The following is a 115343-nucleotide window of genomic DNA, read 5'->3' on the forward strand; positions in this document are numbered from 1 at the left end:
TTCGCTCGACTTGCATGTATTAGGCACGCCGCCAGCGTTCGTCCTGAGCCAGGATCAAACTCTCCATAAAAGAAAATTTGATAAAGCTCAAATTTTAGCTGGCATCAATTTTGATGTCCAAAATTTTGTTTCTTAATTAAAAGAAACGTTTATTTCATTAACGTTTTGTTGTTCAGTTTTCAAGGTTCATTTTTGAATAGCGCTCTTTTTAAGCGACTCCGTTATTATAACACCGTAACTAAATGATGTCAATACTTTATTTTGTATTTTTAGAAGTTTTTCTCAAGAGCAACTCTTATATCTTAATCTTTTTCCTTTTCGAAGTCAACTATTTTATAAATCAAATTTTAGATTTCAAAACAGCTTCCTTCGTTAAGGACAAGTAATAATATACATTATACAAATATAGAAATCAAGCATTTTTTCTTCTAAATATCTTATTGACCACTTTTATATCAATTATAAATAACATAATACCTAAAATAACTATGATTCCACCTAATAATTGTGTCGCCTTTAGGTATTCTTCAAAAACAAAATACGCAAGTATAGCTGCTCCTATTGGTTCAAATAATACAGCAACCGAAATTACATTCGTGCTTACCCATTTCAATGCCCAATTAAAAAGTGTATGTCCTAATAAATTAGGTATAAGTGCAAGTAAGATAAACCAAACCCAAGTCATTGTTGAATAAGGACCAAATGATTCTCTTCCAATAATCATATAGAAGAATAAACAAATTGTACTAATTGAGTAGACAACCATAGTATAAGTAATTAAAGATAATCTTTTTCGTACATCCTGACCGAATAAAAAATAACCTGTAACAAGTCCACACGCAATCAATGCCAATATATCTCCATATAATGCTGTTCCACTTACTTTAAAGTCACCCCAACTAATAAGAATACTTCCTGATATAGCGATTAATCCTGAAATAATTGTTTTAACCGATAGTGGTTCTTTAAAGAAGAAGTAAGTTCCCACAAATGCAAATAAAGGTTGAAGTGTTACAAGGACAGTCGAACTTGCAACAGAAGTGTAATTCAGAGATTCAAACCATAATATAAAATGGAACGCTAAAAATACACCCGCAATAGAAGAGAAGATCCAATCTCTCCTGGAAAGGAGCTTAATTTCATGTACATATTTTGTAAAGAATATTGGACTCATTAATAAAACTGAGAAAAGCATTCTATAAAAAGCGATCACACCTGCTTCTGCCTCAGCTAATTTAACCAAAATAGCTGATAACGCTATAGATATAACACCAATTACAATTGGTATAAAGGGATGAATTGTTGGTTTTTCCATATGTAAGTACAGCTCCAAATTGTTTTGACATGTTGTTAATTATTACTATTTTGTCACTTTCAAGAAAGGTTAGCAATAAATAAAAGGGGGAAATTTCATGCATTTATTAAACACGGACTCATTTTTATTAGGAGTTATATACAAATTAATGATTGCAGCCACACTCAGTTTGATTATCGGAATTGAAAGAGAGTTAAAAAAGAAGCCAGTTGGGTTAAAAACAAGTTTAGTCATTGCAACTTTTAGTTGTTTATTAACAATTATTTCGATTGAAACTGCATATAGTACACCCGCTCGTGACGATATTAATATTACGATGGATCCGCTACGTTTAGCAGCACAGATTGTAAGTGGTATTGGATTTTTAGGTGCAGGGGTCATCTTGCGTAAAGGTAATGACAGTATTACAGGTCTAACAACAGCAGCCATGATATGGGGAGCAGCTGGAATAGGGATTGCAGTTGGTGCTGGATTTTATTTAGAAGCATTCGCGACAGTTGTAATTGTCGTTTTAGGTATAGAATTAATCGCTCCATTCTTATTAAAAATCGGTCCTAGAAGATTACGTATGCGTGAACATTCATTGAAAGCTCGAGTAGACAAAGATAAAAATATAAATAATTTACTTGAGTTTATGAAAGAAAATGAGATGTTTATTGACAATATTCGTATTCGGGATGTTCTAGTATCGGAGACTCAATCTTTATATGAAGTTGATATTAAATTCTCAGCTTTATTTTCAACAGATACTATTTCAATTTATCATACCCTGCATTCTTTACCGTATATACAAAAAATTGAAATTGAAATTATAGCTTAATTGGAGGAGAAATAATGGGAGAAATATTCAAATTACTAAAGGGAGGAAATAAACCTTCCCTTGTAGCTGCACTAGTAAACTTATTTTTAGGAATCATTAAAGGGGTAGCATACTTCTTCACTGGTAATGTTGCTATGTTTGCCGAAATGATGCACTCCTTAGGTGACTCAGCAAACCAATTTTTCGTTTTTGTAGGTTCGGCTTTATCTAAAAAGGCGCCTACCAAAAATTTCCCAAATGGCTTTGGGCGGGTTGTGAACCTAGTTTGTCTAGGGGCTGTCTTAATTGTTGGAATCCTTTCTTATGAGACAGTTAAAGAAGGTTGGCATCACTTTTTACACCCTTCTGAAGAGAGTGGTGGAATGTGGATTGCATTAGGTGTTTTACTAATCGGTATTGTTTTAGAAGGAAGTGTTCTTCATAAGGCAGCAAAAGAGGTACTACATGAAGTGGGAGTAGAACATGTAGGTCTTATTGCTGTTCCTAAATCATTTAGCTATTTAAATCGTGCAAAACCTGCAACGAAGCTCGTATGGATGGAAGACGCCGTGGCAACAGCAGGAAATGTATTAGCGTTCTTAGCAATTATTATTGCAAACGTTACTGGTTATACACCACTTGAAGGATTAGTTTCGATGATCATTGGTATTATGATGTTTTATGTTGTAGGTCGTGTATTCCTAGATAATGCTCGCGGTGCAATCGGTGAAACGGATGAAGAAATGTATGTTCACATTGGCAACTTGGTTATGCAAGATCCAAATGTAAAAGATATTGCTCGATTGGAAGTAGTGAAAGAGGGCGAATTTTTACATGTTGAGTTAGTAGCAGAAACTGATCCTAATCTTTCTTTAGCCTATTTAGACGATGTTCGTGATCATTTAACAGAAATCCTAAAAAGTCAAAAAGGCGTTACGAAGGTAACCATCTCATTCGATGAAGATGATAATGTTAAGGATTGGGAGCATCACATTACAAAAGATAATACAGATAGCGACAGAAAATAGCAAAAACCCTTGTGCCCAATGAGCACAAGGGTTTTTGTTATAATGCATTTCTTAATATTTCGTAAACATCATCTGCTTCTAATTTTCTAAAATTGCCCAATGGTCCATTATCTACACTATGACTGACCATTTGATCAAATTTAGAGTCATCAATTCCATAATCAGAAAGTTTACTTGGGGCCCCTAAAGATTTCCAAAACTCTGATAGTTGATTAATTCCTTCATAGGCAATCTCTTCAACAGTTTTGTTATTAGGATCGACATTAAATACACGAGTTGCAAGTTTAGCAAATCTTTCTGGATTGTATTTCACATTATGTCGCATCCAATGTGGGAATAAAATTGCTAACCCTCCACCATGTGGGATATCGTAAATGGCAGATACAGAATGCTCAATATCATGAGTAGCCCAATCTCCACGAGAGCCAATCGATAAAAATCCATTTAACCCAACAGTTCCTGCAAATAAAATTGTTTCTCTTAACTCATAATTCTCTAAGTCATTTATTAATTTTGGTGCTGTTTCAATTACGGTACGTAAAACACCCTCGCACATTTCATCCGTAATTGGCGTATTTGTTGCGTTATGGAAATATTGTTCAAATACATGAGACATAATATCAACCATACCATAAACGGTATGTTCTTTTGGAACAGTGAATGTAAATTCAGGATTTAGGATTGAAAATTTAGGAAATACAAATGGACTTCCCCAACCAAACTTCTCTTCTGTTGCGGTATTTGTAATAACAGAACCGGCATTCATTTCTGAACCTGTTGCGGCTAATGTTAGTACCGTCCCAAGTGAAAGTGCATCGTTAGGAAATGCTTTTTTTATTACAAAGTCCCATGGATCACCTTCATACTTAGCGCCAGCAGCAATTAATTTCGAGCAATCGATTACAGACCCACCGCCCACTGCTAATACGAGGTCAATTTCATTTTGTTTACAAATTTCAATGCCCTTTCTTGCTGTTTCAACTCTTGGGTTCGGTTCAACACCACTTAATTCAAATACTTCACAATTAATGCTAGATAATTTATTTAAAACAGCTTCATAAACACCATTTTTCTTAATACTTCCGCCACCGTAAACTACAAGAACCTTTTTTCCATATTGAGATACTTCTGTAGGTAAATTCTCTAGTGCGCCTTTTCCAAAAATTAATTTTACTGGATTATAGAATGTAAATTCGTTCAATACTTTCTCTCCTTTATGTTTTATATGCATTAGAAAGTCAATGACTAACGCAATAAATTGCCATTCTTATACATATAGAAATTTCATTTCTAGCCATAAAAAAAGCCATGCAAAGGACATACCTTTACATAGCTTAATTTTATACTATTAAACCCAACCGCGGAAGCGAGAAGCTTCGGCTGTACGGCGAACACCAACCATATATGCAGCTAAGCGCATATCGATATTACGTGTTGTTGCAGTTGTGTAAACAGCTTCAAATGAATCAACCATTTTTTTGTATAGTTTTTCTTGAACTTCTTCTTCTTCCCAATAGTAACCCATGTTATTTTGTACCCATTCGAAGTAAGATACAGTAACACCACCAGCTGATGCTAATACGTCTGGTACTAATAGGATTCCACGTTCAGTTAAGATTTTAGTAGCTTCTGAAGTAGTTGGACCATTTGCAGCTTCAACTACGATTGTTGCTTTAATATTATGAGCATTTTCTGCAGTAATTTGGTTTTCGATTGCTGCAGGAACTAATATATCACAATCTAATTCAAGTAATTCTTGGTTTGTAATCGTATTTTCAAATAATGTAGTTACTGTACCGAAGCTGTCACGACGATCAAGTAAGTAATCGATATCTAAACCATTCGGATCATGTAGAGCACCATAAGCATCGGAAATACCGATTACTTTTGCTCCTAAGTCACTCATAAATTTAGCTAAGAAACTACCCGCGTTACCAAATCCTTGAATTACTACGCGAGCGCCTTTTATATCAATGTTGCGTTTTTTTGCAGCTTCTTGAATAACAATTGTTACCCCTTCAGCAGTCGCACGGTCGCGACCTTTTGAACCACCAAGAACTAATGGTTTACCAGTAATGAATCCAGGTGAGTTAAATTCGTCCATACGGCTATACTCATCCATCATCCATGCCATAATTTGTGCATTAGTAAATACATCTGGCGCTGGGATATCTTTAGTAGGCCCTACAATTTGACTAATAGCGCGAACATAGCCACGGCTTAAACGTTCAAGTTCTCCCATTGACATTTGGCGTGGGTCACAAATGATTCCACCTTTACCACCACCATATGGAAGGTCTACAATTCCACATTTTAATGTCATCCACATTGATAGTGCTTTTACTTCATCTTCACTAACCATTGGGTGGAAACGAACCCCACCTTTAGTTGGTCCAACTGCATCACTGTGTTGAGCTCTATAACCAGTGAAGACTTGAGTTGTACCATCATCCATTTTAACTGGGATACGAACTTTTAAAAGTCGAAGCGGTTCCTTAAGTAATTCATACATCGCTTCGTCGTAACCTAGTTTGTTAAGCGCTTCTTTCACTACTTCTTGTGTAGAAGTAAAAAGATTTAAGTTTTCAGCCATTTTATTTCGCCTCTTTAATTAGTAATAATAATTAAATAACCTTATAAGTATTACATTTAAAGTAATACCGCCCATATTGTAACATAGTACCTTGATTTTTTGTCATAGAAATTTCACATTATTACCACGTTTTTATTTCTTCCTCATAAATTAGTTATTAGATATTGAAAGTCTTTTCATTATATCCATATGCTCACAAGTATTAAATAACCACATATCAATTATTATAAGAAAGCAGACGTAGATTCGCTATGCCCACTTTCTTATGTTTAAGATATTATAGGCTTTCTGATACGGTCTTAGCTTGCATATGAAGAGTTAAATAATCTGGTCCACCCGCTTTCGAGTCAGTACCTGACATGTTAAATCCACCAAATGGCTGATATCCTACTGTTGCAGCTGTACAGCCACGGTTAAAGTAAAGGTTACCAACATGGAAGTCTTCACGGGCTTTTTCTAGATTAAAGCGATTGTTAGAAATAACTGCACCTGTTAATCCATATACAGTATTGTTCGCTATATTGAGTGCTTCATCAAAGTTATTTGCTTTTGTCAATGCTAAAACCGGTCCAAAGATCTCTTCTTGCATGATTCTTGCTTGTGGATCTACGTCAGCGAATACGGTTGGGTGAATAAAGAAGCCTTTAGAATCGTCATATTCCCCTCCAACAACAATGCGACCTTCACTTTTACCAATTTCAATATACTCAGATACTTTTTTGAATGCACCGCCATCATTAACTGGACCACAGAATGTATCTTCATTTGTTGGGTCGCCAACAACTAATTCTTTTGTTAATTCAACGACTCGTTCTACAACTTGATTGTATGCCTCGTCTCCAACAATTACTGCTCGTGAACAAGCTGAACATTTTTGTCCACTGAAACCAAACGCAGAAGTAACAATTGATTGAGCAGCTAATTCTAAGTCTGCATTGTCGTCTACTACGATTGTATCTTTCCCACCCATTTCTGCTATAACACGTTTAATCCAAATTTGTCCTTCATTTAATACAGAAGCACGTTGGTTAATACGTAAGCCTACATCACGTGAACCCGTGAAGCTGATGAAACGAGTTCGTGGGTGATCAACTAAGTAGTCCCCAACTTCGGCACCTGAACCTGGGATATAGTTAATAACTCCTGCTGGAAGTCCTGCCTCCTCCATTATTTCAACAAATTTGTAAGCAATAACAGGAGTTGTAGAAGCTGGTTTAAGTAATACAGTATTACCAGTGACAGCGGCAGCAACTGTTGTCCCAGCCATAATAGCAAATGGGAAGTTCCACGGTGAAATAATAACTCCTACACCAAGTGGAATATAAGTATACTTGTTGATTTGTCCTTGGTTTTCTGCCAAAGGTTTACCTTTGGCAAGTTCTAGCATTTGACGGCCATAATATTCTAAAAAATCAATACCCTCTGCAATGTCCCCATCAGCTTGCGCCCAAGGTTTACCCGCTTCTTTTGTTAACCATGCACAAAGCTCGTATTTTCGTCGACGAGTAATTGCTGCAGCCTTGAATAAAACTTCAGCTCGTATGCGAGGGTCTACTTTCTTCCATGTGTTAAATGTTGAATCTGCAATTTGCATTGCCTTTTCTGCTATATTCTGGCTTGCTTTTGATACATACCCAATCACTTCTTCTTTATTGGAAGGGTTATAAGAAACAATCTTTTGCTCAGTCGTTACACGTTCCCCACCAATAATTAAAGGGTAATGTTGTCCTAGTTCACCTTCTACTTTTTTCAAAGCCTCTAAGTAAGCTCTTCGGTTCTCTTCAACAGAAAAATCAGTCAATGGTTCATGCTTGTATGGAATCATATTATTTTTCCTCCCGTAACGCTGTATATTACGTTTAATTTTTATAAATAAGATGCGAAAAAATTGCAATAATTTAATATTTCTACCTTGTGGGAAACATTCAAATTACTAAAAATAACACTAAAGGGCATACTTTTTGGTATTAAAAACAAACTTATATTATTATTTTACTTCTATAGCAATTTCTATACCTCAACCTGAAATGTCGAAAAGAGATTCTATCGCCTTTCTTAAATAATTTTTCTTCTCCGCAAAGGTTTAGAATTTTAGGAAAATTCATTTTACCCTTGTCCCCCCGCAACATTATGATTACTTAAGGATTTAAAGAAACTAATATCCAATAAGAAAAATAAAAAAAGAGTGTAGAAAGTTATAATCTCTCTACACTCTTTTATGTTATTTCCCTACATTCTAATGACCTGATTGTTCAATCCAATCTTGAAGCTTGTCTCTTAGTGATTTAAAACCATTTGCATCACTTTCATCCACACGATCTTGCAAAGACTTACGAGGGAATTGTTCTTTCCTCTTTTGGGGAGGTACATCCTGTAAAGCTCGAGTAGATAGACTTATTTTTTCCGAGTTCTCATCCACTTCAAGTATTTTTACTTGGACCTCATCTCCTATTTTTAGAAAATCTGCCACATCTTTAACAAATCCATAAGTAATCTCTGAAATATGAACGAGCCCTTGAGTATTCTCGTCCAAAGCTACGAAAGCTCCGTAAGGCTGAATACCAGTTACCTTGCCGGTTACCACGTCACCTACTTCATATTTTTTTGTCATAAAAAGTTTTCCTACTTTCTTTATCTACGTAAATGTCATGTTAAATTATAACATATGTATAGATACTGGACAAAGAATCTCACTGAATCTTCAAACTTGTAAAACAACATATTTACTAAAGTTCGCATTAAGGAAAATTACGATTTTTTAAGGAGGAATTTTAATCATACTAGTAAGAATATTTATAGTTTAGATCATTAATATCTAATTAATGATCTAAACTATGAATATACTATTTTTATTAATAGAAAGGGGTGTAAGAGATGAAACAATTATTTCACGAACAACTTAGATTTTTAAGAGAGGAACGTAACTTGTCACTAGAAGAGTTATCAAAACTTTCACAAATCGGGGTAGAAAAACTAACACAATATGAAAAGGGTGAACGGATTCCTTCATTACAAACGATTTTAAAACTGTCTACTGTTTTAGAAGTGCCTACTTCGAATTTGTTAGACGGAATTAAAGCATAGAAAGTAATCTCCAATTATTATTGGAGATTACTTTTATTACTTTTATTAAACAATACATTTTGCTTCAAACTTTATAGCTATTAACTTATACGATATAGAAACACATTTTTCAAAAGGGATCCATTCTTCAAAAGAATGTTCATACACAATCTGAATTACCTTTGCTAATGCACTCGGATCATCAATATTTTGAAGGGCCGCTACTACATCTGCCGCTTCAGTATCATAGTGATCCTCACCAACCTGAAAAGGATCCCACTCTTTTAATAAGCGTATCGCTTTTCGATTCATTTCTATTATTTCAAATGTATCCATTAATTTTCACCTAACTACTGTTATGTTAACTAATATGGTATCATAGTTATAAAAGTTAATAAAGAAAGAGTGATATTTTTGAGCAGCTTTAATCAAATCTATAATCGTAAAAATACAAACTCTCTAAAATGGGATCAATTCAAAGATCGCTTAAAAGCAAAATATAACGTAGAAGATGCATCAGACATATTACCAATGTGGGTTGCAGATATGGACTTTGCTGTACCAGAAGTTATTATCAATGCAGTGAAACAACGATTAGACCACCCTGTATTTGGCTATTCATATATTAGTGATGAATGTAAAACTGCCATTCAAAATTGGTTTATTCGTCACCACAATTGGCATATCGATAAAAATACGATTCTATTCCATCATGGTGTAGTACCTGCTTTAGCTTCGATACTTGAGACATTTACTCAACCGGGCGATAAAGTATGTATTTCAACACCTGTATATCCAGCCTTCACAAACATACCGACTGCACAAAAGCGTACACTCGTAGCAGTAGATTTAGTACAATCAGAAAATTCATTTAAATATGACTTTTCTGTGTTAGAAGAACAATTTAAAGCAGGAGTGAAAGCGTACATTTTATGTAGCCCACATAATCCTGGTGGAGTTGTTTGGTCAAAAGAAGACCTTGAACAAATTGTTAAACTATGTATTAAGTACGATGTTTTATTAGTTTCTGATGAAATACATGCAGATATCGTATTTGAAGGCGCTAAGCATATTCCTACTTTAACAATTGAAGGTGCTGAACAAGCAAAAATTGTTACTTGTATTGCTCCTACAAAAACATTCAATATGGCTGGGCTTCATGCAGCAATGATGGTTGTACCAAACGACGAACTTAGAGCAAAATTAATTGAAAATAGAAATGCACATGGACAAGAAGACCTTAACATCCTTGCTGCAAGTGCACTTAAAGCTGCTTACGAAGACGGCGACGAATGGTTAGCTGAAATGATTCAATATGTTTCAAACAATATGGACTATGTAGTAGAAGAATTAAATAAACTTGAGGGTGTAATTGTAACAAAACCACAATCTACATATTTAATATGGATTGATTACCGAGGAACTGGCTTAACTGAAAGTGAAATGATGCACCGCATTTTAGAAGTAGGAAGACTTGCTCTTGAACCAGGTACAAAATATGGTGAGGCCGGCAATGGATTTTTACGAATGAATGTAGCATGTCCTTTTGATACTGTTAAAGACGGTGTCGAACGCTTCAAAAAATCTTTATATTAATTCATTCATTAATTAAATAATTACCTGATCATAAAAAAGGTCGACTCGTGTTTTGTGAGTCGACCTTTTTGCGGCCTCGTCTTTGCCTTTCGTCGCAGAAAAGGGGACGTCTCAAACTTTATGAGACCGTCCCCCTTTTGTTATTTTTCTATCTTTTGTGTGCTTTGTTGGCGTTGACTTAAAATACGATCTTCTAAAATTTTTGCTTTTGCTTCTTGTTTTTTAGATATACGTCTCACCCACATGAAGACTAAAGCACATAGAATGATTAAAACTAAAAATTCGAATGCAGCTGGAATATAGCCCGATTTGTCTTCTGGAAAATATAGAAAACCAAGGACAAACTTATTCATTTTGTCACGCTTCTTTCAAATTATTGTTCAAATACTGTGATCGATTCAATCTTAACATCTTCTAGTGGTTTATCGCGCATATCTTTCTCAACGTTCGCAATTTTGTCAACAACTTCCATACCTTCCACTACGTGGCCAAATACTGTATGTTTGTAATCTAACCATGGTGTACCACCAACGCGTGCATATTCCTCAATAACTTCTTTAGGGAATCCTGCTTGTTCCATTTGACTAATCATATTGCTAGGAACTTGAGGCATTTGAACAATAAAGAATTGTGAACCGTTTGTATTTGGACCAGCATTTGCCATTGAAAGTGCTCCACGTAAGTTAAATAATTCTGGACTGAATTCATCCTCAAATGATGATCCCCAGATTGATTCTCCACCCATACCAGTTCCTGTAGGGTCTCCACCTTGAATCATGAAATCAGTAATAACACGGTGGAAAATGATCCCGTTATAATATCCAGATTTAGCATGACCTAAAAAGTTCTCAACTGTTTTTGGTGCTTGTTCAGGGAATAATTTTAGTTTAATTGCTCCAAGTGTTGTATTCATTTCAACTAAAACTTCACCAGGATTTAAATCTTTCGATAATTGTGGGTACATATTAACTCTCCTCTAATTAAAAATTTTGTTTTTATTGGTTGTTCTTGGCATTACCTCGTAACAGTTTACCATATAACCATTATTTTTTCCGCAAATAACCTTTCCCTTTACTTCCTTCATAAAGTGTGATTAGGTATACTGAAAAATAGATTTTTACTATGTTCGGAAGAAAGTGATGCTATGTCAACCATGAAACGAAATTTTATTATAATTCTCATCTCTAATTTTATTGTTTCCTCTTCACTGACAATGATTATGCCATTTCTCTCTCTTTACATTGAAACGATGGGGAATTTTTCAGAAAGTTATGTACAAAAATGGGCAGGTTTAATTTTTGGTGCTACTTTTATTTCTGCATTTCTAATGTCTCCTATATGGGGGAGAATCTCAGATAAATATGGTTACAAGCCTATCATGATCATCAATTGTTTTGGTATTGCGTTAAGTATTTTCTTAATGGGCCATGTACAAGATGTTTATCAGTTTTTCTTTTTGCGTTTATTTATGGGAATTGTAACTGGATTCATTCCCACTTCCATGGCATTTATAAGTAAACATACGCCTAAAAATGTGGCAGGTAAAACTTTAGGTACACTCCAAATCGGAAGTGTCGGTGGAACCTTATTCGGCCCTATTATTGGTGGTTCACTTGCAGATGCAGTAGGTTTTAGTTATACCTTCATTTTAACCTCTATTACCATCTCACTTGCTGCATTTATTATTATCATCGGAATTCATGAGCCAAAAATAGATACTAAGAAAAAAAGTTCTGTTTTTTCACGGAAAAATATTATTTGGGCTATTTTCCATCATCGATTAATACTTAACACAATGTTGGTGACTGCTCTAATTCAAATTGGTAATTTTAGTATTCAGCCTCTTTTGTCACTTTACGTTTCTGATTTAACTACAAGTGAACAAGTTGCATTCCTCTCCGGGTTAACATTTAGTGCTGCTGGAGTAGGTAGTCTAATATTTTCTCGATTTTTTGGCCGCTTAGCAGACCAAATTGGTTATGAAAAAGTATTAGCCACTTTACTTTTCATTACTGTTTTATTCATCATCCCTCAAGCCCTAGTAACTTCACTATGGCAATTGATCTTATTACGATTCTTTTTTGGTATTTTTTCTGGGGGGCTTATTCCAATTACAACTGCACTTATTCGGCGTGAGGCACCCCTTGAAGTACAAGGAGAAATTATGGGATACAACCAAAGTTTCCGCTTTTTAGGAAATATAATTGGTCCAGTTTTCGGGGGAATTATAAGTGGAATAGCAACCATCTCAACTGTTTTTTATACAACAGGTATTTTATTTTTCATCGCATCTATTATCGTTTTCCTAATTCAAAGAGTACCAAGACAATATTTTGAAGATGTCTTAAAAAGTCACCAGTAACATTGTAATTCTATCCAATCTAACTATTGTTCTATAAATATGCTATTCTTTCATGTAGGCAGCTTTTTGGGAGGAATATGCATGAAACAAAGCGTCGGGTTTCTTCTCATTTTTTGTTGTTTTCCATTGCTTATTTTTCTAGGTGCTAAAATTTCAGAAGAGTACTCAGTAGCAAAGGAGAGAGAACAACAATTAGAAGATAGAATCCAACTACCTATTGTCGAGAATCATCATCCAATTACAATGGTAGATCGGAACGGTAAAATATTTAATGAAGAATATATTGAATGGCGACAGCCAATGAAATTTGAAGATATTCCCGAAGTAATCAAGCAAATCTATTTACTAAGTGAAGATAGTCAATTTTATCAACATATCGGTTTTGATTTAAGCGCAATTATGAGGGCAGTTGTTGTCAATTCTTCTGAACAGTCCATTCAACAAGGTGGTAGTACAATTACCCAGCAACTTGTTCGAATGCGTTATCTTTCTGAAGAAAAATCTTATGAGCGCAAACTAATGGAACTGTTTTATGCTCACGAGCTTGAAACGATTTACAATAAAGAGCAAATTTTTGAAATGTATTTAAATGAAATCTATTTTGGAAATCAAGTCTATGGTATAGGAGCCGCTGCTTCGTATTATTTCCAAAAACCATTATCAGAGTTATCTCTAGCACAAATGGCTTTTATTGCAGCGATTCCTAATAATCCGTCTTTATATGATCCATTAAGAAATTTTAATAACACAAAAGCAAGACAAGAAAGATTAATAGATATTTTAGTTGAACATAACATTTTAACTGTGGAAGAAGCCAAAATACATAAGCTTGAGAAAATCACAATTAACACAAAACAAAAAATCCAAAAATCTCCTGCTTATAGTACCTATGTATTAGAAGAATTAAAATGGCTAGTCGCGAAAAATGAAGGATTTGATCAGCAATTAAATGAAGCAACAACAATTGAAGAAAAAGAACAAATTAATAATGAACTAAATCATAAGATTGACCAATTATTACAATCTGGAATAAGGATTTATACCGCACTAGACCAAAATAAACAAATTGAAGATGAACAAACTATTAATTCTTTACTTTCGATTAACGGTCTCCAAGCAAGTTCTGTTGTAGTTGAAAATAATACACGTGAAATCGTTAGTGTTTATGCAGGAAAGAATTATAAAAAGTACGATTTTCACCGCGCATATCAAGCTGCAAGACAACCCGGTTCAGCATTTAAACCACTCATTGTCTACGCACCGCTTTTTGAAGAAACAAATTATTCGCCGTACTCAATTGTTAGCGGGGGGCGTTACTGCGTAGAAAACTTCTGTCCTCAAAACTACGGGGGCGCGGTATACGGGAATGTTTCTATTTCAACCGCATTTAAAAATAGTTTCAATACTTCTGCAGTTCGACTATTACATACCATTGGCATTGAAACAGGATTTCAATATCTTGACCGTTTTAACTTCCAATCACTCGTTCAAGAAGATCATACCTATTCTGCTGCATTAGGTGGTCTCACTTATGGAGTCACTCCGGTTGAAATGGCTGATGCATATTCTAGTTTCATTGATGGAAGCTATGAACAAATTCATAGCATACGAAAAGTAACAGACTTACAAGGTAAGGAACTTTATAGTTGGAATCATGAAAGAGAAACAGTATGGTCAACCAAAACAATTGGCTACATGCACTCTATGTTAAATGATGTTGTCACAAGTGGAACCGGTCGTGGTCTATATACTGACTCCACATATATTGGAGCAAAAACAGGTACGACAAATGACTATAAAGATTTTTGGTTAGCTGGTTTAACTGATCGATATACAGCGACCGTTTGGGTGGGCTTTGACACACCAAAATCTATGTATTCACTCGAAGACGACCAAATCCACTTTAAAATCTTTAATACCATAATTAATAATTAAAGAGGTGCGTCTAATTAAGACGCACCCCTTTTAATTTGCAAATGGTAAACTTGCAAGTATCCCGTTATATAGTTTAAAAATCACATATACAATCGTAGTGATAAAAGTTGCCCAAAAGATAATTTCAAAAAAAATTAAGCCGATCATTCCTGTAAAGGACATGAAATGGCTCATTTTATATACTGTAAACACAAAGTAAACTAACACTGTGACCATAACAACAATCATTAATGCAATAATCGATTGGATAAAGAAAGCTGAGATTAAGGCACCGAAAAATAAAATAACATAGCCGCCTCTTGCTACACGCATCGTCTCTCCTTCTTTATCTTTCGAAAATAACAACATGCCTACTTCATGAATCGTTTCACTTATGACCTTTAGCGCAGAAAAAATCATAAAAAATAGTAAGGTAAATATAATTAATAAAAAAACACGTAATTGTATATCACTTAAAAACTCTCGCATTCCAGCGTAAACACCAATCGATGTAAAAATCTCAATTGACTCCCCAACTGTATAAATTCCAAAAGTTAAACTAAACAATAAAATTGTAAAAAGCGGCAAGTATCCATATATGTAAGGGTTTTTCATTTTCATTCCTCTATCTCTTTTAATCTCTAACATCATATCACTTTTATAGGGTCTATCAAGTGTAGATTTACCTTGGTTACGTAGAAAATGGTGTCTCTATCATGTATAATGTACATGATTTATCACTAAAAATAGTGTTTTTTAAAAAGAAAGGGGGATACTTTTGAATCAAGTCTTATATATTTTCATTCCTTTAATAGCTGCGTTATTTATGCCGTTTTTCTTTAAGAAAATACGTTCCATACATACGGGGTGGTTTGTCCTAATTGTACCAGTAGTACTTGTAGCATTTTACACTACGTATATTCCATCAATTGCAGCTGGAGAATCATTTATTGGAACAATTCAATGGATTCCTTCACTAGGGATTTCATTTGTTTCTTATTTAGATGGCCTAAGTCTTCTCTTCTCCTTGCTAATTACAGGAATTGGTGCACTAGTAGTACTTTATTCTATCTTTTATCTAGACCGCACGAAAGAGCAGTTACATAACTTTTACATTTACTTATTAATGTTTATGTCTGCAATGCTCGGGGTCGTGCAATCGGATCATATGATCACACTTTATTTATTTTGGGAATTAACATCAGTTTCCTCATTCTTATTAATTGGATATTGGTATAACCGTGATCAGTCCCGCTTTGGTGCATTAAAGTCAATGATGATTACTGTTGCAGGCGGAATGTTGATGCTTGGTGGTTTCGTTTTACTCTCTATTATGGGAGGAACATTCTCGATTCGAGAATTGATTGGTCAAGCACCTGAACTTGCTACAAATGATACATTTATCATGGCATTGATCCTTATTTTACTAGGGGCCTTTACTAAATCCGCGCAATTCCCATTCTATATTTGGTTGCCAGATGCAATGGAAGCACCTACACCAGTTAGTGCATATCTTCACTCTGCCACTATGGTTAAAGCTGGGATTTACTTAGTTGCTCGTTTTACACCAATTTTCGCCTCTTCCGAAGTTTGGATTTGGTTAGTATCTGGTATAGGGCTACTTACATTAATGTGGGGTTCATTCTTTGCGGTAAAACAGACAGACTTGAAAGCAATACTAGCCTTCTCCACGGTTAGTCAACTAGGTCTTATCATGTCCTTATTAGGTGTTGGGGCAATTGCTTATCATGTTGAAGGTGCAGAAGATACGGTATTTAAATATGCCGCCTTTGCCGCAATCTTCCACTTAATTAACCATGCTACATTTAAAGGTAGTCTGTTCATGATTGCAGGAATTGTCGATCACGAAACAGGCACACGTGATATTCGCAAACTTGGTGGTCTAATGAGCATTATGCCAATAAGTTTCACGATTGCTTTAATTGGCGGCTTTTCAATGGCGGGTGTGCCATTATTTAATGGTTTCTTAAGTAAAGAAATGTTTTTAACAGCAATGTTAGCAGTTAAAGAGTTTGAACTTTTCGAATTCTCTACTTGGGGTGTACTGTTCCCTATCTTTGCTTGGATTGCTAGTATATTTACTTTTGTCTATAGTTTCTACTTTGTATTTAAAACGTTTTCTGGAAAACTTAAATCAGACCAATTACCTCATAAACCACACGAGGCACCTATTGGTATGTTGATTTCACCAGCTATTTTGGCTGTTTTAGTTATCGTCATCTTCTTTATTCCAAACTTGATTACAGATACATTCGTGAAACCTGCAGTTACTGCAATTCAGCCATTCCTGTACAACAATCCAAATGAAGTGGACATACACGTTGCAGCTTGGCATGGGGTTAACACAGAATTACTCATGACAATCGGAATTTTTGTCATAGGGTTGCTACTTTACTTCACACTAGCTAAATGGCAAAAAGTTTATAAAGTATTTCCTGCGAAATTTTCACTTAATCGACTGTATGATTTTGTGATCAATGTACTCTTTGACTCTTGGATGGACAGCCTATCCAAATCCTATATGACGGGGTCAAATCGTCGATATTTAAGCTATATGTTTACTGCATTTGCCATGCTTGTAATTGGTACCTTATTCATTAAAGATGCATTTGTTGTTTCATTTGAAAGTGCATCACCAATTCATGTGTATCAAATCATCTTAATCATTGCTTTAATAATCGGTACAATTACGACTGTTTTCGCAAAATCACGTATTACATCGATCGTCGCTTTAGGAGCAGTTGGATATACAGTTTCCTTATTCTTTGTTATTTTTAACGCACCTGACTTAGCGTTAACGCAATTAGTTATTGAAACAATTTCTGTTGCATTGTTTTTATTAGCCTTTTACCATCTTCCAAAATTCCAAAAGGCAGAAGAACGTACTCGATTTAAATTTGGAAGAGCATTTGTATCTATTGCGGTAGGAGTTATGGTAACTCTTGTGGCACTATCTTCACATTCTCAAAAATTGATTCCATCGATTGCAGATTACTATAAGGATACAGTGTATTCTCTTGCAGGTGGAGGAAATATTGTAAACGTTATTCTTGTTGATTACCGTGGATTTGATACATTATTTGAGATTACTGTACTCGCAATTGCTGGAATGGCTATTTACGGTATGATTAAACTTCGAATGAGCAAAAAAGGAGGGAAATTATGAAAACAAATGATGTAATACTGCAGTTTACTGCGAAAATCGTCTTTTTCATTATTTTCTTCTATGCTGTTCATATCTTCTTTGCTGGACACTATACACCAGGAGGAGGATTTGTTGGAGGCTTAGTCACATCTAGTGCAATTGTGTTATTAATTATTGCATTCGATTTAAAAACAGTAAAATCGATTTTACCAATAAATTATCTGTACTTAGTTGCAGTAGGATTACTTTTAGCTTTAGGAACGGCAGCATTTTCTATGTTTGTTGGGGAGCCATTCTTTACTCATTTCTTTGATTACTTTAACCTACCGATTTTAGGTAAGACTTCCCTTCATACCGCTGCTTTGTTCGACTTAGGTGTTTATTTGGTTGTTGTTGGCGTTACGATGACCATTATTCAAACGATTGGGGATGATGAATAATGGAAATAGTTATGGCTTTTGTTTGTGGTTTCTTATTTATGGCTGCAATGTATTTAATATTATCTCGCAGTTTGCTTCGTATTATCATCGGAACAGGATTACTTAGTCATGGTGCTCATTTATTAATACTAACAATGGGTAGCTTTGGTGGAAGTGCTCCTCCTGTATTAGCTGATGGGGTAACCGATTATGTTGACCCACTTCCACAGGCCCTGATATTAACTGCGATTGTTATTAGTTTTGGTGTAACAGCATTTTTCTTAGTCCTTGCATACCGTGCCTATCATGAGCTGAAAACGGATGATATGACATTAATGAAAGGAAGTGAGCATGATGAATAACTTTCTTTTATTGCCCATTATTATCCCATTCTTCTTTGGCATGATCTTAATGTTTGGACAAAAGAATATAAGCTATCAACGAGTTACAAGTTTAGTCGGGTTACTTATTTCTATCGTTTGTGCTTTTTTACTACTGCTTAACGTTTATGAAAATGGACCACAAGTTGTTACTTTTGGTGATTGGCCTGTACCATTTGGTATTACAATGGTCGCCGATAGTATTTCATCCTTACTTGTTTTAACAACATTAACTCTTGCCTTTTTCATTGTTTGGTATGGATTCAAATCGATTGGTAAAGAACGTGAACAGTTCTTCTATTATCCTGGGGTGATGTTTATCATCACTGGGGTGAATGGTGCATTTACAACAGGGGATATTTTCAACCTCTTTGTATTCTTTGAAGTACTGCTTATGTCTTCTTATTTACTAATTGTATTAGGTGGAGAAAAAGCGCAATTACGAGAATCAATTAAGTACATTTTAGTCAATGTACTTTCATCTGCATTTTTCGTTATTACAGTAGCATTTTTATATTCAGTTGTCGGCACTTTAAATATGGCCGATATTTCAATTAAAATAGCTGAACTGAATCAGCCTGGAATACTTACTGTAATCGCAGTACTATTCTTACTTGTATTCGGTATGAAAGCAGCTATATTCCCTCTTTACTTTTGGCTACCAAGTGCATACGCAGCACCACCAATACCTGTTTTAGCATTATTTGGTGCATTGCTTACAAAAGTAGGGGTATACGCAATAATGCGTACATACACATTGTTCTTTACTCATGATTTGGCGTATACGCATGAATTATTATTAATTCTATCAGTCATTACTATTTTGGCAGGCTGTATCGGTGCCCTTGCCCATTTCGATGTGAAACAAATTATTATATATAATATCGTGATTGCTGTTGGGGTTATTTTATTCGGTGTAGCACAAATGAACGAAGTAGCTCTAGAGGGAGCAATGTTTTATTTAATTCATGATATGATCATTAAAGCAGCCTTGTTTATGTTGATTGGGATTGTCATATATGTAACAGGGACAACCAATTTACGTAAAATGGGAGGATTAATGAAAACATACCCAGCTTTAGGATGGTTTTATATCATCGCTGCTTTTGGTTTAGCTGGTGTACCTCCTTTAAGTGGGTTTGTAGGTAAATTGCTAATTGTACAGGGTGGATTTGAAGCTGGAAACCTATGGAGTAGCGTGTTTATTTTAGCGTCAAGTATCGCTGTCTTGCTATCAGTTATTCGTATTTTTATTTACGCATTTTGGGGTGAACAAGGCACAATTTCACCTAATGTGAACCCATCTACTTATAAAGGGTTATTCATACCAACGATGCTTTTAGTGTTCATTTCTGTTGCATATGGGGTTGGAACGGAATGGATTACACCATTCATGGATCATGCAGCTAAAATGTTAATCGATCCTTCAATTTACACTGATGCAGTCATGAAAGGAGGAGAATAAATGTCCTTTCAAATTTTACTAAATTTCTTTCTGGCTTTTCTTTGGATGTTTTTATCCTCTAACTACTCATTATCTCGATTGATAATAGGTTATTTACTAGGCTTGCTAGTCATTATTGCACTTAGAAAATTCTTTAAAACGCGACTCTATGTTGACCGAGTATGGGCCGTCATCAAATTAACTGTGTTATTTATTAAAGAGTTAATTTTAGCGAATATAACTGTTTTGAAGCTAGTCATTAAACCAAAACTAGATATGCAACCTGCATTCTTCAAATATGACACGACCTTAACAGAAGAGTGGGAAATCACACTTTTATCAAGTTTAATTACATTAACACCAGGTACGGTAGTGGTACACGTTTCTGACGATTCAAAGTCTTTATTTATACACGTAATTGATAGTCAGGATATTGACGAAACAATAGATTCTATTAAATACTCATTTGAAAAGGCAATCTTGGAGGTGAGCCGTTCATGACATACTTTATTTGGGGTTCCATTGTCATTGTTACACTATCATTGATTGCACTGTTTTATCGTCTTGTGAAAGGTCCCCATCCTTCTGACCGTGTCGTTGCATTAGATGCCATTGGTGTTGCACTTATTTGCTTAGTTGGACTTTTCTCCATTTTAGTTGAGACAAGTTTTTACTTAGAGATTATATTATTATTGGCGATTTTATCGTTTATTGGAACAATCGCTTTCTCTAAATTTATAGAGAAAGGAGATATTATTACACGTGACAATTCTCGCTAATATTCTAATCATTTTCTTTATAGTTGTAGGTTTAGTGTTTATTGTAGTAACAGCTATCGGATTATTTCGTTTACCCGATTTGTACACTCGTACGCATGCAGCATCTAAAAGCGCAACGCTTGGGGTTATGTGTATTTTAATCGGAGTTTTCCTACATTTTTGGTTAATTGAGAACCATTTCAACCCTGCTATTCTTTTAGGAGTGTTATTCCTCTTTATTACAGGCCCAGTAGGGGGACATATTATGAGTCGTTCATCTTATATTGCTGGTGTAAAACCATGGTCAGGTACTGTAAGAGATGATCTTAAACCCGAAATTGAACGAATGAAAAAAGAACAAGGAATTAAATAAAAAGTTAAAAGCTTGTGACCTCACACTGTAGGTCACAAGCTTTCTGTTTTTATTAGTAGCGTCTATATGGGCGATGATAATATCGTGGGTAGTATGGATAAGGGTGGTAATTAGGATAGTATCTCTGAGGATAATAATTTGGATAGTACCTCTGAGGATAATAATTTGGATAAAATGTATTGCCAAGAAGCCCTCCTAAGAATCCCCCTAAAAATGGATAAATACCGCCGTAACCACCATAACCGAAGTTGCTCATACAATACCTCCTTTTCTTAAGTAACATATGAAAGAAGGTGAAGGTCGCCTATGCCATTCGCCCATTGACAAAGAGGAATCACGATAATTTATAAGAGTTAAATTTCAACTTGATTGTCACCTAATTTTTCAATAAAGGTTGCAATCGTTCTCACCATTACACCAGTACCACCTTTAGGACCTAAATCATGTGGCGTTGCTGCATCTGATGTACCGGCAATATCTAAATGAATCCATGGTGTGTTTTCAGCAAATTCTCCGACAAAACCACCCGCAAAAATCATATGGCCGTCGCTACCAGGAGAATTATTTAAATCGGCCATTTCTGACTTACGGATTCGTTTTTTATCACGTTCTGTTAATGGCATTCTCCAAACAAATTCACCACATTCAATCGAAGCTTCAATAAATCCATCAAAGAATCCCTCATTATTAGTTAAAGCTCCTGTTTTATCGAATCCAAGAGCTGTAATTACACCGCCTGTTAACGTCGCAACATCAATTAAATAGTTAGCACCGTGTTGTTTTGCATATGTTACCGCATCAGCTAATACAAGACGCCCTTCTGCATCTGTATTTAATACTTCAACTGTTTTTCCACTGAACGTCGTAATGACATCATCTGGCTTAAATGCAGTTCCTGAAATCATATTATCTGTTGACCCGATTACTGCTACGACGTTTTTATTTGGTCTTATTTCGCCGATAATTTTCATGGCACCAAGTACGACTGCAGCACCACCCATATCCCCTTTCATGCCAACCATTCCAGTTTTAGTTTTAATGGAATAACCACCTGTATCATAAGTTACACCTTTACCAACGAGCCCAATTACATCCTTCCATTCATCGGTTGCTTGATATTTTAATGTAATCATTCTAGGTTCTTCTGAAGACCCTTTATTTACACTTAATATACCGCCCATACCTAATTCCTCTAATTGGGCTTTATCTAAAATTTCCACCTCAAAATCGTATTGCTTTGCTAGTTCAACAGCATAGTTTGCTAAATCCGTTGCAGTTAATAAATTTGGTGGTAAATTAATTAAGCTTCTTGCTTCATTTACCGCTTCCGCATAAATTCGTCCAACCTCAAAACTTGCAGCAATTTCATCAATATCTGCTTCTGTGACAAAATGTACATTGTCTAAGTAACAGTCCTGCTCATTGGAAGTGGTTTTATAATGAGGAATCGTGTAAAACCCTAATCCAATTCCTTCAGCAGCTAAATAAGCGATATCATTTTCATCTATTGGACTAGCTGTAAATGATTCCAACCAAATCGTAAAATCATTTGTTTTTAAAGTTCTTAATTGTTTCCCAACTAAACCAAAAGTATCACGTAGTTCATTTTCAGTTAAGGATTTTGGATCCCCTAGCCCAACAAATAAAATACGTTTTAAATTTTTATTTTTTCCGACGTAAGGAATTTTCGTCATCTGTTTACGTTCGGTATTGATATCCCCGCTGCGAATCCAGTCTTCAACTTGGCCATCATAAAACGATACGAATCCATCCCAACCCTTAATATGACTACAATTCTTTTGAACCCCAACAATTAATAATTCTGTTGTGACTTTTTCAAATGTCTTTGCTTCTTTTATAATTTTCATGTCGATCCCTCCACGGTTTTATTATAAATAACCACTATTTGTTTATCGAATGTAAAGTTTGTAAATTTGAAATATTTATAACTCAATTTCAGGTTATGTTATACTAGAGCAAAGTTAACGAAAGGTAGGGATCATTTTGGCACTTTTTCAAAATATACCTTTACTTCTAGCCCTATTCTCTGTATTTTTTGCACAATTAATTAAAGTACCGATTAACTTTTTAATTTCCCGCAAGATTGATTGGTCTTTAATTACATCTACTGGTGGCATGCCCAGCTCACATTCAGCAGCAGTTACTAGCTTAGCTACCGCAGTGGGTTTTGAAACTGGGTTAGATTCCCCTACCTTTGCAGTTGCCGCAATGTTTGCCATTATAGTGATGTATGACGCAAGTGGTGTCCGTTATCAGGCGGGGCAACATGCAGTCATCATTAACAAAATGCGTAGTGAATTAACACTATTTTTTGAGGAAATCAAACATTGGCCTGAAAAAACAGAAAATGAAAAAATACAAGAATTAAAAACATTACTAGGACATAAACCTAGTGAAGTACTAACAGGTGCAATCACAGGGATTTTAATCTCCGTTATCTTTTATGCATTGATTTAGAATCACATAAACGGATCAACTTAAGCACCTAACAATCACCAACCTAGAAAGGTATGTTTAAATCTGGCTAGCAGATGCCCTTTCTAAATGTAGATATCGGTCAATCTTAAACATCTATATCTATTCAGAAAACACGATTTGTCATTACAATAGACTAATCGTGTTTTTTCATAATGCGAATTACATAAAACATATCGTTTCCTATCCACTAAAAAAGGTTACAACGGTAATGATGTAAACCGTTGTAACCTTTTTAAAACATTCGATATCCGTTTTTACGTAAAATGATCATAACAATACCTGCTACAATAGCACCTGCAAATCCCCCAGCTAAAATTGAAATATCAACCATATGCAATGCTTGAAGCTTATCCAATAATGCAGGGAATGCTGTTCCAGCGTTAAAAATGTAATCTAGAAAACTAACTTCATCTACAATAAATACAACAACGATTGGATAAATAATAGCCATTAACCACGTCATACGAAGAAGCATGTTTAATAAGAAACCGATTCCAAAAAACATAACAAAAAAAAGTACGATGCTGATGATTAATTGCACAACAGATACTGAGCCGCCCATTATGTATAACCTCCGTTTTCTCCCATAAGTTTACATGATAAAAGCTTCTCTTTCAATTAGAAAAGACTAAAAGAGTGACGGGCGAAGGTTCCTTTAACTATTGATACCTATTGGATTTCCAACCTATTTATGGAATACGTTTCCTTCTGAAATTTTAAAAAGAATTACGTATTTTGGGTTATTGTTAATAATGCGGTGCGTGTAGTTATGTGAATTTTGTAAAAAAATGTAGAATTAATTATGATATCGTTTCATATAGTGTATAGTGATTCAATGGCAATGGATGAAAAACACCAAGAATAAATCCTCTTCCTTGCTTCATTACAACAACCCATATTGTACATTTAAAAATTACATATACTAATTTGTATACTAATTTGCTAATTTATGTTATAAATATTCTAAGAATCATTTAAATCTTTAAAGGGGGCGTGATTTTATTTTGAATAGATACTTGTCCCTCACTGTTTTGATTATCATATATAGCTTTTGTTGTCATTTTATTTCGGAGCAGCCACAAGCTATTATTGATACAGGAATCAGTCTAGTTGATCATCACCAAAATTTTGACGACCCTATTGATGATAATGGAAAACTTAAGGTCTTTAACGATATCCCACAAACGGTTCTAGTCTTGATTGTCTTAAGTATTACTTGTTTCTTTAGTCTTATTAGTTCAGTTACTAGGAGACTTATGCAAGTTACCACCATATTTTATCAATCGAATTATTTAATCAACTCTTTGAAATAGACATGTAAAACCTATTTCAAAGGAGGAAATGAAAATGATGTGGATTCGATTTATTATGATTGGTATGTTCTCGCTGACATCTTTAACTCTTTTAACATATCAAGGTATTGAAATCTCAAATGCCTTTTTAGAGTATCTTAAACAAAAGTAAAAATGAACTTATTGAGTGTAAAGTTTTCTTTACACTCTTTTTTATTTACGTTTTTCTCTGTATTTTAGTAAGACATTAGCTTAATTTACATGTTCGTGTTTATCTCATACATTGTTTTATTCCCCTAATCCACCAAATAGGTGTCTCTTTCCTTTCCCTTTTGAATTCCTATTTACTCCACAATATAGTTAATATGAAACTCTTTGAGGAAACTAATTATCATACGTCGATAGTCCAATTAATTTTCCCTGTCATAAAGGAATGCACTCAGGGAAAGAATAAAAAACGGAGGACAAGTCATATTGCCATTAACCCTTATTTTATATGGAAATTACTGATGTGATTCTAACTTTAATTAATATCAGTGAGGTAAAGTTTTCCACATTAAAAGACCCCAACTTTTTTAAGTACAGAATATAAAAGAATATATATGAAGTAGAAAGGAATTTGAGATGCGAAAAGTTTCAAACGTTTTTTGGATTGCGGTTATGATTGTTCTCGCAACATGCGTATTGGGTGTTACAGCTCCAGTAAGTTTTGAAGAAGCTACAGGAAATATACAAGCTTTTCTTACGTCCACATTCGGATGGTATTATTTAATTCTAGTTACGATCATTGTCATTTTTTGTGTCTTTCTTATTTTTAGCCCACTTGGAATTATTAGATTAGGTAAACATGATGAGAAACCCGAGTTTTCAAGAACTTCTTGGTTTGCGATGTTATTTAGTGCAGGCATGGGAATTGGTCTTGTATTTTGGGGAGCAGCGGAACCACTTTCTCATTTCATGGTACCACCACTAGCTGAATCTGGCACAATCGCATCTCAAAAAGAGGCGATAAGGTACACATTTTTCCACTGGGGCATTCATGCTTGGGGAATATACGCTATCGTAGCATTGGCATTAGCATACTTTAATTTTCGTAAGGGTGAACCCGCGCTGATCTCATCTACATTAAAACCTGTTTTAGGTAAAAAAGCGATGGAAGGTACTCTTGGAACAATTATTGATGTATTAGCTGTTTTTGCTACAGTTGTTGGTGTTGCAACTACCCTTGGTTTTGGTGCAACCCAAATTAATGGTGGGCTATCCTATTTATTTGGGATACCTAGTAACTTCACTATTCAATTAATAATCATAGCTGTTGTTACCATCCTCTTCACCATCTCAGCATCAACAGGGTTAGGTAAAGGAATCAAGATACTAAGTAACGCTAATATGATTTTGGCAGTGATTTTATTAATTTTACTGTTTATTATAGGTCCTACAATCCTTATTTTAAATATGTTTACTGATTCACTTGGTGGCTATATACAAAATATCATTCAAATGAGCTTTCGTATTGCACCGCTAAATGAAGAGAACCGTTCTTGGATTAATACTTGGACTATTTTTTATTGGGCTTGGTGGATTTCGTGGTCGCCATTTGTAGGTATTTTTATTGCCCGTGTATCCAGAGGAAGAACGATACGTGAATTTATTATCGGCGTTTTATTACTACCAACTCTTGTTAGTTTTATGTGGTTTACTGTGTTTGGTACATCAGCAATCGAGGTCCAAAAAGCTGCTAGTATTGATATATCACAGTTAGCTACTGAGGAAGTGTTATTTGCAGTTTTTAATGAATTACCATGGTCGACTATTTTATCAATTGTAGCAATTGCACTGGTGAGTGTATTCTTTATTACATCTGCTGATTCAGCAACATTTGTACTTGGAATGCAAACATCATATGGGTCCCTTATTCCTCCAACTGCCGTAAAGTTAACATGGGGGGTTGCACAATCAATTGTAGCTTTAGTCCTTTTATATAGTGGAGGTTTGCAAGCGCTGCAAAATGCCTTAATTATCGCAGCCTTTCCATTTTCAATCATTATGATCATAATGATGATGTCGCTTTATCGTTCTTTAGCGAATGAAAAGAAAGAACTCGGATTGTACCACAAACCAAGACGTAAAAAAGTGGATAATCAATAAAAGTAAATGACAAGAGACTATCCAAAAGTCTATTTATGACTTTTAGACAGTCTCTTGAATTTTTAAATTCAATTCTAATACTGGGACAAGGTACCTGTCCCCTATGTCCCTTTTGCCACTTTTCGACGTAGGAATCTCGGACTATTCCAAAGTTGGATCCAACTTTTTAAAGCCGTGATGACAATAATTAGACCCAGTATCAACATAATGATCGATAGTATTCCATTTAATACAGAATATCCGGCTGCGGCACTGTTCCAATAAACATTTTTAACCATCCAAATTCCTGCCACATTGACCGTAATATATAAATATACTAAAGGAATAATACAAGTTAAAACATAGATTCGTTTATCAGCCATTTTTAAAATGACGGTTGCACCAAGTACTAAGCCAATTGAGGCCATCAATTGATTTGATACCCCAAATAACGCCCAGATTGGACCTATTTCACCTGAGTACAATAAATACCCCCACATTAAACAAGCTAATGCACTAGCAAATATAGTACCAGGAACCCAATCTGTCCGCTTTAGTGGTTTTATAACGTCTCCTAAGAAGTCTTGAATTAAATAACGGGCCACTCTTGTTCCTGCATCAATGGCTGTTAAAATAAATACTGCCTCAAACATAATGACGAACTGATAGAAGTAGGTTGATAATCCACTAAACCAGGGAATTCCTGTAAAAATTTGTGTCATCCCTACGGCAAGAGATACCGCACCACCTGTTCGTCCTTCTAAATCTATTCCAACACTTTGAGAAAGTGCTGGTAAGTTGACTACTTCCATACCTAATGTTGCAAAGACTGCAGGTGCAGCATTAATTGCAAAATAGTCACCTGGATGTAATGCTGTTGCAGCTATAAGCGCCATCACCCCTACTAAACTTTCAACAAGCATAGCGCCAAATCCTACTACACGAATGTCTTCCCATCTATTTAACATTTTTGGTGTTGTTCCTGACCCTATAAATGCATGGAATCCAGAAATTGCTCCACACGCGATTGTAATAGAAACGAATGGCCAAACAGGTCCTGCAATAATTGGTCCTCCACCGTGAACGAACTCAGTAACCGCTGGGAATTGTATAACTGGGTTCACAAAGAAGACGCCAATGATTAATGCAATAAACACACCAATTTTCATGAAACTACTTAAATAATCTCGTGGAGCCAGTAAAAACCATACAGGTAAAGCAGCTGCAAAGAATGCATAAATAGGTAAAATAATAGCTAATGTTTGACGATCGAATGTCAAGAAATCACCAATTGCAGTTCCTTGTATATATGGTCCAACAAAGACACCGATTAATAATAAAATAAAACCAATTGCTGAAGTGACGACTAGATTCCCGGTTTTTTTATACGCAATTCCGACAAGCATGGCAATTGGAATCGTAATCGCAACAGCAAATGTACCCCATGGATTTCTTTCTAATGCCCCAAGAACAACCATCGACAAGCCAGCCATTGTAATAGTAATGATAAACAGCATGGCTAGACCCGTACAAAAACCTGCCACTGGGCCCAATTCTTCTTTCATAACCTCTGAAAGTGATTTACCTTGTCGTCTCATGGAGGCAAATAACACCACTGCATCATGAACTGCTCCACCAATTACTGCACCAATTAACAACCATAAGAGACCTGGTAAATAACCAAATTGAGCAGCTAAAACAGGTCCTACAAGTGGACCAGCAGCAGCAATTGCAGCAAAGTGATGACCAAATGCAACCCATTTATTTGTTGGTACATAGTCTTTTCCATCATTTAATTTATGTGCAGGAGTAGGTGTATTATCATTGATTTTCAACACTTTTTTCGTGAAAAAATAACCATATAATCGGTAACCAATCACCAGTACACAAATAGCACCAATTACAATAGATAATGCATTCATAATGAACCCCCATTAAGGAAAAGTGGAGAACGCCCGTTTAGCTCCGCGACGGCAAAAACGCGACGTCCTATCGCATTGCCGTCATGACTCACATCGTGTGAGCCTCAACAACTGGAGGAAACCACAAGAGGACGCTTTTTGCACCTGTCGCTTCACTTTCGGCGCAGAAAATTATATGGTTTCAATGAAACCATATAATTTTTGTCCTCGAAGGGGTTTTCGAAGTTGTCGAGGAGCTGGCGTTCGCAACTAGACACTGTTCAACTTCGAAAATTTATACTCTCCAATGAACAAAATTGACTTATGATTTACACCCAAAACAAGTAAACGCTTTAAAAGTTGCTCGAGCACTTTCCCAAAATTTATGAATGTCATAATCCAAACATGCTAATTATTTTTTCCTAATTATTGAAAAATAATCTATAAGTCGAGTATTCAAAAACTTCTCCTGGGTTAATATCATCTTTTCGAAATAGTTGATGTTTTACAAGTTCATTACTTGCCATTTCCCTAAGCATTACAGATGCCTCGCCACCGTGAACAATTTCTTCAATTGATAACCATTTTGCCTCAAATAATTCACTTTCTTGAATTGTGATTTTTTGATCTGGATCAATCGGTTTGCAATAAAATATTGCCATGTTGTCACTTATAACTTCTCTGATAACCCCCGTCCTCAATCCAATCAATCCTGTTACTTCACATTCAATACCTGTTTCTTCTTTTACTTCCCGAACCACTGCCTCATCTGCAGTCTCACCTTCCTTAACAAACCCTGCAGGTAATGACCACACTCCTTTAAGTCCACTATAGCGTTTTTTCACAACTAGCCATTGACCATTCGCGTTAATTACAACTCCAGCTGCTCCAAGCCACACTTTCCCTCGATCTCGTCCCATTTTCCATCACCTTTCAGTATGTAAGTAAATATATTATACAGTTTTTATTTAACTAACAATGAATTTCCTACTGACCTATGAACAAAAAAACTCTTTAATTTTGCTCATGAATACATGATCAATTAAAGAGGTAGCGAGGAATAAAATCCATTTTCGCATTTGTATTTAAATCTATGTATTTACACAGTATCTATATGCCAGTGAACATAGTTTTATAGTTCCTCAAACTTCCAATATTAGGAATTATCTTTTATACTATTATTATTTGTAAAGAAACTTCAGTAATAGATTGAAAGAATTGAGGAGAAATTAAGTTGAAAAGAATAACGAAGAATTTAGCTACAGTTGGACTTGTAGGAGGAATACTGTTTAGTTCTCTTGGTACTGGTAATGCAGCAGCACAAGTACATTACAAGGATGTAAACAAATCTGATAACTTCTATAATTCAGTTGAGTACTTACTAGAAGATGGAGCGATTAGCCAAACACTCCCTAAATTCAGACCCTATGAAAATATTACACGCGGTCAATTTGCAAGTATCTATACAAAACTATATCATCATACTTTTCAATTAAAAGGATTAGGTGAAACGAAATTTAATGATGTCCCAAAAACTAACCAATATTATGAATTTATTGATACCTTAGTTAGAAATAGAATTATGAGTGGATATGGATATTGGGCAGAAACATTTGGGGTTAATGATTCTTTAACTCGTGGCCAAGTTGCTGGTATATTAGTAAGCAACCATCTTCCAGCTATTTCTAAGGAATTATATAAAGAACGTGGCGGTGAAGTATCTGATATATTTGATGGTAAGAACTTTAAAGGCCAGTGGGGAGAAGCTTTAGCAACACTTGATTATTTAGGGATTATGAGTGGTTATAATGACGATACTTTTAGACCTAATGAACCAATTAAGCGTTCACAGTTTGGTAACATAATGTACAATCTTAAAAAATTTAAGGAATCAGGTATAGTTTTTGTTTCTCACGATAGTTTAAATTGGAAATTTGAAAAAGTAAGCTTAACTGAAGAAGAAGCTATACAGCTTATTAAATCATTTGATAATGATGTAATTTCATTCATTGATGATTATGAAGTTTATAATAATTATCCATTAGGAAGAAACGTACCTGTATATGTTTTTAAGTTAAAAGAAGGCACATTTACAGTTGGTCATCTTAAAATAATAGTTGAATTTGTTGAAGATCAAATAATTCCTCAACTTATAGGTAGATGGGAATTTACAGTTGAAAATATTGAAGAAGATGAATTATCAACTGTCCCTGAGAAATCTAAAACTGAAACACCTTCTGAACCAATAGAAGGTGGTTATGGAGGAGCAACTGAATCTCCAGAAGTGACTACTCTTACTCACAAATAACTACCGTAACCAAAGAAATAACTATTAAATAATCCATGAGAATTCTCTCGTGGATTTTTCTTTTTAAGAAATAAAAAGTCTCCTTTATCTGCTATTGTTTTAGCAAATAGAAGAGACTTGTACTTTACTTACCATTCTTAGTAGAACAGTAGTTATTTTATTTTTGGATTCTGTATTAATAGATTACAATATCCTTTTTATCGTGATTATTCACAAACTTCTGGCGTACCTTCAACTTTAGCTGTTCTAAATGACGTACCGCAGCCACATGATGCAATGGCATTTGGATTAACGATGGTGAATCCGCCGCCCATTAGTGATTGCTTATAATCAATTTTCGTTCCCATTAAGATTGGTGCATCTTCGCGGGAAACAATAATTTTTAATCCATGTTGTTCATCAAGAAAATCATCTTCTGATTTATTTTGATCGAAATTCATACCGTATGATAGACCACTACATCCGCCACCATGAACAGCAACTCTTAGGAATGAACCTTCTTCTTCATTATGTTTTTGCATTTCTTTCACACGAAATGCAGCTGATTCTGTTAACTCAATAACTTGTTTTTCATTTGTCATCCCTGTCACCTTCCTTCTTACTTAATATAATACCAATTAAATCAACTGTGTTACAAGAAAACTGATTCTGACGAAAATAGGAAAATATCATTAGTACATGCGCCGTTTGGAATGATATAATAGTCTTACAAATTTGCTATTTTAGGGGAGATATACCTATGGAAATATCACCGTTTTATGAAAAAAAAGTGGTTTGCTTAAATTGTAAAGATACATTTCCCACATTAAAGGTTCGATCTAAATTTATTAAGGTAGCTCATTCGGATAGCGATTTTCGTCCTATATATTCTGATTCAAATGTGAATGCATTATTCTATAATGTTTTTGTTTGTGAACATTGCGGATTTTCTTTTACTGAAGATTTCTCAAAATATTTTGCACCTGGTATAAAGGAAGAAATCGAACGTAAAATTACACAGAAGTGGGTTCCGCATAGTTTTAGTGGTGAGCGTACTATTTCACAAGCACTTCAAGCTTATCAACTGGCACTCGTTTGTGGGTCAATTAAAAAAGAAAAGTTTGTTGCACTTGCTGGCCTAGCACTTCGTATAGGTTGGTTATACCGCGCATTAGAAAATGATATGCAAGAACAACGCTTTTTATCATTAGCACGTGACCTCTACATTGACTGTTATTCAACTGAGGATTTCGCTGGAACGCCTATGTCTGCAACACGTGTCACATATATGATTGCAGAACTTTCAAGACGTATTGGAGATTTAGAAACTGCAACTAGATATTTCTCTAAGGTAATTGAAAACCAACGAATTGGTGGAGAAGTAAAATTGATTGAAATGGCTAAAGATCAATGGCAATTCGTTCGTGAAGAACGAGAAAAACTTAGTAAAGCTCAGTAAGCAAAACGGAGGTAGCTCGTTCACACCCGCCTTGGTAAACGCTACATGCGCGAGCAATGCTGACCTGGCTCACATCGTTTGAGCCTCAAGCGCTGTCCGACAATAACGCCACGTCGTGTAGCATTGTCTTCACTCGTACATCCTTGTACTTCGGAGACACTACCCGTGATAGTGTTGAGCCGATCTCGAGGGTGTAGCCGCTTAGCTAGACAATGGTTCAATCTCCCAAATATAGTTGTTTACCACTAAAAAACCCGACTCGTAAAATAGAGTCGGGTTTAAATATCTATTAAAATACTTGTTCTACTTCGATAATTCCTGGTACCTCTTCTAAAAGAGCACGCTCAATTCCGGCTTTAAGTGTGATTGTTGAACTTGGGCAGCTTCCACATGCTCCTAATAGGCGAAGTCTTACAATGCCATCCTCAACATCTACTAATTCACAGTCTCCACCGTCGCGTAATAAGAACGGACGTAATTTATCTAAAACTTCTTGTACTTGTTCTTTTTGTTCTAATTCTGTCATTTCCCTCGACTCCTTTCTTTAAAATTATTATAATGTGAACAAGAGAAAAAATCCATTATAGAGTGATGAAAGGTTGATTTAATTGAAAACTCAGAAACCAATAATAGAAATTTTTGGTGCAGAAATTATTTGTGCAAGTTGTGTGAACGCACCATCTTCAATCGATACATATGAATGGCTTCAAGCAGCTATAAGCCGTAAGTATCCAAATCAACCATTTACTATTCGTTATATCGATATTGAAAAGCCAACTGAGAATGATCGTGATCAAGAGTGGGCCACTCGTATTCTCGATGATGAGTTCTTCTACCCTCTTGTTTTAATTAATGATGAAGTCATCGGAGAAGGATATATTCAACTGAAACCTGTTTTCGCAGCACTTGAAAAACTCGGGTTTACAGCTGCAGAATAACGAACATAAAAGAAGGTAACCATATGAGTTACCTTCTTTTATATTATATTGAGTCTGTTTGTCGTTTATACATCCATAAAAATCCTGATTTCATTAAACGAGCAATACGACCCGTAACAGTTTTATCTGCTAAATAAACAAACCCTTGTTTTTTACCTAAAGCACCCATAAATCCTTTAAGTTTAATTTCAGGCATTGTTTCAGGTAATTCTTGATTATTCCAACGTAGTTTTAATACCCTTACAACTCGTTCGGCTTGTTCTTCGGCTAATTGTGCACTTGCAGGTAACTTTGAAGATGCACAATCTCCAATTACAAACACATGTTCATCATTTGGTAAGGTAAAGTATTGATTAACGATTGGACGACCGTTGCGATCTTTTTCCACTTCCATATCACGAACGATTTTTACTGGTTGAACTCCAGCAGTCCAAACGATAGAATCTACTTCAATGACTTGATCGTGGTTATATAAACGACCTGGTTCGACTTTAGTAATGTTGGATTCTGCAATTACTTCTACATTATTTTTAACGAACCATTGTTTTACATATTTACTTAATTTCTCTGGGAAATCTTTTAATATACGTGGTGAACGGTCAAATAGCTTAATATCTAAGTCCGAACGACTTTCACGTAATTCACTTGCAAGTTCAATTCCACTTAATCCTGCCCCTACAATTGCTACACTAGATCCTTGTGGTAACCCGCAAAGCTTTTCAAAAGTAATACGCGATTTTGCAATAGTTTGAATGCTATAAGTATATTCTTCAGCACCAGGTACTCCGTGATACTTATCTTCACATCCTAAACCAATTACTAAGTCATCATATTGAATGATTTGACCATCTTCTAAATGTACGCACTTTTCTTGATTATCAATCTTCGTAATTTCGCCATACACTTTTCTTAATCTTGTATTTTCAGGAAAATCTACACGTATTTCCTTGTCAGTAGAAGTTCCAGCAGCAAGTGCATAGAATTCTGTTTTTAAACTATGAAATGGTGTTCGATCAATTAAAATAATTTCTGTATCACCAGGTAATCCATTTGGTAATAAGCGTAACAAAATACGCATATTGCCATAACCCCCGCCTAATAAAACCAGTTTTTTCATGTTAAGCTCCCTCAAAATCATATATTCGATAATGTCTCTGGTATTCGAGTTCTGATTTTGAAAAGATTAATCTCTTATAACACAGTAATTTTGCTAATGTTATTTGAACGAGACAAATTAAAACAAACGTTTTACCCTTTTCAAATCTGTGACTTCAACCAAAGCTTTTCTTCATTCTGAAATTTATTTATAAAATAATCTTAGGCAGAATGAAGTATAAAAATACTTTATTACAGAACATGTCGTTCACAAAGAATACATATTTGAGTATATATCATTGTGAGATACTTCACAAGATGTTTTTGTGAATAATTTCACAAAATTTCATTACGAAAAAACAGGTACTACTCTAATACACTATGTCCTGTAAGAAAGACTGTATAGCCTATATTCTGGCACAAGATACCTTCCGCAGTGATCAAAAATCCCTTTCTATTTTGATGTTTCACTTTATAGTTTGACGAATGCTTTAAAAATAGAGTAGCATTGGAATTAAGTGAGGTGACCTATGTGAATCCATTGGTTGAATTTTGTATTAGTAACCTAGCAAAAGGCGCTCAAGAAACATATGAAATATTAGAAAAGGATCCAAATATTGATGTTCTTGAATATGGTTGCTTAAGTTACTGTACAACATGTGATCGTAACTTTTATGCCATCGTTAATGGAGATATTGTTGAAGCTGAAACACCAGAGGAATTAACAAAAAAGATTTATGATTACATTGAAGAAAATCCATTATTTTAAAATAATAGTAAATACAAATATACTTTGAATTGTGTATTATTTACATAAATAAGGCTTGGACATAATTAAAGAAAATAGTACCTTAAAAGTAGCCACTCTCCAGAAACCGCGGCCTACCAATGTAAGCCGCGCAAAGTTTCTGGAACGTTTAGAAGGTTACTTTATATGTGAGCGGTCCTAACACAAAGCCGGGGGCAAAAGCGCCACGTCGTGTGGCATTGCCCCCATGACCAACATCGTGTTGGCCTCATAGACAAGTCGAAAAGACATGTTTCAACATGGCTTTGCGGCTTGTGTGCTCATACCGCTCTCTGCTTCTACTTTATTAGAATTAAGATTTGAATGTTTCCTATTTTTAATCATTGCTTAAAAACAAAAAAACACCATTTTTCTCAAATGAGAAAAATGGTGTTTTTGGGTTTGCCTGAGCTTTCTTATATCAAATGAACCTTAAATATTAAAAAAATCCAGATTCTCTATACAATATGTTGGTTGCTCTTCTTTCTGTTGTACCATCTCAGTGTTCGTAACACCTGTATTCACATGAATTGTATCGCAACCAAAACGTATTCCACAGAGGATATCCGTATCGTAATTATCACCTATCATGACCATCTCTTTTCGATCTAGCCCATGCTCTTTTTGAATGACTTCAAGCATGACTGGGGAAGGTTTTCCAATAAAAATTGGGTCAACTGCTGCAACATTTGCAACTAATCTTACAAAAGAACCGTTTCCAGGTACGAAACCTTTTTCATCTGGGAATTTCACATCTTCATTTGTCCCAATTAGCTTTGCCCCTCTTTGAACCGCTAAACAAGCTTTTGATAGCTTTTGATAGTCAATCATTCGATCAATTCCCATTACAACAACATCAGGGTTCTCATCTTCTATGTGATTGAATCCAACTGATTTTAAAGCAAACCGTAAACCATCTGAACCAATAGTATGTATCTTGGCTTTAGGATAGTGGTTTGCAACGTATTTAGCCGTTGCAAGTGAACTCGAATATATTCGCTCTTCCTCTACAATTAAACCAATATTGCGTAAAGCTTCTTGTAACTGTGCAGGAGTTTTAGATGAATTATTCGTCACGAAGTAATATTCGAGATTATTTTTTTGAAGATTTTGTATAAATTTAACTGCTGTTTCGATTCCTTCTTTCCCTCGATATACCGTACCGTCTAAATCAAAACAGTAGGCTTTATAATTATTCATTATGGTTCTCCGGTAAAAATGCAGAAACAGGTCCTAATTCATTTTCTAAATAGCTTAAAACAAGGCCCGAATACTTCTTCAAAGATGGTAAGTTGCTTGTCATCACATCAACAACCTGTTGATCATTCACATCGATAAATTCACGAACAAGCATTTTGCGTAAAGCGACTACTTCTTTTAATGGGTTTTCCATGTCTTCCGTAATCACTTTCTCATCGATTAAAATATCGATAATGTCTTCATAGCTTCCTGGGTCGCGCATAATAAAGCCATCAATCATTAGATTTCCTACATCCATTAACGCTTCGATTGTATTATGGCCAATACATTGTAGTGCTAATTTAGATTTATCATCATTTAACCAATTCGATTCTTCCTCAAATAACGTTAAAATTTTATCCAAATAGTTTAATGTTGCACCAATTTTACTTCGATCTACAAAATACATAGATAAGCACTCCTTTAAATATAAAAGTTGATAGCTGTTTCTTATATATAGTAACATATTCTTAAGAGTTGGAAGGAGTTCAAAATAGCATGGAACGTTTTTTCTTATATGATGATGTTGAAGATACAAAAACACGATTTGTAAGTTTCACAGGTAAAAGACTGCGTTATGACTTAGCGATTATGCAGTCAAATCGCTTTTTTGGAAAAGTATTAGTTTTAGATATGCAATTTAACCGTTTTGCAATAATCGGTACAGATGACCTTGAAGAGCCGGGATATTTAGAACATGTTTTTAACCGAACAGAAGAAGAAGCAGAAGATCTTAGAGAATATCTAATAGAATTATTAGCATAGGTAAAAATGGAATACCTTAATCGTGTTATCTGGCTATATAGTCACGTTTCTTAGTAAGTTTGATAAATAAGATTCATTAAAAAATAAAACGCCTCACATAAGCTATAAAAGCAAATGTGAGGCGTTTTAATCTATTATCTTCATTCAGTAGAAGACTTTCACTTTCACCTATAAAGGTAAAAATATGAATGGATCATATTTTATTATTTTTAATGGGTAGGCAACCAGGCTGAATGAAGATAAATCCTCCAGCGGTTGTCACGGATATTGTTAGGAGTTCATTGTGCATGCACAATGAAAAATCCGGACGCAATTACGTCAAGACGTAATTGATTATTGTTCTATTCCCTCTTGAATTTCTTCATTTACAGCTTGTTCTACATGAGTAGTTGACTCAAGTTGTTTTGGAGCTTTACCTGTTTTTCGTAAAATAAAATATGCGCAGCCAAAATTACAGTACTCGTATAAATAATCTTCTACACTGCTAATTTTTGTATCAAATGTTGCTTTGTGGTTTTTATCTTCAAAGAATCCTTTTAGTCTAAGTTGACCATATCCCCAATCACCGACGATATAATCATACTTTGTTAAAATGTCTGAGAAACGTGAAAGGAATACATCTTCTTTAAAACCTTCACGCACATTTTCTACGATTTCGTATGCATATCCTTCTGCAACAATCATTGATATACCTCCTCCACAAAGCCTAATTACGCTTCTGCTTGTAGCTGTCTCTCTTTTGTTGCCTCATTTACTTGCTCATCGGCATGATAACTACTACGAACTAACGGACCAGCTTCGCAATGCTTGAACCCTTTATCCATTGCAATTTTACGAAGTTTACCAAACTCTAGAGGTGTATAATATTTTTGTACTGCTAGATGTTTCTTAGATGGTTGCAAATATTGACCAATTGTCATAATATCCACATTGTTTGCACGAAGATCATCCATAACTTCGATAATTTCATCCCACGTTTCACCTAATCCGATCATTAAAGATGACTTTGTTGGAATATCAGGTTGCATTTCTTTCGCTCTTCTTAAAAATTCAAGTGAACGATCATATTTTGCACGTGCGCGAACTCTTGGAGTTAAGCGACGTACTGTTTCAATATTATGGTTTAAAATGTCCGGTTTTGCATCCATTACCATTTGTAAGTTTTCTTCTACTCCACCTAAATCAGAAGGTAATACTTCAACGGATGTTTGAGGTGTTTTGCGACGAATTGCGCGAATTGTTTCAGCTAAAACTCCTGCTCCACCATCTTTTAAATCATCACGTGCAACCATTGTAATTACTACGTGTTTTAAATTCATGATTTCAACAGAATCGGCTACGCGTTCTGGTTCTGCCAAATCAAGTTCATTTGGCAATCCAGTTTTAACTGCACAAAAACGACAAGCACGTGTACAAACTGCACCTAAAATCATCATTGTTGCTGTTCTACGCTCTCCCCAACATTCATGGATATTTGGACAACGTGCTTCCTCACAAACTGTATGAAGGTTTTTCTCACGCATTAATTTTTTTAGACCCTTATATTCGTCGTTCGTATTTAACTTTATCTTTAGCCATTCAGGTTTACGTAAAATTTCTTTATTGTTAGTAGGTTTACAAGAAGTCATTTTTTCCGCTCCTATCGTTCTATACATTACTATTTAATAATTGTACTATACATACTGTTGTCAATGTAACATATTCCTTCCCTTGCAACAACTAACTTATTTTTCTATACCAATGTTCAAAATTTTCAATTATTATATTCTTGAACCGGGTTTGGATAAGGTACTTCGATGGAAGGTTGCGCTCCCTCTCCACCGTTCGTATAAATATTTGGAACAGTCCCTCTTATTAAACCAATCGCTACTGGAATTTTTTGTTCAACTGTTGTTGATTTACTAGCAAATGGGACGATGATTTGTACATTTACAATTAAATTTAAATTTACTTCAACTAATGCATTATTAATACCAAACTCTTTAAATGTTGTTTCAACGCCACTTGCTACATTCCCAATAATATGAAATCTTATTGGAACTTTTGGACCTAAATTCCCCAGTAATGGGAGGTTTAAAGCTTGTGCGATTGGAACCAAGAAAACAATCCCATCTCCAGCTTGGATTTCATTTACATCATACTCGATATTGTCTAACTCTGGTAATTTAGACAAATCACCATTTTCGGCTAGTTCTAAATGTTCCTTTACTAAGGCAACTGTTTCACCACGTACTCGGTTAATAATTTCGGTATTAAATTTTGTTGTAACCATATAATCAGATTCTGTCGGTAAATCCTCTATAATATCATTAACATCTAAAACTGTTGATGTTCTAGCATTAATTGCTTTACTGACAACATGTGAAGCAATTTTTGTTGTTTGCACTTCAGCATATTGCAAATACGTTGGCATTAATCGGGAATTTAATAAATATAGGAAGAAGATCAGCGTAGCCATAAATGCCAAAACAAATAAACCTAATCGATTATATTTGTTACTTCTTCGCTTATAATAAAATTTCATTCTTTTTGGTGGTCGACGAGAAAACAAAAAATCTCCTCCTGTTCCAATTTATGAACAAGAGGAGTGGACTATTCGACACCAATTACATATTCTGTTTCTACCTTTAAAATCTTTAAATTAGTCACTTCCAATAAATTAAGAATATAAGTTGCTTTTAACAGAATTTGATTTTCTTCGAATATTCGAATAATTGGTCTTGAGGAATCAGCTATATTTTGTTTTGCTACAACACCCCGTCGACCATCCGATAGCATGACAATTGTACCATTTGGATAATGAACAACACTTCTCTTTAATGCTTCTACAACTTTGGCATCGTAAAGCGTTCCACTACCAGCGTCAATAATACAAATTCCCTGCGAAGGCAACATTTTTTCTCGATAAACACGATTAGAAGTAACTGCATCGAAAACGTCTGCAACAGCAATGACTTTTGCATAAGGATGAATCTCATAATCAACTAAACCTCGAGGGTAGCCACTTCCATCAAGTCGCTCATGATGCTGGAAGGCACAATGTGCAACAAGTAGTGAAATCGTATGTAAATTACGTAAAATTTCAAATCCATATGTAGTATGATGTTTCATCGTTTCATATTCTTCATCTGATAAACGACCCGGTTTTAATAAAATACTAGTAGGAACCATTAACTTCCCTACATCGTGTAACATCGCACCGATTCCGATATTTCGAAGATCATTAGAGGAATAACCTAATTCCTTTGCAATAGCAAGTGAATAAAGAGTCACTTGAAATGAATGTTGATATAAATACTCATCATATAAAAATGCATCTGTGAGTACAGTTAAAATTTCTTCACTATTTAATATTGAATCTAATAAATCATCAACTATAACACCAATTACCTTGGATTGCTTATCCAATACTAAGGACGCATCTTTGAAATTTAGTCCTTTAATTTTATGGAAAGAATCGGTAATCTGATTAACAATCTTCATCCGCTTTTCAGTAGGAACTGATTCCTCGACTTCAATACCACTAGAAATCAAATCATCAATATATACATAACGAATATTTAATTGTTTTAATCGTTCAATAATACGGTCAGAGACAATTGCATCAGCTTTTAATAAAGGGTGACCAGCCTCATTATAAATTGTTCTGCCAATTTTCATTCCCGATTTTAGTATATTTATTGAAATTAGCCTCATAAATTTTGCTCCAATTCATTTCTCATAACAATACCACTGCCGTTATTATATGCGTTCTATTCATACCACTTCAACAACTTATTGAAACGAAACTGACTTAACGCAATATATAAAGCTCGCCACTTGTAGAAGTGGTGAGCCGGCTTTCAATTAAAAAATAACCTTATAAATACTTCTTGCCATGTTCAACTAAAATATCTCGCAAAAAGAGTGGTAAGTAATACTTTTTCTTTGCATACTTAAATGTTGGAAAGAAGTAACCAAATGTAAACATATCTAGGGTTGCTAACTGATATGTGGCATCCAAATCAGCTTTTACCCCTTTCACGAACAACTCTCGATGCTTGTTTAGTGAAAAATTATAAGTGAGCATTTTTCCAAAAATCGATCCCCTAAACCCTAATCCCTTTAACTCTAATAGAGGCCATTCCTCATTTTTGGATTGGGATAAAATTTCTCTTAGCTCCGTTCCAGTTAGTTCGATTACACATACATTAATGGGATGAGGTAAAATTCGATGAATATCATATGAAGTAATAACTCCTTTATGTAATCCATCTAAAAAGATCCCTGCATTAAACATGGTACAATCTGCATTTGTGAAATCTAACAGAGCTTGAGCAAACAACTTTGAGATTTGCGAGTGATGAAACCATTCTTTATTATAGGTTTTTTTTGTTTCAAACACAGGAGCTTGCAATAATTCCTTCCCCACACCGGAAAGCTCTTGCAAAAATTTCTCTTCCTCTTCAATCTCTGAAAGGAGTGCGTTTTCAATGACCTGTTCTTCTTTATTAACTAATTGGTGTGTTTGCGGATTAAACTGAAGAGTAAGATGACCTGTATAAGCACCAAATTTCCCACAACCAGTTAGTAATACACCATTAACCATTTTTCCATCCTGTAGTAAATGATGTGTATGCGAACCGAATATAACATCAATGGCAGGACAAGCCTCTGCTAAAAGTTCATCTTCTGTAATCCCTAAATGAGATAGACAAAGTAATATATCTACTTCGCTTCTTAATTGATTAGCTATTTCGATTAATTTTTCTTTAGGTTCTGTTACATTCCAATTTAGTTCAGTATAAAAAACTTTATACAACGCTGTTGCGCCAATTACTCCAATTGTTGTACCACTTTCTGTTTTAAGTATTGTATATGGCTTTAGCCACTTTGGCGCACGTCCATGTAAGGGTTCAATATTTGCTACTACAACATCAAAATTAGCTTCATGATACAGCGAATAGAGGTCTTCAAAGGATAGCGTGATTCCTTCATTATTCCCGATTGTTACAACATCATATTGCGCTTCATTTAATAGTTTTACGTTACCTTTTCCTAATGTCGCTTCAGTATAAATATTTGAACGGTCAAGATGGTCACCAACATCAAAAAGAAAACTTGGCTCACCTTTTTTTGCATTTTCTATGCGTTGTTTTTTAATAAATGATTGCATACGTGGCCAGTATTCAAAATGACTATGTATATCATTTGTATGATATATATGAATTGTTTCAAGCATGTTGTAATCCATCCTTTTCGCAAAAGGTTAAAATAAACCATCAACAATTGATCGAATTCCTAATAAAAGTAAAATAATTCGTAAAGCAAATATTAGTGTCTCTGATTTTAACTTTTTATTTAATGATGCACCAATTTTTGCTCCGATAAATGCGCCAATAATAACCGGAATTGTATAAATCCATGGTACATTACCAAGTGAAATATGACTAACTGAGTTTACGATTGACGTTAAAAATACCATAAACATTGACGTTGCCACTGCAACATGCGGAGGAAATCGGAATAAAAGTAACATGGCTGGGACAATCATAGAGCCACCTCCGATTCCAAATAAACCTGAAGCAAAGCCAATAAAAAAGGTAAGTAATAACGCAAACCAAATAGGATACCCGTAAATAAATTCTGTACCAGCGTCATCAGTAAAATGACGTTTTGTACCGTGTTCTACAAACCATGTTATCGGCTTAAGCTTATCTTGCACTAATAATAAAATAGCTAATAAAATTAATACTATTCCAAAATAAGTATTAAACGAAGGAAGATCTAATCCTTTATTAACCAATGCACCCAAAACTGTTCCCGGTACACTACCAATAAAAAAGATAAAGCCACTTTTATAATCGACTCTTTTAGTTTTAGCATATGACAACGTTGAGGATAGTCCTGTAAAGATCATCATGACGACTGATAAACCAACAACTGTTTGCGGTGTTAAATCTGGAATATATCCTAATGAAATACCTATAAATAATGTTGCAGGTACGAGGATTGCACCGCCGCCTAAGCCAACAAGCGCACCAATAATACCTGAACTTAACGCGATCATTGCAAGTAAGAAAAACTCCATTATTATTTTAATCTCCTTCAAATAAATCTAACTGTTTAGGAGATAAGCCACTATATTCAATATTTAATATGCTTTGTAATTGCTTGGCATTTTTCGCAGCATGATGACCGGAATTGTTATTAAATAACACATAAACATCTTTTGCCTGTTGCTTTAATTGTAATATAATTTGAGCTAATCCCTGTAGTTCTTCTTCATTATAATCATATAAAAACCGAACTTCTCGCCAGTTTTCTTTCTGACCTGCACTCCGCCACCCATGTATATTTCGACCATGAATTCTAACAATAACTCGATCTGTAGTGGCCTCACTTACTAGAGGAACTGAGCCAGAACCAGCTTGTGGTTCATCACAAACAGTATGAATTAAGTCATTTTCGTTCAAAAATTTCAACATTTTATGTCTCATTTGACCTGCATACCAAGTTTGATTTCGAAATTCAATGGCAACTCGGAATCCCCGTAATTGTTCTTTAATATATCGTATATAGTTAATATTCTTCACATTACAATCGTACCATGGAGGAAATTGAACAAGTATTGCTCCTAGCTTGCCATGATTTTTAAATACATTGGCACTTTCTATAAATGAATTAAACATATCATTTCTAGTTTCAAAAGGAATTTCCCCCCGATTGTGTCCTGTAATACCTTGATAGGATTTCACAATAAATTGAAAGTTATCAGGAGTTTCATTACACCATTTCTCAATACTTGTTTGAGAAGGAATTGCATAAAAGGACGTATCTACTTCAACAATTGGAAAATGCCCACTATAAGCAAAAAGTTTATCGCGGGTTGTAGTTCCTTCATTATAAAGATCAGGATGGTCACTCCAACCTGTTAGACCAATGTATACCAATAAATACCTTCTCCTTTCCAATATCATACCATAGACATTACCAAAAAATGATATCATACGTTTTCTTCATTCAAAGAAAAGAAGAATTTAAATTCATTAACATTTACGAGGAATCATACTCCCCCATATAGAAAAAAGCGAGCTAGCAATTTGCTAACTCGCTTTGGTTTTATATTGGCATTAACCAATAGAACCTTCCATTTCGAACTTAATTAAGCGGTTCATTTCAACTGCATATTCCATTGGAAGTTCTTTTGTAAATGGTTCGATGAAGCCCATAACGATCATTTCTGTTGCTTCTTGTTCTGAGACCCCACGAGACATTAAATAGAATAATTGTTCTTCAGATACTTTCGAAACTTTTGCTTCGTGCTCTAATGAAACATTATCATTTAAGATTTCATTGTAAGGAATTGTATCTGATGTAGATTGATTATCCATAATTAATGTATCACATTCGATGTTTGAACGAGCACCAGTTGCTTTTGGACCAAAACGAACAACACCACGATATGTTACTTTACCGCCTTGTTTAGCGATCGATTTAGATACGATTGTAGAAGATGTATTCGGTGCTAAATGAATCATTTTGGCACCAGCATCTTGGTGTTGACCTTTCCCTGCAATAGCAATAGAAAGTGTCAAACCACGTGCACCTTCACCTTTTAAAATACATGCTGGGTATTTCATCGTTAATTTTGAACCGATGTTACCATCAATCCATTCCATTGTACCGTTTTCTTCAACAACAGTACGTTTTGTAACTAGGTTGTAAACATTGTTTGCCCAGTTTTGAATTGTTGTGTAACGGCAATATGCATCTTTCTTAACGATAATTTCTACTACCGCTGAGTGAAGTGAGTTTGTTGTGTAAACAGGAGCTGTACATCCTTCTACATAGTGAACACTCGCACCTTCATCAACAATAATTAATGTACGTTCGAATTGACCCATATTTTCAGAGTTAATACGGAAATACGCTTGAAGTGGTGTATCTAATTTTACACCAGGTGGCACATAAATAAATGATCCACCAGACCAAACTGCTGAGTTAAGAGCAGCAAATTTGTTATCTGAAGATGGAATTACAGTACCCCAGTGTTTTTTAAAGATATCTTCGTTTTCACGAAGTGCAGAATCTGTATCTTTGAATACAATACCTAAGTCTTCAAGGTCTTTTTTCATGTTGTGGTAAACTACTTCAGATTCATACTGAGCAGATACACCAGCTAAATATTTTTGTTCAGCTTCAGGAATCCCTAATTTATCAAATGTTGCTTTGATTTCATCAGGAACTTCATCCCAAGATTTTTGAGTAGCTTCAGATGGTTTTACATAATAAGTAATTTCATCGAAGTCTAGACCTGCTAAGTCGCCACCCCATTGTGGCATTGGTTTTGAGTAGAATATTTCAAGAGCCTTTAAGCGGTAGTTTAACATCCACTCAGGTTCTTTTTTCATATTTGAAATTTCACGGACGATTTCTTCAGTTAATCCACGTTTTGAACGGAAAATTGATACGTCCTTGTCATGGAAGCCGTATTTATAATCGCCAATTTCAGGCATTTTTTTAGCCATTTTAACTCCTCCGTTCAGCTTTATTTAGATTCTGCTTGGACTCCTCTTTCCATAGCCTTCCAAGCAAGTGTTGCACATTTAATTCGAGCGGGAAACTTTGAAACACCTTGTAGTGCTTCAACATCTCCTAGGTCATATTTATCACTATAATCTTCTCCTAGCATCATTTTTGAAAAAATGTCTGCTAATTGAAGAGCATCATCTACTTTTTTACCTATAATTACTTCTGTCATCATAGATGCTGATGACATTGAAATTGAACAGCCTTCACCCTCAAATTTGGCATCTTCAACTAAACCATCATTGATTTTTAATGTTAGATGAATACGGTCACCACATGTAGGGTTATTCATATCAATCGTCACACTGTTTTCATCTAAAGAACCTTTGTTTCTTGGTTTTTTATAATGATCCATGATTACTGAGCGGTATAGTTGATCTAAATTATTAAAAGACATCGTTAAAATACTCCTTCGCCATGCGCAATCCTGCAACAAAAGCATCTACATCTTCTTTTGAATTATACATATAGAAGCTTGCACGTGCTGTTGCAGTACATTGAAGCCATTTCATTAACGGTTGTGCACAATGATGTCCTGCACGTATTGCAATACCATTCATATCTAGAACTGTTGCAAGATCATGTGGATGTACACCATCGAGGTTGAAAGTTATTAAACCACATCGTTTACTAGGATCCAGTGGTCCATAAATCGATATACCTCCGACTTTTTCCATTTCAGCGATAGCATATTCTACAAGTTCATGCTCATGCTTAGCAATATTTTCAAGCCCGATTTCATTTAAGAAGTCAATTGCAGCTCCTAAACCGATTGCACCTGCAATATTAGGTGTCCCACCTTCAAACTTCCAAGGGAGCTCTTTCCAAGTAGAATCATATAAATCTACGAAGTCAATCATTTCGCCGCCAAATTCAATTGGTTCCATGTTTTCTAAATGCGCTTTTTTACCATATAGTACACCAATACCAGTTGGGCCGCACATTTTATGTCCTGAAAAGGCTAAGAAATCACAGTCAATATCTTGAACATCAATCGGCATATGCGGTGCACCTTGTGCAGCATCAATTACAGTAATAGCACCATTTTCATGAGCAATTTCTGTAATTTCCTTTACCGGATTTATTGTACCTAAAACATTGGATGCCATTGTTACGGCAACAATTTTTGTTTTCGGTGTAATTGTTTGACGAACAGTTTCTAATGAAATTGTTCCATCTTCTTCAAGCTCAATAAACTTTAAAACAGCTTTTTGCTGTTTAGCAAGTTGTTGCCAAGGAATGAAGTTTGAATGGTGTTCCATTTTTGTGATGACAATTTCATCACCTTCATTTACATTTGCACGACCGTAAGCAGCAGCAACCGTATTGATAGACGTTGTTGTACCACGAGTGTAAATGATTTCCTCAGTCGAATTGGCATTGATGAATTTGCGGATTTTCTCACGTGCTCCTTCATATGAATCTGTTGCACGATTACCTAATGTATGTACACCGCGATGTACATTGGAATTATCGAACTCATAATACTTTTTAAGCACTTCAAGTACTTGAGTAGGCTTTTGCGATGTTGCGGCACTATCAAGGTAAACGAGCGGGTGCCCGTTTACTTCTTGATTCAGTACTGGAAAATATTTTCTAATGTCATTCATTAGCGAACTTTCCCTTCAATTACCTTCGTTAACTGTTGTTTTACACCCTCAATTGGTAAGCTATTAACAACAGGTGCAAGGAAACCATGAATTACTAAGCGTTCTGCTTCTGCTTTAGAGATACCACGACTCATTAAATAGTAAAGTTGTAATGGATCTACGCGTCCTACAGAGGCAGCGTGACCTGCCATTACATCATCTTCATCAATTAATAACATTGGGTTTGCATCTCCACGCGCTTTTTCAGATAGCATAAGTACGCGAGATTCTTGTTCTGCATTAGCTTTTGTTGCGCCATGCTCAATTTTACCAATTCCATTAAAGATTGATTGAGCTGCATCTTTCATTACACCATGTGAAAGGATAAATCCTTCTGAGCTTTTACCCCAGTGACGAATTTCAGTTGTGAAGTTTTGTTTTTGGTCACCACGGCCAACAACAACTGTTTTTGTGTTTGCTAATGAACCATCACCAATAAGATGTGTGATACTTTCAGAAATAGTATCTGAATCATTCATTAACCCTAATGCCCAGTCAATTTTCGCATCACGTTTTGCATGTCCACGACGGTTTACATAAGTTGTAAACCCTTTTGCTAAAACGTCTACAGCTCCAAACGTTACTTGTGCATTATCAAGAACAACAACTTCCTCAATTAGGTTTGCTTGTCCTTGAGATTGTTCAATAGTAGAAACATAAGTTTCAACGTAAGTTACAACAGAATTTTGGTCAGCTACAACTAATACGTGATTAAATAATGAAGCTGCTTCATTATCATTTAAAAAGATCACTTGTAGTGGTTTTTCAACGATTACATTTTTTGGCACGTATACAAATACTCCACCATTTACAAGTGCAGCATGATAAGCAGTTAATTTATGTTCATCAACTTTAACTGCTTCTGTCATGAAGTATTTTTGTACTAAATCACCATGTTCGCGAATAGCTGTTTGAATATCTGTAAAAATAACGCCTTGGCTCTTTAATTCCTCAGAAATTTTAAGGAATGCTGGTGTATTGTTGCGTTGGATATAAAGGTTTTCTTGTCCTTCAATATCGATTAAAGATTTCACTTCTTCTGGTAGTTCGTTTAATGAAGCAAAAGTTTCGCTTTCAACAGTATGAACTGGGAATTCAGTGAAATTCCATTTTGTAATATTTGTTTTATCTGGTTTTGGCATTGCCAACTCTTGTGCTTTTGCAAGAGCTGTAGAGCGTGCCTCAGCAAACCATGTTGGCTCATTATTAGCTTCAGAGAAAGCACGAACATCCTCTGCAGTTACAGCTAATTTTGTTTCAACTGTCATGTTGTTTCGTCCTCCTCTACTTAAGCTTCTTGTACTGCGTCTGTATCTTCAATACCTAATTCTTTTTTGATCCAATCGTAACCTTCTGCTTCTAAGCGTTGTGCTAGTTCAGGACCACCAGATTTAACAACGCGACCTTGCATCATTACGTGTACTTGGTCAGGAGTGATGTAATTTAATAAACGTTGGTAGTGAGTGATTGCTAGACAGCCGAATCCTTCACCGCGCATTTCGTTAATACCTTTTGCAACAACTTTTAATGCATCGATATCAAGACCAGAGTCGATTTCGTCTAAAATTGCAAAAGTAGGTTTAATCATCATTAATTGAAGAATTTCGTTACGTTTTTTCTCACCGCCAGAGAAACCTTCGTTCAGATAGCGTTGAGCCATATCTTGATCCATTTCAAGGAAGTCCATTGTTTTATCTAATTCACGAATAAATTTCATTAATGAAATTTCGTTACCTTCTTCACGACGAGCATTAATTGCTGAACGGATAAAGTCTGCGTTTGTAACACCAGAAATTTCAGATGGATATTGCATAGCTAAGAATAAACCAGCTTTTGCACGCTCATCAACTTCCATTTCAAGTACATTTTCACCGTCAAGTTCGATTGTACCTTGTGTTACTTCATATTTAGGATGTCCCATGATTGCAGATGATAAAGTTGATTTACCTGTACCATTTGGACCCATGATTGCGTGTACTTCATTTGTATTAATAGTAAGGTTTACACCTTTTAAAATCTCCTTGTCATCGATTGATACGTGAAGATCTTTAATTACTAAAGTTGACATTATATTACCTCCGTATTAGATACATTGAATGGTAGTACCATTTCTAATTTATTATCATTCTAATCTTAACTCAAAACCGTTTACCATGCAAACATTTATTCTGTAATGAAAATAAATCAAATAAATCCATAAAATCTAAGGACTTTTAACTCCTTGAAATTTTTTGATGAAAATTACATCAACAAATTGTGAACATAATCATTTTCAATAATCATTTTCTAATTGAGAATGGTCTTCACTTAAAAATCTCGACAGATTACAGAAATTTCGCATCTAATTCATTTTCAGCTTGCCATAAAAATACTATACCTTTTTAATATGAAATAAAAATTCACTATGCCATCTTACCATTTAATCAGAAGTCCAGAAATAATAAAATAAAAAAGCGTTTTTTGAGGTATATTTCACTCAAAAAGCGCTTTTTTGATTATGCTTTGACAGATGTAGTTAAAAATTCTTCTACACTTGCAGCCACTGCACGACCTTCTTTAATTGCCCATACAACTAAACTTTGACCACGTCTAGCATCACCAGCAACAAATACACCTGGAACATTCGTTGCAAAATCCTTAATGGAAGCTTGGATTCGATTACGAACTAAGTTTACGCCAAAATGATCTGCAATTTTATTTTCTACCCCTTCAAAACCGATGGCAACAAATACATATTGTGCTGGCCATATTTTTTCAGTACCTGGTAGCTCTTTAAAATAATAGAAACCATCTTCGCCTAAAACCTTTTCCATTTGAATCGTATGAAGTTCTTTTACACGGCCGTTTTTATCTTTAACAATTTTTTTCGTTTGAATACAATATTCACGAGGATCACGACCTTTTACTGCTGCTACTTCTTCATACGCGTAATCTAATTTATAAACATTCGGGTCTTGTGGCCAAGGCGTCTCATCTGTACGCACTTTTGGAAGCTCTGGATGTTTACCAAATTGATAAACTGAGCGAGCTTCTTGACGTATAGCAGTCGCCACACAGTCAGCACCTGTATCTCCACCACCAATGACAATAACGTCCTTACCTTTCACATTTAAAGCTTTGCCATCTTTAAATTTAGAATCTAGTAAGCTTTGAGTCACCCCTGTTAGGTAATCCATTGCTAAATGAACACCCTCTGACTCACTGCCTTCAATATGAAGTGCTCGTTGTTTTTGTGCTCCAACACATAAAATGACAGCATCGTATTCATTTTTTAATTGCTCTCCAGTGATGTCTACCCCAACCTCTGTATTCAATACAAAGTCAATTCCTTCTTGTTGAAGTAAATTCACACGGCGTTCTACTACTTCTTTTTCTAATTTCATATTTGGAATTCCATACATTAACAAGCCACCAGGACGGTCAGCACGTTCATATACAGTGACACTGTGTCCTTTTTGATTCAGTTGATCTGCTGCTGCTAATCCAGCAGGACCTGATCCAACTATTGCAATCTTTTTACCTGTTCGGTGTGATGGAATACGTGGAACAATCCAGTTGTTCTCAAAGCCCTTATCAATAATTGAGCGTTCAATAGATTTTATAGCTACTGACGGCTCATTAATACCCAAAGTACAAGAACCTTCACAAGGCGCTGGACAAACGCGCCCTGTGAATTCTGGGAAATTATTAGTCATGTGAAGACGTTGTAATGCTTCTTGCCATTTCCCTTTGTATACTAAGTCATTCCATTCTGGAATCACATTTTGAATTGGACATCCTGCAGCAGCTCCACGTACTTCAATCCCCATATGACAAAATGGTGTAGCACAATCCATGCAACGTGCACCTTGTGTTTGTAGTGATTCATCTGACAGCCTTGAAGCATATTCATTCCAATTTAGAATACGCTCTAGTGGAGGCTGTTCTTTCGTTTTCTCTCTTTTATATTCCATAAATCCTGTTGGTTTCCCCATTTCTAGAACCCCCTCTTATTTGGAAATCGCTAGCTCTTTGCTGCCAGTTGTTTCTACAAATGCCTGCATAGCTGCTTGATTTTCTGTTAATCCATTGAATTTATGATGGTTAATTTTTTCCATCATTTTTTGATAATCTGTTGGTACAACTTTTACAAATTTCGGAACAAATTCATCCCATTTTGCTAAAATATCTAACGCAATTGAGCTATCCGTTTGTTCTAAATGTTGAATAATCATTGAACGAATTGCTTCAATCTCCGTTTTATCTTCTAGACGTTCGAAATGAATCATTTCTTTATTACATTTTTCTTTCAATTCATTTTCGTCCGTTGGTAGTATATAAGCTATTCCTCCTGACATACCAGCCGCGAAGTTTTTACCTACATCACCTAAGATCACGACACGACCACCAGTCATATACTCGCATCCGTGGTCACCGATGCCTTCAACAACCACATTAGCACCACTGTTTCGAACAGCAAAACGATCTCCTGCTCGCCCATTGATGAAGACGCTTCCGCTCGTTGCTCCATAAAGACAAACGTTACCAGCAATGACGTTCTTCTCTTGCTTTCCTTTAATTGGTGCTGTGGCAATTAGCTTACCACCAGATAATCCCTTACCGAAATAGTCATTCACATCACCAACAACTGATAATGTCATCCCTTTTGGTACGAATGCTCCGAAACTTTGACCAGCATGACCAGTAAATTTCAAGTGGATCAAGCCTTCCTTCAGACCCGCTTCTCCGTACTTTTTAGATATCTCACTACCAATAATTGTTCCAACTACACGGTCAGTATTTTTAATTGTGTATTCTAATTCAATTGGCTCTTTTTCATTAATTGCTTTTTGAACTTTCGGTAATAATTCACGAAGGTCAAATGTTTCTTCTATTAGAAGGTCTTGGTTCGTTTGTTTTGTACGAGACCCTTCAACTTGATGAAGTAATGTAGACAAGTTAAGTTGACTTGCTTTCCAATGTTGTTTTGCTCTTTCACTTACTTGTAAAACATCAGTACGTCCTACCATTTCATCAATTGTACGGAAGCCTAACATTGCCATATATTCTCGCATTTCTTCTGCTATAAAGCGCATGAAGTTTACAACATGATCCGCAGTACCCATAAATTTCGCACGTAGTTCTGGATTTTGTGTTGCAACCCCTACAGGACATGTATCTAAGTGACAAGCACGCATCATAATACAACCTAGAACGATTAAAGGAGCAGTTGCAAAACCATATTCTTCAGCTCCTAGTAGTGCAGCCATGACAACATCTTTCCCAGTCATTAGTTTCCCATCTGTTTCTAGAGTTACACGATCACGCAGTCCATTTAGCATTAATGTTTGATGTGCTTCTGCTAAACCAAGCTCCCAAGGTAAACCTGTATGTTTAATAGAAGTTTTCGGAGACGCTCCTGTACCGCCGTCATAACCTGAAACGACAATGACATCTGCTCCACCTTTTGCAACACCAGCCGCAATGGTTCCAACACCAGCTTTAGCTACTAATTTCACTGAGATTCTTGCATGTCGATTAGCATTTTTCAGATCATAAATAAGTTCAGCCAAATCTTCAATAGAATAAATATCATGATGTGGTGGTGGTGAAATTAATCCAACCCCCGGTGTAGAGCCGCGCACTTCCGCAACCCACGGGTAAACTTTATTACCTGGTAGCTGACCACCTTCACCTGGTTTTGCACCTTGAGCCATTTTAATTTGAAGTTCTTTTGCATTCACTAAATAATGCGACTTTACTCCAAAACGCCCAGAAGCAATTTGTTTGATGGCACTGTTACGGTCGTCACCATTGGAATCGATTTCAAAACGGCCTGAGTGTTCCCCACCCTCACCTGAGTTTGAACGTCCACCAAGTCTATTCATTGCAATAGCTAACGTTTCATGGGCTTCCTTAGAGATCGACCCAAATGACATTGCTCCAGTTTTAAAACGTTTAACAATAGAATCAACTGATTCAACTTCATCTAGAGGAATTGGATTTGAAGCTTTCTTAAATTCAAGTAAGTTTCTTAAGAAGCCAATTCGTTCTTCATTTGCCATTTCAGCATACATACGGTAAATACCAAAGTCATTTTTACGCGTTGCTAATTGTAAAGTATGAATCGTTTTTGGATTGAACGCATGGTGTTCACCATTAGCACGCCATTGGAAGTCGCTTCCTGACTCTAGCTCTTTTGTTTCACTTTTAAATGCTAAAGCATGACGTCGTTTCGCTTCTTCTCCGATTGTTTCTAAATCAATACCATCTATTTGTGAGGCTGTACCAGTAAAGTATTGATTGATTACTTCCTTACTGATTCCAACTGCTTCAAAAATTTGTGCTCCACGATATGATTGAACTGTCGAAATCCCCATTTTTGACATTACTTTAACGACACCGTCAGCAATCCCTTTACGGAACTTTTTCACCGCTTCTTCATAACTAATTGTGATATGGCCAGCTTCAATTGCTTGTTGGATAGAAGCGTATGCCAAATAAGGATTAATGGCATCTACACCAAAACCGATTAACGCTGCAAAATGATGAACTTCTCGAGCTTCTCCACTATTTGTGATTAAGCTCACAAGCGTACGCTTACCTGTTCGCACTAAGTATTGATGTAGTGCACTTGCGGCTAAAAGGATTGGAATCGCAGGTGTATTCACATTTTCTAAATGATCATTAAGAACTAAAATTGATTTCCCATTCTTAATAGCTTCATCTGCTTCATTAAAAATACGTTCCAGTCCTTTTTCCAAAGATTCCGCAAATTCAAGAGTGATGATTGCAGATTGGAATTGTTTTTCCGTATTTTCGATAATTTCTTCATACTCACCGTTTGTTAAGATTGGTGTATCTAAATAAATCCTTCTTGCATTTTCAGCTGATGGATGTAATAAATTCCCTTCCGCCCCTAACAACGTCATCGTAGAAGTGACAATATGTTCACGAATTGAATCAATTGGTGGATTCGTTACTTGTGCAAACAATTGTTTGAAATAATTAAACAATGATTGAGGAAGATCTGATAGCACTGCAAGCGGTGTATCATTCCCCATTGAACCAATCGGATCCTTGCCACTACTTGCAATTGGAACAATATATTTATGAAGATCTTCGAATGTGTAACCGAAGACTTTTTGACGTTCCGTTAAAAGTGGGATCTCCTTAGGTATTTCTTTTTCGGCATTTACCGTTAGCATATTGTCTTCTAACCAATTACTATATGGTTTAGCAAGTGCCATTTCACTTTTCAATTGTTCATCAGAAATGATTTCGCCTTTTTCTAAATCAATTAATAACATGCGTCCTGGACTTAAGCGTTCTTTATAAAGTACATTTTCTTCTTCAATATCAACAACTCCGACTTCAGAAGAAAAGACGATCATATCATCTTTTGTTACATAGTAACGCGCAGGTCGTAAACCATTTCGATCCAGAATTGAACCAATTTGTTTTCCATCTGTGAAACAGACTGCTGTTGGTCCATCCCAAGGTTCCATTAACGTTGAATGGTAACTGTAAAATGCTTTTTTCTCATCAGAAATATGCGGATTTTCTGTCCATGGTTCTGGAATTAACATCATGGCTGTATGAGCTGGGGTACGTCCAGCTAGTACGAAAAATTCAAAAGCATTATCTAACATTGAAGAATCCGAACCTGTTGTATCAACAATTGGGAGTAATTTCTTTAGGTCTTCGCCAAAGGCTTCTGAAACAAATTGTTGTTCACGAGCATGCATCCAGTTAATGTTGCCACGTAATGTATTAATTTCTCCATTATGAACAATATAGCGATTAGGATGTGCACGCTCCCAACTTGGGAATGTATTAGTAGAGTAACGAGAATGTACTATTGCAAAAGCAGAAATGAAGCTTTCATCTTGTAAATCAAGGTAAAATTCACTAACTTCCTCAGGAGTTAATAGCCCTTTAAATACCATTGTTTGGCTAGACAGACTAGGACAATAAAACTTTTTGCCATTTTCTTTTGCCCAATGCTCCGCTTGCTTTCTAATTAAGTATAATTTTCGTTCAAATGCTAAACGATCTTCTACATTATTTGCTTTAATAAATACTTGGCGAACCGTTGGAGCAGTAGACTTAGCAATATCACTCAATATTTCTTTATTAGTAGGAGCAGTTCTCCAGGCAATTAAAATTTGCCCTTCTTCCAAAATTAACTCATTAATTTTTTGTTCGATGGCTTCTCTCTCATCATTGTCCTGCGTGAAAAAAAACTGGCCTACGCCATATTCACCTTTTTCCGGAAGATTTAATTCTGGACAGTTCAATTTGTAAAATGCATGTGGGATTTGTACCATTAATCCGGCTCCATCACCTGTTTTCCCATCACTTCCACGTCCTGCACGGTGATCTAGTCGACATAACATTTCTAACCCATTTTTTACAATTTGATGTGAAGCGCGTCCTTTTAAATTTGCGTAAAATCCTATTCCACAAGCGTCATGTTCAAAGCTTGGTGAATACAAGCCTTGTTCGCTTGGATATTGATGAAAAGTCATTTTTTTATTCCCCCCAAATCTATCGAATAACGTATTTACATTTTAAGGTTTTTAAATTAATATTAACAATATATACTTTGGAATAAATCAATCTCACTTTTAGATAAATGAGGTGGAAACGTTGGAATTACGCCAATTACGATACTTTGTAGAGGTAGCTGAAAGAGAACATATTTCTGAAGCAGCCGAACATTTACACGTAGCTCAGTCAGCTATTAGCAGACAGATTGCAAACCTTGAAGAAGAGCTAGGCGCATCACTTTTTGAACGTGTAGGAAGAAATGTCAAACTTACACCAATTGGTAAAGTCTTTTTAGAACACACTCTTATCGCATTGAAGGCAATTGATTTTGCCGCTAAACAGGTGGAAGAATATTTAGATCCTGCAAAAGGAACAATTAAAATTGGCTTCCCTACTAGTCTAGCTAGTTATGTACTACCGACCGTGATTTCCGCATTTAAGAAGGATTACCCCGATGTTTCGTTCCATCTACGTCAAGGTTCCTATCGTTTTTTAATAGATGCTGTAAAAAACAGAGAATTAAATCTCGCTTTTTTAGGACCTGTACCACAAAAAGATGAAAGTATAGATACAACCATTTTATTTAGTGAAAGTATCCATGTACTTCTCCCAGCAAACCATCGATTCGCAAACGAGGAATCGGTCCATCTTCATGATTTAAGAAATGAAAATTTCGTTCTTTTTCCGCAAGGGTATATTTTAAATAAAGTGGCTGTAGACGCATGTAAAGCTGCTGGGTTTATGCCAAACGTTACCTCTGAAGGTGAAGATATGGATGCACTAAAGGGACTTGTGGCAGCAGGCATCGGAGTTACATTATTACCGGATAGCTCTTTGTACGATTCTACGCCTCGATTCACGTCGAAAGTTGCTATTGAAACTCCCAACATTCGTCGTACAGTAGGGGTCATTTACTCAACAAACCGTGAACTGGCACCATCTGAAAAAGTTTTCCTTGAATTTATTAAAGACTTCTTTTCAAGATTAAACCAATTTCAATGATGATTCTGTAGGGGCTAATTTTACGTTTTGTTCAATTTGAGAAACGACGTTACTCGCACGGTAATCTTAGGAGCATATCAACTCCATTGTTTTGAGACTCCTAAAAAACAAAAGGACTAGAAGTAAATTTTACTTCTGAGTCCTTTTTACATACGAATTTCGGGTCACCCCTTTTCCTATTTGACAATTTTTCTTTCACTGCATTTACTTAAAACTTCATACTTCCTACAAAAAAACCTTTCGAACTTAAGTTCGAAAGGTTTTTTACACATCATTATTCGCTTACAGGTACTACTGCGCCGCCCCACTCTTTAACGATGAAGTCTTGAACTTCTTTAGAGCGTAATACTTCTACTAATTTTTTGATTGCTTCGTTATCTTTGTCTTCTGAACGAACAGCAATAACGTTTACATATGGAGATTCAGAACCTTCAATTGCGATTGAATCTTCCATCGGGTTAATTCCAGCGTCGATTGCGAAGTTAGAGTTAATAACAACCGCGTCACCTTCGCCTTCTTCATAATAAGTTACTAACATTTCTGGAGCTGAGCTATCATCAATCACTAAGTTTTTAGGATTTTCAACGATATCTTTTATAGTCGCTGCAGTTTTATCGATTCCGTCAGCTAATTTGATTAACCCTTCAACTTCAAGCATCGATAAAATACGACCTTGGTCTGTTACAGAGTTTGAAATAATAATTGTTGCACCATCAGGAAGTTCATCTAAAGATTTATATTTTTGAGAATAAATACCGATTGGCTCGATATGAATTCCACCAGCGTTTACAAAGTCATAACCTTTTTCTTTCATTTCATTTTCTAAGTATGGAATGTGTTGGAAATAGTTTGCATCTAAGTCACCAGATTCTAAATCTTGGTTAGGCATTACATAGTCTTGGTAAGGGACGATTTCTAATTCGACACCTTGTTCAGCTAAAATAGGTTTTGCTTGTTCTAAAATTAGATCATGTAAACCGTTTGAAGCCCCTACTTTTAAAGCTTTAGTTTCAGTTTCTTCAGTTGCTGTACCTTCATCAGTTGTTTCGTTAGTAGTAGACTCTTCTTTAGTGCCACAAGCTGCTAATACTAGTACGAAAGCTGATAAAATTAAGAACGATAAAAATTTCTTCATCTTTGGCTCTCCTTTAAAAATAATAATTTATGTGATGGCAATTGCCTGAACACCAAAAAGGTAATTTAACGCTTATCTGTTTTTGAAGTAATGAGATCTCCAATAAATTGAATAACAAATACAACAATTAATATTACAATCGTTGCCATTAATGTTACATCATCTCTACTTCGTTGGAAACCATCAATGAATGCTAAGTTCCCTAAACCACCTGCACCGATTACACCAGCCATTGCTGTATATCCAACTAACATAACCGCTGTGACAGTAATACCAGAAAATAAAGCTGGTAAAGATTCAGGAATAAGGACCTTCCAAATGATCGTAGAAGTTTTTGCCCCCATTGAACGAGCTGCTTCAATAACACCTTTATCGATTTCACGAAGAGCAATTAATACAAGACGGGCATAAAAAGGAGCGGCACCAATAATTAAAGCTGGCAATGCTGCATTGACCCCACGAATTGTACCAAGTAAAAACTTTGTGAATGGAATTAGTAAAATAATTAAAACGATAAATGGAATCGATCTAAAAATATTAACGAGCGAACCCGTGATAAAATTAGCCACCTTATTGGCCCAAATTTGATGTGGACTTGTTAAAAAGAGCAGAAGCCCAATAGCTAATCCTATTATAAATGTTGCGACAGTCGAAATCGCTGTCATATAAATTGTGTCATACGTTGCTTGCCACATATCTGGCCAGTCAACATTCGGAAATAATTGATTAAGCATGCTCAATCACCTCCGTTTGAATTTCATTCGTTTCTAAAAATGCTAATGCATTTTGAACATTTTGTGCATCTCCATCAATTTGGATTAGTAATGTTCCATATGGTCCGCTTGTTGTTTGTGAAATATTTCCGTGAACAATATTTACTTCTACATTAAATTGTTTAATAAGTTTTGAAATGACAGGTTGTTCCGTTTTCTGTCCAACAAATGTTAGTTTAACGATTCTCCCTGTTGGGTAATTAATTAATATCTGTTCAATAGATCCTTGCGATTCTTTTGAGCCAGTTATTTGGTGTACAAAGTTTTTCGTAATATCTGCTTGTGGGTTTTGGAACACTTGTAATACTTCACCTTGTTCTACAACTCGTCCAGCTTCCATTACTGCAACTCTATTACATATTTTTTTAATGACGTGCATTTCATGAGTGATTAATACGATTGTTAAGCCTAGTCTCTTATTAATATCTAATAAAAGTTCTAGTATTGAATCCGTAGTTTCCGGATCCAGTGCGCTTGTTGCTTCATCACAAAGTAATACTTCAGGATTATTGGCAAGTGCTCTTGCAATACCTACACGTTGTTTTTGACCACCAGATAATTGAGAAGGATAGGCATTTTCTCTTCCACTTAAGCCCACTAAATCAATTAGTTCCTTCACTTTTTTATCACGTTCAGTTTTTGCAATTCCTGCAATTTCTAAAGGAAATGCAATATTGTCCGCTACAGTTCGTGACCATAATAAGTTGAAATGTTGGAAGATCATACTTATTTTTTGGCGAGCAACACGAAGCTTATTGCCAGTAATCGAGGAGATCAGTTGTCCATTTACTTCAACTGTTCCATCAGTAGGTTTTTCCAACCCATTTAACAAGCGTATAAGCGTACTTTTACCTGCACCACTATAACCAATAATTCCGAAAATTTCCCCTTTATTGATTGATAGATTCACATCATTGACTGCAGAAATTTCACCGTTCTTCGTTCTGTATATTTTTGATACATTTTTTAATTGAATCATAAAAAGCTCCTTTATTCTAAATACAAATGAATTCATTTGCATTTAACTGCTGATTCTTCTAGTTGTTACTACACTGTAAGTTCCATTTATTATGTGCAATTTAGTGAGGTAGTTATATTACAAATAAAAACCCTTCTACAAAAAGAAAAGTAGAAGGGTTATCGTTCAAGTACATATCTATCACACGCTAACCGTCCTCTTATCTTCCAAAGTATCCACTTCGCGTGACTTGGCACCTTTTCACCTTCGTGATGGTTGCCGGGTTTCATAGGGCACTTCCCTCCACCGCTCTTTATAAGAGTATAGTTATTAAATTTTAATTTTACGAATGTAAATGTATCATGCGTACTCTACTTAGTCAATTAATTTTTTAACTTTGCATATAGATGTTGCACTGATTGAAAAGCATATACTTTTTCTTCCACTTTGCCATTTCGACTAATGAGTAAACATGGCACACTCTCGACTTTATAATCATAAGCAACCTGTTCTAGGTAATTAATATTGGCTTTTCCAATTGGAATGTTTGGCACGACATTTTCAATAACTTCCATCATTTTTGATGCCACAGCACATGTTCCGCACATTGGTGTATATAAATAAAATGCCGACACTTCATTTTCGTTAATATGTTTTTCCCATTCTTGTTGATTCCATTCTTCCATCGTTCTCATCCTATAACATCAATTTTTCAATTTCTTTTTTAGAATATTATTCTGGTAAAGTTAGATATTGTTTATGAACAACAAATCTTGCTTCATTTAAAATATGGGCCAATACCTTACTAGGTGCATTTGCAACCTCTATATACGTTCTCGGGATCAATAAATGAACTGCTTCAGAATACGTTCTTCTTGTTAGCTTCCGTAACTTTTCACCGGAATTGTCTGCATCAAATAATGTATAGAGTTCATGTTGTTCAAAAGGTTCGAGTAAATCTAAAAGATCATCTTCACTAATTGTTCCATTTGTGCAAAGAATTGTAACATCTTCAGCAAAGATCGGTTCTATTTTCAGTTTATCCGAACGACCTTCTACAATAATACACTTTTCAACAGTCATTTGGCTCACCCCACGATTTGTCAATTAAAGGTAAAAGCTAAAAATAAAAAATGTCTTCATTATTATATTATTAGAACAACATGTTTTTTGCCAACAATAACGAGAATTGTATGATTCATAAGATTAACTAAACTTAGAAAGTGAACTTAAAGGAATTATTGGCTCCAAAATTAAAGTAGACGAAGTTCAAGCAGCATATAAATTAAGTCAAATCGCAATGTGGAGGATTATCATAACATCATTGCTCAATTAAAAAGGACGAAAATACAAATTCCGCGAAATAGTTGAGGCTATGAATAATAGAAGAAAAGGTAATTCAATTCATTATAAAAAGAAAAAACGCCAGTTGGATACCGGCGTTTTTAAAATAATAAATTATTCTTCAATTAACTCTTTGTATTGTTCAGGTGTTAACAGGCTGTCCACTTCTGAAGCATCAGATAGTTCAACAACAATCATCCATGCTTTTTCGTATGGAGATTCATTTACGAACTCTGGGCTATCTTCTAACTCACTGTTTACTTCTACAACTTTACCTGAAACTGGTGCATATAGCTCAGATACAGTTTTAACTGATTCAACGCTACCAAATGGTTCGTTTAATTGAATTTCGTCTCCAACTTGTGGTAATTCAACAAACACGATATCACCTAATTCATGTTGTGCAAAGTGTGTAATACCAACGCGTGCTTTTCCATCTTCAACTTTTACCCATTCGTGTTCTTTTGAATAACGTAAATCTTTAGGTGTACTCACTAAAAACCCCTCCAAATATGTAATTTCATGTTTAGTTTGACATAATTTCAAATCAAAAACAAGATACTTGAGATAATTTCATAAATAGAATTTTTTCAGTAAAGCCGAACATTACTTTTTTACCCGATTGACATTTCAGTATTGCATATATCCCTCATGAGCCATAGCCCTTTTGAAATACGCAGAATATATAACAGTCCCGACAATTTTCTTACCAACTTACTAAACACGAACATTTTGACTATATTAAATAATAATATTCGTTTTCAGACAGAAAATCGATCATTAATTTGTTGTGAGTAATTTCTAAATACATTTAATTCTTCCAAGTTTCTGTGAATTCTATTTCCTTAAATCCTAAAGTAACTTTTTCACCATCTGTAACTATAGGCCGTTTAATTAACATTCCATCAGATGCAAGCAGTTCAAGTTGCTCTTCTTCTGTCATCGTAGTTAATTTATCCTTTAAGCCGAGTGTTTTATACTTCATGCCAGAGGTATTAAAGAATTTTTTCAATGGTAAACCACTTGCTTGCCAATATGCTTTTAGTTGTTCTAAAGTCGGTGTATCTTCCACAATATGAATGGCTTCGTGTTCAATTCCATTTTCAGATAACCATTTTTGTGCTTTTCTACAAGTAGAACATTTTGGGTATTGATAAATCTTGAGTGTCATAAAGAACGCTCCTTCATTGATAGCTAAAAATTAGTGTAAAAAATAACAATTCTAGTATAACAGAAAAAAGCTATGACATTATTGTTGTCACAGCTTTGTACTAATTATTCATTTCCCTATTTGCTACACAATATATTTTTCTGCTTCAATTAATTTACTCGCTGCTTCTCTTTTCTTTAAGATCAAGTTATATGGATTGGAACGAGTTAATTTACGTAATGCAGATAAAGTCATACGACCAGCGTCCCCATCAGTTGAGGCTAAAATGATTTCTTTTGCTTCTTTTTCAATTTCAGCGAACGCTTCTTGGCAATAGATTTCTGTATAAAGTAGTTTTTGCTTTGATTTTTCTACTCCATCACGTTCAATTGCCTTCGCAGTACGGATGACCGCTGATTCCATCGCATATAATTGGTTCGCAATATTAGCAATGTTAACAAGCACTTCTTGTTCCGCTTCTAATTTTGTTCCAAACTTCTGAGCAGCTATACCTGCTGCTAAAACCCCAATTTTCTTCGCATTTTTCACAAGGTACTTTTCTTGAGCTAACGGCGCATCTTCAATTTCTTCAGGCATTAACATTAATAGCTCTTGTTGTAAATTTTGAGCTACTTGTAAAAGTGGTAGTTCCCCTTTTAGCGCTTTCTTCATAAATGTTCCAGGAACGATTAGACGGTTAATTTCATTTGTCCCTTCAAAAATACGGTTAATTCTTGAATCACGATAAATTCTTTCTACTTCATATTCTGACATGAAGCCATATCCACCATGCAGTTGAACTGCTTCATCAGCAATATAGTCTAATGTTTCAGATCCTACTACCTTTGCAATTGAACATTCAATGGCGTATTCTGCAATAGCTGCAGCAATTACTTTACCGTCTTTTTGTTCTTCTTCAGATAATTGGCTTAAACGGTCTTCAAAGTAACCCACTGTACGATAGTTAAGGGATTCTGATGCATAAAGATGTGACGCCATCGTTGCGAGTTTTTCTTTTGTTAAATTAAATCCAGAAAGTGGTGTTTTAAATTGTTGACGCCCGTTTGTATATTGGATTGTTAATTCTAAAGCTCGTTTTGAACCGCCAATCGTTCCAACTCCTAATTTATAACGTCCAATGTTTAATATATTAAAGGCAATCACGTGACCGCGCCCGATTTCACCTAGTACATTTTCTACTGGCACTTGGGCATCTTGTAAAATCAATGTGCGAGTAGAAGATGATTTAATACCCATTTTCTTTTCTTCTGCCCCAACTGAAACACCTGGGAACTTTCTTTCTACGATAAATGCAGTGAACTTCTCCCCATCCACTTTCGCATACACAACAAATACATCTGCAAAGCCAGCATTTGTAATCCATTGTTTCTCACCATTTAAGACATAATGAGTTCCAGCAGCATTTAACTTGGCAGTTGTTTTCGCGCCTAATGCATCCGAACCGGAACCTGGCTCTGTTAAGGCATATGCAGCTAACAATTCCCCACTCGCTAATTTTGGTAAGTACTTTTGTTTTTGATCTTCGTTACCGAACAACACAATTGGAAGTGACCCAATACCAACGTGAGCACCATGGGAAATTGAGAACCCTCCGGCAACTGACATTTTTTCTGCAATTAAAGCAGAAGAGACTTTATCTAATCCAAGGCCCTCATACTCCTCAGGAACATCTGCTGCTAATAGTCCTAACTCTCCCGCTTTCTTCAATAATCGCACAGAATGTTCAAACTCATGATTTTCTAGGTTTTCTATATAAGGTAGTACTTCATTTGTTACATACTCTTCCGTAGTTTTCGCGATCATTTTTTGCTCGTCTGTAAAGTCTTCAGGAGTGAATACACGTTCTACATCTACTTCTTCAATTAAAAAACTTCCACCCTTAATTACATTCTTTGTTTGAACCATATTTATTTCCTCCCCTACCTTAAAAGTGTAGGACGCCCGCTTACACCCGACAAGCGCTGGAAGGCACGAATCGAAAGCATCTTTTCAGCTTTCGACCGAGTGACAGAAGCGACCTCGAGGGTGTGGCGTCCGAAACTGGATATCATTGCTCATAAAATTAACCAACTTCAAAAAGTTAAAGTTTTAAAGTATTTCAAACACCCCAGCGGCCCCCATACCGCCACCAATACACATCGTCACTACCCCGTATTTTTTACCTTGTCTTTTTAATTCATGGATCAATTTTAGTGTTAGAACTGCTCCTGTTGCTCCTAGTGGATGGCCTAAAGCAATGGCACCACCATTTACATTGACTTTATTTAAGTCAATTCCTAAATGACGGACAACTTGGAGGGATTGGGAAGCAAATGCTTCATTGATCTCCCATAGGTCGATATCTTCTTGATTTAGTCCAGCGATTTTTAACGCTTTTGGAACTGCTACGATTGGACCAATTCCCATTACTTCAGGTGGAACCCCGCCAACAGCAAATCCTAAAAATTTCGCCATCGGTTTTAAACCTTGTGCCTCAGCCTCTTCACGATCCATAACGAGAACAGCTGCAGCCCCATCAGAAGTTTGCGATGAATTACCAGCTGTTACAGAGCCCAACACATGAAATGCTGGACGTAATTTTCCTAAAACTTCTACACTTGTACCTGGTCGAACCCCTTCATCCTGTGAAAATGTAAATTTCTTTTGCTTTAATTGATGATTGTCATCTACATAATGTTGAACCACTTCAACTGGTACAATTTCGTCTTGAAATTTCCCTTCTTGAATTGCTTTATGCGCTAACTCATGGGAACGAACGGCAAAGGCATCTTGATCTTCTCTACTAACTTCATAACGGTTTGCTACCTCTTCGGCCGTATGACCCATGCTCATATAGTATTGCGGTGCTTCCTCAGCTAACTTCGGATTTAGTCGAATCGTATTTCCTGTCATCGGAATCATACTCATTGACTCTACCCCACCGGCAACAATTGCTTTCGAGTGACCGAGCATAATTCGCTCTGCTGCGTAGGCAATCGATTGTAGTCCTGATGAACAAAATCGGTTTATTGTAATGGCAGGTGTGGAATCAGGTAACCCCGCTAATGCACCAATATTACGTGCGATATTCATTCCTTGTTCAGCTTCTGGCATAGCACAGCCCATGATTAAATCATCAATCGGTCCATCGTAACCTGCTCTTTTTAACGTTTCCTTTACAACAACTGCTCCAAAATCATCTGGTCGAACAGTTGCAAGGGCCCCCTTTTTCGCTTTTCCAATCGGTGTTCTAGCACCAGAAACGATTACAGCTTCACGCATTTCATATAACCCCCTTAACGTTTGCATATCTACTAATTTAGTAATTTATTTATTGAAAAAAGAAGTTAGTTTCTTAATGGTTTTCCTTTTAACAGCATGTGTTGCATTCTTTGTTGTGATTTTGGATCAGCAACTAATTGAAGGAATGCTTCTCTTTCCAAATTTAAGTAGTATTCTTCTGTTACTTCTGTTCCATATGGCACTAACCCACCAGCAATTACGTAAGCTAATTTTTTTGCAATTTTTAAATCATGCTCACTGATATACCCGGAACTGTACATGCCTTGTGCACCTAATACTAACGTTGCATAACCTGGAGCTCCTACAACTTTAATTTTTTGAGGTAGAGGTGCAACATAACCAGCTTCATACAGTGCAAGCGCCCTTTGTTTCGCATCGTAAATTAAGTGATCGGGGTTAACAGAAATACCATCCGCAAAGTTTAAGAAGTTATTTTCACGTGCTTCTTCCCCAGAAGTCGAAACTTTTGCAAGGGCAATCGTTTCAAATACTTTAGTTGCAATCGATTGATAATCGATTTCTACTCCATTTGGGAGGCCTTGAATAAACTTTTCATAAAGAGCTAAATTTCCGCCACCACCTGGAATCAAGCCAACACCTACTTCAACTAATCCCATATACGTTTCACTAGATGCTTGAATGTGTCTTGCAGGTAAACATACCTCAGCACCTCCACCAAGTGTCATACCAAATGGCGCGGCAACAACAGGCTTTTTACAATATTTAATACGACGCATCGCTTTTTGGAACGATCGAATCGTAAAGTCTAACTCGAATATATTGTCATCTTGGGCTTCCATTAAAATCATGCCAAGGTTTGCCCCAACACAGAAGTTTTTACCCTGGTTCCCGATCACAAGACCTTTATAATTTGCTTCCACTTCATCAATGGCATAGTTAATCATTTGAACAATATCTAAACCAATGGCATTTGATTTAGAATGGAATTCTAGTAACGCAATGCCATCTCCTAAATCTACTAAACTAGCACCACTATTCGATTTAATGACCCCATGCTTTTTCTTATAACGTTTTAAATCTATAACTTTTTCATTTACTTGCACTTTTGAAAAACTAGCACCATCATAGAAAGCTAAATCTCCATCTATTTCAGCGTAGAAAGTTTCATAGCCTTGCGCTAAAAACTCTTTTACAAATGGAGGGACTTCTCTACCTTCTGCCTCCATCTTCGAAACAGAATCTTTCACTCCTATTGCATCCCACATTTCAAACGGCCCTTGAGCCCAACCAAATCCCCATTTCATTGCGTTATCGATTTCTACAATCGTATCTGCAATTTCTCCTACAAGGTTTGCTGAGTATAATAATGTAGGTGCAAAGATATTCCATAGTAGTTCACCAGTTCGATCTTTCGCGTACACTAGCGTTTTCACTTTATTATGAAGACCCTTCGTTTGACCTGCTAATGCAATAGAAGGTGTTTGAAGTTTTTTCACAGGAACGTATTCAAATGAATTTGGCTCGATCTCGTAAATGTCTTTTCCTTTTTTCACAAAGAATCCTTGACCAGACTTTGCCCCAAGCCAACCTCTCTCAACCATCTTTTGCATTAGTTCAGGTACTTCAAATACTTTTTGTTCTTCTCCCGATGTTTGGTCATATACTGTTTTTGCAACATGTAAAAATGTATCAAGTCCCACGACATCAAGAGTACGGAATGTTGCTGATTTAGGGCGCCCAATTAATGGTCCCGTAACAGAATCTACCTCACCAACCGAATAGCCACGTTCTAGCATTTCACGTAATGTAACTAATAAACCATATGTTCCGATTCGATTTGCAACAAAGTTTGGCGTATCTTTTCCGATCACGACGCCTTTCCCTAATACATCTTCAGCAAACGTTTTCATAAACGAAATGACTTCAGGAGATGTTTTCTCTGTTGGAATAATCTCAAGTAATTTTAAATATCTTGGTGGATTAAAGAAATGCGTTCCTAAAAAGTGATTTTGGAAATCCTTTGAACGTCCTTCAATCATTGCATTCACACTAATACCCGATGTATTAGAGCTAATGATAGTACCCGGTTTTCGTACTTGGTCAATTTTTTCAAAAACCTTCTTTTTAATTTCTAGATTTTCAACGACGACTTCAATAATCCAATCAACGTCTCTTAATTGTTCTAGATGATCTTCTAAATTTCCGACTGAAATTAAGGAAAGATTCCTTTTCGAAGTAAGTGGAGCTGGTTTTTGTTTTAATAATTTTTGTACCGCTCCTTGTGCAAATCGATTTCTTACTTGGACATGTTCTAGTGTCAATCCCTTTTGTTCCTCTTCTTTTGTAAGTTGTTTTGGAACGATATCTAATAATAATGTAGGAATCCCGATATTCGCTAAATGCGCTGCAATACCTGAACCCATTACCCCCGAGCCTAATACGGCTACTTTTTGAATTTTGAACGTCAAGAGCAAATCCCCCTTACCCTTATGGTTTTGAATGAATGGCCATTCATTTTTAGGTTAAAAAAAATGAAACCTCTCCGATTCCTCTAATTCCTTCTCTACAATTCTATATGTAGAAAATTTTCTAGTTAAACTCGTTGTAATTTCAAAAATGCAACTTTTCTGTTCTTAGTGTAGTTTATTTTCTTAATTTTGGCAATGCTTTTATTTTAATTTTCTGTTAATTCATTGTATTAAAATACCTTTTATAAGATGCCTAATAAATTCACTTTCTTTTATAGTCTTCAAAATGTATACATCTAGATCCTTTAGTAGTTTTAAGCAAATTTCTTTTCGCCATGCCTTTTAATGTGTAAACTAGCATGTAAGGAGTGTGAATATTCATGAAAGAAATTACATCTATTGAACAATTTAATGAAATTATTGGTTCTGAACAACCAGTAGTAGTAAAATTTTATGCAGGTTGGTGCCCAGATTGCACACGTATGAACATGTTCATCGATCCAATTATTGAAGAGTACAGCCAATTCGAATGGTATGAAATTAACCGTGATGAATTCCCTGAACTAGCTGAAAAATATCAAGTGATGGGTATTCCTAGTTTACTAATCTACAAAAATGGCGAAAAACAAGCACACTTACACAGTGCCAATGCAAAAACACCAGAAGATGTAAAAGAATATTTATCGGCTAATGTATAATTGAAAACGAAGAGGCTATCTTTTAAGAATTCATATTCTCAAAAGATAGCCTTTTTTTAATATCACTAAGGTGTGCCTAGTTTATTTCTTATCAATTAAACCCGACTCAATCAGAAATTCTTGTGCAACACGTTCGACCATCATGCCTTCGTTGTCGACTTTTCCATTCATGATTTGCATTGTTTCTTCATTGATCATACCTTCAAGAAGACCTAGCACTTCTTCTAGTTCAGGATATTCATGAAGTGTTTCTTTCCGGACAAGGGGAAGCGCATGGTATGGCGGGAAATAAGATTTATCGTCCTCTAACACACGTAAATCGTATATTTGAAGCTGTCCATCTGTTGTATATGAGTTAATCACGTCCACTTCACCCGCGTTAATGGAGCGATACATCATACCGTGGTCCATGCCTTTAACGTCTTTAAAATTAATGTTATATTCTTTTTGGAAGCCGGGCAACCCATCTGGTCTATCGATGAATTCAAATACTGCACCTAATCTGAAGTCCTGTGAATACTCGGCGAAGTCACTAAATGTTACAACTCCTAGTTCTTCTGCTTTCGCTTCATCCAATGCAAGTGTATACGTGTTGTTAAAACCAAAAGGGTTCAATGCGACTATATCATCGGTTTCAACAAGACGTTTTGTTGCCTCCAATGTTTCCTCTGCTGTTCCTGGCTCTTCATGGTAATAAGTAACGACAATGGTTCCTGTATAATCAGGAATTACATCGATATGTCCATTTGTCATTGCGTTCCAGACAACGTTTGAACCACCAAGATTTTCTTTATAAAGAACTTCAATCCCCAATCGATCTTCAATTAGTTGTCCCATGATATTTGACAAGATAATACTTTCCGTATTATTTCTTGATCCGAGTCGGAGCGAATCCTTTTCGATGAAAATGCAGCCTGATAGCGTACTTATAATGAGAAACATCAGCATTACTAGTGGAAGTTTTTTTCTAAGCCTCATTTTATTTTCTCAATCCTTTCGGTGTTGTCCAACGTTCAACAGCACTAAAGAAAGTTTCGATGACGATCGCAAGAAGGGTAGCCGGGATTGCTCCTAGTAAAATTAACCCGTCGATTCCACGTGTAATGCCTAGGAAAATAAAGTCTCCAAGCCCACCTGCTCCAATAAATGCTGCGAGAGTAGCATTTCCGACATTAATAACTGCAGCTGTACGGATACCGGCCATAATAACTGGAATTGCAAGAGGGAGTTCCACTTTAAATAAAATTTGCATATTCGTCATACCTAATCCTCTTGCTGCTTCAATAGTTGCCTGGTCAACATCTTTAATCCCGGTATAGGTGTTTCGCATAATCGGAAGTAATGAGTAAAGAAATAATGCCGCAATGGCAGTGTATACACCAATTCCAAAAATCGGGATCATAAAACCGAGCAACGCTAAACTTGGTATTGTCTGAAGGACACCTGTTCCGCCAAGTACAATGGTCTTGAGCCAAGGTACACGTGTTACTACAATTCCAAGAGTAACTGCTAATACAGTTGCGATAATCATTGAGAAGAATACGAGTTGAATATGTACAAATGTTGCTTCAAGTACTTCTCCCCAACGTAACTGTGTTTGCTCAACTAGTTGTTGCCATATATTCATATTATTCATCTTGATCTTCCTCCTCCGTTTCTATCCACTGACTAGATAAGGCAGAAAGTAAGGAGCCCCGTGTGACAAGTCCTACAAGCTTATGGTCTTTGTCAACAATCGGAATCATTCCAAAAGGAGCAACATCAATGAGAACAATAGCATCTTTCGCTGTTGCAGTATCAAGTAAATATGGCTCAGCAGGTACCATGATTTCATCAATCGTTTTGACGGTACCTATTTTTTTGAGTAGATCATAAGCAGATACAATACCTAGCAATCTACCATCAGTGTCTTGGATAATAAGATTCGTGATTTTCCGTTGGCGAATAAGTGAGATCGCCCTTTCTGGAGATTTCTGAGGAGAAGAAGTAACAATGGTTTCTGTCATAATTTCAGTGACTGGCATCAGATCAGGATTCTGGGTAATGCGGTGTTTACCAATAAACTCCTCTACGAATCCGTGAGTTGGTTCATGTAGTAATTTTTCTGGGGTGTCTAATTGAAGTATGTCTCCATCCTTCATAATTGCGATACGGTCACCCATTTTTAATGCTTCGTCGATGTCATGGGTTACAAAAACAATTGTCTTTTTAAGTTTTTTGTGTAAACTGATCAGCTCTACCTGCAGTTGTTCCCGAGTTAGCGGGTCTAACGCACTGAACGGTTCATCCATTAAAATGATATCTGGATTTGAAGCAAGTGCCCTTGCAATACCGACACGTTGTTGCTGTCCTCCAGAAAGTTCTTTGGGATAACGAGTTGCATGAATTTCGGGATCCAGTCCGACTAATTCGAGCAGCTCTTTAACTCGAGATTTAATGTCTTTCTCAGCCCAACCTTTGAGCTGGGGAACAATCGCAATATTTTTTTCGATTGTGTAATGGGGGAAAAGTCCAATTTGCTGAATTACATAACCGATATTCCTTCGAAGTTCTGCAACATTATAAGTGGTGATATCTTTGCCATTGATCGTAATTCGACCACTTGAATGAGGGTTAATTCGGTTAATCATCTTCATAGTTGTTGACTTCCCCGAACCACTCGGCCCAATCAGTACAAGTAATTCCCCTTTCTGGATTTCAAAATTAAGAGACTTAACAGCTTGAAATCCACCTTCGTACACCTTTGATACATTTTCAAATTTAATCATAAGTACCTCCAATTTTTTAACCTAATTCAAACATTGCATTTGTCGAAACTTTTTTGACTATTTTTTAAAAATTCCGACATTAAATTAGAAATTAAATCCTCTTTTAAATGGGTGGATAAACCTAAGAATTATCGCTCCTCTTAATAGAGTAATATATTTATACTGTAACATTAAATTTTAGCAGGGTTCAAATTAGGTATTTAGACACATTCCTGATTATGTTTATAAATATGTGCTTTTTAAAGTCTTTGAAAAATAGGTGAAATATATTTAACAAATTGTTCTTCGCATAGCTAGATAGGTATATAATAGCGACTGTTATTAAATTAATAAAACACTTAAAATAAAGTTATTCTATTTATCAAATTATCGTGATAAAAATAGATTAATACAGTTCTTAATAACCAATTAATCGGCATATAAGTTAATTCCTTTTACACACAAAAAAGGTTGTGTTTTACATTTATTAAGTTAACTTGAAGTTAATGTAAGAAGGGAAAATCTCCAATTTTGTTTAGTATAAAGTTAGGGCGAGAAATGGAAGGCATTTATTTAAACTTTAAACTGCATTCTTCATATTTTTATCAGTTTTAAAAGGTGCTATCCTTAGGTCATTTAGATTTCTTGGATAGCACCTTTAATTTTACAATCACATTTTAATGAGAATCGGGTTCAGTATTATTTAATGGGGATGGAGTAAATACTTTAAAATCATTTCCAGTTGGATTTTGGAATAGTCGAAGGCCGAACTCTGGTGCTACTGCAAAGAGATGGTCGAAAATGTCAGATTGAATAGATTCATATACTGCCCAATTCACATCATTTGAAAAAGCATATATCTCAATTGGTAATCCATGTTCAGTCGGAGCCAATTGTCTTACCATCGTCGTCATCTCTTTATGGATTCCCGGGTGATTTTTTATATATTGACTAATATAAGCCCGAAAAACGCCAATATTTGTAAGAGCTCTACCATTAACAGAATTGCTTATATTGATACGATTTTTGATATTAAATTCTGCAATTTCATGTTGTCTTGTTTCAATATAATTCGTTAGATAGTGGATGTTCCGAAATTTCTCAATCATCTCCATCGAACAAAAGGAAATACTTGTTGTATCAATAAATATTGAGCGCTTTATCCGCCTACCACCAGTTACTTGCATACCCCTCCAGTTTTTAAATGAGTCGGAAATTAAAGCATAACTTGGAATGGTTGTAATGGTTTTATCGAAGTTTTGTACTTTTACTGTGTTTAGTGAAAGATCAATAACATCCCCATCAGCTCCGTATTTCGGCATTTCAATCCAGTCCCCTACTCGTACCATATCGTTCGACGTTAACTGAATTCCTGCAACAAGGCCTAGTAAAGAATCTCTAAATACTAGCAGTAATACAGCAGAAAGTGCACCTAGACCACTTAAAATAATGAGTGGACTTTCACCGATTAAGTTCGCAATGACCAAAATAATCCCTAGAACAAAAACGACGATTTTAACGACTTGAATATATCCTTTAATAGGTTTCACTTTTGACACTTCAAAGTTTTGATATATGTCATTAACAGCGTTCAATAGTGTGTTTAGTACGCTTAATGCGACAAGAATTATATATGTAATTGCCCCTTTTTCAATGAGAGATTGATAGGTTGGAAAAGATTGTGCAAAATAATAAATAATAATCGCTGGAACGAAGTGAGATAACTTATGGAAAACTTTCTTTTCTAATAGAATGTTATCCCACTGAAACTTATTATTGTTCACAATATGTGTAATTAAACGAATCACTATTTTTTTCGTTATAAAATTTGCAATGACACAAATAAGCACGATAAAAGTAATCAAAAGTACTACTGAAAGATACTTAGAAAATGTTGGATCTACTCCATAATTGATTAGTTGTTTATTAATAAATTTCATTTACCTTCCTCCTACCTACTATGTTAACAAAGATGTTTCGAAGATGAAATTATGTGAAACAGCTAATAACTATGGAATCATTTTATAGGTCATCGATACAAATAACTCACTATGGAACCCCAGTTATCTTACTTCTTTAATTGTTTATATATTAATTTGTGTGAATTACCATTTTTATGAATTATAATTAGATTAATCATTTAAAGGGGGATGTAAAAATGCCATACGTAAATATTAAAATTACCAACGAAAATGTTACTCCAGAAAAGAAAGCTGAACTAATTGCAGGAGCTACACAATTATTAGTAGATGTATTAGGTAAAAACCCTAACACTACTGTTGTTGTGATCGACGAGGTAGATACAGATAACTGGGGTATCGGCGGAGAAACGATAACGGTTCGTCGTAAAGAAGGAAAATAGGATTTTATAATTAAGAGGCTGTCCATTTAGATTTTGGACAGCCCTTCTTAGTTTTCAGCGTTAGTAGGATTTTAAGTTGATAACTTTTCTTTTTTTGATGTAGAAGCTAAAAAAGAGACCCAAGTGTGTTTCATCTCAATCCTTAAATCACAATTCCACATCAAGGATTTGGTACAACTCATTCAAATGTTTAATTTCATATGTTGGAATAATATTAGTATCATTGGTCTTTTCACTGACATTAATCCAACAAGTGTCCATTCCAACATTGTATCCACCTGTAATATCTGCTGTTAGAGAATCGCCGATGATGATGGATTTTTCTTTTTCGAAATTCTCTATCTGTTTAAATGCAAAATCGAAAAACTCTTTTGTAGGTTTTTGAAAACCTGCGTCTTCGGATACAAACACATCTTTAAAAAATGGCGCAAGTCCGGAGTCTTTCAGCCGTTGGAATTGCGTAGTTGAATCACCGTTTGTCACTATATATAATTCAAAGTTCTTATGTAACGTACTGATTAATTCCATTGCGCCTTCCATTAAATGATGCCCTTCTTTTAAGAAGGTGCGATATTTTGCTTCTAATAATGCGCCATCTACATCAATTCCGTATTCTTTAAAAAAGTTTGAAAAACGAGTATTCAAGAGTTCTTCTCGGTCAATTTCTCCTCTTTCAAATGACTTCCATAATCCTTCGTTTATTTTTTTATAATGGGCTTTTATTTCAAGAGTTAGGGTCATTTTTTGATCATCGAAAAGTTGTCGTAATGCAGCGTCTTCCGTTGCCCCAAAATCTAGTAGTGTGTCATCTAAATCGAATAGTAATGTTTTATATTTTTTCAACAGGTATTCCCCCATTACTTCATATACTTCACTCAATATTTTACTTTTACCACTAAAATAATAAAAGCAAAAGAATGCCTATTTAACTTTTCGTTCGCGAAAACACCACGTCCTGCTACTTGCGTTACACGTCGCAAATTGTGATGTGTACGATGATCACCATTAATATGTTTCACTGTAGAAATAGTTCTTACTCTTTTTTGATTATATAAAAGGGATATGTAATACTTCCATCCACTTTTTGAAAATACTTTTGTCTTTTACTTCCATGTCATTTAGTTCATTAGTGTATAACTTATAATTGTTCTTTCCGTTACTTTTTGCATAATACATAGCTTTATCCGCCGCTTTAATCAGTGCGTCTTTGTCTTCTCCATCATCAGGGAACATACTAATCCCTATACTTAAAGAGATGCTTGCATTATTTTCATTAATTTCATAAGGTTGCGCAACATACTCAATAATCCGTTCAGCAATTTGTTCAATTTCATCTTTCCCTGTTTCTTCAAACATTACAATAAATTCATCCCCACCAATTCGTGAAATGAGGTCTTCTTCTCTTATACAGCAATTTATTCTTGATACCACTTCCTTTAATAAGTGATCACCAGCATCGTGCCCTAGGGTATCATTGACTTTCTTAAAATCATCAAGGTCAATAAACATAAGTGTAAAATTATGATGATGACGTTTTGAACGAGACAGTGCCTTTTGGACTTGTCTATCTAACATTTTCCGATTTGGTATATCTGTTAAATCATCAAAAAAAGCCAGTCTTTTCAATTCAAACTCTAATTCTTTTTGTTTAGTTATGTCCTCAAACTGACCATTGATTTTCAAAACTGAACCCTCTTTATTATTAAAAGGTATCGCTTTAAAGAAAACCCATCTTTCTCCTTGTTCAGGATGTAGAATTCGAAGTTCTTCTTCCACACCCTTCCCAATCATTAGTTTTCTTTGAGCTTCTTCAAATTTATAAACATCCTCTTTACGAATTAAGTGTTTTAATAAATCTTTATCCAAATTGAAATCCTTTTGTTTATAGCCAAATAAATTCTCAACACCTTTAGAAAACTTATATTGATTTTGATCGTAGGTATACGTAAAAAATGTTGCTACATCAAACGTATTAAAAAATTGCTCATATTCCTCAAATTTTTGGGTTATTTTAGTTTTTTCATTTATTAATTTTTCATTTTGTAATTTCATTTGCTCATAATTACTAATTGCTTTATCATGCTCTTTACTAAAATACCAAGTAAGGACTAATACTAATATACAAAAAAGAAGATTTAGTATATTTACAAATTTTGTTCGTAAATAGAAATCCATTAGATTTGCAATGGATATTACTGCTATAGTAATTGTTATGATTTTCCCTATTTTAGTCATGGATTCTCCTATATTTATATTTTTACTCTAAATGAAATCTCAATATCACCAATATGTTGTGTTCTGATATTGAATGCTACCGATACTTTCGACACCTAATTCTTTACTAATGTGATTCAAAAAGATGTTTTATCAGAAGCAAAATCATTCACATTTCTCTTATTATTAATTGAATGTTTGCTTCAGGTAAAAAGCTTTAGTTTTTACTCTTAGAATATACTTTAAGTTCTTCAATAATCATATTTTTCATAGACGCATCAACTAGTAAATGAATGCCGTATTCTACTAAACTTCCCATTTCCTTTGCCCAAATAATTTCCCCATCAACTGTTAAGTCGACCTCATTTATCTTAAAGGTAACAGATAGGACAATCTTTGCATCCTCATCAGGAATAAGAAGATTCGTTCTAATTCGTAACCCTTCAGGACTAATATCAATGATTTCGGCCATTCCAGGAGAAGAATTAACTTCTCTGTAATTTATTTGAGTAATTGTAAATTCAGCTGGAATAGGAAAACCAAATATATAACGAAATGCTTCTTCTCTTTTAAAGATCATTTGCACACTCTCTCCCTTTACATCCATAATACTCTGAGTAGTTATTATGACTTTTAGATTATTAAATTGATATAGCTAGTGATTCCTATTTCTATAGCAGGAAGCCTTTCCTATATTCAATTCGTCTTAAAGTTAAGATTGATACCATACATTCTTGTAATTTCCACCGCACCTTTTCGTAATTTGTTATAAAAAATCAGACATAACCCACCTATGACTTGGAGGCGTTTATCTTTCTTCTCCACTGATAAACAAAAGATATAATAATGATTACGAATACACCGTACATGATTGACCGATACGGAATTCTGGATTTAATAGGTGCTTCATGTCTGAACTCTGCCTTTTTAAACTGGTGGTTACCATCTTCTATAGCTATTGCTTCTTTTTTGGAGGTCCCTTTAATTTCATAATATTTTGTCCCGATTTCGTAAAAATTCGAAGCATCGCCATAGTAGTCTCCTGTTTGATCATCTGGTTTTGATTTTACTTCTCCAATTTGTTCATCAACCTCTGATACCGATACTACCTCATCAGTCACTTCATAGACATTCCCATTATAGACTACAAATGCATACGCCCAAGATAAAGCTGAAGCAGTCGTCGTTAACAGTAAAATCATTCCCATTGTTAAGATCATTTGTTTCATTTGTTGCATTCCTTTAATCTCCCTATAATAAAAGTTATATATAATTAGACTTAATCTTTCGTGATTTGTTACAGAGCACTTTTAACTGATATAAGGGGGTTCGAGATATATGCTAATTAATTTTAAAGGGATGTCACAATATAGTGAGGAAGTTAAGCCGGAATATCAAAATTCAGCATGTGGCCCTACGACAGTACACGTTATTCTAAATTATCTTTTTGAGGATCCCACTGTTTCGAAAGACGTGAATATATTATACGAAATGCTCGGGGGAACAAAAATTGGATTATTTAAATGGAGGCTCATTAAAAATTTACAAAGATATCTAGGTCCTAAATGGAATGTGGCTAGCTGTACGCTTTATGAGGCTCTTCAACAACTTGATGAAGGTAGACCGGTTGCAATGAAATTTGATTGTTACTTTACGTTTCAATGGATGGCAAAACCGGAATTTAAATATCACTGGGTACCACTAATCGGCTATGAAATTAAAAACGATGAGCTCTATTTAATACTTCATGATAATGGTGGACGGACTAAAAATAATAAAATTCGTGTCGTACGATATGCCAACAATCATAATGTGTTAAGCTTTGTAAAAATAGAGCCAAGGCGGTAATTTTGGTACACTTTAATACGCAAATAGCACACAATAAAAACGCACTAAACAACTTAGTGCGTTTCCCCTTTTGACGCCACTAAAAGCATCGATTGCCCTTGAAAAGATTGTACTTGATCATTTAACAGTTCAATAGAAAAATGCTGTTGAAGGTTTTTGGATGCAGCATTCATAAAAGCATTTAATTCCTCTTTGTCTTGTTGCGGCACGTCCATCATTTCACACCAAACATCAAAGTTAAATGTCTTTTTAAAAGTCGAGAAAGTTTGAATCGTAAATCCTTCTTTTTCTAAGTACGTAATCCATTCAGATTTTTTGTAAGCTCGAACATGACTTGGGTCTCTCTTCTTTTCTACAAAGTTATAGAAATGATCATACTCATCCAATTCTGGCGCGACATTATCTACCAGAATGAAAAGGCCATTGTCTTTCAATACTCTAAAAGCTTCTTTAATAAATTGATTTACATTTGGAAAGTGATGGGGTGCAATTCGACAAGTAACCGTACCAAACGTTTGATTAGGAAACGGTAAATTTAGTGCATCTCCTTGTATAAACGATACATTCGTATGGCCATTGGATGTGATGAATTTTTTAGCTGATTCCAACATTTCAGGTGTTAAATCTAAAGCTACAACGTTTGTAAAAAGAGGTGCCAGAGCGTTGGCCACATGACCTCCACCTGTTGCGATATCAAGTAAATCCCCGTTTTGATTTTCTCTTGCAATTTCCACAACCATTGCCAAATCATTGCCTTTAGCATGGATTTTACTCGTTACATATTTCTCTGCATTTTTACCGAATTGATGTAATACACTTTCTTTCTCACTCATCTTAGCTTCACCTCTGGTTAGTTTTTAAGACGTAATTAAAGAACCTTATACATACACATTCGCCATATTTATATTTCTAATAATAAATATTTATATGGGTGATAAAAATAATCGATTAAACTTTGAACTCTAATTTATAGTTCTTTTAACTAGATTATACTATAATTCAAGAATAGAAGAATATTACAAAAAAGAAGGTTTTGCGATGGAAAAATTGCGTTTACTAACAAATCATCAAGCAATACAATTCTTAGGTACACTTGTAATCGCACTCATCGGCGGATGGATTTTTAACCTTATTGGCTCCCCTATCCCATGGTTATTGGGTTCCATGACGGCTCTGTTAATTACATCACGTTTTCGTTCAGTTCGATTTTTAACTTGGCCAAGTTGGATAAGAGATATGGGATTAATCATCGTTGGTTATTCAATTGGTTTATCCTTTACACAAGACTCTCTTATACAAATGATCGTTAACCTACCATCTATGCTTTTGTTAACTTTGACGATTATTATCATCGCAGCAAGTATGGCCTTCGTTGTTTCTAGGCTATCAGGGGTGGATTACCCTACTGTATTAACTGGGAGTATTCCTGGTGGACTATCACAAATGATTACTTTTGCTGAAGAGATGAAAACGATTGAAATAACGACCGTCACCTTCTTTCAGGTTACAAGAATGATCATGATTGTCTTTTTTGTCCCACTTCTCATTTTCTCTCCTTTTTTCTCGATGGGAGAACAAGTCACTTCAGATACACTTCTAAAGGATTTAACAGTTATTGATTTTTCAGCTCCATTGCTCGTTCTTTTTTTGATTTTATCTTTTATTTTTGCGAAGATCGGTCAAAAGATAAAATTGCCCACTTCTTATTTAGTAGGTCCTATTATAGGAACGGCAATCCTCAACATATCAGGTTTTGGAGGACCCGCAGTGCCTTCTTCATTATTAGATCTTTCCCAATTAATGATTGGGGGATATATCGGTTTATTATTAAAACCAGAAAAATTGCAGAACAAAGCCAAACTTATTACTTTAGCTCTTCTTAACGGATTTGTATTGGTTGGCGGTACCTTTATTTTAAGCTTCATTTTTGTACACTTTAATCCATTTTCAACTGAGACAGCCTTCTTAAGTTTGGCCCCCGGTGGATTGGAACAAATGGTCATTGTTGCACATGAAGTTCATGCAGACCTATCAACAGTAACGGGTTATCAGCTATTCCGAATGTTTTTCATCTGTTTTGCCGTACCACCTATACTGAAATGGATTTTGCTACACAATGTTAGAAGAAAACAAAATCGCATTTTAGAAAAAAAAGCTTAATGAGTAGGGCTAATTAGACGTTCACCAAGTACGAAACCAACGTAAAGTAAAAGAGCTGAGGTAATAGTACTCTTTAAAAGTGCAAAATTAGTAGATTGATATGAAAACGGGGTAAGAAATCATATTGAATTTCTAACCCCGTTTTTTTGTTTAATGAGCAATGGGTTATGACTATTATGACAAATTAGATCTTGCGGTTATATGTCTCTATTTGATAATGATAAATGGTGTGAATGGTTCTGTTTGATTATTCTGTCCACTGAAATAAGCGGAGAAAGTTCCCTTATATTTGAAAATCCCTTTATTTTCCCTAAAATAAAGGAATATATTACCGTTATCTCGTCTAAATCTCTAGATTTCACCTTTTTTCCAGCAGTTAGCGGAAATTTATTCTCTTATATCGGCATTTTAAGGGCCCTCTATATACATTAACGGAACAAATTTCCCTTAAATCGAAAGCCTACACAATATCCATTAACCTGAATTTCTCCCCTGTTCATTTTATAAATACGAACAAATAAAAAGGCATGGTTCAATACCATGCCTTTAGTATGTTATTTAATCTCTTTTTATTTTAAACTAGCGAATACAATGATTTCGCATGCTTAGCAATCAATGTAAGTCCTTTTTGCTGTAACGTATCAATTGTTTGGGTCGAATAATCATTGATCAGTAATTCATCTAATTGCGCTTGAATTGGAACATCTCTAGATATTTTGGCTAATTGGTGAGAAAGTTTTAACATTTCAACATGTTCATTAATTTTCGTTCGTTGAGCTGGCTTTAAAGCGTCTATATTGCTTAGTACACCGTCAATTGAACCGAAGTTTTGAATCAGTTGTAATGCCGTCTTAGGACCAATCCCCTTCACTCCAGGGTATCCATCACTTGAGTCCCCCATAAATGCTTTTACATCAGCAAATTGGTATGGTTCAATTTCATATTCTTCCTTAAAACGCGACTCAGTATAGACGTCGTATTCTGTATAACCTTTTTTTGTAAAGGCAATTTTTGTATTAGGGTTTAGTAATTGCAGTAAATCTTTATCGCCACTGATAATGGTGATTTCCGCATCCTCTTTCCACTTTTCAACCATTGATCCAATTGTATCGTCTGCTTCCATTCCGACTTCACCAAAGTTTTGCCATCCAATCAATTCAGATACTTCTTTCGCCATATCAAATTGTGGATGCATTTCTTCTGGTGGTGCAGGACGATTTGCTTTATATCCATCAAACAATTCATTTCGGAAAGTTTGCGCACCCATATCCCAGCAAACAGCTAAATGCGTAGGCTTCATGAGGGATTGTGCTGTTAGAACGTGACGGGCAAAGCCTTGAACTCCATTTGTTGGCGTTCCGTCTTCTAATCGAATATAATGGCCCATTGCTGCGGATGCAAAAAATGAACGAAACAGAAGTGCCATACCATCTACTATTAAAAGATGTGGTTTACTTGTCATCATCTACATCCTCTCTTCTTCTAGTCCTACTATTATATCAAACAATCAAAGATTTTTTAGAATAACTTTTTGCTAGCTCTTCCAATTAATTAGATTAGCATTTTAAATTTCCTCATAAAAAATACCATCCCTTCACAAAAAGGATGGCATTTTACTTAAACTTTTTTATATCACGAATTGCTTGAATGGCTAATCGTACAAGTAAGATGGCGCATAAGAATAGTCCTAAGTATGCAGCAGTGTTTAAAAAAATGGCATACACTGTTTCAATCCTTTGTGCAATGTCTAATAAATTCACTGAAATAATCCCAAAGGTAATCCCAACTGCTAACAGGATGAATTTTGAAAAAAGCTGTAGAACAAAGCTTGAATTGCTTTTATCGGAAAAGATATCATGATGCAAGATCACTTTTCCATCTTCCACTTTTTTTACAAGTTGGTCGATTCGTCTTGGAATTTTTCTTAAGTTAGGTAAAAGCATCGCCATTTCTTCTTCAAGACGGCGCCTTGCCTCCATTGGATCTCTAAACGGTTCAAGAATCGAATTTCTCATATAGTCACGTGAAAATGCCTTTGACTCTTCAAAAATATTGAAACGAGGGTCAATGATTCTAAGTGTCCCGTCCAATGTTACAATGACACGTAATGCAATACTTACTGACGGATAAAATTGAAGATCATATTCTCGAATCACATTAAAAATCGAATACACTAATTCATCTGTTTGGATTTGATTCACATAAACGATTTTTTGTAGGATCTGACTAATCGAATTTTCAATTTCATCTCGCTTTACATGATCCATATTTTTTACTAATAATGCAACCCCTTCATATAAAATGGAGGCATCATTGTGCTGGATCCCGATAAAAAACAATCTTAATCCTTCTTGATGTAGATTAGATAATCGACAAACGGATCCGAAGTCCAGGATCGATAACTCATCCCTCGTAGGATCGTAATAAATATTTCCTGGGTGAGGATCTGCATGGAAAATCCCAGCCACTAGCGCTTGCTCTAAGTAGGAGGCTAAGAGTGATTCAGCAATCTGATGTCTTTCCTCCATGCTTTTCGTGATTAGTACATCACCATGTGCAATACTTTGTCCTCTCATATAATCCAGGATGAGAAGGTTTTCATTACTGTACTTTTCATATACATTTGGAATTTCAACTTTTAACTTACTATTTTTTAGCACATTACGGATTTGAATAGTATTACGTGCTTCTATCTTGAAATCAGTTTCTTCCCGCAATGATGACGCAAACCCTTCAGCTAACGTACGAAAACCTAAGCTTTCCGCTAATTGTGAACGGTCTGAAATCCAATTGGCAAATTCCAATAAAATACTTAAGTCTTCTTTCATAATTTCTTTTACTTGGGGACGCAATAATTTAACAACTACTTCCTCATTCGTCTCCCTTAAAATCGCTTTATGGACTTGTCCTATAGAAGCTGCAGCCATTGGTTTCATTTCAAATGACGTAAATACTTCATCCACATCTCCGGGTAAATTTTGCGCTAAAACTTCTCTTACTTCTTTTTCCGTCATTTCTGGAACATTTTGTTGCAACTTTTCAAGCTCTTCAATAATTGTACGGGAAAATAATTCTTTTCTTGTTGATAAAACCTGACCGAATTTGATAAAGATGCCACCACATTTTTCTAATGTTACTCGTAGCGCTATAGCAAACTCTCTCTCGTTTTCACGGTTTCTAGCATATTTAACTGTTCGTGTAATCCCATTGGTTACAGCTATTTTCACTACTGCACGTAACCGCTTTTGATAACGCCAATAGCCGACATACTTCTTAAAAACTGTCTTTCTACCAGCACGGCCCGTCTTTTCATCAAGGGCAATCGGATCGAATAACTCAAAAAACAAATAAATTAACATTGAAATTAGCATCATACTACCAATCCAGAGTAAGGTCGAAACACTAATTACATTTTCTATAATATTTTCTGGAGCAATATCTCTGTTTCTTAAATATGAATACCAAAATACGAATGTTGTAAATGAGACACTTAAGATGACCGATAAAATTCGTTTAAATATATTTACGTTTGAACCGATTAATCTTCCACTAATAAAATAAATTAGTGCGGCTATAATCAATAAATAAATGATTTGTTGAATTATTCCCATTCACTTTACCCCATTCAATGTTAGTAAACGTGTTTAATTTATATTATTGTGCAATTAATAATAATTTCTACATTACCTTTTAAAGCTTTACTAATCATACATGTTTCTTCAGCTTTTACAGCTAGCCTCTTTGTTATTCTTTCTGCTCTTTCGGACTTGTCTAGAAGCGATATTTCGATATTGTGTATTATTTTTTTATATGTAAGAACTGCTTTCGAAACTTGTACAATGCCTTCTGAATGAAGAGACAATGTTGCTTTGACGTTCGAGTATTCTAACATCGTTGCAAGGGATATTAAATAACAGGTAGAAGCCGCGCTAAGCAGCAATTCGTCCGGATTTGTCCCAATTCCTGGTCCATCCATACTTGAGGGAATTGAAACTTTCGTCGTTAAATTTCCAGATTGAATTTCCCCTATATCATTTCGTCCACCAGTCCAGTTTGCGTTAAATGTAAATTTATGTTCTGCGATATTTTCCATTTTATACCTCGCTTAATATTTAATTTAACTATACCATTTGTCATGAGACAGGTTGAATTGAAAAGACCACACTCTCACCTGCTAAAAATAAATAAAAAGGATTCGCTATTCCGAATCCCTCTTGCCTTATACTAAATTAATTTCATTACGAATTTAGTTTATAAAACGCCTTGTAAACGCTTGCAGAAAACTATTTCATGCATTTCGCTGGCATATTCTAAATTAGCACAACTACTCACATAATGTGGTTATTTAAAGCTGTATGATATAAGAATAGACCTCTTCATTCAAACTTGTTGAAAACACAGTTACGTCATCTGACCCTTTCGTAAATACAACTCCATGCAGGCGTCCATTTTCATAAATTGCGCCTCCACCATCAATCCCGATTTTTTTCTTACATGGAGATAACCAAACTTTACTAGTTCGATCTTCGTTTAAAAAAATGGTTGGGGTGTGACCAAATACAACCGTTTCCTTTGATTTATGTGGGGTTGACGTGAATTCATCACGAATCCAAAGAAAATCCTCTTTTTTTGTATCCTTGAAATTTTCAACCGTTGCATCAATACCCGCATGAACAAATACAAACGGATTCCAGTAATAATAATGTCCTAATCCTTTCATAAAGCTAACGATTTTAGGATGTTGTTCTTTAATTTTATCAACCATTTCTTTCGATGTGTAGGAAGTGCTTTCAATCGTAGAATCGAATGAGAGGAGACTTTGAACTGTCGCAGCTCCACCTACCTTTAAGTTAAAATAGAACTCTGAAATTTGGTCTGGCTTCTCTAACCAATTCAAAAAAATTTGCTCATGATTTCCAATTAGCGTAACCGCATCATATTCTTCCGAAAGCTCCATGACCTTTTGGATTACTCTTAAGCTATCTGGGCCTCTGTCAATATAATCTCCAAGAAAGACCAATTGTTCTTCATCACTATTCCAACACTGTAGGATTTTTTCTAACAATTCATAACTACCATGAATATCACCGATTGCAAATACTTTTTCCATAACGCACACCCCATTTACGAACTTCTAAGAAAAGCGAAGAACGCCCGTTTAGCTCCGCGCCGGCAAAAACATCGACGTCATGTCACATTGCCGTCATGACTCAGCACGCGCCTGCCTCAACAACTGGCCGGCAAAAGCGCCACGTCCTGTGGCATTGTCGGCACTAGTACATCCTGTACGTCGGAAGAAATGACAAAAGGTCGCTTTTTGCGCCTGTTGTTTCACTTTCGGCGCAAAAAATTATGTTGTTTCAATGAAACTACATAATTTTTGGCCTTGAAGGCGGTTCTGAAGTTGTCCTCGGAGCTGGCATTCGTAGCTAGACACTGTTCAAACACCTAAAAATTCACTCGTTCTCATCTTTAAAAGCTCTTTCAAATTATATGTATTAGTTAAACTTGTTATATGAACAAATTTTATGTTGGTTAAACATAGCAAAGTATTAATTAGTACTTTTGCATAATTTCCTTCCTTAAAGGTTCATTTACTTCTATTTATGTTTATTTTTACTTTCCACCATCATATTCCTTTTATGAGGGGTTTATCAATATCTTTATTATAATACAATAAATTTTCCAGTTCGAGGAAATTAAAAATGTATACAAACTATTGGTAGGTACAGTAATGACTTTATTCCTTATCTGTCACTTATTTTACGGCTCAACATATAATAATATGTTGGGTATAAAAATGTTTTACATTTTGCTAATCCTGTCTAACCAAAATGATGATCACCCGTTTTTGTTCAATTTCTTAAACAAAATGTATAATGACATTAACGAAAAGCGGAGAGGAGAATATAATGAAACAACTAAAACAAAATTCAACTGAAATGAACACTGTTCTTAAGAATTTGGAACTAGAGAATTTGACTTTATCTCCTTCGCTTCAACAAAAGGCTATTGACATTGTCAACTCAGGAAAAAAAATAACACCATCCATCATTAAGGGTGCATTAAATCATGAAAAATTATAATGAGTTTAATAACGACCTTTATCTTTTGCAGTGTAATAAGTTGGGGTTAACAAATAACCGTGATTTAGAAGAGGCAGAGGCATTTGTATTTTTTATTCGTGCGATACAAGTTGAACAAGGGTCTTATCTACTTTCTTCCTTCACACTAGAAGATTTTAAAAATTTACATGAACACCTTTTTCAAGATATCTATCCTTTCGCTGGACAATTCCGTAATGTACAACTAGTAAAAGGAAACACAAGATTTTGTCAGCATCAATTTATCGAAACGAATGCCCAGGTTCTTTTTGACGAGTTGCAAAATGAAGAAGATTGGAAAAGTTTAGACGAAGCCTCAGAAAGACTAGCCTATTTTAAAACAGAACTGAATATGCTTCATCCATTCCGCGAAGGAAATGGACGTACTATTCGGATCTTTATCCAAAAATATGCACTGATGAAAAATATAAAGTGGGATATCACCTTAATTGATCGTGATCTTTATTTAGAGGCCATGATTCACTCTAAAACCAATCCTCAGTTACTAAAAGAGCTATTTTTATCGACGATTGAGTTTAATTAAACATTGATCCGAAGCACTATTTAAGCAAGCTTCGGGTTTATTTTTTAAAGAATTGATATAAATATTGGACAAACAACAATTTATGGTATATAGTTAGGGAAATAATTAAATTACTTTATTATCTAATGAATTCACATATTACAAAGAGTAATCGTGTTCGTTCGGTACTTTTCGTAATATGTGAATTTCTTATATTAATGAGATTTAATTATTTATTAATTTATTTTTTTGGAGGTCTTTTTAAATGACACAAGGTACAGTAAAATGGTTTAACTCAGAAAAAGGTTTTGGATTCATCGAAGTTGAAGGTGGAAACGATGTATTCGTACACTTCTCAGCAATCCAAGGTGACGGTTTCAAATCACTTGACGAAGGTCAAAAAGTTGAATTCTCAGTAGAAGAAGGCAACCGTGGACCACAAGCTACTAACGTAGTAAAACTTTAATCCATGATAATAAAAGGAAGAGCTAAATTAGCTCTTCCTTTTTTTCTTTTAGTTAATTTTTTATTAATTAAATACTTCTTTTATTAAACCATAGTAGTTGGCATGCGTTCTAAACTGTAAATTTTTTCGTTCCTCACGAAGACGTTTTAAGTTCTTCGCAATATTACAAAATGGAATCGGTTTACTGATTAAATATCCTTGAATTGTATCACATTCACTATTCAGTAAATATTCTAATTGCTCCATCGTTTCTACCCCTTCTGCCACCACTTTTAAATTTAAGTGTTTTGACATAGAGATAATCAAATCAACAATTGGTTCGCTATTTGTTTGTTCGATGTTTCGTACGAATTCGCGATCAATCTTTAAACAATCGATTGGCAAGTCTTTTAAATAAGACAATGACGAATACCCTTTTCCAAAGTCATCCATCGCAATTGTAACTCCTGTTTCTTTCAACTGATTTAAGATTGGCATCATATAAGATGTATCCATTGTCATACTTTCCGTAATCTCTAATTGCAAATATTCAGGAGGTAATTCAGTTTCTTTTAGAATATCACGTACAACTTGAACAAAGTTTTCATGGAAAAGCTGTCTAATTGATAAATTCACTGCTACTCGAACTGGCTGCCCAATTAATTCTTGCAACTCTTTCGTTTGTCGGCAGGCTGTTTCAAGCACCCATTTTCCGATTGGAACAATTAACCCTGATTCTTCTGCAATAGGGATAAAGTCAAGGGGTGTAATCCAGCCCTTTTCAGGATGTTTCCATCGAACTAAAGCTTCCATCGAAATCATTTCATTTGTTTTTAATTCAAGTTGTGGTTGATAGTGTAAAACTAACTGGTTATCTTGAATCGCCGTATATAAATCATTTTCTAACGTAATTTTTTCTGCTCGTTCTTGTGACATGGATGGTCTGTAATAAGCAAAATGCTCAGGAATTTTTCTTGCCTCATCCATGGCAAACTGTGCAAAGTGAATTAAATCTTCTGCTGACCCGGCGTCTTCTGGGTAAAATGCAATCCCAATATTAATATTTACATTAATTGAAAAGTGTTGGATTAAAAATGGGGACTTCATCAAGTCTTGAAGCTCCCTACACAGCTTTTCAATACGGGAATGATCATTTTGGTTTTCCAGTAAAAGTAGAAATTGATCTTCACGTAATTTACCAATGAGATAATCGTTTGGTAGGTTCTTCTGTAACCTGTCCGCAACCATTTGTAGCATGCGGTCAGTATAAAAAGATCCAAGTGACGATTTAATGGTAGATAAACGCTCTATTTCTAAAACTAAAACCGCTTTTTCAGATGTATTACTAGTTAAGTTATCTTTTATCTTTTTTAATAAGTATCGCTCATTCGGAAGCTTCGTAATTTCATCATAGTACGTCATATGATGTTTTTCTTTTTCCGAATCTTGTAGTTTCTTAATCACATTTTCATGTAGGGACTTAAATCGAGCGGCTAGCCAAATTTGAGCTATAATCACAAGTGAAAAAATGATGCTATAGATTCCTTGTAAATTGTCCACAAATAAAGTCCAACAAGTTAGAGTAATTAAAACAGTACTGATAATACCATGAATCAAATTGTCCCCAAACAAGTCAAAATAACCATCTTTAGTACCCATCATTATTCCTCACCTCTTACTTCAATATTACTAATAATCACAAACGCAATTTAGGTATATAGAAATGATGAAATATCTTAGTTTGTTATTTTAATTTAAACTTAAATTTGAGGAACAAATCTTTTTTGTACACTATTTTATACTGTCAATTTTAAACATTAGAGGGGACAATTTTATTTAGTAGCTTATCTAGGTCAGATTTGTACTTTTTATGTATGTTTTCATGCCCTAATACTTGGAAAATAGTAAATGCCTTATTACATTTTTCCATTCCCTCTGAAATTGAATTATCAATGATATCGATCGTTCCCTCATAAAATAAAATTAGGGTTTGTTCAAAGAAGTCGGTACTAGAAGCATAGTATCGCTTTGTTGTATCTAATATCATTTTTGTATATTGGTATTCATGATGGTTGATACTTAAATCTAGAAGATTGAAAAGTAAAAAGCTCAAAATATTTTTATCTGAATTCAATTCTTTATATTTATCCGCTCGATATAACACATTTTTTGTCATTAAAAAAGCAGTTGAAGGATTAAATAGGAATAAGAAGTTATTAAATAATGCTAATTCGTAATAGCACCATTCATCAATACTCAACAAGTAATCAGATATTTCATCAATATAATCTTTTTCGATTTTATTAAGATCTAATTTATTCTCCATACAATGACATAGAATGTATAGATGTCTAAATAAAATATCTCCTGTTTGTTCATGCTTCTCTTTTATTTCATCCTTAAATTGAATAATCTCATCGATTTTGTCTGCATAATACATTTTGATTACTCTATTAAATTCATTCATTTTTAAAGAAATCTGATAATCATTTTTCATAAAGAAAAATTCATTATAGGTTACATTACAATATTCAAGTATTTCTGTGAGACGATCAGAAGAAATACTATTCTTCCCTGACTCTATACGAGCTATATATGGACGCGTCATACCAATGGCGTCAGCAAGTGCTTGTTGAGTAATACTTTTATTTTTACGAATCAACTTAATAACTTGACCTATTTCCATATGTGCAACCCCTTATCAAAAATAGAATGTATAATTTTGTTTACATTTTCACTTAACTCTATTATTCTCTGGTACAATTCAGTTAAATAATATAGGAAGGATGGATTATATTTATGAAAAAATATACTAATCTTATGAAATACTTTTTATTTGCAGCTGCAGCTGGTCTTATAACAACAGTACCACCAGTAGTACAACCTGATCATTGGTTCATCGGATTCTAATAATTTTAGTAGTTTAAATAGTACCTTTCTATCAACCAGTAAATAGTAAGTAGTTCAAATCCTCCTAATGTTTGGGGGATTATTTTTTGCCCCTAATTTTACAAGTATATTAAACTAATATTACAATAACATATATTTTTAAAACCACGCTATGTTTTACTAAACATTGCGTGGTTTCTTATTACTTATGGAGAAGATGTGGGGAATCTTACCTACATATTTAAGAATGTGGTTAGCTTGTGTACTTCCATTTCCTTGATGAAGACTAGTTCCTTCGTCGATGATCACGTTTAGGTCTTCAATACTGGATGAAGGCCTTCTTATAGGGTAGCTAATCTCGGTTTGATCTTCATTACTTTGATGAAGACCTTTTCTCTTGGAATCTATTCTAGTTTTGGTCTTCATCACCTCGATGAAGACCTTTTCTCTTGGAATTTAATCTAGTTTTGGTCTTCATCACCTCGATGAAGACCTTTTCTCTTGGAATCTATTCTAGTTTTGGTCTTCATCACCTCGATGAAGACCTTTTCTCTTGGAATCTATTCTAGTTTTGGTCTTCATCACGTTGATGAAGACCTTCATATATGGTTGCTAATCTCAGTTGGGTCTTCATAACTTTGATGAAGACTTTCTTAGATGGAATCCAATCTAGTTTTGGTCTTCATCACCACAACTAAGCACCTTTCCACCCCACTTCGCATTAATTTCCGGTTAATTGTACTAACCCTTTATATAATTCAACGCCCGTTTCGATTAGTTCATCACGGAAGTCAAAAGCTGTGTTATGGATATGTGGATAGTCTTCTCCGTTCCCAATAAAGAAAAATGCACCTTTTGTTAACTTTGTATAATGTCCAAAGTCCTCTGAGGGACGAGCTGCTTCTTTCAATTCAACTAATTCCATTCCCTTCTCTTTTGCTACAAGACGAATTTTATCTGCATTTTCTTTATGATTGGCCGTCTCCGGGAATTCATCATTGTACTCGAAACTAACCTTTAAACCGAATTCTTCTGCTTGCTCTTTCGCAAGGTTTTCAAGGTTTTCTTGTAGGCGTTCCATTTCTTCTTCATAAAGAGCTCGTATGGTCATACGAAGATCTCCTTTCGATGCTGCGAGTCCAAAAGCTTTTTCCCCCACATCAATTTGTACGACAGTGCATAGAATTAGGCCTTTATGTGTTTCTGGAGCAATGAACCCAGGTATCGCACCAAGAATATTACCGATTGCAAAGGAAGGATTATTTCCTGTTTCTGGTTGACTAGCATGGGCAGGGGCTCCTTCAAAATGTATCGTCATCCCTTTAGATGCGCACATGATTGTTCCATCTATGATCCCTATCGACTTATAAGGCTGACCACTCATATTATGGTAACCATAAATTTCATCAATTTGATGTTCTTTAATAAGCTCCGTGCATTGAACCGCCCCATCTCCTGTTTCTTCAGCAGGTTGGAAGAGGAAAAAGATATTTTGGTCTGCACCTTCTTGATCGACCTCAAGGGCAAACCCAGCTAGAGTTGCTGAATGGCCATCATGACCACATTTGTGTGCTTTTCCCGGAATTTTTGAAGCCCATGGCAACTCGATTACTTCATCCAATGGTAGTGCGTCAAAATCCGCACGGAATGCAATGTTAGGCTTATCCGCACCCGCTCGATAAATCGCGTAAAACCAATTGCCTTTATCGACAAGTTCTAGAGTTGTGTTTGCTTTCAAAAAATCCATTAAATATTGTTTAGTCCAAACCTCTTCGTTAGAAAGCTCAGGATGCTGATGTAATTCACGACGTAGTTTCTTTGCCAATTCATAATTTTGAACTTTCATTTTATGTTCTCCTTTTAAATAATTTTTCTCATTTATAATTACTGAAAAGAAACTTTTTAATATCTTTTCTATATGTAATTTTCTTCATCTATAAGCCAAAATAGGTCTATTAATAGAATGACAAAAATTATAAACTATTAAAACGAATCGTACTAGTCTAAATTTTCCATATTTTTTACTTTTTTCGACATACATCAACAAAAATAAAAAGCACTTTGAACCACTTTGGTATCAAATGCTTCTTATTCTTTCCAATTTAATTGCGATTTACCTATAATAAATCCTAATCAAAAATTCAGGTAAAAAATACAAATAGAAATATAACAATCTCCCACTACGTCTACTTAAGCTCGATTTGATAGACTTTTCTAGGTCTTCCTCTTGGGTGTATTGTTTCCTCAGCTACTACTTGCGCAAGCCCGTTTCCTTCTAACTCTGTTAAGATGCGACGAGCACTTCTTGGCATAATTTTCATTTGCTGAGCAAGCTCGTGAGCATTGATTTCTTTTTTCCCTAACTTTCTTAAAATCGATTCCAACTTACTTAATGTAGTGACACTCAGTGCCGTCTTTTCACTAATTGACTGCAGATGTTCTGAAGAAAAATCATACGTAATTTGCTCAGGCTGTCCTAATGGGCCACTGATTGTTTTATCATCAAAGACAACCATCATTGACCCATTCCCGTGTTCTTTAGCATGTAACAAGGCAGTGCCTGAGTTGATTTCTGCTTCATAAACAGTTTGTCCTATTCCAATTCCAGAGGTCACCGCATCATTGGCAGTTAACTCTCTCTTCCCAGGATCCGGAACTTGAGTAAACCCTTTTGTCGCCTCCTGTAAAATCCCGCGAGTCGTAAATATGACATAACGTCCAGGTCCAGCATATTTTAAAGATCCATTTATTTCTTTAGCATACTCTAACAATTTTTCAGTCATTTTGATTTCTACTCTATGTATTTCATCGGTCGAAAAAGAATCCTTCGTTAAGCTAAGAAACGAATCAAATTCAATCATCTGGACGGCAATTTGAGAATCCTTAAAGTGGATTGTTTCTTGTGTTTGACGAATAAGCGATAATGTCGAAATAATAGCAGATTGAGAAGGTAAAACTCGAAAAGCGGGTACGCCTAAATTTAGCAATTCGTGTTGAGCGTTTTTTAAGCAAGTAACAGCTGCCTTCGTTTGTCCCTTTTTCCAAAGCTCATAATGATATCGTACCACCTCATCTGTATGGATTTCACCCTCATAGCAATTTACATACAATGGTTCAAGAGAAACTTCTAACTCTACTGCAACTTGTCTTAATTCATCAGGTCGAAAAGTATCATAACTTATTTGATTAAAAGGGATTTGTTGATGATAGCTAATTTGCAATAAAGTCTTATAAAGGCTAGACCCAGAATAAGGAACATAAAACATAGATTTTGTGATCCCAGACCCCCTTTTTGCGAACTTATAAGGAATTGGTCCAGAAAATAACCACATATCTACTTTTTCTTCATGGGCTAACAGTTTCTCTATGATTTCATCGTCCTGCCAATAAGAAACGGGAACAATAGTAAATTCAGGGAAATTTACGATGACCGATTTCATGATTTCTATCGAATCCTCTGCACCAAATAGACCTAAGCGAATTTTGTTCAACATCAGGGTCCCTCTCTCTCAAGATAAACTCCACCGTGACAATAGTTAGTTTACTTGTTATTTTGTCGATGATTATAGATTTCATTCATATTTTCTATTTTAATTGATAGCTTAGTTATTGGCACTAGGTTTCTATTAACCCAGAATATAAAAAGGACTATCCCGTTTTAGGATAGCCCCTTCTTCTATGAGCATTGTACGTGACTAAACCACTTACCTTCTTAGAAAGGACCCCAGCCGATCAGTACACCTGTAACAAGCATGGCTACAGAAATGATACACCACATAACTAATAATGGAAGCATCCACTTTGCCCATTTAACCCAAGACACCCCGGCAACAGCTAGACTGGCCATAAGTGTACCAGATGTTGGGAAAATACTGTTCGTAAATCCATCACCAAATTGGAATGCTTGTACCGCAACTTGGCGTGTAACCCCAATCATATCTGCTAACGGTGATAAAATTGGCATAGCAATCATTGCTTGTCCACTTCCTGAAGGAACAAGGAAGTTTAGAACACCATTTGCCACAAACATACCCAGTGCAGCAAATACAGGTGATAAGCTTTCTAATGGTACGGCAAGTGCATTGACAAATGTATCCAAAATTCTTGCATCTTCCATAACAATTAGTACAGCTCTCGCTACACCAATAATTAACGCACCATAAACAAGTTTTTGACATCCTTCCAAAAAGACCACCGCGATTTTATTGTAATGCATTCCTGCTATAACCCCAGAAACAAGTCCAATAACAATAAAAAATGCCGCCATATGATCAATGCCCCATTTAAATTGAACGGTTGCATAGACGAAGAATAGTAATGCTAACCCCACAAAACTCAATAGTATTTTATGGCGTAAGGTAAATGCTGAATCTAGACTTTCTTTTGAATCCTCTGCATCATCCAAAATGCCAATTAAACTTTTCGATGGATCGGCCATTACTTTTTTTGCATAACGGCAAGTATAGATAATCGTAACCCCTACGATGGCAATAAATGCGATGATACGGAATCCCATTCCAGAAAATAACGGAAGTCCTGCAATTGATTGTGCAACCCCTACTGTATAAGGGTTCAAGAATCCTACGTTAAATCCTGCGAATGTAGCTCCAAACGTAATCGCTACTGCAATAAGAGCATCAAGACGAAGTGCCCTTGCAATAATCATACCAATTGCAACAAAAGGAATAACTGAGTTTGCAACTGCGCCTACCGCTCCCCCTAAAGAGAACAAAATAGAAACAATGACAATTAGTAAAAGCTCTTTTCCTTTTGTTTTATTGATAACGGATAGCATTCCACCTCTGATTGCTCCAGTTCGTTCAATAACCTCAAATGCCCCACCAGCAAAAAGAACAAGGAAAATTAAACTACCCGATTGAACCATCCCTGATTGAAGCGCTAAGAAAATGTCCATGATGCCGGCTGGATTACTTTCAACACTGCTATAAGTATTAGGAACGACTCGTTCTACTCCATCGACAACCTCACGTTCAAACATACCAGCTGGAGTAACATAAGTTGCAACAACTGCCACTAATAAAACTAGAAAAAGCATGACATATGTATCTGGCATTTCCCACTTTTTTCTCTTCTTCACTACTACCTGTTCCGTTTCAACTATTCTAGAACCCATCCAATTCTATCCCCCTTTAATATATGACACTATTTTTTAAGTTAATTCTTCTACCTTAGTTAAAAGACCAATGCTGTTTTCACTGTCTTCATGTAATAGTTTTAACGTGCTATAGACAAACATTTTCACGCCTTTTGTTAAGGAATCTTCATCGATGTTAAAACGAGGATGATGATGTGGGTAGTCCGTTTCTTTGGCGGCGTTCCCTGTTCCTATAAAGAAGTAGACGCCAGGTGCCTTTTTCAAAAATCCTGAAAAGTCTTCCGCGCCCAGATTCGGCTTAATCGGAGCTAATGCATTTTCTCCCAATAATTCACAAACCGTATCTTGAATGACCGAAACCAATTTCTCATCGTTCACAACAGGGTCAACCCCAGCATTATATTTAAAACTATAAGTAGCTCCATGCGCCTCTGTAATCCCTTTAATAATTCGTTCCATTAAACGAGTAATCGTTAAGCGTTGTTCTGCGTCGAAAAGACGAACTGTACCAGCAATCTCAACTGTTCCTGAAATAACATTTAAAGCTGTTCCACCAGAGAATTTCGTAATTGAAAGCACCGTATTGTCCAGTGGATCTAAATTACGAGAGACAATGTGTTGTAAGTTCGTAACCACTTGCGCTCCTATAGAAATGGAGTCGACCGTTTGATGTGGTAATCCAGCATGGCCTCCCTGACCAGTAATCGTAATAGAAAATGTATCGGGTGATGCCATGACTGGGCCAGGTCTAACCCCCACTTTTCCTACTTCTAAAGGTGTCCAAACATGAGCGCCGATGATGGCTTCAACTCCATCCATTACGCCTGCTCGAACCATTTCAACTGCGCCACCTGGAGGAAGTTCTTCTGCATGCTGAAAAAGAAAGCGAACTTCCCCACTAATTTGTTCTTTAATAGAAGAAAGGATTTTTGCAGCTCCTAACAAAATAGCTGTATGTCCATCATGGCCACATGCATGCATAACACCAGGATTTTGAGAGACATAGGCAAGCGTGTTCTCCTCTTGAATCGGTAGTGCATCAATGTCCGCGCGGAGTGCAATCACTTTCCCTGGCTTAGACCCAATTAACCGAGCCATTACACTTGTTTTAGTAGGACGTGAAATTTCCAAGTTTCCAAATGTGTGAAGAGTGTCATAAATAAATTGAGATGTTTTTTCCTCTTGGTAAGATAATTCAGGGAATTGATGCAAATATCGTCTCCAAGAAATCACTTCATCCTCAATTTTTTCGATGACGCTTTTTAATTGAACCGTTAGCAAATTTGATTTCCCTCCTCTTTGTAACCTATTAATTCTCGAATTAGGTCTATTTTTGGTTATGACCTAAATTATAAACTATAATTATAATTATCACTAGTACTAATTTTCAGAAATTTATAAAGTTACTTAACTCTGCATAATTATTATATTGATAAAATACTCCAAACTATTTCTGAAAAATAAAAAGCATTCGTGACCAATATGGTTTTTGAATGCTTAAATTTAAAAATATATCGTGCTTGTCGTTAGTTTCAGGAATGGATTCCATTCATTAAATAAGGAATAGCCGGTTTAATAAATTCTTCTGGTGGGACTGTCATTCCATTTCTTCGCCATTCTATAGATGCTCCGTAAATTCCCCAGCTTAATATAACTGCAACCGTTTTAAGTGCTTCATCATCTTTAGTTGTATTTTGTTTTACCAACATTTTGTAGAAAATGATTTCGAGCTGCTCCCTAATGATTCGAGCAATCGTATCCTCGTATCCTCTGTGACAACGAGTTGATAATCCCTTTTGGAAATTGGTTATCGCTATGAAAATACTAATAAATGCTTCTTCATTTAACTCATTATTTTGGTAGACATCAAAGTTTAAATTAACTAACAATACTTCCGACAATGCTTTTTCTAATAAGTCATAAATATCTTCGAAGTGATAATAAAAGGTTGCCCGATTGATCATGGCCTCTGTCGTAATATCTTTTATAGTAATATCCTTAAATTCCTTTTTAGCTGAAAGTTCAATGAAAGAATCCATGATTAATTTGCGAGTACGTAACACACGGGGGTCCGTCTTTGATTGAGTCATTTTCTTGTCCCTCCTACTTTTTAAACAATTTCATCAATGTGTTGGATATCCAACAGATTCAGTGAACTATTGGTTTTGCTCTCTTTGATTATTAACTATGATACCAATATAAGGCAAATAAATAAGGCCTCATTAAAAATGAAGCAACATAATAGGAGGATTTGAAAATGGTTAAAATCGGTATTCTTACTGGTAGTACTCGTGATTCTCGAGTAAATAGTCAAGTTGCAGAATGGGTAAAATCAATGGCTGACAAACGTGGAGATGCAGATTACGAACTAGTCGATATTAAAGATTACAATTTACCAAGATTCAATGAGCCCATCCCTGCGATTATGTCCAAAGATTACACAACACCCGAAGCACATGTCTGGTCTAAGAAAATAAACGAACTTGACGGGTTCATCTTTGTAACACCGGAATACAACAAAGCAATTACTTCTGGCTTAAAAGATGCAATTGATTATTTATATGTTGAGTGGAATAACAAGGCAGCTGGTATTGTAAGCTATGGTTCTACATTAGGGGTTACAGCAACAAACGACTTACGTTTGATTTTAAGTGTTCCAAAAGTAGCAGTAGTTGGCCCAAGTGTTGCCATGAGTTTGTTTACGGACTTCCAGGATATGCGCGAATTTAGTCCAGCGTCTTTCCATGAAGATTCATTAAACAAAGTGCTAGATGATGTGGTAGCATGGTCGACTGCATTAAAAACGATACGAAATAAAGTAGAAGCGAGGTAAATAAAATGACAAACAACCAAACTATGATTTGTGATTTAGATACAGGTGTTTGTGGAGTAGCAGGTAAGGAAGAAATGGAAATGATTGATTTTAATCAACCTCAAAAAACGATTGAAGTATATTATGTAACGGATCCAATTTGCTCTCATTGTTGGGCCATTGAACCTGTACTTCGGCGTTTTAAAGAACAATATGGACACTATTTTAACTTCCATCCAGTAATGGGTGGGTTGTTGGAAAAATGGGGTGACGGTCCTGTCGATCCTGGAAACGGAATTTTTGGACCTGCTGATGTTGCGGGACATTGGAGAGAAGTTGGAAAATATTCTCGTATGCCGATTGATGGGTCTCTTATGACCTTTAACCCCGTTCAGTCATCCTACCCACCTTCTCGTGTATTTAAAGTAATTCAAAAAAATCATACGGATGCATTAGCTTATGAATATTTACGTCGTTCAAGAGAAGCACTTTTTGCATTCAATCAAAATATTTCAGCTCCATCTGTTATGGTTGAAATCGTCAACCATCTTGGACTTGATGGAGAAGCCATTGTACGTGAAGCAGAACAAGGAATCGGACAACAATTATTAGATGAAGACTTCTCTCTTGTAAGAAGCCTTGGAGTAAGAGGTTTTCCAACGATTGTTATCATCAATAAGGAAAATAAAGGAGTTAAACTCGTTGGAAGCCGTCCATTTGAGAAATACGTTGATGGATTAAAGCAGGTTCTAAATGTGGATGAACTACAACCAAAACAACAACCTTCCTTTTCTCAATTGCTTAAAAAAGAAAAACTCCTATTTTCAAAAGAAATTGAAGTCATGTATGACCTTAAACAAACAGATGTGAGCAGCTTTTTAGAAAAAGAGCTCTTACCAAATCAGTATGAAGCGAAGGAAATTTTGGGTGAACGCTATTTAATAACTATCAAATAAATAAAAGCTTCGGGACTTCGGGACTGCGAGACTGGACATAGTAGAATATTTAAGAAGAGCCATTAACTACTATAAAGGGATTCTGAAACTTTATATTTGAGAGCAAGAAGTGTTAGCCATAATCCAGAAACCGCGGCCTACCACTGTAAGCCGCGCAAAGTTTCCGGAACGTTTAGAAGGACATATTCTATGTGAGCGGACTTACACAAAGCACAAAGACAAGTCGAAAAGACACGTTTCAACGTGGCTTTTCGGCTTGTGTGCTTAGTCCGCTCTCACCAGCCACTTAATTAGATTCTTTATTAGAATTAACTTGTTGTAGTAAGTTCTTATGGTTAGCACACTAATAATAAATCTCGAATTCTCACAATAACGATATAGTATAATGTACGTAAGATCATATAGAATTGGGGAGTTCAAATTGGAATTTCGACAATTACAATATTTTTTGACGTTGTGTAACGAGTTACACTTTACACGAGCTTCAGAAAAACTACATATTTCACAACCCACATTAAGTCAACAAATAAAAGTACTTGAAAATGAAGTTGGCGCACTACTGTTTGATCGCATCGGTAAAAAGATTACTTTAACGGAAGCTGGTGAAATATTATACGAACAGTGCGTAAATATTTTTAATACAATTGAAAATACAAAACTACAAATCAATGAATTAGAAATGGTTCAGCGTGGTTCTATAAAAATTGGGGCTTTACCTGGGGAACTAACGAACCTTGTATCTGATAGTTTACTACAATACGCAAAAGAATATCCGCTTGTTCAAGTGTCCGTCACGAGTTCCGACGATGTGTATACGTTATTGAAGGATAATAAAATAGACTATGCCTTTTCTTATGTGGATGATGTAACACTAACTGACGATGAACCGTTTCTTAAAATCCCACTTTATACAGAGAAATTTGTTTTTGTTTCCTCAAAAGAGCATCCACTGATGACAAAGCATGAATTATCGCTACATGATGTAAGTGAAACTCCATTGATTTTATTCCCAAGCATCCATAAATGTAGGAACATTTTGAACCTTACTGCAAAACAAGAGCATTTAACTCTAAACCCTATTTTTGAAACGGCGAGCATTGATACCATTTTTAAGTTTGTCAAAGAGACGATCGGCGGGACAATTGTTGCAGAGTCTCTTTATGAACTAAATCGCCATGACAATCTTTGTGCACGTCCGATTATACACAATGGCCTGAATCGGAAAACCGCTTTAATTTATCGTAAAGATAAGTATATGAATAAGGTAGTTAAATCTTATATCCCCATCTTGATCCATTATTTAGAGCAGCTTAATATTTCATTACCTGACTCTAGCTTCGATAAACTAATGCTCTTCGCAGAACGCCCTTACGCAAAAGAGACAGTTCAACCGAAATGAACTGTCTCTTTTCTATTATTCAATCAACAAATCTCTCAGCCAATCCCTCGTTCTAATTGTAACTACAATTGTCCAAATATTATGTTCTAAATAATAATTTATAACTATATAATGATATACTTCATGAACTTTACCTTATGTATTATATTATTGAACTTTATTTTACAATATCAAACAAATTAGATCAGAGGATGGTGTTTTTTCGTTGAAATTTGTTTCTTTTCAATCAGCAGACGGAGTTAAATTAGGTGTTGTGACAGATAAAGGAATTGTTGATGTACGTGCAATTGCAGAAAAGGTTGGACTTAATGCACCTAGTACAATTGAAGAAGTCATTGCAACAGGTGAAACAGCGATCAATCAAATTCAGCAAGTTCTATCACAATCGAAAGAGTTTATCGATGAAGCAGAGATTACTTACGCTCCTGCTATACAAAAGCCAGGAAAAATTATTTGCGCTGGAGCAAATTATCTTGCTCATGTCGCTGAATCGAATATTAATGTTCCGGAGTTTCCTATTTATTTCCCTAAATATCAAAGCAGTTTAGCAGCTCATAATGAGGCAATTGTTCCTCCTTCTATATCAAAACAAATAGATTACGAGGTAGAACTAGTTGCTGTTATTGGGAAACAAGCAAAAAATGTTTCTGAAGAAGATGCACTTGATTATGTATTTGGCTATTCTGTTGGAAATGATTTATCGGCTCGCGAATTACAATTCCGCGGTCTTCAGTGGATGTATGGGAAAGCCATTGATAAGTTTGCCCCAATTGGACCTTATCTTGTAACGGCAGATGAAATCACTGATCCTCAAGATTTAAATATAAAATGCTGGGTAAATGAAGATTTACGCCAAAGTTCAAATACAAAACATATGATTTTCCCAATAGCAGAGATGATTAGCGATTTATCAAAGATTATGACGTTAGAGCCAGGGGATGTTCTCTTTACAGGTACTCCAGAGGGGGTCATCTTAGGTCGAGAAGACAAAGTCTGGTTAAAAGCAGGCGATGAAATCGTATGTGAAGTTGAAGGAGTAGGCCGCTTAGTGAACCGACTTGCATAATATTTTAGACTTTCAATAGATTTATTGTTTAAATCTTATAGATCATTCGTAAAATATCCTTTCTTAACAGCACACACCTTACTAGTACCTTCAGTCTCGAATGATCTTTTTTTCTCAATGGAACGTAAACGCTTACAAGGTAATGATGTTTTTACATGATAAGCTAAAAAATTTATTGAGGAGGTCTTTCATGGAAGGTACTATTTTTTCACTTGTCCCCCCTATTATTACGATTGCACTCATCATCCTTACGAAACGTTTATTAACATCCTTAGGTATTGGCATTTTATTAGGTGCACTTCTTTATAATCAATGGAATGTGTTTGACAGTGTGACAAATGTAATCAATATCGGCGTAGAAGTGTTACTGGGTGATGGAAAGATTTTAATATTTGTTATTTTAATTGGTATATTCTCTTCCCTTTTATACCTTTCTGGCGGTATCAACGCTTTCTCGGTATGGGGAGTTAAAGTTGCCAAAACAAGAGCCCAATCTCAAGTTGCTGCTCTTTTACTAGGTTTATTCACTTGGTTTGATGATGCGTTCAGTTGTCTTTTCCGTGGAACCGTTATGCGATCAGTTACTGATAAATATAATGTTTCCCACTCTAAATTATCCTATTTAATTCACTCCACATCTGCTCCTATTGCACTTCTTATACCAGTTTCAGCCCTCTCCGCATTCATTATTTCAATTATTGACGGTGTATTAGATTCTACTCATATTACAGAATATCAAGCGCTCGAGGCATTTTTAATAGCGATTCCTGCAAACTTTTATACAATCACTACGATTGTTTTAGTGTTCATTGTTGCAATCTTTGGCATCAATGTGGGACAAATGACGCGCGATGAAAAACGTGCTACGGAAAAAGGGATTTTATTTGATACGAAACATGGCAAAATCCCTGGAGCTGAAGAATCAACACTTCCTACAAGAACAAATGGGACGATGATGGATATTCTATTACCTGTTGCCACTTTAATCGTCGTAACAATCATTGCGGCTGTCACGATTGGCACAGGAGAAGGTTCTAGCTCAGCTATCGAAGTTCTTAAAAATACCGATATTATTACTTCCCTTTTATATGGAGGGGCAACTGCAAATCTTTTAATTTTAATCAGACTCGTTATAAGTAAAACTTCTACAAACCACATTTCAACGACGATCATTTCTGGAGTCAAAACGACTTTACCAAGTGTAACAATTCTTTTCTTAGCACTTGTTACGGCCCAAGTCATTTCATCATTGGGTGTTGGCCAATATTTAGCGTCTTTAATCCAAGGAAATATGTCCATCGCTTTCCTACCGGTGATTTTCTTTGTATTTGCTGCATTTATCTCTTACTCTATTGGAAGTACACTGGGAACTGCAGGGATTATGATTCCAATTGGAGCTGAAATTGTAGCTGCCATTGATGTGACATTTTTAATTGCCATCATTGGCGCAGTTTTAGCTGGAACCGTGTTTGGTGAGCACAGTTCTCCATTATCTGATACAACAATTCTGGCGTCGATTGGAAGCTCTGTCCACCCAATTGACCATATGATGACTCAATTACCTTATGCTATTCTTTCGAGTATTTCGTCAATTATTGGCTTCCTAGTTGTAGGATTCTCAAAAAGCATCCTATTAGGACTTCTCATTGCATTGCTAGTAGTCGTGGTTGGTGCGTTCTTCTTGAAAAACAGGCAAGGGAAAACGGAATCAGTTCCTAAAGCTGATTAGTTCGTAATCACATTAAAGAAAAAAAGTAGCTAACAGTTATTGTTGGCTACTTTTTATATTTGCTAAACAAGCGTTACTAATGGGCAACTTTCGTCACTTGCCCATTCATTCATCGAACCGTCGTAAACAGCAACGTTTTCTTGTCCTAATTTGTTTAATAAAAGAGCATTCCATGTTGCAGCGATACCACCACCGCAATAGGTAATCACCTTCTTATTCGGGTCTAAAGCGCCCAGTTTTTCAAATGTTGCCCGTAATGTTTCATCATCGTAAAGCAGTCGTGTCTCGGGATTTGAGTGAGAACCGAAAAATGCATGCTTACTGCCTGGGATATGACCAGGGCGAGGATAAGTTGTCGTCTCACCGCGGAAATCTGCTTCTGAAAGACTGTTGATTAAAATTATGTTTTCATTTCCAAGTGCCGCTTTCACTTCTTCTTTTGTGACAATTAAATGCTCGCTTCGCTTGCCTTGGAATGGGGCTGGAGTATATGTTGAAATACCGGACTCTGTTGGGCGTCCATCGAGTTTCCATTTACGAAAGCCACCGTCTAATACTGCCACATTGTCAAAGCCTTCGTATTTTAACTGCCATCGCAAGCGTGCTGACCAGTCAGACGCTAAAATATCCACATTGACTAGCGGGCCGCGATCGTAAATGACTACATACGTATCCTTAGTTATCCCTAGCGGTTCAACTGCCTTTAAAAATTGCTCGCGTGTTGCAATCGTAAATGGAGCTTTTCCTTCAGGGTTTGTGAAATCCTTTAATAAATCCGCGTAAGCCGCCCCTGGAATATGCTCCTCTTGGTAAGCTTCAAAACCAGACCAAAGCTCTGGGTAACCTTCACCCTCTGGAATTTTTAAAAAGGTTGTAGCATCAATGAGGCGCAAGTTTTTGTCATTTAGACGCGCTTCTAACCAGTCACCTTCAACAATAAGTGGTATGTTTGTCATCGAGTAACTCCTTCATTTATGTTATAGAAATGGTTATATATAGTCTTCGGAACATCTCCAAAAGATGAATTTCATTTCTAATTAGGGTAGCCTTTTTTATTTGAATTAATCAGTATGTCTCAAATAGAAAAACTGCACCTCCAATTGTTAGAATGCGTTTAACAATTGGCGTGCAGTCTTTCTCAAAGTGGTGAAAATGTTATCTTTAAGCGGAATTGAACTAATATCAAAAGTTCAGCCTATTTCACTGTAGTAACTAACTTTGGCGTTAATTGTAGCTTCAGCTGTTTAAGCATCTGCTCATTTTTTGCTTCATCTACATAACCATCATAGCTGAGGGAAATATTAATTTGGTTCCCCCACTTCCAAATCTGTCCGTTTTTTGTCAATGCGATTACTTGATGCGGATAACGAATAGCAATATCCTCAACATTTGAAATTCCCTTTATCTTGACTGGAGTAGGATTTGGTAAAGCTGAATAATAAGTGTCTACCGATCTGAACATTGGATCATCATCACTCTTCCATATATAATTCGGTTTACCATTCCCCAGTTGACCATAATGGTTGGCTCCCCATGCCCATACTTCGCCTTTGTTATCAATTGCGAAGTTCGTTTCTCCTGGTGAAAGTTTTACAATTTTTGACAGACCTTTGAGCATAATTGGCTTTGTTGACCCTGCCTTGCCAAGTTGACCAAGTTCATTTTCTCCCCATGCCCAAACTGTTCCATCTTTCTTTAAAGCAAGTGCGTAGGTTTCATCAGCATGAATTTGTACAATATCTTTTAATCCACTTATTTTTGTAGGGTCTTGGTAATTGTAACTTTTCTTTCCATTGCCAAACTGGCCAAACTCATTTTTTCCCCATGCGTAAACTGTTCCGTCCTTCTTAAGGGCTAACGAATATTCATCTGAAGCGCTAATTTGTACGATATCTTTCAGACCTGGGACAACTAAATCTTTCTCAGTCAATTTTGACGTAGGTTGAAAGACTAAGGATACAACATTTCCATTCGCAAGCAATCCAATTTTATTCGTCGAATATCCAGATATATCAACAACCTTTGTCTTTATACCTTTTGCTGGAGTTAATACTCCTTTCTCACTTTTTGTATTACCATCCCATTGCGAAACCGTTCCATCATACTTTAAAACAATCAGTTCGTATCCGCTCGTCTCAGCAAATTGATGAACGTTCGTCAACCGACCGTCAATTTTCTTTAAAGTACCATTATCCTCCAGCAAATAAATACGCTTATTCTTTCCAAGGACGAAATTAGCGGTAAAATTAAGTCCCTTGCCAAAGCCAGGATACAATTGATTTCCGTATTTTGGAGTGAGATTGATTTTTTCTACATTAACAGCTCCCGTAGAAGAATTTCCTTTAGCATTCACAACAGTCACCTTCGAACCATTAATGGCGTAAATTTTACGTGGCTCCTTCAAACTTGAAAATGAGTATATTCTATTATTCGATATATAAAAATCTCTGTAAGCTGGACCGATTTTTTGATCCCCTGTTCCATCCAACTTCGTACGATATAATTCGAAGCTTTGTAGTTTATCATTCCAAATAGTGTAGTAGACGTATCCATTAGAAACTTTTATATCATCTGCACTATATTTAGGGCGTCCCGTATGTGAAGTCAAAGTTTGTTGTTTACCTTGCTTCATATTGACGCGAATCACATTATTCGGGGCATCTTCTTTACGGGAATAAATCCAATCACCGACTACAGCGAATTTCGGACCATCAAATTTAAAGTTTGTATATTGATGCTTTTTCGTGCCATCAAGATTTAATCTTGTAAATACCATTTCTCCCTTTACCAAATTATTCATATATATATATCCATCTGCAATTTCAAAGATTGGCATGTTGATGCAATTGTGAAGTTGTTCTTGGTTTAAATTTACAGAATTTAAGCGATTCAACTTGTAAGAACATCCATTGGAACTCGAGCTCTCCAAGTAATAGATCCAACTGCCTGCCATCTTCATTTGATAACTATCATAATTTATATTTTGAATTAGCGTATTATTTTTACCGTTGATTTGAACTTTGTAAATTCCATGGTTTTTGTTTAGATAATTTTTATAACTATAAAAAACCCAGCCGTCCTTCACTTTTAATAGTTCAAGATGATGATCACCATCCACGGTAAGTGGGAGAATTAATTCAATTCCCGATCCATTCTGTTTTTCTTTATAAATACCAGTTTTACTATCCCAACTATTGACGTAATACACATGTGTCTGATCTGAAATTAAATCTCCTTCTGCAGATACCTGCGTTGCAAATAATAAAAATAAAAACAGACTCATAAAAAAGAAATAGACTTTTTTCAAAATGTATCCACTCCACCAATTAGAATTATCAATACCAACTTCCTATAATTATGTTTACCTACTGTGCCTTATGAAGTATTCACAAAAATTTCGTACCCTCGTCCATAGAACCTTAAACCTATGACGTAAGAAATCACAAAAAAATTTCCAAAAATTTGAATTTATTTCGAACATAATAAAAAACGTCAAAACCTATAATCTAGGATTTTGACGTTTAGTTCGAATATTTGCATTTATAATTGAAAGGGGGATCCTCAATTAAGCTTTATTTTTTGCCGCGCTGATTGATTGATCAACGATAGAAATCATTTTTTCTACTTCTTCTTTTGTAATACAGAATGGTGGTGCAAATGCAAGAGTATCTTGACCTTCATAAACGATGGCTCTTGCAATCATGCCATTATTTAAAGCTTCCGCTACTACTTTTGGAGCAAACGGTTCGTCATATCTTGTTTTTGATTCTTCATCTTTAAAGAACTCAAATGCACCAAGTAAACCAATTTGGCGGATATTACCGATGCCACCGTGTGTTTGCTGTAAATACTGGAATCCTTTTAGTAATTCAGCACCCATCAAGTTTACATTTTCATTTAACTTTTCTTGTTCAATTAACTCTAGGTTTTTAAGAGCTACTGCACTACACATTGGATGACCGCTGTACGTATAACCGTGCATGAATACACCATCTGTTAAATCTGTTAACTCCTCTTTTAAACGGTCAGTAATGATCATACCTCCGATTGGCGCATAACCACTAGAAATCCCTTTTGCAATACACATGATATCTGGTACAATGCCAAAGTTATCAATACCAAAGTTTGTACCCGTACGGTAGAATCCGTTAATAACTTCATCAACAATTAATAAGATTTCATTTTGGTCACAGATATCACGTAACTCTTTAAAGAAGTTTTGTGGTGGTAAGTTTACACCGCCAGATCCTTGAACTGGTTCTGAAATGATGGCAGCAATCGTTTCTGCGCCTTCACGTTCAATCATTTCTTTAATCGCTTCGATGGAAGAGTCAACATAATGGAAATCTGGTGCTAATGATGGGAAATCTCTAAATGGTGCTAATCCTGTTGCAGCTGATGCACCGACAGATACTCCATGATAAGATTTTGTACGAGAAATAATTTTCTTTTTACTTGGACGGCCTTTCATCTTCCAATAATAGCGAGCCGTTTTAAATGCTGTATCATTCGATTCCGATCCACCTGAAGTGAAGAATGTATAATTTAAATCTCCCGGTGCCAATTCTGCAACTTTCGCTGCTAATTGAATAACAGATTCATGACTGTTTCCTGCAAACGTCGAACTAAATGCTAGTTTTTTAATTTGTTCTGCTGCAGCTTCACCAAGTTCTGCTCTTCCATGGCCAATGTTTACATTCCAAAGAGAAGATAAACTATCAATGTACTCTTTTCCTCTAACATCTTTTAAGTAGACTCCTTTACCCTCTGTGAATACTAATCCAGGGCCTTGCTCTTTTTGCAGTTTAAAAGATGTTGATGGATGAAAGAAATGCTTTTTATCCAATTCTGCTAATTCTTCGTATCTTTTTTGTCCATTTTCGATTACTGATAAAGTCATAATAAATTCCCTCCAGATGTCATTTTGTAATTTTCCGTTCAACTAAACTTCTATTTATTTTGTCTGAGAATAAATCTCGCACATTTAGAATTTAAACCGTTCTTTTATAATTCAACTTAAAATTAACTACTTTTGGCTCTGTCATCTCTTGGATGGCAAATTTCACACCTTCTCTACCAAGGCCAGATCCTTTAACTCCACCAAATGGCATCCCATCAATTCGATAATCACTACTATCATTAATCATGATGCCGCCAACATTTAATTTTTCGATTGCTTCGAAGGCTCTTTCAATATCTCTCGTGAAGATACCCGCTTGTAATCCATAATTTACAGCGTTTGACTTTTCGATAGCAGAAGCAAAATCATCAACTGCATATAGTAAAACAACTGGTCCAAACACTTCTTGCTGAGCGATCGTGCAATCTTCTGGAACATCAACTAAGACTGTCGGCGAATAATACGCACCTTGACGCTTGCCACCAGTTAAAATTTTTGCTCCTTTACTAACCGCTTCGTTTACCCAAGTTTCTACTCGAATGGCTTCTTTTTCACTGATCATCGGACCCATATCTGTTGTTTCTAGCATTTTATCGCCAACTTGATAGTTCTCAGTCCGAGCAACGAAGCTTGAACAAAATTCATCGTAAATATCACGTTCGATATAAACACGTTGAACGCCAAGGCAATTTTGACCTGCTGCATAGAATGCCCCCGAAACAGTAGATTCAACTGCATCTTCGAAATCCGCGTCCTTCAAAACGATGACAGGAGAATTGGATCCAAGTTCCATGCTAATTTTTTTCAATCCAGCTTTATGTGCAATATTCTCCCCAGTTTCTAGGCCCCCTGTAAATGACACCATCCGAATGTCTGGATGAGTGATTAAAATGTCGCCTATTTCCCCACCGTGTCCTGTGATTACAGAGAAAACTTTAGGTGGTAATCCTGCAGCTTCAAATGCTTTCGCAAGAAGAAGAGCACTTAAAGGTGTAGCGGTTGCAGGCTTTACAATAATTGCGTTACCTGATGCGATGGCAGGACCGACTTTGTGTGCAACTAAGTTAAGTGGGTCATTAAAAGGTGTGATCGCTGCAATGATCCCAATTGGGAACCTGTAGTAATAGCCTACGCGATTTTCACTGCCTTCCCTTTGATCGAAAGGAATCGTTTCTCCTTGAATACGTCTTGCTTCTTCTGCTGAAATTTGTAACGTTTGAATACAGCGTTTTACTTCAGCTCTAGCTTGAAGAATGGTTTTACTCCCTTCTTCAGCAATCGTTATGGCATATTCTTCTTTATTTTCATTGATATAATTAGCTGCCTTGTTTAAAATGCTAATTCTCTGGTGAACTGGCATTGCAGCAGCAATTTTTGCACCCTCTTTTGCTTTTTCAATGGCAAAAAGCATATCTTCAGCCGATGCAGCAGGAACACTTGTAATGAATGAATTGTCTTGTGGATTCAAAACAGGAATCGTCTCCTCTTTCGTAATCCATTCACCTGCAATGTACATGCCCATCCCAAGTAGCTCTGTTTTCATCACACACACACCTTTCCTTAGAAATTTTAAGTGGCAGTTTAATTTTGCTTTAATAGATTAAGAGCCGATGCAGTTAGAATTGATACACCGATTGGTAGACATCGCTCATCGATATCAAAAATATTGGTATGCAAGTCTCGTGAAATCCCATCCGGAATTGCACATCCAAGGAAGAACATAGCTCCTGGAATCTGTCTTGTCATATAGCCAAAATCTTCTCCGCCAAGTCCAAATGGTTTTTGAATGATCTTCATCTCTGGGTATAATTCTTTTGCAGTATGTTTTATGATTTCATTTACGTTTTGATTATTGTTTAATGCAGGCTCTCCCCGTTCTACTTCAAATGTATAAGATCCACCAAGTGGCTCAACCACTTTAAATACTTGCTCTACTTCGTTTGCAAGCTGATCTCTTACTTCAGGAGAATAAGTTCTTAATGTACCCGTAATCGATATTTCTTCAGGAATAATATTACTTGCAGTACCCGTCTGTATTTGACCAATACTTGCAACGGCTGTATCTAGCGCTGATACTTTCCTGGAGATGATTCCATAAAATGCTTGAAGGAAAGATCCTAGCATCCAAATAGGGTCAGTACCTAAATGAGGATAGCCACCGTGTCCACCTGTCGCTCTAATTTTCCCGTGGAATACATCAACGTTTGCCATACTATAACCGTCATTCATTTGAATTGTCTGTACAGGTTCCCAAGGGCACATGTGTAGAGCAATAATGGACTCAACATTCTCCAATATTCCCTCTTGCATCATTCTTGGTGCTCCAGAAAGTCCTTCATCATCTGTTGCTTCTTCTGCAGGTTGGAAAATTAGTTTGATTGTCCCTGTAAATAATCCTTCTTTTGCTTTTTTTGCAAGAACTTTTGCAACGCCAAGCAAAATTGCGGTATGCGCGTCATGACCACAAGCATGCATAACACCAGGATTCTTCGATTGAAAACCGTGCTCGTTTTTTTCCACTATCGGCAAGGCATCCATATCAGCACGAATGGCGACTGTTTTTCCTTCACCATTTGAAATGGTTGCGACAATCCCTGTATTCGCCACATTTGTTTGAATAGACACGCCCTCTATTTCACCCAATGTTTCTGCAACGAACTGAGAAGTTTTGTATTCTTGAAAACTTAATTCAGGGTTTTGATGAAGATGTCTTCTCCAACTTACAAGCTTGTCTTCGATCGCCTTTGCCTCATCGACAAGATCATTTAAAACTAACATTAGAAATTTACCTCCTTGCCTGGAATATCCCTTATTAGGAATTTGGAGTAGTTTTATAGTTTAAACTCGAATATTTCGGTCTTCATTGACAATCAATTCTCGTTTAAAGTCAGCTAGCACTTCACAGCCAGTCTCAGTTACTCTAAAGGATTCACTGATCTCAATTCCGTAGTTGTCAAACCATAGTCCCGGTATTAAGTGGAACGTCATGTTTGGTTGTAACACTGTAAGATCCCCTCGACGAATACTTGCTGTATGCTCGCCCCAATCTGGAGGATAATTTAAGCCCATCGAATAACCAACTCTTGAGTCTTTGACGATTCCATGCTTAGAAATCACATTTGACCATGCCATTTCTACATCTTCACAAGTAGCTCCTGGCTTAACCACATCAAGGGCAGCGTTTAATCCTTCAACTACAATTTTTGATACATCTAACGCTTCTTGGCTTGGCTTACCTAGTGAAACCGTACGTGCTAGTGGAGAATGGTAGCGTTGGTAACATCCTGCAATTTCAATAATGACCATTTCATTATCTTTATATTTTTTATCTGTCCAAGTGATATGTGGAGTCGATGTATTTTCTCCAGCAGGAAGCATTGGCACGATGGCAGGATAATCTCCACCAAACTCATCCGTTCCGCGAACTAATGATTGATAGATATTAGCAACTGCATCACATTCTCTAACACCTTCTTGAATCGAATCCACTGCTCTTTGCATGCCGACTTCAACAATTTTTGATGCTCGCTTAATAAATTCAATTTCTGCATCTGATTTAATTAGTCGTACATAGTTAACTAGTAAACTAGCATCAGAGAATTTTGCATTTGGCAGGTTCTTTTTCAAACATTCATAGGATTGTACTGAAAAATAATAAGAATCCATTTCAATTCCAATTCGGCGGTTAGATTGGCCAATTTGCGTTAATATTTTTGCAGCAAATTCACTAGGATGTTTTGTTTTAGAATGAACATGATCTTCTGGATAAGGAATAATATTTTCGTGATATAGCCATGTAGTCGCTTTTGCAGCATTGGCATCCATTTTTCTTCCAATCCAAATTGGCTGATCCTCATCAACAATAACGATTAGCATTTGGTCAACGTAGAATGACCAGCTATTATATCCCGAAAGGTAATTCATATTTGCTGGGTTCGTGACAATTAATACTTCAATTCCTCTTTCCAACATACTTCGTTTTGTTTGATCTAAACGGTTTTTATACTCTTTTAAACTAAATGGCAACATCATAATCCCTCATTTCAGCGTATAAATATTGTTTTGTTTTTTAGTAACCTTTGTTGATTTCATTATAAAGAGAACGATTTTATAAAACATCCGATAATGTGTATGAATTTTCTGAAGTTTCTTTTATACAATTTTGAATCAAACAGGTGGACCCTTTCTCTTTTTTACTGAAAAGTGTATAAAAAGAGAGTCTGAGGTTGGGCCAAAATTAAAAACACCACTTCTCATAGAGAAATGGTGTTTGATTGTTTGTATGTTTGTTGTTAATGCCGACTACATGTTAATAAGTGTTAGCCACTCTCCAGAAACCGCGGCCTACCACTGTAAGCCGCGCAATATCTCCGGAACGTTTAGAAGGGTACATTTTATGTGAGCGGTCCTACACAAAGCCGGTGGCAAAAACGCTACGTCCTGTAGCATTGCCACCATGACCAACGTCCTGTTGGCCTCATAGACAAGTCGAAAAGACATGTTTCAACATGGCTTTGCGGCTTGTGTGCTTAGACCGCTCTCATCAGACACTAGATCAGATTCTTTATTAGAAAAAACTTTTATCAAGTTGGCACGGATGGGCATCGAGTAAAGTAGAATCTTTTATAAATAATAGTGTTTTTTCTAAAATCTACTTTTGTCCTAGCCTCAAACTATATCTCTATATCTTTACAACCCATCAATATTCGAAAGATCTGTATTGATTTGTTCCCTCTTAATAACACCTGTTGACCATACGCGAATACTAAAATCCAATAGGAATAGATCATCGGGATTCACGAGTGATAGTCCAGTTAAAGATTCGATTTTTCTTAACCTGTATAAAAGTGATTGACGGTGAAGGTTTAGATCGCGTGCAGTTTGACTAACATTTCCACTATTTCGGTTATAGCCTATGAACGTATTAATTAAATCCATATCCCGTTTCTCGTCATACTCAACTAACGGTAAAATCGTGGCAGCCATAATTTCTTTTACTTCTGCATTGATTGCCAAATTGAGTAATAACCGATTCATGCGAGTTTCATCAAAGTTTACTCGTTTGCCAATCCCAATTTGTTTCCTTCCCATGTCCAATGCTGCTTTTGCTTTTTTGAAACTATGAGAGAAATCTTGATTCTCTTCTTTATATTTTCCGATTCCCCATGAAAAAGTCACGCTGGGAAATAAATGATTTAATCTTCGTTCAACCAAATCTAAAAAATGATTAACTGAATCAGAAGAGGATTCTTTCTTTACTTCTAAAAAAATAATGATCTGATTTCCTTCATAAGCAAATAACATTTGATGTTTAACAGCTTCAGCTGCAAAGATTAATTCTTCTTTTAAATAAACAATCATTTTTTCTAGCCAATTGTATTTTAAGGATTGTTTTTTGTGATCCTTTTCCATTAATGAATCTAAATTCTCAGGATATCCAATGATACAATCATAGTCGGTATTCAAATTGTATTGAAACTGTTCCGCCTTTGCGTTTTTATATTCCTCGGACAGACTTTCACCCTTAATAAGCCTTAATAGAAAATCATTTTGCAAGCGCATCTCAGCTCTCGTTACAACACTATTTCGAGAAAACCATAATGCACTAGCCATCATAGCATGTTCAATAATATGTATGTCTTGTTGATTCAATTGATACTCTAAATCAGTTAGTACGCAAATTTCACCTTCATGTACTCCATTTGTTTGAATTGACAAGTGATACAAGCTCGAATCTTCGTCTGATATGGTTTTCATTTTAGAGTGTAATGGATGTTGGGAAGCTTTCTTATCTTGATGCATTCTAATCAATCGATTTCTTATACTAAAAACCTTTGTTGGATTAGCACTGCCGGCTGTCGGGCTTCCTTTCTCATTTAATATTAATATGGGAAGACCCAGTTCTTCTTCTACATAACTTGAAATTTCCCCAATATTTTTACCATCTAAAATCATTTGAATTAAATTTTGATGAACATCTTTCGACCGTTTTAAATCATTTTGTTGAATCTGATTTAATTCTCGCATAACTTCATGAACAATATCTGCAAAGCGAATCTCCCACGGGATTTCTATTAATATAAAATTTCTTTCTTCTGCAAATTGAATAATTTCATCAGGAATTTCAAATATATAGCGACCAGTAGCAATGGCCAATGCAGATGCACCAGAATCATATACATCTTTTACAAATTCTAATAAAATATCTAGATCCTCATGACAACCTATTCCTGTAGTAAGTACAAATTCATTTTCTCTGACAAAATTCTCAACGGGACTCTCAATAACTGAAACCCATTCAATTTTCTTGTTACCTAAAACGTCTTTACCTGATTTTACTTTGGAAGTTTTTAGTAGAGGAAGTTGTGTAATATCACGAACATATAGCATTTAAACTTTCTCTCCTTTCGAATGTAATCATTTCAGATTTTTTTAGATGTCCAACATAATAAAAAGAGTATTTAGATTTGTAACCAAGGGGAATAAATATTTATAACATTCCGAAGAATCTATCGCTTGGTAGTTTTTGTAACCCTATATTATACTTTTCTATCAATTTATACAATTATCAATATAGAAAAATAATTCAGAATTAAGAATTTCTCTACATTAATTATTAGAAAATAATTTTTTATCCGTAAAACACAAAATGAAAAACACCTCATAAAAGAGAATTCCAATCTTTTACGAGGTGTTTCAATTTTATTATTTTACTGTTGCATGTTCTTTATAATCACTTTCAACCGCTTTTTCTGACGGCAATTCTTCTTTCCACCAAAGCGCTTTATCAGGATTTTTTAATACTTCGGCGATTTCACTTGCATGTTCGACAGTTGGAGCCGAACCACGTAGCGATCTACCCGCTGTTTCTTTAACAAAAAAGCCAACTACGACAAGTCCGATTACACAAACAACCATTAATAAATACGC

The 115343-nt window shown here is 35.6% G+C and carries 105 protein-coding genes, 1 rRNA gene, 1 pseudogene and 1 riboswitch (1 of these 108 running past the window's edge); of the genes and pseudogenes, 34 read left to right on the plus strand and 73 right to left on the minus strand.

What is annotated here, in order from left to right; all coding sequences use genetic code 11:
* Both JOD29_RS12180 and JOD29_RS12185 read right to left on the minus strand, forming a co-directional pair.
* Nucleotides 1–70 (minus strand): 16S ribosomal RNA (locus JOD29_RS12180); the annotation flags it as partial.
* 342 nt (nt 71–412) lie between these two features.
* Nucleotides 413–1315 (minus strand): DMT family transporter, encoded by a 903-nt coding sequence (locus JOD29_RS12185; protein WP_124765566.1) that lies wholly within the window; start codon nt 1313–1315, stop codon nt 413–415.
* A 97-nt stretch (nt 1316–1412) separates the two neighbouring features.
* On the opposite strand from JOD29_RS12185, the gene JOD29_RS12190 reads away from it, so the two are divergent.
* Complete coding sequence (locus tag JOD29_RS12190; protein WP_124765564.1) at nt 1413–2135, plus strand: MgtC/SapB family protein; 723 nt, start codon at nt 1413–1415, stop codon at nt 2133–2135.
* A gap of 14 nt (nt 2136–2149) precedes the next feature.
* A complete protein-coding gene (locus tag JOD29_RS12195) occupies nt 2150–3142 on the plus strand; it encodes a cation diffusion facilitator family transporter (RefSeq protein ID WP_124765562.1) in 993 nt (330 codons plus the stop codon).
* A 37-nt stretch (nt 3143–3179) separates the two neighbouring features.
* On the opposite strand, the gene JOD29_RS12200 is transcribed toward JOD29_RS12195, so the two are convergent.
* The 4 genes from JOD29_RS12200 to yugI form a co-directional block, all read right to left on the minus strand.
* A complete protein-coding gene (locus JOD29_RS12200; RefSeq protein ID WP_124765560.1) occupies nt 3180–4343 on the minus strand; it encodes an iron-containing alcohol dehydrogenase in 1164 nt (387 codons plus the stop codon).
* Between the two features lie 147 nt (nt 4344–4490).
* Entirely contained in the window at nt 4491–5735 is a 1245-nt protein-coding gene (locus tag JOD29_RS12205; RefSeq protein WP_124765558.1) for a Glu/Leu/Phe/Val family dehydrogenase, read from the minus strand.
* Nucleotides 5736–6012: 277 nt separating this feature from the next.
* Nucleotides 6013–7560, minus strand: coding sequence for an L-glutamate gamma-semialdehyde dehydrogenase (gene pruA, locus JOD29_RS12210; RefSeq protein ID WP_124765556.1), 1548 nt, complete (start codon nt 7558–7560; stop codon nt 6013–6015).
* Between the two features lie 411 nt (nt 7561–7971).
* Nucleotides 7972–8346, minus strand: a complete 375-nt coding sequence (yugI, locus tag JOD29_RS12215) for a S1 domain-containing post-transcriptional regulator GSP13 (RefSeq protein ID WP_124765554.1) — start codon at nt 8344–8346, stop codon at nt 7972–7974.
* A gap of 263 nt (nt 8347–8609) precedes the next feature.
* Between yugI and JOD29_RS12220 the strand changes: the two genes are divergently transcribed.
* The gene (locus JOD29_RS12220; protein WP_124765552.1) at nt 8610–8819 is read left to right on the plus strand and encodes a helix-turn-helix domain-containing protein; all 210 of its coding nucleotides are present in this window, start codon (nt 8610–8612) and stop codon (nt 8817–8819) included.
* 45 nt (nt 8820–8864) lie between these two features.
* Here JOD29_RS12220 and JOD29_RS12225 read toward each other — a convergent pair whose 3' ends face one another.
* A complete protein-coding gene (locus JOD29_RS12225) occupies nt 8865–9134 on the minus strand; it encodes a DUF1871 family protein (RefSeq protein WP_124765550.1) in 270 nt (89 codons plus the stop codon).
* A gap of 69 nt (nt 9135–9203) precedes the next feature.
* On the opposite strand from JOD29_RS12225, the gene JOD29_RS12230 reads away from it, so the two are divergent.
* The gene (locus tag JOD29_RS12230) at nt 9204–10394 is read left to right on the plus strand and encodes a MalY/PatB family protein (protein ID WP_420844555.1); all 1191 of its coding nucleotides are present in this window, start codon (nt 9204–9206) and stop codon (nt 10392–10394) included.
* A 140-nt stretch (nt 10395–10534) separates the two neighbouring features.
* On the opposite strand, the gene JOD29_RS12235 is transcribed toward JOD29_RS12230, so the two are convergent.
* Both JOD29_RS12235 and JOD29_RS12240 read right to left on the minus strand, forming a co-directional pair.
* Entirely contained in the window at nt 10535–10747 is a 213-nt protein-coding gene (locus JOD29_RS12235) for a hypothetical protein (protein WP_124765546.1), read from the minus strand.
* Between the two features lie 20 nt (nt 10748–10767).
* Complete coding sequence (locus JOD29_RS12240; protein WP_124765544.1) at nt 10768–11358, minus strand: peptidylprolyl isomerase; 591 nt, start codon at nt 11356–11358, stop codon at nt 10768–10770.
* 180 nt (nt 11359–11538) lie between these two features.
* Between JOD29_RS12240 and JOD29_RS12245 the strand changes: the two genes are divergently transcribed.
* Both JOD29_RS12245 and JOD29_RS12250 read left to right on the plus strand, forming a co-directional pair.
* Nucleotides 11539–12756 carry an MFS transporter gene (locus JOD29_RS12245; RefSeq protein ID WP_124765542.1) on the plus strand — a complete coding sequence of 406 codons (1218 nt, stop codon included), beginning with the start codon at nt 11539–11541 and terminating at the stop codon, nt 12754–12756.
* Between the two features lie 81 nt (nt 12757–12837).
* Entirely contained in the window at nt 12838–14691 is a 1854-nt protein-coding gene (locus JOD29_RS12250; protein WP_124765540.1) for a transglycosylase domain-containing protein, read from the plus strand.
* 30 nt (nt 14692–14721) lie between these two features.
* Here JOD29_RS12250 and JOD29_RS12255 read toward each other — a convergent pair whose 3' ends face one another.
* Complete coding sequence (locus JOD29_RS12255; RefSeq protein ID WP_338088314.1) at nt 14722–15291, minus strand: DUF5366 family protein; 570 nt, start codon at nt 15289–15291, stop codon at nt 14722–14724.
* 157 nt (nt 15292–15448) lie between these two features.
* Between JOD29_RS12255 and JOD29_RS12260 the strand changes: the two genes are divergently transcribed.
* The 7 genes from JOD29_RS12260 to mnhG are packed head-to-tail and all read left to right on the plus strand — an operon-like array spanning nt 15449 to nt 21210.
* Entirely contained in the window at nt 15449–17857 is a 2409-nt protein-coding gene (locus JOD29_RS12260) for a Na+/H+ antiporter subunit A (RefSeq protein ID WP_124765538.1), read from the plus strand.
* On the plus strand, nt 17854–18276 hold the full coding sequence (locus JOD29_RS12265; RefSeq protein ID WP_124765536.1) for a Na(+)/H(+) antiporter subunit B: 423 nt from the start codon (nt 17854–17856) through the stop codon (nt 18274–18276). The genes JOD29_RS12260 and JOD29_RS12265 overlap by 4 nt, the downstream gene beginning before the upstream one ends.
* Nucleotides 18276–18617, plus strand: a complete 342-nt coding sequence (locus JOD29_RS12270) for a Na(+)/H(+) antiporter subunit C (protein WP_124765534.1) — start codon at nt 18276–18278, stop codon at nt 18615–18617. The genes JOD29_RS12265 and JOD29_RS12270 overlap by 1 nt, the downstream gene beginning before the upstream one ends.
* Nucleotides 18610–20100, plus strand: coding sequence for a Na+/H+ antiporter subunit D (locus JOD29_RS12275; RefSeq protein ID WP_124765532.1), 1491 nt, complete (start codon nt 18610–18612; stop codon nt 20098–20100). The genes JOD29_RS12270 and JOD29_RS12275 overlap by 8 nt, the downstream gene beginning before the upstream one ends.
* Nucleotides 20101–20580, plus strand: a complete 480-nt coding sequence (locus JOD29_RS12280; protein WP_124765530.1) for a Na+/H+ antiporter subunit E — start codon at nt 20101–20103, stop codon at nt 20578–20580.
* Nucleotides 20577–20858, plus strand: coding sequence for a Na(+)/H(+) antiporter subunit F1 (locus tag JOD29_RS12285; protein ID WP_124765528.1), 282 nt, complete (start codon nt 20577–20579; stop codon nt 20856–20858). The genes JOD29_RS12280 and JOD29_RS12285 overlap by 4 nt, the downstream gene beginning before the upstream one ends.
* The gene (mnhG, locus tag JOD29_RS12290) at nt 20842–21210 is read left to right on the plus strand and encodes a monovalent cation/H(+) antiporter subunit G (RefSeq protein WP_124765526.1); all 369 of its coding nucleotides are present in this window, start codon (nt 20842–20844) and stop codon (nt 21208–21210) included. Before JOD29_RS12285 ends, mnhG begins: the two co-directional genes overlap by 17 nt.
* Before the next feature lie 52 nt (nt 21211–21262).
* Here the strand turns inward: mnhG and JOD29_RS12295 are convergent, their stop codons facing one another.
* Nucleotides 21263–21466 carry a hypothetical protein gene (locus JOD29_RS12295; RefSeq protein WP_124765524.1) on the minus strand — a complete coding sequence of 68 codons (204 nt, stop codon included), beginning with the start codon at nt 21464–21466 and terminating at the stop codon, nt 21263–21265.
* 97 nt (nt 21467–21563) lie between these two features.
* The gene (locus tag JOD29_RS12300) at nt 21564–23078 is read right to left on the minus strand and encodes a leucyl aminopeptidase (RefSeq protein WP_124765522.1); all 1515 of its coding nucleotides are present in this window, start codon (nt 23076–23078) and stop codon (nt 21564–21566) included.
* A gap of 136 nt (nt 23079–23214) precedes the next feature.
* Here JOD29_RS12300 and JOD29_RS12305 point away from each other — a divergent pair, with 136 nt between their 5' ends.
* A complete protein-coding gene (locus JOD29_RS12305; protein WP_192894231.1) occupies nt 23215–23688 on the plus strand; it encodes a divergent PAP2 family protein in 474 nt (157 codons plus the stop codon).
* Nucleotides 23689–23941: 253 nt separating this feature from the next.
* Here JOD29_RS12305 and JOD29_RS12310 read toward each other — a convergent pair whose 3' ends face one another.
* On the minus strand, nt 23942–24271 hold the full coding sequence (locus JOD29_RS12310; RefSeq protein WP_124765518.1) for a YuiB family protein: 330 nt from the start codon (nt 24269–24271) through the stop codon (nt 23942–23944).
* Nucleotides 24272–25625: 1354 nt separating this feature from the next.
* Here JOD29_RS12310 and JOD29_RS12315 point away from each other — a divergent pair.
* Nucleotides 25626–27149: a glycine betaine uptake BCCT transporter gene (locus JOD29_RS12315; RefSeq protein ID WP_124765516.1), complete on the plus strand. Its 1524-nt coding sequence runs from the start codon at nt 25626–25628 to the stop codon at nt 27147–27149.
* A 101-nt stretch (nt 27150–27250) separates the two neighbouring features.
* Here the strand turns inward: JOD29_RS12315 and JOD29_RS12320 are convergent, their stop codons facing one another.
* Nucleotides 27251–29050, minus strand: coding sequence for a carbon starvation CstA family protein (locus tag JOD29_RS12320; RefSeq protein WP_124765514.1), 1800 nt, complete (start codon nt 29048–29050; stop codon nt 27251–27253).
* Nucleotides 29051–29451: 401 nt separating this feature from the next.
* Nucleotides 29452–29949, minus strand: a complete 498-nt coding sequence (locus tag JOD29_RS12325; RefSeq protein ID WP_124765512.1) for an NUDIX domain-containing protein — start codon at nt 29947–29949, stop codon at nt 29452–29454.
* Nucleotides 29950–30263: 314 nt separating this feature from the next.
* Between JOD29_RS12325 and JOD29_RS12330 the strand changes: the two genes are divergently transcribed.
* Nucleotides 30264–31337, plus strand: coding sequence for an S-layer homology domain-containing protein (locus tag JOD29_RS12330; RefSeq protein ID WP_124765510.1), 1074 nt, complete (start codon nt 30264–30266; stop codon nt 31335–31337).
* Nucleotides 31338–31543: 206 nt separating this feature from the next.
* Here the strand turns inward: JOD29_RS12330 and JOD29_RS12335 are convergent, their stop codons facing one another.
* A complete protein-coding gene (locus JOD29_RS12335) occupies nt 31544–31918 on the minus strand; it encodes a HesB/IscA family protein (RefSeq protein ID WP_124765508.1) in 375 nt (124 codons plus the stop codon).
* Nucleotides 31919–32076: 158 nt separating this feature from the next.
* Between JOD29_RS12335 and JOD29_RS12340 the strand changes: the two genes are divergently transcribed.
* Complete coding sequence (locus tag JOD29_RS12340) at nt 32077–32775, plus strand: DUF2225 domain-containing protein (RefSeq protein WP_124765506.1); 699 nt, start codon at nt 32077–32079, stop codon at nt 32773–32775.
* Between the two features lie 289 nt (nt 32776–33064).
* Here the strand turns inward: JOD29_RS12340 and JOD29_RS12345 are convergent, their stop codons facing one another.
* Complete coding sequence (locus JOD29_RS12345) at nt 33065–33301, minus strand: NifU family protein (protein WP_124765504.1); 237 nt, start codon at nt 33299–33301, stop codon at nt 33065–33067.
* An 82-nt stretch (nt 33302–33383) separates the two neighbouring features.
* On the opposite strand from JOD29_RS12345, the gene JOD29_RS12350 reads away from it, so the two are divergent.
* A complete protein-coding gene (locus tag JOD29_RS12350) occupies nt 33384–33713 on the plus strand; it encodes a YuzD family protein (protein ID WP_124765502.1) in 330 nt (109 codons plus the stop codon).
* 43 nt (nt 33714–33756) lie between these two features.
* Here JOD29_RS12350 and JOD29_RS12355 read toward each other — a convergent pair whose 3' ends face one another.
* On the minus strand, nt 33757–34830 hold the full coding sequence (locus JOD29_RS12355; protein WP_124765500.1) for an NAD(P)/FAD-dependent oxidoreductase: 1074 nt from the start codon (nt 34828–34830) through the stop codon (nt 33757–33759).
* Between the two features lie 510 nt (nt 34831–35340).
* Between JOD29_RS12355 and JOD29_RS12360 the strand changes: the two genes are divergently transcribed.
* The gene (locus JOD29_RS12360) at nt 35341–35577 is read left to right on the plus strand and encodes a YuzB family protein (protein ID WP_124765499.1); all 237 of its coding nucleotides are present in this window, start codon (nt 35341–35343) and stop codon (nt 35575–35577) included.
* Between the two features lie 450 nt (nt 35578–36027).
* On the opposite strand, the gene JOD29_RS12365 is transcribed toward JOD29_RS12360, so the two are convergent.
* Nucleotides 36028–36795: a TIGR01457 family HAD-type hydrolase gene (locus JOD29_RS12365; protein WP_124765497.1), complete on the minus strand. Its 768-nt coding sequence runs from the start codon at nt 36793–36795 to the stop codon at nt 36028–36030.
* Entirely contained in the window at nt 36788–37243 is a 456-nt protein-coding gene (locus JOD29_RS12370; protein WP_124765495.1) for a DUF86 domain-containing protein, read from the minus strand. The genes JOD29_RS12365 and JOD29_RS12370 overlap by 8 nt, the downstream gene beginning before the upstream one ends.
* A gap of 89 nt (nt 37244–37332) precedes the next feature.
* Between JOD29_RS12370 and JOD29_RS12375 the strand changes: the two genes are divergently transcribed.
* The gene (locus JOD29_RS12375) at nt 37333–37599 is read left to right on the plus strand and encodes a DUF3055 domain-containing protein (protein ID WP_124765493.1); all 267 of its coding nucleotides are present in this window, start codon (nt 37333–37335) and stop codon (nt 37597–37599) included.
* Between the two features lie 333 nt (nt 37600–37932).
* Here JOD29_RS12375 and JOD29_RS12380 read toward each other — a convergent pair whose 3' ends face one another.
* The 14 genes from JOD29_RS12380 to gltB all read right to left on the minus strand — a co-directional run bounded on the left by JOD29_RS12380 (nt 37933) and on the right by gltB (nt 56329).
* On the minus strand, nt 37933–38283 hold the full coding sequence (locus tag JOD29_RS12380) for a YutD family protein (RefSeq protein WP_124765491.1): 351 nt from the start codon (nt 38281–38283) through the stop codon (nt 37933–37935).
* Nucleotides 38284–38309: 26 nt separating this feature from the next.
* Complete coding sequence (lipA, locus tag JOD29_RS12385) at nt 38310–39227, minus strand: lipoyl synthase (protein WP_124765489.1); 918 nt, start codon at nt 39225–39227, stop codon at nt 38310–38312.
* A gap of 125 nt (nt 39228–39352) precedes the next feature.
* Nucleotides 39353–40150 carry a sporulation protein YunB gene (yunB, locus tag JOD29_RS12390; RefSeq protein ID WP_239585697.1) on the minus strand — a complete coding sequence of 266 codons (798 nt, stop codon included), beginning with the start codon at nt 40148–40150 and terminating at the stop codon, nt 39353–39355.
* 41 nt (nt 40151–40191) lie between these two features.
* Entirely contained in the window at nt 40192–41259 is a 1068-nt protein-coding gene (locus tag JOD29_RS12395) for an HD-GYP domain-containing protein (protein ID WP_239585698.1), read from the minus strand.
* 199 nt (nt 41260–41458) lie between these two features.
* Entirely contained in the window at nt 41459–42820 is a 1362-nt protein-coding gene (locus JOD29_RS12400; protein WP_124765485.1) for a bifunctional metallophosphatase/5'-nucleotidase, read from the minus strand.
* A 27-nt stretch (nt 42821–42847) separates the two neighbouring features.
* The gene (locus tag JOD29_RS12405) at nt 42848–43669 is read right to left on the minus strand and encodes a sulfite exporter TauE/SafE family protein (RefSeq protein WP_124765483.1); all 822 of its coding nucleotides are present in this window, start codon (nt 43667–43669) and stop codon (nt 42848–42850) included.
* A 7-nt stretch (nt 43670–43676) separates the two neighbouring features.
* Entirely contained in the window at nt 43677–44531 is an 855-nt protein-coding gene (locus tag JOD29_RS12410; RefSeq protein WP_124765481.1) for a DUF72 domain-containing protein, read from the minus strand.
* Between the two features lie 180 nt (nt 44532–44711).
* Nucleotides 44712–46109 (minus strand): Fe-S cluster assembly protein SufB, encoded by a 1398-nt coding sequence (sufB, locus tag JOD29_RS12415; protein WP_124765479.1) that lies wholly within the window; start codon nt 46107–46109, stop codon nt 44712–44714.
* A 20-nt stretch (nt 46110–46129) separates the two neighbouring features.
* A complete protein-coding gene (sufU, locus tag JOD29_RS12420) occupies nt 46130–46567 on the minus strand; it encodes a Fe-S cluster assembly sulfur transfer protein SufU (RefSeq protein ID WP_124765477.1) in 438 nt (145 codons plus the stop codon).
* A complete protein-coding gene (locus JOD29_RS12425; protein ID WP_124765475.1) occupies nt 46557–47780 on the minus strand; it encodes a cysteine desulfurase in 1224 nt (407 codons plus the stop codon). Before JOD29_RS12425 ends, sufU begins: the two co-directional genes overlap by 11 nt.
* The gene (gene sufD, locus JOD29_RS12430) at nt 47780–49087 is read right to left on the minus strand and encodes a Fe-S cluster assembly protein SufD (protein WP_124765473.1); all 1308 of its coding nucleotides are present in this window, start codon (nt 49085–49087) and stop codon (nt 47780–47782) included. Before sufD ends, JOD29_RS12425 begins: the two co-directional genes overlap by 1 nt.
* 20 nt (nt 49088–49107) lie before the next feature.
* A complete protein-coding gene (sufC, locus tag JOD29_RS12435; RefSeq protein ID WP_124765471.1) occupies nt 49108–49887 on the minus strand; it encodes a Fe-S cluster assembly ATPase SufC in 780 nt (259 codons plus the stop codon).
* 427 nt (nt 49888–50314) lie between these two features.
* A complete protein-coding gene (locus JOD29_RS12440; protein WP_124765469.1) occupies nt 50315–51793 on the minus strand; it encodes a glutamate synthase subunit beta in 1479 nt (492 codons plus the stop codon).
* 15 nt (nt 51794–51808) lie between these two features.
* Nucleotides 51809–56329 carry a glutamate synthase large subunit gene (gltB, locus tag JOD29_RS12445; RefSeq protein WP_124765467.1) on the minus strand — a complete coding sequence of 1507 codons (4521 nt, stop codon included), beginning with the start codon at nt 56327–56329 and terminating at the stop codon, nt 51809–51811.
* A 121-nt stretch (nt 56330–56450) separates the two neighbouring features.
* Here gltB and gltC point away from each other — a divergent pair, with 121 nt between their 5' ends.
* Nucleotides 56451–57353, plus strand: coding sequence for a glutamate biosynthesis transcriptional regulator GltC (gltC, locus tag JOD29_RS12450; protein WP_124765465.1), 903 nt, complete (start codon nt 56451–56453; stop codon nt 57351–57353).
* A gap of 274 nt (nt 57354–57627) precedes the next feature.
* Here gltC and JOD29_RS12455 read toward each other — a convergent pair whose 3' ends face one another.
* From JOD29_RS12455 to JOD29_RS12475, 5 genes are all read right to left on the minus strand, one after another.
* Nucleotides 57628–58488 carry a MetQ/NlpA family ABC transporter substrate-binding protein gene (locus tag JOD29_RS12455; RefSeq protein ID WP_124765463.1) on the minus strand — a complete coding sequence of 287 codons (861 nt, stop codon included), beginning with the start codon at nt 58486–58488 and terminating at the stop codon, nt 57628–57630.
* Between the two features lie 65 nt (nt 58489–58553).
* On the minus strand, nt 58554–59222 hold the full coding sequence (locus JOD29_RS12460) for a methionine ABC transporter permease (protein WP_124765461.1): 669 nt from the start codon (nt 59220–59222) through the stop codon (nt 58554–58556).
* A complete protein-coding gene (locus JOD29_RS12465; RefSeq protein WP_124765459.1) occupies nt 59215–60240 on the minus strand; it encodes a methionine ABC transporter ATP-binding protein in 1026 nt (341 codons plus the stop codon). Before JOD29_RS12465 ends, JOD29_RS12460 begins: the two co-directional genes overlap by 8 nt.
* A gap of 196 nt (nt 60241–60436) precedes the next feature.
* A riboswitch (SAM riboswitch) is annotated at nt 60437–60541 on the minus strand.
* 61 nt (nt 60542–60602) lie between these two features.
* A complete protein-coding gene (locus JOD29_RS12470; protein ID WP_124765458.1) occupies nt 60603–60905 on the minus strand; it encodes a thioredoxin family protein in 303 nt (100 codons plus the stop codon).
* Between the two features lie 46 nt (nt 60906–60951).
* Nucleotides 60952–61302, minus strand: a complete 351-nt coding sequence (locus tag JOD29_RS12475) for a toprim domain-containing protein (protein WP_124765457.1) — start codon at nt 61300–61302, stop codon at nt 60952–60954.
* Nucleotides 61303–61435: 133 nt separating this feature from the next.
* On the opposite strand from JOD29_RS12475, the pseudogene JOD29_RS20815 reads away from it, so the two are divergent.
* A pseudogene (locus tag JOD29_RS20815) lies at nt 61436–61590 on the plus strand (hypothetical protein); the annotation flags it as partial.
* 87 nt (nt 61591–61677) lie between these two features.
* Here the strand turns inward: JOD29_RS20815 and gcvH are convergent.
* From gcvH to JOD29_RS12505, 5 genes are all read right to left on the minus strand, one after another.
* Nucleotides 61678–62058, minus strand: a complete 381-nt coding sequence (gcvH, locus tag JOD29_RS12485; RefSeq protein WP_124765455.1) for a glycine cleavage system protein GcvH — start codon at nt 62056–62058, stop codon at nt 61678–61680.
* A gap of 316 nt (nt 62059–62374) precedes the next feature.
* Nucleotides 62375–62734, minus strand: a complete 360-nt coding sequence (locus tag JOD29_RS12490) for an arsenate reductase family protein (protein WP_124765453.1) — start codon at nt 62732–62734, stop codon at nt 62375–62377.
* Nucleotides 62735–62857: 123 nt separating this feature from the next.
* On the minus strand, nt 62858–64639 hold the full coding sequence (locus tag JOD29_RS12495) for an acyl-CoA dehydrogenase family protein (protein WP_124765451.1): 1782 nt from the start codon (nt 64637–64639) through the stop codon (nt 62858–62860).
* Nucleotides 64640–64822: 183 nt separating this feature from the next.
* Nucleotides 64823–65995 carry an acetyl-CoA C-acetyltransferase gene (locus tag JOD29_RS12500; protein ID WP_124765449.1) on the minus strand — a complete coding sequence of 391 codons (1173 nt, stop codon included), beginning with the start codon at nt 65993–65995 and terminating at the stop codon, nt 64823–64825.
* A 65-nt stretch (nt 65996–66060) separates the two neighbouring features.
* A complete protein-coding gene (locus JOD29_RS12505; protein ID WP_124765447.1) occupies nt 66061–68445 on the minus strand; it encodes a 3-hydroxyacyl-CoA dehydrogenase/enoyl-CoA hydratase family protein in 2385 nt (794 codons plus the stop codon).
* Between the two features lie 380 nt (nt 68446–68825).
* Between JOD29_RS12505 and JOD29_RS12510 the strand changes: the two genes are divergently transcribed.
* Entirely contained in the window at nt 68826–69143 is a 318-nt protein-coding gene (locus JOD29_RS12510; RefSeq protein WP_124765445.1) for a thioredoxin family protein, read from the plus strand.
* 81 nt (nt 69144–69224) lie between these two features.
* Here JOD29_RS12510 and JOD29_RS12515 read toward each other — a convergent pair whose 3' ends face one another.
* The 4 genes from JOD29_RS12515 to JOD29_RS12530 form a co-directional block, all read right to left on the minus strand.
* Nucleotides 69225–70121: a glycine betaine ABC transporter substrate-binding protein gene (locus JOD29_RS12515; RefSeq protein ID WP_124765443.1), complete on the minus strand. Its 897-nt coding sequence runs from the start codon at nt 70119–70121 to the stop codon at nt 69225–69227.
* A gap of 1 nt (nt 70122) precedes the next feature.
* Complete coding sequence (locus tag JOD29_RS12520; RefSeq protein WP_124765441.1) at nt 70123–70779, minus strand: ABC transporter permease; 657 nt, start codon at nt 70777–70779, stop codon at nt 70123–70125.
* A complete protein-coding gene (locus JOD29_RS12525; protein WP_420844556.1) occupies nt 70772–71923 on the minus strand; it encodes a betaine/proline/choline family ABC transporter ATP-binding protein in 1152 nt (383 codons plus the stop codon). The genes JOD29_RS12520 and JOD29_RS12525 overlap by 8 nt, the downstream gene beginning before the upstream one ends.
* A gap of 644 nt (nt 71924–72567) precedes the next feature.
* Nucleotides 72568–73830 carry a mechanosensitive ion channel family protein gene (locus JOD29_RS12530; protein ID WP_124765439.1) on the minus strand — a complete coding sequence of 421 codons (1263 nt, stop codon included), beginning with the start codon at nt 73828–73830 and terminating at the stop codon, nt 72568–72570.
* Between the two features lie 218 nt (nt 73831–74048).
* Between JOD29_RS12530 and JOD29_RS12535 the strand changes: the two genes are divergently transcribed.
* Nucleotides 74049–74252, plus strand: a complete 204-nt coding sequence (locus JOD29_RS12535) for a tautomerase family protein (protein WP_124765437.1) — start codon at nt 74049–74051, stop codon at nt 74250–74252.
* A gap of 147 nt (nt 74253–74399) precedes the next feature.
* On the opposite strand, the gene JOD29_RS12540 is transcribed toward JOD29_RS12535, so the two are convergent.
* From JOD29_RS12540 to JOD29_RS12560, 5 genes are all read right to left on the minus strand, one after another.
* Nucleotides 74400–75095 carry a YjjG family noncanonical pyrimidine nucleotidase gene (locus JOD29_RS12540; protein ID WP_124765435.1) on the minus strand — a complete coding sequence of 232 codons (696 nt, stop codon included), beginning with the start codon at nt 75093–75095 and terminating at the stop codon, nt 74400–74402.
* A gap of 32 nt (nt 75096–75127) precedes the next feature.
* Complete coding sequence (locus JOD29_RS12545; RefSeq protein ID WP_205101678.1) at nt 75128–75271, minus strand: hypothetical protein; 144 nt, start codon at nt 75269–75271, stop codon at nt 75128–75130.
* Nucleotides 75272–75299: 28 nt separating this feature from the next.
* Nucleotides 75300–76487 (minus strand): sensor domain-containing diguanylate cyclase, encoded by a 1188-nt coding sequence (locus tag JOD29_RS12550; protein ID WP_239585700.1) that lies wholly within the window; start codon nt 76485–76487, stop codon nt 75300–75302.
* Nucleotides 76488–76683: 196 nt separating this feature from the next.
* A complete protein-coding gene (locus tag JOD29_RS12555) occupies nt 76684–77046 on the minus strand; it encodes a PilZ domain-containing protein (protein ID WP_158610573.1) in 363 nt (120 codons plus the stop codon).
* Between the two features lie 211 nt (nt 77047–77257).
* On the minus strand, nt 77258–77704 hold the full coding sequence (locus JOD29_RS12560; RefSeq protein WP_239585701.1) for a hypothetical protein: 447 nt from the start codon (nt 77702–77704) through the stop codon (nt 77258–77260).
* A gap of 100 nt (nt 77705–77804) precedes the next feature.
* Here JOD29_RS12560 and JOD29_RS12565 point away from each other — a divergent pair, with 100 nt between their 5' ends.
* Entirely contained in the window at nt 77805–78314 is a 510-nt protein-coding gene (locus JOD29_RS12565; RefSeq protein WP_124765431.1) for a C39 family peptidase, read from the plus strand.
* A gap of 53 nt (nt 78315–78367) precedes the next feature.
* Here JOD29_RS12565 and JOD29_RS12570 read toward each other — a convergent pair whose 3' ends face one another.
* Entirely contained in the window at nt 78368–79147 is a 780-nt protein-coding gene (locus JOD29_RS12570; RefSeq protein WP_124765429.1) for a class I SAM-dependent methyltransferase, read from the minus strand.
* 205 nt (nt 79148–79352) lie between these two features.
* Between JOD29_RS12570 and JOD29_RS12575 the strand changes: the two genes are divergently transcribed.
* The gene (locus JOD29_RS12575) at nt 79353–80474 is read left to right on the plus strand and encodes an AbrB family transcriptional regulator (RefSeq protein WP_124765427.1); all 1122 of its coding nucleotides are present in this window, start codon (nt 79353–79355) and stop codon (nt 80472–80474) included.
* A gap of 574 nt (nt 80475–81048) precedes the next feature.
* On the opposite strand, the gene JOD29_RS12580 is transcribed toward JOD29_RS12575, so the two are convergent.
* From JOD29_RS12580 to JOD29_RS12595, 4 genes are all read right to left on the minus strand, one after another.
* A complete protein-coding gene (locus JOD29_RS12580; RefSeq protein ID WP_192894233.1) occupies nt 81049–81936 on the minus strand; it encodes a 5'-3' exonuclease in 888 nt (295 codons plus the stop codon).
* A 151-nt stretch (nt 81937–82087) separates the two neighbouring features.
* Nucleotides 82088–84085 (minus strand): ABC1 kinase family protein, encoded by a 1998-nt coding sequence (locus JOD29_RS12585; RefSeq protein WP_124765423.1) that lies wholly within the window; start codon nt 84083–84085, stop codon nt 82088–82090.
* A gap of 38 nt (nt 84086–84123) precedes the next feature.
* On the minus strand, nt 84124–84558 hold the full coding sequence (locus tag JOD29_RS12590; RefSeq protein ID WP_192894232.1) for an SACOL1771 family peroxiredoxin: 435 nt from the start codon (nt 84556–84558) through the stop codon (nt 84124–84126).
* A 261-nt stretch (nt 84559–84819) separates the two neighbouring features.
* The gene (locus JOD29_RS12595) at nt 84820–85584 is read right to left on the minus strand and encodes a metallophosphoesterase family protein (RefSeq protein ID WP_124765419.1); all 765 of its coding nucleotides are present in this window, start codon (nt 85582–85584) and stop codon (nt 84820–84822) included.
* A gap of 802 nt (nt 85585–86386) precedes the next feature.
* On the opposite strand from JOD29_RS12595, the gene JOD29_RS12600 reads away from it, so the two are divergent.
* The 3 genes from JOD29_RS12600 (at nt 86387) to JOD29_RS12610 (ending at nt 87567) form a co-directional block, all read left to right on the plus strand.
* Nucleotides 86387–86560, plus strand: coding sequence for a Zn-dependent hydrolase (locus JOD29_RS12600; RefSeq protein WP_124765417.1), 174 nt, complete (start codon nt 86387–86389; stop codon nt 86558–86560).
* Nucleotides 86547–87122 carry a Fic/DOC family protein gene (locus JOD29_RS12605; RefSeq protein ID WP_124765415.1) on the plus strand — a complete coding sequence of 192 codons (576 nt, stop codon included), beginning with the start codon at nt 86547–86549 and terminating at the stop codon, nt 87120–87122. The genes JOD29_RS12600 and JOD29_RS12605 overlap by 14 nt, the downstream gene beginning before the upstream one ends.
* Nucleotides 87123–87366: 244 nt before the next feature.
* Nucleotides 87367–87567 (plus strand): cold-shock protein, encoded by a 201-nt coding sequence (locus JOD29_RS12610; RefSeq protein ID WP_124765413.1) that lies wholly within the window; start codon nt 87367–87369, stop codon nt 87565–87567.
* Between the two features lie 63 nt (nt 87568–87630).
* Here the strand turns inward: JOD29_RS12610 and JOD29_RS12615 are convergent, their stop codons facing one another.
* From JOD29_RS12615 to JOD29_RS12645, 7 genes are all read right to left on the minus strand, one after another.
* A complete protein-coding gene (locus tag JOD29_RS12615) occupies nt 87631–89208 on the minus strand; it encodes a putative bifunctional diguanylate cyclase/phosphodiesterase (protein WP_124765411.1) in 1578 nt (525 codons plus the stop codon).
* A gap of 148 nt (nt 89209–89356) precedes the next feature.
* Nucleotides 89357–90232, minus strand: a complete 876-nt coding sequence (locus JOD29_RS12620; protein ID WP_124765409.1) for a helix-turn-helix domain-containing protein — start codon at nt 90230–90232, stop codon at nt 89357–89359.
* A 924-nt stretch (nt 90233–91156) separates the two neighbouring features.
* Nucleotides 91157–92281 (minus strand): M20 metallopeptidase family protein, encoded by a 1125-nt coding sequence (locus JOD29_RS12625; protein WP_124765407.1) that lies wholly within the window; start codon nt 92279–92281, stop codon nt 91157–91159.
* 340 nt (nt 92282–92621) lie between these two features.
* On the minus strand, nt 92622–93929 hold the full coding sequence (locus JOD29_RS12630) for a helix-turn-helix domain-containing protein (RefSeq protein WP_124765405.1): 1308 nt from the start codon (nt 93927–93929) through the stop codon (nt 92622–92624).
* Between the two features lie 218 nt (nt 93930–94147).
* Nucleotides 94148–95569 (minus strand): YfcC family protein, encoded by a 1422-nt coding sequence (locus JOD29_RS12635; RefSeq protein WP_239585702.1) that lies wholly within the window; start codon nt 95567–95569, stop codon nt 94148–94150.
* Nucleotides 95570–95605: 36 nt separating this feature from the next.
* Nucleotides 95606–96832 (minus strand): amidohydrolase, encoded by a 1227-nt coding sequence (locus tag JOD29_RS12640; protein ID WP_124765403.1) that lies wholly within the window; start codon nt 96830–96832, stop codon nt 95606–95608.
* 251 nt (nt 96833–97083) lie between these two features.
* Complete coding sequence (locus JOD29_RS12645; protein WP_124765401.1) at nt 97084–97641, minus strand: TetR/AcrR family transcriptional regulator; 558 nt, start codon at nt 97639–97641, stop codon at nt 97084–97086.
* Between the two features lie 167 nt (nt 97642–97808).
* Here JOD29_RS12645 and JOD29_RS12650 point away from each other — a divergent pair, with 167 nt between their 5' ends.
* The 5 genes from JOD29_RS12650 to JOD29_RS12670 all read left to right on the plus strand — a co-directional run bounded on the left by JOD29_RS12650 (nt 97809) and on the right by JOD29_RS12670 (nt 103513).
* Nucleotides 97809–98384, plus strand: coding sequence for an NADPH-dependent FMN reductase (locus JOD29_RS12650; protein ID WP_124765399.1), 576 nt, complete (start codon nt 97809–97811; stop codon nt 98382–98384).
* Between the two features lie 5 nt (nt 98385–98389).
* Nucleotides 98390–99319 carry a DsbA family protein gene (locus JOD29_RS12655; protein ID WP_124765397.1) on the plus strand — a complete coding sequence of 310 codons (930 nt, stop codon included), beginning with the start codon at nt 98390–98392 and terminating at the stop codon, nt 99317–99319.
* A 421-nt stretch (nt 99320–99740) separates the two neighbouring features.
* Nucleotides 99741–100718: a LysR family transcriptional regulator gene (locus tag JOD29_RS12660; protein WP_124765395.1), complete on the plus strand. Its 978-nt coding sequence runs from the start codon at nt 99741–99743 to the stop codon at nt 100716–100718.
* Between the two features lie 205 nt (nt 100719–100923).
* Complete coding sequence (locus JOD29_RS12665; protein WP_124765393.1) at nt 100924–101784, plus strand: fumarylacetoacetate hydrolase family protein; 861 nt, start codon at nt 100924–100926, stop codon at nt 101782–101784.
* Nucleotides 101785–101974: 190 nt separating this feature from the next.
* Complete coding sequence (locus JOD29_RS12670) at nt 101975–103513, plus strand: Na+/H+ antiporter NhaC family protein (protein ID WP_158610572.1); 1539 nt, start codon at nt 101975–101977, stop codon at nt 103511–103513.
* 62 nt (nt 103514–103575) lie between these two features.
* Here the strand turns inward: JOD29_RS12670 and JOD29_RS12675 are convergent, their stop codons facing one another.
* The 8 genes from JOD29_RS12675 to JOD29_RS12710 all read right to left on the minus strand — a co-directional run.
* Nucleotides 103576–104469: a sulfurtransferase gene (locus JOD29_RS12675; RefSeq protein ID WP_124765389.1), complete on the minus strand. Its 894-nt coding sequence runs from the start codon at nt 104467–104469 to the stop codon at nt 103576–103578.
* A gap of 239 nt (nt 104470–104708) precedes the next feature.
* Entirely contained in the window at nt 104709–106796 is a 2088-nt protein-coding gene (locus JOD29_RS12680; protein WP_205101680.1) for a DUF5050 domain-containing protein, read from the minus strand.
* Between the two features lie 282 nt (nt 106797–107078).
* The gene (locus JOD29_RS12685; protein WP_124765385.1) at nt 107079–108413 is read right to left on the minus strand and encodes an aminotransferase family protein; all 1335 of its coding nucleotides are present in this window, start codon (nt 108411–108413) and stop codon (nt 107079–107081) included.
* Nucleotides 108414–108504: 91 nt separating this feature from the next.
* Nucleotides 108505–109956 (minus strand): aldehyde dehydrogenase family protein, encoded by a 1452-nt coding sequence (locus JOD29_RS12690; protein ID WP_124765383.1) that lies wholly within the window; start codon nt 109954–109956, stop codon nt 108505–108507.
* Between the two features lie 38 nt (nt 109957–109994).
* A complete protein-coding gene (locus JOD29_RS12695) occupies nt 109995–111191 on the minus strand; it encodes a M20 metallopeptidase family protein (protein ID WP_124765381.1) in 1197 nt (398 codons plus the stop codon).
* A gap of 60 nt (nt 111192–111251) precedes the next feature.
* Nucleotides 111252–112442 (minus strand): M24 family metallopeptidase, encoded by a 1191-nt coding sequence (locus JOD29_RS12700; protein ID WP_124765379.1) that lies wholly within the window; start codon nt 112440–112442, stop codon nt 111252–111254.
* A gap of 660 nt (nt 112443–113102) precedes the next feature.
* Nucleotides 113103–114803 carry a PucR family transcriptional regulator gene (locus JOD29_RS12705; RefSeq protein WP_124765377.1) on the minus strand — a complete coding sequence of 567 codons (1701 nt, stop codon included), beginning with the start codon at nt 114801–114803 and terminating at the stop codon, nt 113103–113105.
* A 315-nt stretch (nt 114804–115118) separates the two neighbouring features.
* On the minus strand, nt 115119–115343 hold the end of the coding sequence (locus JOD29_RS12710) for an MFS transporter (protein WP_124765375.1). The gene runs 1260 nt beyond the window's last position; 225 of the gene's 1485 nt are visible here — the last part of the coding sequence; its start codon lies off the right edge, out of view; the stop codon is at nt 115119–115121.

The organism is Lysinibacillus composti, from assembly GCF_016908465.1.
In the GTDB taxonomy this organism is placed as follows: domain Bacteria; phylum Bacillota; class Bacilli; order Bacillales_A; family Planococcaceae; genus Ureibacillus; species Ureibacillus composti_A.

Excerpts from the sequence above, each read along its gene's own strand:
- JOD29_RS12205 (WP_124765558.1), bottom strand. The coding sequence starts at position 5,735 with ATGGCTGAAAACTTAAATCTTTTTACTTCTACACAAGAAGTAGTGAAA.
- JOD29_RS12400 (WP_124765485.1), bottom strand. The coding sequence starts at position 42,820 with ATGCTTGAAACAATTCATATATATCATACAAATGATATACATAGTCAT.
- JOD29_RS12550 (WP_239585700.1), bottom strand. The coding sequence starts at position 76,487 with ATGACTAAAATAGGGAAAATCATAACAATTACTATAGCAGTAATATCC.
- JOD29_RS12365 (WP_124765497.1), bottom strand. The coding sequence starts at position 36,795 with ATGAATAATTATAAAGCCTACTGTTTTGATTTAGACGGTACGGTATAT.
- JOD29_RS12625 (WP_124765407.1), bottom strand. The coding sequence starts at position 92,281 with ATGAAAGTTCAAAATTATGAATTGGCAAAGAAACTACGTCGTGAATTA.
- yugI (WP_124765554.1), bottom strand. The coding sequence starts at position 8,346 with ATGACAAAAAAATATGAAGTAGGTGACGTGGTAACCGGCAAGGTAACT.
- JOD29_RS12670 (WP_158610572.1), top strand. The coding sequence starts at position 101,975 with ATGGAAGGTACTATTTTTTCACTTGTCCCCCCTATTATTACGATTGCA.
- JOD29_RS12500 (WP_124765449.1), bottom strand. The coding sequence starts at position 65,995 with ATGCGTGAAGCTGTAATCGTTTCTGGTGCTAGAACACCGATTGGAAAA.
- JOD29_RS12585 (WP_124765423.1), bottom strand. The coding sequence starts at position 84,085 with ATGGGAATAATTCAACAAATCATTTATTTATTGATTATAGCCGCACTA.
- JOD29_RS12575 (WP_124765427.1), top strand. The coding sequence starts at position 79,353 with ATGGAAAAATTGCGTTTACTAACAAATCATCAAGCAATACAATTCTTA.
- JOD29_RS12630 (WP_124765405.1), bottom strand. The coding sequence starts at position 93,929 with ATGTTGAACAAAATTCGCTTAGGTCTATTTGGTGCAGAGGATTCGATA.
- JOD29_RS12275 (WP_124765532.1), top strand. The coding sequence starts at position 18,610 with ATGAATAACTTTCTTTTATTGCCCATTATTATCCCATTCTTCTTTGGC.
- JOD29_RS12405 (WP_124765483.1), bottom strand. The coding sequence starts at position 43,669 with ATGGAGTTTTTCTTACTTGCAATGATCGCGTTAAGTTCAGGTATTATT.
- JOD29_RS12520 (WP_124765441.1), bottom strand. The coding sequence starts at position 70,779 with ATGAATAATATGAATATATGGCAACAACTAGTTGAGCAAACACAGTTA.
- JOD29_RS12265 (WP_124765536.1), top strand. The coding sequence starts at position 17,854 with ATGAAAACAAATGATGTAATACTGCAGTTTACTGCGAAAATCGTCTTT.
- JOD29_RS12310 (WP_124765518.1), bottom strand. The coding sequence starts at position 24,271 with ATGGGCGGCTCAGTATCTGTTGTGCAATTAATCATCAGCATCGTACTT.
- JOD29_RS12690 (WP_124765383.1), bottom strand. The coding sequence starts at position 109,956 with ATGAAAACAGAGCTACTTGGGATGGGCATGTACATTGCAGGTGAATGG.
- JOD29_RS12335 (WP_124765508.1), bottom strand. The coding sequence starts at position 31,918 with ATGACAAATGAAAAACAAGTTATTGAGTTAACAGAATCAGCTGCATTT.
- JOD29_RS12280 (WP_124765530.1), top strand. The coding sequence starts at position 20,101 with ATGTCCTTTCAAATTTTACTAAATTTCTTTCTGGCTTTTCTTTGGATG.
- JOD29_RS12185 (WP_124765566.1), bottom strand. The coding sequence starts at position 1,315 with ATGGAAAAACCAACAATTCATCCCTTTATACCAATTGTAATTGGTGTT.
- JOD29_RS12395 (WP_239585698.1), bottom strand. The coding sequence starts at position 41,259 with ATGAAAATTGGCAGAACAATTTATAATGAGGCTGGTCACCCTTTATTA.
- JOD29_RS12675 (WP_124765389.1), bottom strand. The coding sequence starts at position 104,469 with ATGACAAACATACCACTTATTGTTGAAGGTGACTGGTTAGAAGCGCGT.
- JOD29_RS12470 (WP_124765458.1), bottom strand. The coding sequence starts at position 60,905 with ATGGAAGAATGGAATCAACAAGAATGGGAAAAACATATTAACGAAAAT.
- JOD29_RS12460 (WP_124765461.1), bottom strand. The coding sequence starts at position 59,222 with ATGCTTAATCAATTATTTCCGAATGTTGACTGGCCAGATATGTGGCAA.
- JOD29_RS12220 (WP_124765552.1), top strand. The coding sequence starts at position 8,610 with ATGAAACAATTATTTCACGAACAACTTAGATTTTTAAGAGAGGAACGT.
- JOD29_RS12240 (WP_124765544.1), bottom strand. The coding sequence starts at position 11,358 with ATGTACCCACAATTATCGAAAGATTTAAATCCTGGTGAAGTTTTAGTT.
- JOD29_RS12380 (WP_124765491.1), bottom strand. The coding sequence starts at position 38,283 with ATGATTGTTGCAGAAGGATATGCATACGAAATCGTAGAAAATGTGCGT.
- JOD29_RS12580 (WP_192894233.1), bottom strand. The coding sequence starts at position 81,936 with ATGACAAGTAAACCACATCTTTTAATAGTAGATGGTATGGCACTTCTG.
- JOD29_RS12270 (WP_124765534.1), top strand. The coding sequence starts at position 18,276 with ATGGAAATAGTTATGGCTTTTGTTTGTGGTTTCTTATTTATGGCTGCA.
- JOD29_RS12345 (WP_124765504.1), bottom strand. The coding sequence starts at position 33,301 with ATGACAGAATTAGAACAAAAAGAACAAGTACAAGAAGTTTTAGATAAA.
- JOD29_RS12555 (WP_158610573.1), bottom strand. The coding sequence starts at position 77,046 with ATGATCTTTAAAAGAGAAGAAGCATTTCGTTATATATTTGGTTTTCCT.
- JOD29_RS12315 (WP_124765516.1), top strand. The coding sequence starts at position 25,626 with ATGCGAAAAGTTTCAAACGTTTTTTGGATTGCGGTTATGATTGTTCTC.
- JOD29_RS12355 (WP_124765500.1), bottom strand. The coding sequence starts at position 34,830 with ATGAAAAAACTGGTTTTATTAGGCGGGGGTTATGGCAATATGCGTATT.
- lipA (WP_124765489.1), bottom strand. The coding sequence starts at position 39,227 with ATGACTTCTTGTAAACCTACTAACAATAAAGAAATTTTACGTAAACCT.
- sufC (WP_124765471.1), bottom strand. The coding sequence starts at position 49,887 with ATGTCAACTTTAGTAATTAAAGATCTTCACGTATCAATCGATGACAAG.
- JOD29_RS12320 (WP_124765514.1), bottom strand. The coding sequence starts at position 29,050 with ATGAATGCATTATCTATTGTAATTGGTGCTATTTGTGTACTGGTGATT.
- JOD29_RS12250 (WP_124765540.1), top strand. The coding sequence starts at position 12,838 with ATGAAACAAAGCGTCGGGTTTCTTCTCATTTTTTGTTGTTTTCCATTG.
- JOD29_RS12190 (WP_124765564.1), top strand. The coding sequence starts at position 1,413 with ATGCATTTATTAAACACGGACTCATTTTTATTAGGAGTTATATACAAA.
- JOD29_RS12425 (WP_124765475.1), bottom strand. The coding sequence starts at position 47,780 with ATGAATGACATTAGAAAATATTTTCCAGTACTGAATCAAGAAGTAAAC.
- JOD29_RS12370 (WP_124765495.1), bottom strand. The coding sequence starts at position 37,243 with ATGTATTTTGTAGATCGAAGTAAAATTGGTGCAACATTAAACTATTTG.
- JOD29_RS12610 (WP_124765413.1), top strand. The coding sequence starts at position 87,367 with ATGACACAAGGTACAGTAAAATGGTTTAACTCAGAAAAAGGTTTTGGA.
- JOD29_RS12440 (WP_124765469.1), bottom strand. The coding sequence starts at position 51,793 with ATGGGGAAACCAACAGGATTTATGGAATATAAAAGAGAGAAAACGAAA.
- JOD29_RS12685 (WP_124765385.1), bottom strand. The coding sequence starts at position 108,413 with ATGACTTTATCAGTAATCGAAAATGGACAAAAAAGATACGAAGAATTA.
- JOD29_RS12515 (WP_124765443.1), bottom strand. The coding sequence starts at position 70,121 with ATGAGGCTTAGAAAAAAACTTCCACTAGTAATGCTGATGTTTCTCATT.
- JOD29_RS12705 (WP_124765377.1), bottom strand. The coding sequence starts at position 114,803 with ATGCTATATGTTCGTGATATTACACAACTTCCTCTACTAAAAACTTCC.
- JOD29_RS12475 (WP_124765457.1), bottom strand. The coding sequence starts at position 61,302 with ATGACTGTTGAAAAGTGTATTATTGTAGAAGGTCGTTCGGATAAACTG.
- JOD29_RS12195 (WP_124765562.1), top strand. The coding sequence starts at position 2,150 with ATGGGAGAAATATTCAAATTACTAAAGGGAGGAAATAAACCTTCCCTT.
- JOD29_RS12325 (WP_124765512.1), bottom strand. The coding sequence starts at position 29,949 with ATGGGACGAGATCGAGGGAAAGTGTGGCTTGGAGCAGCTGGAGTTGTA.
- JOD29_RS12225 (WP_124765550.1), bottom strand. The coding sequence starts at position 9,134 with ATGGATACATTTGAAATAATAGAAATGAATCGAAAAGCGATACGCTTA.
- JOD29_RS12375 (WP_124765493.1), top strand. The coding sequence starts at position 37,333 with ATGGAACGTTTTTTCTTATATGATGATGTTGAAGATACAAAAACACGA.
- JOD29_RS12245 (WP_124765542.1), top strand. The coding sequence starts at position 11,539 with ATGTCAACCATGAAACGAAATTTTATTATAATTCTCATCTCTAATTTT.
- JOD29_RS12530 (WP_124765439.1), bottom strand. The coding sequence starts at position 73,830 with ATGAAATTTATTAATAAACAACTAATCAATTATGGAGTAGATCCAACA.
- JOD29_RS12285 (WP_124765528.1), top strand. The coding sequence starts at position 20,577 with ATGACATACTTTATTTGGGGTTCCATTGTCATTGTTACACTATCATTG.
- JOD29_RS12455 (WP_124765463.1), bottom strand. The coding sequence starts at position 58,488 with ATGAAGAAATTTTTATCGTTCTTAATTTTATCAGCTTTCGTACTAGTA.
- JOD29_RS12495 (WP_124765451.1), bottom strand. The coding sequence starts at position 64,639 with ATGGTTCAAACAAAGAATGTAATTAAGGGTGGAAGTTTTTTAATTGAA.
- JOD29_RS12565 (WP_124765431.1), top strand. The coding sequence starts at position 77,805 with ATGCTAATTAATTTTAAAGGGATGTCACAATATAGTGAGGAAGTTAAG.
- JOD29_RS12560 (WP_239585701.1), bottom strand. The coding sequence starts at position 77,704 with ATGCAACAAATGAAACAAATGATCTTAACAATGGGAATGATTTTACTG.
- JOD29_RS12465 (WP_124765459.1), bottom strand. The coding sequence starts at position 60,240 with ATGATTCAATTAAAAAATGTATCAAAAATATACAGAACGAAGAACGGT.
- JOD29_RS12535 (WP_124765437.1), top strand. The coding sequence starts at position 74,049 with ATGCCATACGTAAATATTAAAATTACCAACGAAAATGTTACTCCAGAA.
- JOD29_RS12570 (WP_124765429.1), bottom strand. The coding sequence starts at position 79,147 with ATGAGTGAGAAAGAAAGTGTATTACATCAATTCGGTAAAAATGCAGAG.
- JOD29_RS12700 (WP_124765379.1), bottom strand. The coding sequence starts at position 112,442 with ATGTTGCCATTTAGTTTAAAAGAGTATAAAAACCGTTTAGATCAAACA.
- JOD29_RS12255 (WP_338088314.1), bottom strand. The coding sequence starts at position 15,291 with ATGAAAATGAAAAACCCTTACATATATGGATACTTGCCGCTTTTTACA.
- JOD29_RS12615 (WP_124765411.1), bottom strand. The coding sequence starts at position 89,208 with ATGATGGGTACTAAAGATGGTTATTTTGACTTGTTTGGGGACAATTTG.
- JOD29_RS12620 (WP_124765409.1), bottom strand. The coding sequence starts at position 90,232 with ATGGAAATAGGTCAAGTTATTAAGTTGATTCGTAAAAATAAAAGTATT.
- JOD29_RS12300 (WP_124765522.1), bottom strand. The coding sequence starts at position 23,078 with ATGAAAATTATAAAAGAAGCAAAGACATTTGAAAAAGTCACAACAGAA.
- JOD29_RS12655 (WP_124765397.1), top strand. The coding sequence starts at position 98,390 with ATGACAAACAACCAAACTATGATTTGTGATTTAGATACAGGTGTTTGT.
- JOD29_RS12340 (WP_124765506.1), top strand. The coding sequence starts at position 32,077 with ATGGAAATATCACCGTTTTATGAAAAAAAAGTGGTTTGCTTAAATTGT.
- JOD29_RS12490 (WP_124765453.1), bottom strand. The coding sequence starts at position 62,734 with ATGACACTCAAGATTTATCAATACCCAAAATGTTCTACTTGTAGAAAA.
- JOD29_RS12605 (WP_124765415.1), top strand. The coding sequence starts at position 86,547 with ATGAAAAATTATAATGAGTTTAATAACGACCTTTATCTTTTGCAGTGT.
- gltB (WP_124765467.1), bottom strand. The coding sequence starts at position 56,329 with ATGACTTTTCATCAATATCCAAGCGAACAAGGCTTGTATTCACCAAGC.
- JOD29_RS12595 (WP_124765419.1), bottom strand. The coding sequence starts at position 85,584 with ATGGAAAAAGTATTTGCAATCGGTGATATTCATGGTAGTTATGAATTG.
- sufB (WP_124765479.1), bottom strand. The coding sequence starts at position 46,109 with ATGGCTAAAAAAATGCCTGAAATTGGCGATTATAAATACGGCTTCCAT.
- JOD29_RS12695 (WP_124765381.1), bottom strand. The coding sequence starts at position 111,191 with ATGTTAGTTTTAAATGATCTTGTCGATGAGGCAAAGGCGATCGAAGAC.
- JOD29_RS12295 (WP_124765524.1), bottom strand. The coding sequence starts at position 21,466 with ATGAGCAACTTCGGTTATGGTGGTTACGGCGGTATTTATCCATTTTTA.
- sufD (WP_124765473.1), bottom strand. The coding sequence starts at position 49,087 with ATGACAGTTGAAACAAAATTAGCTGTAACTGCAGAGGATGTTCGTGCT.
- JOD29_RS12645 (WP_124765401.1), bottom strand. The coding sequence starts at position 97,641 with ATGACTCAATCAAAGACGGACCCCCGTGTGTTACGTACTCGCAAATTA.
- sufU (WP_124765477.1), bottom strand. The coding sequence starts at position 46,567 with ATGTCTTTTAATAATTTAGATCAACTATACCGCTCAGTAATCATGGAT.
- pruA (WP_124765556.1), bottom strand. The coding sequence starts at position 7,560 with ATGATTCCATACAAGCATGAACCATTGACTGATTTTTCTGTTGAAGAG.
- JOD29_RS12600 (WP_124765417.1), top strand. The coding sequence starts at position 86,387 with ATGAAACAACTAAAACAAAATTCAACTGAAATGAACACTGTTCTTAAG.
- JOD29_RS12680 (WP_205101680.1), bottom strand. The coding sequence starts at position 106,796 with ATGAGTCTGTTTTTATTTTTATTATTTGCAACGCAGGTATCTGCAGAA.
- JOD29_RS12510 (WP_124765445.1), top strand. The coding sequence starts at position 68,826 with ATGAAAGAAATTACATCTATTGAACAATTTAATGAAATTATTGGTTCT.
- JOD29_RS12235 (WP_124765546.1), bottom strand. The coding sequence starts at position 10,747 with ATGAATAAGTTTGTCCTTGGTTTTCTATATTTTCCAGAAGACAAATCG.
- JOD29_RS12650 (WP_124765399.1), top strand. The coding sequence starts at position 97,809 with ATGGTTAAAATCGGTATTCTTACTGGTAGTACTCGTGATTCTCGAGTA.
- JOD29_RS12635 (WP_239585702.1), bottom strand. The coding sequence starts at position 95,569 with ATGGGTTCTAGAATAGTTGAAACGGAACAGGTAGTAGTGAAGAAGAGA.